Consider the following 115343-nt stretch of genomic DNA (forward strand, 5'->3'; position numbering starts at 1 on the left):
GCTCGATCAGCCGCGCCGTCTGCCGGGCCTTCGCGGCCTGCTTCTCGGTGGACTCGCTGCGGAACTTGCGACCGACCTTGTCGTTGTCGGTCGCCTTGCGCCGGGCGTTCTTGACGCCCTTCTCCATCCACGCGCGCTGCATCCCCGCGCGCGCCTCCAGCGACTCCCGGGTGTTCGCGTACTGCTCGTACTCCTCGCGAGCGTGCCGCCGCGCGACCGCCCGTTCCTCCAAATAGGACTCGTAGCCGCCGCCGTACGCGCGCACCTGGCGCTGCGCCAGATCCAGTTCCACGACCCGGTCCACCGTGCGGGCCAGAAACTCCCGGTCATGGCTCACCAGCACCGTTCCCGCACGCAGCCCGGTCACAAACCGCTCCAGCCGGGCCAGCCCGTCCAGGTCGAGATCGTTCGTGGGCTCGTCCAGCAGGAAGATGTCGTACCGGCTGAGCAGCAGCGACGCCAGCCCGGCGCGCGCGGCCTGCCCGCCGGACAGCGACACCATCGGCTGCTCCAGGTCGACCGCCAGGCCCAGATCCGCGGCGACTTCGTCGGATCGTTCGTCCAGGTCCGCGCCGCCGAGCGCGAGCCAGCGGTCCAGCGCCGTCCCGTAGGCGTCGTCCGCGCCGTCCTCGCCGGCGGTGAGCGCCTCGGTGGCAGCGTCCAGCGCCACTTGCGCCTCCGCCACCCCGGTGCGCCTCGCCAGGAACGCGCGCACCGATTCCCCGGGCCGTCGCTCAGGCTCCTGCGGGAGGTGCCCGACCGTCGCCGCCGGCGGGTTCAGCCGCACCTCGCCGGATTCCGGGCGGGCGAGCCCGGCCAGCGTGCGCAGCAAAGTGGACTTGCCGGCGCCGTTGACGCCGACCAGGCCGATCACCTCGCCCGGGGCGACGACGAGATCAAGGCCGGAGAAGAGAACGCGGTCACCGTGGCCCGCGGCCAGGTCCTTCGCGACGAGTGTGGCGCTCATGTCGGGAACGAGTGTACGGGCAGCGGCCACGCCGCGTGCCGTGTGTCGGATCCGTCACTCCGGGTGGGTACTCTGGGCGGGTTGCCAGGCAGAGCGAACAGCAGTGAGGTCGGTGAAAACGATGGCGGAACCCGCCCCGGTCCCGCACGGCCAGGGGAAGCAGCGGGCGCCTCGGCCGACGGTCAGCAGACGCCGGGAAGTGAGCCATGCCAGCGCGCGGTCGCTGCTGATGACAGTGCTGGGCGAGTACGTGCTGCCGCGCGACCGTCCGGTGTGGACGTCGCTGCTGGTCGAAGCGCTCGGGATGCTCGACATCGAGGAGAAGTCCGCCCGGCAGGCGCTGGCCCGGTCCTCGGCCGAGGGCTGGCTGGTATCCGAGCGGGTCGGCCGCCGGGTCCGCTGGTCGCTGACCCCGCCCGGGCGGCGGCTGCTCACCGAGGGGGCCGACCGGATATACGCCTTCGGCCGCGACGCGCGCGGCTGGGAAGGCCGCTGGCTGATGCTGATCGTCTCGGTGCCGGAAGCGAAACGCGACCTGCGCCACCGCCTGCGCACCCGGCTGACCTGGGCCGGTTTCGGGTCTCCGGTGGCCGGGGTGTGGGTGAGCCCGGACCCGAGCCGCGAGCCGGAAGCCCAGCAGATCGTCTCCGAGCTGGGCCTGGAGGCGCAGGCGATGTCGTTCACCGCGGACTACGGCGCGATCGGCGGCCAGGACAGCATGGTGGAGCGGTCCTGGGACCTGTCCGAGCTGACCGACCGCTACGAGGACTTCATCGACCGGTTCACCGGCGTCTCCCCTGCCGGCGCGCCCGCGGTGCTGCGCGCGCAGACCGAGCTCGTGCACGAATGGCGTCGCTTCCCGTTCCTGGACCCGCAGCTGCCCGACGACCTGCTGCCCGCGGGATGGAGCGGGGCCAAGGCGGCCGAGCTGTTCCACCGCAAGCACGTGGAATGGCGGCCGACCGCACAGGCGTATTGGGACGAGCTGACCGCGAACGAGGAGCAAGCATGACCAAGCTGGAGCGCGACGGCGGGCTTGCCGTGCTCACCATCGACGAACCGCCGCTGAACCTCTACACCGTGGCGCTGCAGGACGCGCTGCTGAACGCGATCGGCTCGCTGGAGGAGGAGCCCGCCCGTGCGCTGCTGATCCGCGCCGAAGGCCGCGTGGTGAGCGGTGGCGTCGATGTCGCGCTGTTCGACGCCCAGCCGTCCGCGGTCGAGGCGAAGGTGCTGTTCGACCAGCTGCTGACGGTGCCGGACCGCCTTGCCGCGCTGCCCTTCCCGACTGTGTTCGCCGCCCACGGCCTGTGCCTGACCTGGGCGTTCGAGGTGGCGATGGCATGCGATCTGCTGCTCGCCGCCGAGCGCGCGAAGTTCGGCCTGGTGGAGAAGGTCGTCGGTCTGACCCCGACGATGGGCGGCACGCAACGGCTCGCCGCGCGGGCCGGCGTCGCGCGGGCGAAGGAGTTCGTCTTCACCGGCGAACCGTTCGACGCCGCGACCCTGGAGCGGTGGAACGTGGTCAACCGGGTGCTGCCGAACGACGGTTTCGACGAGGCCGCGCGGGAGTTCACCCGTCAGCTCGCCGAAGGGCCGACTCAGGCGCACGCCGCGACGAAGCGCATCCTGGCGCATTTCGAACACGGCGGGGTGCCGGAGGCGAACGCGCACGTCACCACCATCGCCGCCGAGCTGTACCACACCGAAGACCTTCGCGGCGCGGTGAAATCGTTCCTCGCCGACGGTCCCGGAAAAGCGACGTACACCGGCAAATAACGCATTCGCCGCGCACCGCATCCCTTTCAGCGGGAACCTTCTTGACCCGGTTCGCGCCGGCCCCGGAAACTGGGCCGGCGCCGCCGGAATACCTGGTCAAGGAGGACCGTTGTCCCGCATCCTGTTCCGGAGAGCCCTCGCCGCTCTCGGCGCCGTACCGCTGACCTTCGGCCTGTGCGCGGCTCCCGCCGTCGCCGCCCCGTTCGTCCACCCCGGCGTGCTGGTCAGCAAGAACCAGCTCGATTTCGTTCGCGACAAAGTGAAAACCGGCGCACAGCCGTGGAAAGCCGCATCCGAGCAGATGCTGGCCAGCCCGTACGCCTCGCTCTCCCGGCAGCCCAAACCGCGCGCCGACGTCGATTGCGGTTCGCGTTCGAATCCGAACAACGGCTGCACGGACGAACGCCAGGACGCCATCGCCGCGTACACCGACGCGCTGGCGTGGTATGTGACCCAGGATTCCCGGTATGCCGAGAAATCCGTCGCGATCATGGACGCCTGGTCCGCCACGATCACCGAACACACCAACAGCAACGCCCCGCTGCAGACCGGCTGGGCGGGCGCGTCGTGGGCGCGGGCGGGCGAGCTGATCAAGGCGACTTACCAGAAGTGGCCGAACGAAGCCAAGTTCGCCGCGATGTTGCGCAACGTATACCTGCCGACTGTGGCGAAAGGCAGCAACAGCAACGGAAACTGGGAACTGGTCATGATGGAGGCCGCGGTCGGCATCTCAGTGTTCCTCGACGATCGCGCCAGCTACGACGCCGCGATGACCCGCTACCGCGACCGTGCGGCCGCGTATGTGTATCTGCCGAGCGACGGCGCGCTGCCGCACACCACCGCGAGCAGCGGGTTGAAGACGAAGGCGCAGATCGTGAAGTACTGGCAGGGCCAGTCGACGTTCACCGCCGGCCTGGCACAGGAAACCTGCCGCGACTTCACCCACACCGGCTACGGTCTGGCGTCCATCGCCGACATCGCCGAGACCTCCCGGATTCAGGGCGCCGACCTGTACTCGACGGACATCGGGAAGCGGCTGCAGGCCGGGTTCGAGTTCCAGGCGAAGTACGAGCTGGGCGCGAGGGCGCCCGCCTCGTTGTGCGGCGGGAAGCTGAACCTCGGCTTGGGACCGGTGACCGAGGTGGCGTACAACGCGCTGCACGGCCGGATGGGCGCAGCTATGCCGGAGACCGGGAAGCTGACCGACCAGGACCGTCCAGAAGGGACGAACACTCTGTTCGTCGCTTGGGAAACCTTGACGCACGCCGGAAATCCCGGCTGACCGGATCGCTGGGGGTGCGGCCCGCACCCCCAGCTCCGGTCTGCCCCGTCAGCCTGGCAACTGCCCGGGACGGTCCACGATCCCGTACCCGACCAGCGCTTCGGCCGTGGTGCCCAGGTACGCATGCGTTGCCGGGTCGAATACCAGCGTGGTCCCCTGCCAGCTGACCCCGATCCCCGCCCGCCCGGCCGGATCCTTCGCGTTCTCGACCGCCGTCAGCCCCGGCACTTCAGCGACCGCGTTGTACATCGCCGCCCGCGACTGCGGCGCGAGGTAGCTCTCGCTGGACAGCTGGCCCACCTTGGCCCCCATCGCCGCCGACCCGCCGCCGAGGTACTTGTACATCTGATCGGTCGTCGCCGGAAGTCCTTTGCGGTAGGCCGGAGTTTTCTGGCAGCCCTGCTTCGGCTCCGGCAGTTTCTCCCCGGCCGGGTGGTATTTCCCGTCGACGCACACCGGCGCCGGCATCCCCTTGCCGTCGGCCCGGACGTAGCCGTCCTGCTCCCCGTCCGCCGACAGCCACTCCTCGCGAGTGCCGGCCGGAGTCTGCGTCTTGACGTAGAGGAACTGATCCCCGCGTGGCGGCGCGTCCGGATTGTTCAGGGCGGCGGCCGCGGCGTCGTGCAGCACCCGCACCGGGTCAGCCGCCGCAGTCTGCGCACTGCCGAACGGCCCCAGCGCCGCGACCGCTGTAATCGCCGCCGCGATCCCGGCCACCCCCGCCCCAGCCCAACCGAACTTCTTGCGGCGCTCGGCTTTGACTTCTGCCGCGGCCGCCCGCAACAGCTTCTCGCGCGCCGCCGACAGGTCGTCCAGCGCAGGCAACGGCACTGCCGCCGCGCGCTCCCGGACCATCTTCAGCTCATCCATGTACGGAAACCTCCTCCGAATCAGTGCCGAGCGCGGCCCGCAACTTCCGCCGGGCGCGATTCAGCCGGGACCGGACAGTGCCGACCGGAATGCCGAGTGCCTCCGCGACCTCCTCGTAAGAAAGCCCCTCAGCCGCGGTAAGCAGGACAACGTCCCGGTCCCCGTCTGCGAGCGCCGCCAGCGCCGCCCCGAGCTCCGGCCCCCGCGCCTCCGCCACGACCCGCGCCGCGACGTCGTCGTCATGCGCCTCGGCGTGCGGCTGCGGCCGGACGACACGCAGCAGCCGGTACTCGCGAACCTCGTCGCGCCGATGCTGAGCCACGACGTTGGTCGCGATGCCGTACAACCACGGCCGCGCATCGGGACGCTGCCGGTCGTACCGCGCCCGCCGCCGAAACGCCGCCAAGAAGGTCTCGGCGAGCGCATCGTCAGCGACATCGCGCCCCAGCCGCCGGGCGAGATACCGGTGCAGATACGGCGCATGCCGGTCGAAGATCGCCGCGAACACCTCCGGCTCCCCGACCGAACGCCCGATCACGCCGGCGTCGTCTTCCGTCACCCTGTGCCCCCGATCCCGTGGCCCGCTCTGTCCACCCTGTTGTCCGCACTCTGCCGGGTTTGAGTTCACGGCGCAGAGTTTGCGCAGGTCAACGGCAAGGGGGTACCTCATTGCGGGGGCAATCAGCCGACCCGCTAGAGTAGTCGCATCGCACTTCGCGGGGGTTGCTCCGGGAAGTGAGGAGTCCGGGCTGTGGCGCAGTTTGGTAGCGCACTTGACTGGGGGTCAAGGGGTCGCAGGTTCGAATCCTGTCAGCCCGACCGGACGACGGGTTTCCGCAGCTCAGCGCAGCGGGAACCCGTTTTTTCATGTGGTCGCAGGTGTCCTTCCGGTCTAGCACAGCGCTCGGTGACACCTTGACTGGAGGCTCTCCTCATGCCGACCAATTTGACCAAACAGGGTCTGCCCCGCCCGGCCAGCGACCTGTGGCGCTCCTACCTCGAGGAGTGGGACCGCAGCCTCCGCGCCGACAACAAACCCCACACCACCCGCTGCAACTACGAACTCGCCGTCAGCCAGCTCGCCGATTTCCTGGCCGAACGAGGCGGGCAACATCTCCAACCTAGCGGGATCAAGATCATGCTCCGCCGTCGCGGGCAGCTGGCCGGCATCCCGCACATGCACGCCCACCGGCCCCGGCACATCCTGTCCCACAACTGGCAGCTCGCGTAGGGCAACGAGTCCGACCTGATGGCCATCACTCTCTGTCGTCCGAGGGGAGCGACCGGAGGGGGAGCAATGCAGCGGAGAACGGGGAGGGCCCTCGCGCTGGGCGGAACGATGGCGCTGTTCGCCGGGCTGGCTGCCAGCCCGGCGAACGCCGTCACCACCAACCCCTACACCCCCGAGGAGGTGTGCGGGGCGGGCTATCAGGTGATCGACTCGAGACCGGCGACGTGGAACGGCAAGGCCTACGCGGGCGTGTACCTGCTATACAAATCGGGCGGCTACAACTGCGTAGCCACGATCAAGTGGACCGCGATCGGGACCCCGACCGACACCATGGCCAGCCTGTACCGCGACTCCGAGGATTCCAGCCGGAACATCATCGACCAGGGCGACTACAAGTACTACGCCACGGTGCGCGGGTATGCGCCGGCCTGCATCAGCTACGCGGGCTGGTCCGGCGCTGCGGACGGCACAAGCGAATGGGGATGCTGTTCCTGAACGGCGGCTACGAAGCCGTCGTGCTCGGGCCGGGAGCCACCGGCAAAGCGCTGACCGGCGCGGGCGTCCGTTTCGGACCGAGCCCGCAGTGACCACTGTGGACACGGTCGGCTCGTGTCCGCTTACTACTCGATCGGGGCTGTTGACCGGATACGTCCATAATATTACGCTCCGAACTGAAGTGCCCACACTCGGTGAGCACCGTCTTTACGTGGGGGTTGCGATGCAGGTGCTTCGAAACGTGTTCCGTCCCGTCGCCGCTGGCGCGTGCGCGACCGCGTTGCTAACCACGGCGCTGAGCGGTCAAGCCGCAGCAACGACCGGCGCATCGGCCAAGGTCAGTTGCACCTCCGCCGACCGCTACATCAGCTACCCCAGCACCACCCACGCCACCGCAGTGCAATGGGCAGTGCGGGTCGACTGGTGCTACGACGGGAAAACCGTCAGCAACATCCGCCACTACGACTACCTCAAACAAGACGGCGGCGGAGTCGCCGACTACCAGGGCCTCATTCAGAACCAGCTCACCTACCCCGGCTCCGTCCATTACGAAGCAACGCTGGTGAAGCAGGCCAAGATCGCGCTGTGCGTGTTCAAAGTCGGCTGCTACCGGACGTACTACCCGATGGAGCGCTTCGTCCTCGGCAACAACGGCAGCTACCGCCTCGAACAACGCAAATGACCACCGCACCCGATCATTGCCGATCGGGCCGCGACGCTGACGGAACTCGTTTGACAGACCCTCCGGAACGGCGCGAGCGGGCCAACCAACGCGCCGGCAAGCGCGCAGAGCCGCGCGAGGACTTTGTTCATCGGGCGATCGTCGAGCCCTTGTGCAGCGGGTCGGTGAGGGCCCAGCGGATCGACCCCACCTGATTATGTCCGCGAGTTTTGAACGCACTTGTTCGTGGATTCTGAACGCGCATGTTGATCATCTTCGACCGCAGTACGGCGTTCCTCGCGATCAAGTGTGGCTTTTGCTCGCCGCGCTTTCGAGTCGGTCGTCCTCCGCTTCGCGCTGGGCGGTCCTTCAGCGTCGCCCGCGCCGTCATGGGAACATCTTGCCGGTCGTGTGGCTGCCGACGGCAGTGCAAAAGTGGAACAGGTTATCGTGCCGCCGATTGGCGAACGCCGCGTTCGACGAACGTGCGGCAAGCCATGACAGGGCGTGCCCGCGGCCCGGGAGCGGCGGGTTGCACGCGGCATTTCGATGCCCGTCAGCTCGGAAGCTGGTCGGCCCTAGTCTCGAGTGAAGGTGACGGTCGCGGTGTGGGTCTCGCTGCACTGCCATCGTCGTCGCGGGCACCTCGGCGGCGCCGAGGTGAGCGGTGTCGAAGGCTGGCGTGTTGGTCTGGACGGCCACCGGCACGAGCAGAGGGTCGATGACCCGCCAGCGGGTGAACACGCCAAACCTGTTGGGCTCACGCCGCACCCGCAACGCCGCGTTGCCGTGGCCGCCCGACAGCGAGTAGTCCACGTCGACCGTCACGATGTCCGCGGATGGGTCGCTCGACGTGAGGAGCCTGTTGATGGTGATGCGCGCCTTGGCTGAGCGAAGCCCGTCGACCAGGCGTGCCGGGTCGACCTCACCGTCCCCGGTGTGGCCGTGCGGGTCGACCAGCGCGTTGGCCGCGGTCGCGTCTCCTTGCGCGATCAGAGTGAGGTAGTCCCGGACTGCCTGCTCGGGCGTGTGGCTGCTGTCGACCACCACGACCGTGAGGGCCGCGATGAACAGCACGGCCACACTGCCCGCCGAGATCAATACGTTCCTGCGACGCACCGCCACCCCCATCGCGACGACCGGCACGACGACGCCCGTGCCCTCGCGGTTCCGTTCCGCGCGGCCTTCTCCGCCGGCCGCGCGCCAGCCGCGAAGCTCGTGACCTGCTCCTCCTGCGCGAGCGCGCCCGCGAGCACATGCGACCGGGACCGGCCGAACACGCGATCTCCCGCGATCCCCATGCGTCCCTCCACAAGACAGTCCACCGACCGGCCGGGCAAACCTAACGACGGCCCATGAAATCCCGATGACACGCCGGCAGCCTCGTCGCCCAGAACCGCCCCAACGCTCGCCACAACGACACCCACATCGGCATAGAAAGACGTTCGATCGCCGTTGGCGGTCCGTCGACCGGGAACGTGATGATCCCGCAGCAGCTGGCAAGCGGGACCTGCTCCTTCGTGGCAGCCAAGGGCAGGAGCGCAGAGTGCCCGTCTCACAAGCCGGAGATCGCGCGCGGTCGGGCGTAGGCGGCTTCCAGTTCGGCGCGCAACGCGGCTTCGGTGTACCGGCCCGACACGCGTGCTCGCGCATTGCGGGCGAATCTTGCTGCCGTGGCGGGAGAACTGAGCAGATGATCGACCGCCTCCGCGAGCAGGTCCGGTCGTTCCGGCGGCACGAGAAGCCCGGTCTCGCCGGGGACGAGGAGGTCCGGCACGGCATTGACGGCCGTGGCGATCGCGGGAACACCGGCGGCCATCGCTTCGGCCAATGCGGTCGGGAGACCCTCGTACCGGCTGGCGAGCACGAACACGTCGAAGGCGGGCAGGAGGTACGGGACGTCGGCGCGCTCCCCGGTGAGGACGGCGTTGTCGCCGAGAAGCGACCGGGCCAGCCGCGCGGTGCGCGAGGCCAGATCGCCGCTGCCGACCCATACGCCGACGGTGCGTGCGCGATTCAGCAGGTGCAGCGCGGTGAGAAAGTCCTCGGGTGCCTTCTGATACGTGAGACGGCCGACTGAGCCGACCACGGTCGTTTCGGCGGAGATTCCCAGGTCGTCGCGCGCGGCGGCCCTGGCCCGCGCGTCGTCGCGGCTGGCTGGCTGGTCGACGACTACCCCGATGGTGCGTACTCGGCGCGGGTCGGTGAGTTCCCGCCGAACCGCTTCCGCGGCCACCGCCGCGCCCACGCAGAGCGTCACGTCAGTGAGGTGCCGAAGCCGACGCTCGATCGCGACGTAAAGCTGCCTGCGTGCCGAGGATTGGTAGGGATGGAAGGGAAAGCCGTGATAGGTGTGCACGACGCGGGGAATGCCGGCCCGATGGGCGGCGAGCCTGCCGAGGACGCCGGCCTTGGCGCAGTGGGTATGCGCGACATCGAATCCCCGGGAACGCAACAGCCCGGTCAAGCGGTGCAACGCGGCCAGGTCGTCCGCGGGGCTGATCGGCGCCCGAAGCGACGGCTCGACGAGAACCTCGATTCCGCTGCGGATCGCCGCGTCCAGCAGGCGGCGCTGCCCTGCGCCGGTCACCACGGCGACCTGCCAGCGGGCGGGATCGAGCGACTGCGCGCCGCGCAGCGCGAGCGCCCCTGCTCCGCCCGCCAGCCGGGTGATGATCACCGCGACGCGCATCATGGGCTCATCCTGCTTCCGGACCAAGTCCAGGGCGCGCGGCACGCCTGGCCGGACTGCGCCACCGGCCGCTGGAGTGGGTGAACCGCGCCCGCACTATGGCGTAAAGGAAGATCGCCGCGTCGGCGAACCGCACAAGCAGGAACAACGGGCCGTAGCGCAGCAAGCGAGGCTCTCGCTCCAGCGCAGCCGCCAAGCAGGTGAGCAAATAGTCCGGTGCCAACACGCCGATCGCGAGCACCGGCAGGCTGACGTGCGCTGCGAGGACCGAGTGCAGCCCGGCCAGCGAGGACAGCGGATCGCCCGGCAGATACGGCACGAGGAGCACGACCACCACGGCCGGCAGCACCAGGTAGAGCACGCTGCTCAGCACCTGCTCGGCCAGCAGAAGCACCAGCATGGCGGTGAACAGGTCCGCCCGAGGCGGGTGGCGCCACACGGTCTGCCAGAAGCCGACCGACCAGCGCCGGATCTGGCGCAGGTAGTCGCCGAGCCGGTCCGGGTCTTGGGTGACAGCGGTCGCCCGCAAGGAAAACCCGACTTTTCCGAGGCGCTTGCGGTACACCTCGAACGTCATGTTGAAGTCTTCGATGACCAGGCCGGGCGGGTTGATGTCGATCTGCGGGAGGACGTCGCTGCGGTAGAGGCTGGCGAAGCCGGGCACGATGTGGGTGGCGTTGAGGTGCAGCCAGGTCTGTCCGTACTTCAGCAGCCGCTGGCCGATCGAGTAGACGCGCTGGCGATGCGCGACCAGCAACGACCCCAGGCTGGAAAGATCGCGTTCGAACTCGGTGCGCACGCAGCCGGCGACGGAGACGACCTCGGGATTGTCGAACATCGGCAGCGCCGCGTCGAAGTATCCGGGTTCGATTCTCGTGTCGGCGTCCAGCAACAGCACCGCCGCGAACCGGCGCGCCAGTTCGAACCGGCGGATCGCCATCTCCAGGGCACCGGCCTTGCCCAGGTTCTGCGGCGTCCGCAGGACCCGGACTCCGGCTTCCTCCGCGATTTCGGCGGTGCGGTCGGTGGAGCCGTCGGAGACGACATGGACGTTCGCGGGCGGCACCAGGCTGACGATGGCGGCGAGGCTTTGCCCGATGACCGCGGCCTCGTTGTGGGCCGGGATCAGCACGGCGACATCGTCGACCGTCATCCGGTCGCGGACGGCCCGGCGCGGCGGACGGCCCACGAGCAGCCGCCAGTCCGGGCCTGCGGGCAGACACAGGCCCGTGCGGCCGCGGGGCGGAAGCGGGGCAGCGCGCCGCATCCGCCGATGCAGCCGGCGGGCTTCGACAGCGAACGGCTCGGCGAGCCGGCACAGTCCGACCAGGCCCCACAGCATGAAGTTGACGCCGACGATCGCCAACGCCCAGGCCCACCACGGCAGCATCCCGCTCACCGCCCGCCGGTCGCGCGGGGGAACGCCTCGCTCAGCTGGGCCCAGGTACCGGGGTCGGCCGGCCCGTACATCCAGAAGTAGACGCCGCCGATGCCGGCCGCCCGCGCGGCATCCAGCTTGGCGCGCGTGCTCGCCGCGTTTTCGAACCACACCTGGTGGAAGCGCCCGGCGGAGTCGTCGTAGCTGAGTGTGGGCGACTGGCTCCGCGCATCGAATCGCACCACCGCTTGGTGCTGGGCGACGAGCTGCGCAACCTGCTGGGTGGTGACGACCGTGCCGTCACCGCCGGCCGGCCAGTCGTAGCCGGAAAGCGGGATGCCCAGGACGATCTTGGCCGGCGGGATCTGGGTCCTGGCATAGGCGAGCACGTTCTGCACCCAGCCGACCGGAGCGACCGGGCCCGGCGCGGACGCCGCCCAGTGGTAGTCGTAAGCCATCAGCCGCACTTCGTCGGCCACCCGGCCGACGGCCGCGTAGTCCTGGGCCAGGTTGCGCTGGTCGTAGCCGGCGTCGGTGGTCTTGGCGAACAGCGCAACCGACAGCGTCTTGCCGCGTCCGTGCAAAGCCGCTGCGAGGTCGCTGACGAACTCCGTGAACGCGGTCCGGTCGCCGGCACTGAGTTCCTCGTAGTCGATGTCGATCCCGCCGAAGCCGCGTTCAGTGACCAGCGCGACGATCGCCGCGATGTGAGCGGCCCTCGCCGCGGGCTCCCGCATGATCGACGCGACCGGCTGATCGCTGAAACGGCCGTTGACCACATTGGCCAGCGTCGGCACCAGGTTCAGGCCGCCGCCGCGCAGCCGGGCGAGGCCGTCGGTCACCGCTTTGGTGTCGGACGGGCCGTAGAGCGGGACGACCCGGCCTTCGGCGTCGAGCCCGAAAAGCCACGGCGACGCGCCGGTGAAGTCCTGCCGGTTGGCCAGGGTCGTATCAGTGCCGGCGCCGATGTTCCAGTACGGAACGGACGCGACGATCGTGCGCGCCGGCCCGCCCGGACGCGGCATCAGCCCCACCACCAGCGCGGCGGCGACCAGGAGCGCCGCCGTGGCCACGGCGAGCAACGCCGGCCGCCGGATCGACAGCCAGGACGGCACGCCGCGGGCCGCGCCCGGCCGCGGCCCCCGCTCACCGGCGCGGAACGGTCGGCTGCCGGACACGCCGGGCGATCTCTTCGGCTACCGAGTCGATGATTTCGTCGAGCGTCGTGTGCGCCTCGAACCCGACGAGCTCCTTGGCCAGGGTGCAGTCGGGAACCCGCCGCAGCATGTCCTCGTAGCCTGGGCCGTAGGCTTGCTCGTACGGCAGGTAGCGCACCTCGCTGCGCGACCGAGTCGCCGCGACGACGCGGTCGGCGAGATCGCTGATAGTCACCTGCTCGGTGCTGCCGAGGTTGACGGCGCTGCCGAACGCCCGCGGCTCGTGTGCCAACGCGATCAGAGCAGGAACCACATCGGCGACATGGCAGAAGCAGCGGATTTGCGTGCCGGTGCCGAACACCGTGAGCGGCTCGCCGGTCAGCGCCTGCCGCACGAAGCGCGGGATGACCATGCCGTAGCGCCCGGTCTGGCGGGGGCCGACTGTGTTGAACAGGCGGACGATCACCGCTGCCAGGCCCCGTTGCCGGCAGTAGGCGTCGACGAGACTCTCGTCGAGCGCTTTGGCCTCGGCGTAGCTCCACCTCGATTTCAGCGGCGATCCGAGCACTCGGTCGTCGTCTTCTCGCAGCCCCGCCAGCGTGTTCTTCCCGTAGATCTCGCTCGTGGACGCCAGCAGCAGCGTCGCGTTGTTCCGGTACGCCGCTTCCACGACGTTTTCGGTGCCGTGCACGTTGGTGCGCAAGCTTTCCAGCGTTCGGTCGCGGATGACGAACGCGCCGACGGCGGCGGCGAAGTGGAAGACGACGTCCGCGCCGTGCGCGTCTTCCTCGACGCGCGCGCGGTCGAGGACGGTGCCCTGCCGGAACCGGAACCGGGGGTGTTCTCCGGCTCGGGACAGGTTCTCCAGCCGGCCGGTGCTCAGATCGTCCAGTCCGGTCACGGTGTGGCCCGCGGCGAGCAGCGCATCGGTCAAGTGGGAACCGATGAACCCGGCCGCGCCAGTCACGAATGCCTTCATCGCGTTCCTTCCGCCAAGTCGTCGTACAGGCGGTCGATGCGGTCCGCGATCGCCGCCATGCCGAATCTCCCGCTGATCGCCGGATCGACCAGACGTTCGCGCCGGCCGAGGGCCATCTCCGCGGCCAAGGCTTCGCGCAACGCGGACGCCGACCCGGACACCCGCCGGGCGCGGGCGCTTTCGACGCCGTCGAGCGCAGGGCACGTCGTATACAGGACGGGCAGCCCGTTCGCCAGGCTTTCGAGCACTGACAGGCCGAAGGTTTCCTGCGCCGAAGCAGCGACGAACAGGTCCGCTGTGGACAGCATGGCAGCGACGTCGTGGCGTTCCCCGGCGAAGATCACCTGGCCGTCCACGCCGCCTGCCCGCGCGGTTTCTTCCAGCCGTGCGCGTTCCGCGCCGTCGCCGACGACCAGCAGGAGGGTCTTTTCGTCCAGGAGCGGAGCAGCCGCGGCGATGACGAGGTCCACGCGCTTGTTCGGGTCGAGCCGTCCGAGCACGCAGATGACGTAGGCGCTCGGATCGATCCCCAATTCCGCACGGGTGCGCTCCCGTGCGTCCGGGTCGAACGCGACCCGGTCGAGATCCAGCCCGTTCGGGATCACCGTGACCCGGTCCTCGGGCACTCCCCAGTCGACCAATCGCTGGCGGACCGCGCCGGACACCGCGATCGTGGTGTCGGCGAAGCGTTCGGTGGCCAGGTAGAGGGCGCGCACGCCCCGCGTCATCCGGCGGCGTTCGAGGTGGGTCTCTCCGATGGAGTGCTCGGTGCTCACCACGACCGGTGTGCGGGCCAGCCAGGCAGCGGTGCGGCCGTAAAGGCACGAGCGGTAGAGGTGGGTGTGCACGACGTCGTAGCCGCCGGCCCGGATGAGCCGGTACAGCCGGGCCAACGCGGAGAGCTGGGTGTTGCGGACCATCCCGAGGTCCCGGACTTCGGTCCCCTCGGCGCGGATCATGTCCGCCACCGGCCCCGGGTTGTAGAGGGTGACGACGTCGGTTTCGTGGCGCGTGTGGCGAAGCAGCGAGCGCAGCTGCAACTCGGCGCCGCCGACGCCCAAGCCGGTGATGACGTGCAGGACTCTCATCTGGCCCCTCCGTGCGGCCGCCGGGGCGTCGGCACGAGCGTGCGCAGCATGATCCGCACGTCCAGCCACGGCGACCAGTAGTCGATGTACGCGTTGTCGAATCGGATCCGTTCGGCGATCGAGGTGTCCCCGTGCAGGCCGTGCACCTGCGCCCAGCCGGTGATCCCGGCCGGCATCCGCTGCCGGTCCAGGTAGCCGGGAATCCGGCCCGCGAACTGCCGGGTGAAGTAGGGCCGTTCCGGACGAGGACCCACCAGCGACATCTCGCCTCGCACCACGTTGACCAATTGCGGCAGTTCGTCCAGGTGGGTCCGCCGCAGCCACCTGCCCAATCGCCCGCAGCAGCCTTGCGGGACAGCCCACCGGGTGTCCGCGTCCGGATGGCCGGGAAGCGTGCGCAGCTTCAGGATGCGGAGCTGCCGGCCCTCCCCCGCGTCCCGGATCTGGGTGAACAGCGCAGGCGGACCGCACCGGACGCGCACCAGCGCGGCAAGCGCCGCCAGCACGGGAGCCAGCACGGCCAGCAACGCCGTCCCGGCAAGGACATCGACAGCCCGCTTGACCCGCCGGCGCCCGCCCGAGTACGACCCGGCGCGCAGCGGCACGATCGGCACACCGCCGATTTCGCCACCCTGCCCGCCCGGCACCAGGCCCGGCGGACACCGCGACGTCAGCGCGACCCAGACCTGAACTGGCCGATCCGGTCCGGCCAGCTCCCGCGGCCAGTCGTCCGCACCGCACGCGATGACGACCTCGGCCCGGCCGCCGCCCAGGCCGGCGGGCACCCGGTCGGCCACGCCGCACAGCCGCAGCCCGCACTCAGGATGCCGGCGCACCGTGTTCGCGAACTCGTGCGCCACCTGGCCCGCACCGATCACCAGCGCAGGTCGGAGCCCGTGCCCGCGGCGATGCCACTCGCGCACCGCGCCCGCCGCGGCGCACCGGAACACCAGCACCACACCCGCTGTCCAGGCCGCCATCGCGGAAACAAGGTCGAGCGGGAGCCACAGTGCGGTCGCGAGCGCCACTCCGCACACCGTCGCGATCAGGCACAAGCTGTAGGCGGGCAGGTTCGGCGGGCGCCAGCCGGGACGGTACTGGCCCCCTGCGGCCAGCACTGCGACCACGGCCGCGCTATAGCAAGCCATCGGCACCCCGGCCGAAGGGCCGACCGCTCCTGCGGTGGCCGCCGCAGCCAGGTCGAGTGCCGGCCATAGCTGCTGCGGAAGCGCCGGCAGACGAGACTTCGGCCACGGAGCCGACCGCGTGGCCCCCGGCAACGCCGTCACGGCTCAGCCCCGATGACGCGGCCCGCGTCCGGGGACATGGCTGCGGCGGCCACCAAGGCAGTACTGACCGCTCGCGAGGCGTGCGCGGCGCCGTGCACGAACCGCATGACCGGACCGAAACTGGTCGCGACCGCCGGACCGATGAAATACAGGCCGGGCACGGACGACTGGTAGTCGCGGCCTACCTCGACGCCGCCGGCCACCGCGCGCAACCGGGACCGCACCGGCGGTGCGAGAAACTCCAGTCGCCACGGGGCGGGGCGGTAGCCGGTGGCCGCGATCAGGTGGTCGGCCACGAGCTCGGTGTCTGCCCCGGCGCGGTCGCGCAGCCCCAGGCGAACCTCGTCGCCGACGACGCGCGCCTGGGTCACCGTTCGGCCCAGCATGACCGGGAAGGCCCCTTCCACTCGAGGACGCAGCCAGCTCGCGCCGGCCGGGCCGAGCGCGCTCGCCGCCCGCGAGACACGGGTCCTTCGCGGCAGCCGCCGGAACCAGTCCGGGTGGCCGGAGTAGAACCAGGTTCCCCAGCCCGAGCCCAGCGCGGCCTCCGGCTCGCGCAGCCGGCGCCACGGCGAGCGGCCCGACGGGAGCGGGTACCCGTTCCACGACAGCGCGGGCCGCCGTGACACGAGAGTCGCCTCGGCGCCGTTCTCGTGCAGCAAGGCAGCGCATTCCAACGCCGACTGGCCCGCGCCGAGGACGGCTACCCGACTTCCCCGGAAGGCGGAGAGGTCCGAATGGGAAGAGCTGTGCGTACAGACCTCAGACGGAAGCGCGGCCAGCTCGGCCGGGACGTGCGCGAAGTGCTGCACGCCCGCGGCCACCACGACGGCGCCGGCCCGCAGGCATTCACCGTCGGCGAGGGTGACGGTGAATCCGGACTCGCCCGGACGCACGTCCCCGACCAGGGTCTGCTCGACCGGAAGCGCCAGCTCTCGCGCGAACCACAGACCGTACTCGGTGAAGGTTTCCACCGGGACCGGCTGGCCGTAGTGCGCGTACGGCCGCTCGGTGCGCCGGCAGAACTCCGCGAGCGTCAGCCGTCCGTCCGGATCGGACAGGTTCGAGGCGAATCCCTGCGATTTCAGGAACATGCCGTTCGGCATCGACTCCCGCCACAGCTGCATCGGAAGTCCGAACTGGCGGTAGCGCACACCGGCCGCCCGCAGGTGTGCGGCCAGCGACAACCCGTACGGTCCCGCCCCGATGACCACGACCTGGCTTTCGTTCATGTCAGTCATCCCCTCGTTCAGCGCGGCTTCGGTGCAAGGCGAACGGCCGCGTGACCGCACGCCACCCCATGCGCAGGCACATCAGTCCGAACGGCCGCAGATCGTCTCGGGCGAACCACGCGGGCTCGTCCACCGTCCGCAGCGATTCCAGCCAGGACCGCGCATCCAGCTCGCCGCGACGCCAGTAGGTCAAGGCCGCGATCGGGTCGTAGTTCTCCGTCAGAAACGCCCGGCCGGACACTTGCGGGCGTTCGGCGACCGGCTGCCCGGTCAGATCGAGGTATTGGGCGAGCACGACATCGATGCCCGCGGTGTCGCGAAACAGCCGGAACTGGGCGCCCAGCCGGGGGTTGAAATCGAGCAGCTTGTACTGGCGGTCGCGCACGTCGTAACGGAAATCGAGGTCGACGATGCCGCGGTAGCCCAGCCTCGAAAGCAGAGCCGTCGCCGCGGCCCGGAGCGGTTCGTTCGACGCGGCGACGCCGAAGCTGGTCAGCCCCGCGTGTGCGGGATACGAACGCCGCTTGATCCCGGTGAAGGCCGGACGGCACACCGAATCGCGGTCGCAGTAGCCGTGGAAGAACCAGTCGCAGTCGGCGCTGCCGGGGATGAACTCCTGCCAGACCAGCTCGACCGAGGCGCGGTCCGCCGCCCTGCTGGCTTCGTCGAGTTCCCGGGGCGTGCGCACGAGCCGGGTGCCGCGCACCGTACTCGGCGCCTTCCACGGGCTCGCCGCTTTGGCCACCAGCGGAAACCCCGCTTCGCGGGCGAAAGCGGACAGCTCCGTTCCCGACGACGGAACCGCCGTCGCCGGGAACGGCACCGCGAGCCGCCGGCAGAGCTCGGCAAGCGACCCCTTGCCCGCCACCGCTCGCGGAAGGCCGGCGGCGGGCTTCGGGAACTTGAATCTCTCCCGGAGCAGATCGCCCCGTTCGGCGAGGAAAATCGCCGCCGCGTCGTCGGCGGCGATCAGCACCGCCGGCCTGCCGATGCGCTCGGCTACCTCGCCCAGCGCCGCCAGCCGCTGGCTCGACCGGCTGATCCCGGACGACCACACCAGGCATCCGCTCGAATACCGGGACCGCGCCGCCGGCGCCCAGCGATGTTCGTGGACGCCGTAGACGGGCACCCCCGCGCGGCCCAGGCTGCGGATCGCTCCCAGCCCGCCGTGGTGCAGCACGTTGCGGTCGAACTTCAGGACCAGTGCCGGCGTCGAAGTGTCCATGTCACGGCACCACCCGGTGCGGGGCGTCGAACCGGTAGGTGGCGTCGAGCACCTGCGCGCAGCAACCGGCCACCCAGCTGTAGTCGATCTGCGGATGCGCGGTGTGGATCAGGGCCAGGTCCCACCCGGTCTTCCAGGGCTCTGGCACGCTCGTCATCGTCACGCCGTCGCCCGGCTCGATCCGCGGGAGCAGCGGATCGTAGTAGCTCACCCGCGCGCCACGCTCCGCGAGTCCCGCGATGATCGGCAGCGAAGAAGACTCCCGCACGTCCGCCACCCCCGCCTTGTAGCTCGCGCCGACGACCAGGACGCGCGAGCCCGCGAGATCCGTGCCCCGGTCGGCGAGGACCTGCTTCGCCCGCTCGACGACGGTCTGCGGGCGTCGCCGGATCCCGTGCATCGCCTCCTCGATCAGCGGGGCGAAGTCGCCTTGCTGGCGCAGCTGCCACAGCAGGTAGTAGGGATCGCAGGGGATGCAGTGCCCGCCCACGCCCGGGCCGGGGAAGACTCCGAGGAACCCGTAAGGTTTCGTGCCTGCGGCGAGCGTCACCTCGATCGGGTCCACCCCGAGCGTCGAGCACGCGTCCGCGAACTCGTTGGCCAGCGCGAGAGTCACGGCCCGAAAGACGTTCTCGTAGAGTTTCGCGGCCTCGGCCGCGTCGGGAGTGCTCACCAGGTACACGTCGTCGGTCAGGGCGCTGATCACCTCGGCCGCGCGTTTCGCGCACTCCGCGGTCACCCCGCCGACGATCCGGGGCGTATCCCGCTGGACGTGATCGGGGTTTCCCGGATCGATCCGCTCCGGACTGTAGGCAACGTAGACGTCCTGCCCGGGGCGCAGACCGCGCCGGGCCAACGGTTCGCTCAGCATTTCCCGGGTGGTCCCGACGTAGCTGGTGGAAGTCACGATGAAGACCTGGCCCGGCACCGCATGCCGGACGACAGTCGCGCACGCCTCGCGCAGCGCCGAGGGATCCGGCGTGCGTTCCCCGTCGACCGGGGTCGGCACGCACACCACCACGGCACCGGCTTCCCGCAGGACTCGCGGATCGGTGGTCAGCCGAAAACCGGGGCTGGCGCTCGCCCGGGCCAGCCGGCGACGGTCCGCGTCCGCGACGTCCACCTCGGCCGCCTCGATGGCACGGAGCCGAGCCGGATCGTTGTCCAGGCCGATCACCGGCCAGCCGCGGGAGTGGAACCCGAGCGCGGTCGGCAACCCCACGTAACCGAGGCCCACCACGCCGACCGGCGCAGCCCGCATTCCGGGCCCGGCGTACGGTCGCGCCGCCGGATCGAACGCGACCAGCCGGCCGGCCAGCTCCCGTTCCCTGCCGTTGATCGCCAATGTCAGCTGCCGGTGCTTCATGATCTCCGCTCTCCGAGTGCGACCTCACCGCGACCACGGCGGTGTGCTGAACGCGTGGCGCAGGGCTTTGGCCCACAACCGCGGCGACGAATCGGCCTGGCCGATGTAGGTGCGCGGCAGCGCATACGGCCCGGGACCTACGGGAGGCCGTGTCGCGCAGGCGTAGCGGTAACCGGCAGCGCGGACACGGTGCACGGCCGAGCCGCTGACGTCGCCGTACGGGTAGCAGAATCCCTGCACGTCCTGTCCGCTCACCTCGCGCAGCAACCGACGGCTGTGCGCGATTTCCTGGTCAGCTTGCTGGGCTGTCGATTTCGACAACGGCACATGCCACCATCCGTGGCACCCGATCTCCATGCCCGCGGCGGCGACCTCGCGTACCTGGCAGGCGGTCAGCAGGGGCTTGCGAGGACCGTCCGGATCCCAGTCGTTGCGCCCGCCCAGCCGCCCCGCGACGACGAACACCGTCGCGGTGAAGCGGTGGCGTTCCAGCAACGGCAGCGCATTGCGAACGAAATCGACATAGCCGTCGTCGAACGTCAGGCCGACGAGGTGGTCCGCCTTCCCCGCCGAGCGCGCCTGACGCAGTTCCCGGACCGCTACACCGCGCGCCCCTCGCCGGCGCAGCCAGCCCAGCTGTTCGTCGAGCCGCGCCGGGCTGATCGTGATGCGATACGGGTCCTGATCGCAGAAATCCACCGAGTGGTACATGAACACCCACGGCCAACGCACCGCGCCTCCTCCCCCGTGCCGACGCAACGCACGCGGACCAGCTCGTCGCGATCGCCCCGGCGCACCCGAGGCGGCGCAACAAGAAACCGCGCGTTGGCGCGCTGCCTCAGCCGAGAGGGCAGACGGAATTCGAGCCCCGGCGAGGCGGCGCGATCGCGGGATGCGCGCTCGTCAGCGAGAATTGTGCACACCGGAAATCCGATGTGATCGTGCAATGAGCGCCGGCGCTGCATCGGTGGCGAACGGCCCGGCACGGATTCGACATCACGCTTGGCATCAATGGCGTTGCCGGGGTCTTGGGCGGCGACATCCAGGTTTAGACGCCGTGCCAACGATTGTCAAGACACGCCGCGGCCGTGACCGGCGAGGAGCACCGTCCGCGGGCCAGAACCTCTTGCTGCGAGGCGAATCGGACCGGGTGCCCGCTGCCGGCCGTCGCGGGCGGACCGCCGGCCGCGTCGCCTCGCTTCGCTACGGCAAGACTTCCGGCGACAGCGCCCGTCCGTTCGCCGCCACCCCACAGCTTGCGGCTTGCTCCCGCGGCGACGAATTCGAGTGATCCACTCAAAAGCCAGCTGTCGCAGCGTGCATCGCGATCCGCGGAGGCGCCACTGTGGACCACGCTCCGGAAACGGCTGTCCGTGCCGCCATCCGTACGGGTGATTTTCCCGCCGCCACAACGGTCGCGGTGTAGCACGCCGGTATTGGTGAACGATGGTTTGGAGAGGAGCAGAGCGGGTAACCAGGCCGTCCCGCGCGATGCGGAGTCACCCGACGCGTCGCCGGGAGTCACGCGGGACCTGACTCGGGGAGGGTGTGGGAACGCAATGGACAAGCCATCTGCGGCCGGGACTGACGTCCCGGACGAGCTACTGCGCGCCATCGTGGAGTTGGCCGACGGCCAATCCCTCGACCAGGACGCGAACGCGGTGCTGCGCCAACTTGCCGAGCACTGCGTGAAGCTGCTCGGCAGCTCGGCCGCCAGCGTGCTGCTGGCGGGCGAGGAAGCCCCCGAGCTGGCTCCGGCAGCCGCGTCGAACGACAGCGCACGACGGCTCGACACGCTGCAGTTGCGCACCGGAGCCGGGCCGTCCATCGACGCGTTTCACGCCGCTGCACCGGTCCTGGCGAGCGACCTGCGGTCAGCCTCGGCCAGGTGGCCGCTTTTCGTGCGCGAAGCGCTCGCCGAGGGATTCCTTTCCGTGCACACGATCCCCATGCAGAGCAGGCGGCAGACCGTCGGCGCGCTCGCGCTGTACGGAAGGGCCACGGCGCTGCCCGTGTCGGGCGTGCACGAGGCACGAGCCCTCGCCGACGTCTCCGCCTCGGTGATCGTACGCAGGCGCCAACTCCGCAAGTGCCAGCAACTCGCGGACCAACTGCAACGGGCGCTCGACAGCCGGATCGTCATCGAGCAGGCGAAGGGCATCCTCGCCCAGGCCGGCCATATTGCCATGACCGACGCCTTCGAACGTCTCCGCGGCTACAGCCGCCGACGCGACCAGCAGCTCAGCGCGGTCGCCACCGCGCTCGCCCACCATGACGTCCCGCCGCAGGAGATCCTCGACGGCGGCATACCGCATGCGCGAGCCCGCCGAAATTCTTGACGGGTACCCGCTCACGGCGGAGGACATTGCGGCTGGCGCGGGGGATATCGGGGAGCGGGTTCGGCGAGTGCGACTCCGGGCGCGGGCTCCAGTTCCGCGGGGCACGAGCTGCCGCTGCCGTCCGACGGCTCTGGTTCGGCGCGACGGCTTACGGGGCGCGGGGCCGGTCGACGGGTCCGACGGCACCCTCGGCATCGCTGGACGCCCAGCCCAGGCCGCCGGGGGCTCCAACCGGCGCGAGGCGGGACCTCAATCGCCGCGGCCCCGCAGTTCGGTGGCCAGCACCGCAGCCTGCGTGCGCCGCTCCATGCCGAGCTTGGTCAACAGCCGCGAAACATAGTTCTTCACCGTCTTCTCGGCCAGGAACATGCGCTCGGAAATCTGCCGGTTCGTCAGCCCCTCGCCGATCAGCTCCAGCAGCGTGCGTTCCTGATCCGACAGCTGAGCCAACGGACCGCGCTTCTTCTCCGCACTGTCGCGAAGCTTCGACATCAACGCAGCCGCCGCGTGCGCATCCAGCAGCGACTTGCCCGCCCCCACCTCCAGCACCGCCGAAACCAGGTCAAGACCCTTGATGTCCTTGATCACGTAACCGCTAGCCCCGGCCATGACCGCGTCCAGCATTGCCTGCTCGTCGGTGTAGGAGGTGAGCATCAGGCACATCAGCTCCGGCAGCCGCGACCGCAGCTCACGAGCCAGCTCGATCCCGTTGCCGTCCGGCAGCCGCACGTCCAGCACCGCCACATCCGGGCGCAGCGCCGGAATCCGGGCCAGCGCCTGCGAAACATTGCCGGCCTGGCCGACAACCGTCAGCTCCTCCGACTCTTCCAGCAGGTCCGCCACACCGCGACGAACCACCTCGTGATCATCGACCAGGAAAACCCGCAGCATCCGTTCTTCTCGCCTTCTTCCGCTTTTCTCGCTTCGCGGAGGTTTGCCCACCGCGTCGCGTGGTAAACGCCAGGTCGCAGACGACCCAGGTGCCCAGAACGCGGTGGGAACCGGAGGGCGTGCACCCCGAACCCGTCGCCAAGGGCGACTTGAGCAGCCGAAACCGCTGGTCAGCACCCAGCCGAGCCTCGGGCAAGTACCTGAACTGGTCGGTCGACAGTCGACGCGAGACCAGCTACCCAGGCCGCACCGGGCTCCGCACCGCAAGACCTACGGCCGGCTCGCCGCCGACCTCAGCCCGCCCCAGCCGGGCCTACCTCGGCTCAGCCGCTGGTCGTGGGGGGCATAGCCGCGGCCGTTCCGTCACGCCCCGGGGCCTGTCCGGCTGCCCGCAGCGGAGAGGCGTTCTTCGGCGAACGGAGTCAGCAGATCGACCAGCTCCGTTGCGGAAAGCGCCCCGCCCCGGCGCTGCGGCAAGGCAGGGCGCTCGTCCTGGTCCAGGCCGAGCATCGCCATCAACTCGGCTTCGTCCTGCTCGTCGAGTGCGCTGCGCTGCACTGCCCGGGCCGCGCGAGCGCGCGCCTCGGCGGTCGGTTCGGCGCTGACAGAGCTGTCGATCATGGTGCTCCTGACGTCTGGGCGTGCGCATTCCCGGCACGCGCCACTATGCGGATTCAACGGTTCGCTGCCACGGCAGAGCGGTTGAGCAGGTCGGACAGCTGCACGAAAGCTTGTTCAAGGGCAGCCTCGAAGGTCGGCCGGATGGCGCGGATCTCCACGAGCCGGCCGCGCAGGGTGGCACGCACGTCGGTGAGCACCGCGTCGGCCAGGGCCGGGTGCGTGGTCCGCCGGCCGACGACGGCGAGCGCACCGATCTGGTGCGCCGCGCAGACTTCGCGCGCGTGGTCGAGAACGTCGTCAAGCACTGCCGGGTCGATGCCGGGACCTACCTCGGCGGAGACCTTGGCGGGGGAAATGTTCACCGTTCAACGATGCCTGGCCGGAAGCCGGTTCTGGAGGGGTACTTGGTCCTCTGGCTGCTCGCCGGAATGCCTTCTCCGCCGGACCGCGGAGCGCCGGCGCCGCCGTCATCATCCGCGGACGACCGTCCCGGCGGTGCCAGCGGCCAGTTCCGTCGCCGCGGTGAGGCGACCGATCGCGGCGAACTTTCCGCCGCCCTCGACGAACCGGCACGCGGCGTCGACCTTCGGTCCCATCGACCCGGCAGGGAAACTCCGCGACCGCAGTTGCGTGCAACTCGCCTCCCGGATTGCCCGCGCCTGCGGCGTGCCGAACCCGTCCTGCACAGCGTCGACGTCGGTGAGCAGCAGCAGCGCGTCAGCATCGATCGACCGGGCGACGAGGGCCGCGGTGCGGTCCTTGTCCACGACCGCCTCGATCCCGTGCAGCCCGTCCGGGCCCGCCGCCACCGGAACCCCGCCACCGCCCGCGCACACCACGATCGCGCCGGCCTCCATCAGCGTCCGGACGCTCGGCAGCTCGACCAGCCCGACCGGTTCCGGCGACGCGACCACGCGCCGCCAGCCGGAGCCGTCCGGCCGGACCTGCCAGCCGCGTTCCGCCGCGAGCCGGTCCGCGGCCGCCCGGTCGTACACCGGGCCGACGAACTTGGTCGGCCGGGACAGCGCCGGATCGTCCGCGCGCACCAGCGTCCGGGTCAACAGCGCGACCGCCGGTCGCCCGGTGGCGTTCTGCAGCGCCTGCACCAACCAGTAGCCGATCATGCCCTGCGTCTGCGCGCCCAGCACGTCGAACGGATACGGGCGGGACAGCGCGGGATCGCGCTCGCTCTCCAGCGCCAGCAGGCCGACCTGCGGCCCGTTGCCGTGGGTCAGGACGAGTTCGTGCTCGCGCGCCACCGGGGCCAGCGCCGCCGCCGCGGCGAGCACGTGCGCTTCCTGGATCTCCGAGTCGGCCGGCTCTCCGCGTTCGAGCAGCGCGTTCCCGCCCAGCGCGACGACGATCCTCATGCGCCCGCGGTGGCGACGAGAACCGCCTTGATCGTGTGCATCCGGTTTTCCGCCTGGTCGAACACGACCGAAGCAGGCGATTCGAACACCTCGTCGGTGACTTCGAGCGCGTCGAGCCCGTACCGTTCGCCGAGCCGCCGCCCGACCGAGGTGTCCCGGCCGTGCAGCGCGGGCAGGCAGTGCAGGAACTTCACCTCCGGGTTCCCGCTCGCCTCGAGCACCTTCGCGTTCACCTGGTAGGGCAGCAGCTGCTCGATGCGCGGGCCCCACGCCTCTTCCGGTTCGCCCATCGACAGCCACACGTCGGTGTAGAGGAAGTCCGCGCCTTCGACGCCCTCCGCGACGTCCTCGGAGAGCAGGATTTTCGCGCCGGACTCGCGTGCCAGCCCGGCCGCGGTCTGCCGGATCTCCTCGGCCGGCCACAACGATTTCGGCGCACAGATCCGGACGTCGAGGCCCAGCAGCGCCCCGGTGACGAGCAGCGAGTTGGCGACGTTGTTGCGCCCGTCGCCCAGATAACAGCAGGACACCTCGTCCAGCCCGGCCGGCGCGTGGTCTCGCATGGTGAGCACGTCGGCCAGCAGCTGGGTCGGATGCCAGGTGTCGGTAAGCCCGTTCCACACCGGCACCCCGGCGTACGCGCCGAGGGTTTCAACGGCTTCCTGAGAAGAGCCGCGGAATTCGATGCCGTCGAACATCCGGCCCAGCACGCGCGCGGTGTCCTTCACCGATTCCTTGTGCCCGAGGTGGGATTCCTCGGGGCCGAGATAGGTGATGTGCGCGCCCTCGTCGTGCGCGGCGACCTCGAACCCGGACCGGGTCCGCGTCGAACTCTTCTCGAAGACCAGCGCGATATTGCGGCCGGCGAGCCGCCGCATCCGCGCGCCGGCCCGCTTCTCCTGGCGCAGCCGGGCCGCGAGTTCCACGACGGAACGGAATTCCTTCGCACTGAGGTCGGTGTCCTTGAGCAGGTTTCGGCCGTGCAGATTCATCAGGTGCTCCTGGAGGTCGGCGGTGGTCAGGCGGGGTCGCGTTCGATCGGGCAGCTCATGCAGCGCGGGCCGCCCCGGCCGCGGCCGAGTTCGCCGCCGGGCACGGTGATCACCTCGACCCCGTTCTTGCGCAGCATCGTGTTCGTCGCGACATTGCGGTCGTAGCCGACGACTACGCCCGGCGCGACCGCGAGGTAGTTGTTGCCGTCGTCCCACTGTTCCCGCTCGGCCGCGCGGACATCCTCGTCGGTGGACAGCACGGTGACCTGCTCGACGCCGAGCGGGCGGGCGAGCGCGTCCCAGAGACTGTCGTTCTGGCGGACCGCCAGCGCACCGGGCTCGGCGCCCGCGGTGAGCGTCCACGAACGCAGCCGCCGGTCGAAATACGGGTAGAGGACGAACGTCGCCTCGTCGACCATCGTCATCAAGGTGTCCAGATGCATCATCGCGTGCGAGCGCGGCAGCTCGGCCGCGATCACGGTGTGCGCCTGACCGCGGTCGAACAATGCGCGGGACAGCAGTTCGACCGCCATCGGCGTGGTCCGCTCGCCCATGCCGACGAGGACCGCCCCGCCGCCCAGGACGTGCACGTCGCCGCCTTCGACGGTCGCCGGGAAGTACTCGGCGTCGTCGTCGCCGAAGTACGTGGCGAACCGGGCGGAGGCGAACATCGGATGGTAGCGGTAGACGGCGCGGGCGTGCAGGGTTTCCCGCTGCCGCGCGGGTTTCGCCATCGGGTTGACCGAGACGCCGCCGTAGATCCAGCAGGAGTTGTCGCGCGGGAACAGGTGATTCGGCAGCGGCGGCAGAAGGAAGTCGTCGGCGCGCAGCGTGTGCCATTTCAGGCTGCTCGTGCGGAGCGGGTGCAGATCGGCCTTTACCACACCGCCGATCAGCGATTCGGCGAGGCTGGCGCTGTCGAGGTCGTCGAACAGCTTGCGCAGCGGCGGCACCAGCGCCGGCCCGACCGCCCGCGGGGTGCAGACCCGGTCGAGCACGAACGCGCGGCCCTCCGGGAGGTCCAGGGTTTCGGCCAGCAGCCGGTCGAAGTAGTGCACCCGCACGCCCTGCTCGCGCAGCGCCTCGGCGAAGACGTCGTGCTCTTCTTTGGCTTTCTTGGCCCACATGACGTCGTCGAAGAGCAGTTCGTGGACGTTGCGCGGGGTCAGCCGGGCCAGCTCCGGGCCCGGCCGGTGCAGGATGACTTGCCGAAGCCGCCCGGTCTCGGATGCGACAGCGAAGCTCATGGCAGCAGTGCCTTTCGTTGGGCTGACGGGGCTCACGCGGCTCGTGGCCAGTGGCCGCCCTGGTCGGTGTCGTCGGCCTGGGCCAGGCGTTTCGCGCTCGCTGCGGCGCGGCCCTTGAACAGCGCGTGCAAGACCAGGCCCGCGAGCAGCACGAGCATCGCCTCGTATACCGCGGCGTATCCGGCGGCAAAGGTGACCCACAGCGAGAAGAGCACCGCGGCGGCCGTGATGGCGAGGTCGCGCACCAGCAGCCAGCGGTGCACACGGCGGTTGCCCGAAACGAGGTAAGCCAGCTGGGTGCAAGCGGACAGGAAGTACGGGATGGCTACCGTGACGACCGTCAGATTCACCAGGAAAGAGAAGACCGTCAGGCCGGTTCCGGAGGTGTAGCGCCAGACCATCAGCAGCGACGGCAGCAGCGCCGCCAGCAGGATGCCGAACCACGCGGTGTCCTTGCGGTCGGTCCAGGCGAACGCGCGCGGGAACAGTCCGTCCGCCGCCGCGGCGCGCGACACCTCGGTCGTCACCAGGGTCCACCCGTTCAGCGCGCCGATCCCGGAGATCACGGCCAGCGCGGCGACCAGTTTCCCGGCCCAGCTGCCGCCCGGCAGGATCGCCTCGAAGGCGGGCACGAACGGAGTGCCGCTCGAAACGAGGACGTCGTGTGGGACGAGTCCCATCACCGCCGCCGACACGGCCAGGTAGACCACCGCGCTCGCGCCAGTGCCCAGCAAGGAGGCGCGGCCGACGTTACGGCCCGGATCGCGCACCCGCTTCGCCGTCACCGCGGCCACCTCGACCCCGATGAAGGCGAACAGCGCGACGCCCGCGGCGACCCCGACGGCGCCGTAGAGGCTGCCCCCGGAGGCGTTGAACGCGCCGAAGTTGGCCTTCGTCACGAAGAACCAGCCGACCACGCCGACGAACAGCAGCGGCAGGAACTTCAACGCCACGGTGACGTTCTGGAACCACGCCATCTGCCGCACCCCGGCGAGGTTGATCGCTGCCGGTATCCACAGCCCGGCCAGCGCGATGCCGACGTTCACCCACACCGATGGATTCTCGATGCCGGACAGCGACTCCACGTAGAGCACCCACGACGCGACGATCGCCGCATTCCCCGCCCACGCCGAAACCCAGTAGCACCAACCGACCAGGTAACCGGCGAAATCGCCGAACTCGTGCCGGGCGTAGGCGTACAAGCCGCCGTCGGTGTTGGGCACCCGCCGGGTCAGCTGTCCGAAAAGGATGGCCAGCAACGCCGCGCCCGCCGCGATCACGCCGAGTACGACCAGCGAACTGGTCCCTGCCCCGGCCAGCACCGCCGGCATGGTGAAGACGCCGGTGCCGACGATGCTGCCGGCCACCAGTCCGGTGGCCGAGGTCAGCCCGAGCGTCCGGCTGCGATGCGCGGCTGGCTCGTCCTCGTTCACTTCTTGTGCTCTGCGCATCTCTCTCCTGTCGCTGGTGGCCTCCCGCCATGGAACCCGCGGCATCCTGATGCGGGCAGAGGTCTTTGGGCCCGGGTCCGGACTCGAAGGTCATCCGGGGGTTCGCGCCAGCCGGTCCGCCGAGGGCCAGCTCACCAATCGCGGCCGGCGCCGAGAGCGCGATCTCCAGTGCCCCGGCAACTAGCCGCGCCTTTGCCGCCGAAGCTGATCAAGCCGAGCACCGCGCAGGCTCGCGGCCAAGGCCGCCGTGGGTCTTGCAGGCGCAGCGCGGGAATCCGAGGCCAGGCGTGCCGGAGGAACGCTGCGGTGTTTGACCGCTTCGCAGCGTGGTAACCCGTGGTTCGCCAAGGAGCTGCGTGCACACAACGCTGTGAGGACGAGAGGACTCGGTCGTGGGCGAAACGCGCAACGCCCGGTTGACGTTTCCGGATCTCCCCCGGATGGAACTGGACCAGCTCCTCGGGCAACTCGTCGAGAGGGCCGAGGAGGTCATGGCCACGCAAGGCCGGCTCCGCGGCCTGCTGAAGGCGAACCGGATAGTGACCGGCGACCTCGCGCTGCCGACGCTGCTGCGCAGGATCATCGAAGCCGCGCGGGACCTGATCGGCGCCCGCTACGCCGCGCTCGGCGTGCTGGGACCGGACGGACGGCTCGCCGAATTCGTCCACACCGGCATGGACCCCGAAACCGTGGCGAAGGTGGGCGATCTGCCCGCGGGCAAAGGACTGCTCGGCGCCCTGATCGACGACCCCCGCCCGATCCGCCTCGCACGCATTTCCGACGACCCGCGCTCGAGCGGATTCCCCGAGCAGCATCCGCCGATGGACAGCTTCCTGGGCGTGCCGATCCTGATCCGCGACACCGTGTTCGGCAACCTCTACCTCACCGAATGCGATCATGGCGAATTCACCGGCGAGGACGAAGAACTTGCCCTGGCCCTGGCCGCGACCGCGGGCCAGGCAATCGAAAACGCGCGCCTCTACGCGACCTCGCGCAAACAGCAGGAATGGCTGCAGGCCACCGCCGCGATCACCCGCGACCTGATCACCCCAGGCAAGGACCGCCCGCTGCGCGCGATCGCCGGCTACACCCGCGATCTCGCCGAGGCCGACCTGGTCGCCATCCTGCGGCCTTCCCGGCGCCGCGACTGCCTTCGAGTCGATGTCGCGGTCGGCGACCAGGCCGACCGTATCGCCGGACGCGATATCCCGCTGAACACGACCCTCATCGGCGAGGTCTACCAGTCCGGCGTACCTCGTGCCGGGTCCTGGCAGGACCAGCAGTCCGCCGAGATCGCCAGTCTCGTCCGCGTCGACGCCGTGCTGGCGGTGCCCTTGACCGGCGACAACGGCGTCAACGGCGTGCTGACCGGCGCCCGCGCGCCCGGCCGCCCCGGCTTCTCCGACGAAGACCTGACGATGGCCGCGGCGTTCGCCGCGCAGGCCTCGGTGTCGCAGTCCCTGGCCGGGGCCCGCGCCGAACAGCAGCGCAACGAACTGCTCGAGGACCGGGACCGGATCGCCGCCCGGCTCCACGAGCACGTCATCAACCGGGTCTACGCCGTCGGCCTTTCCCTGCACACGACCCTGGCCCACGCCAAATCGCCGCTGGTCGCCCAGCGCCTTCAGGCCGCGATCAGCGAGCTTGACGACGTCACCCTCCAGATCCAAGACGCCGTCCTGCAACTCGACGACCTGCCCAATCGCGGTGGACAACCCCTGCGCGAACGCATCCAGCACCTTCTCGACGAGACAGCCACGTCGCATACGGTGTCGACCCACTTCTCCGGCAAGCTCAACCAGATCACCGGCCAGCTCGCCGACGACCTGCTCACCGCACTCCGGAAAGGACTCTTGGTCGGGGCGGCCGGGAACGACCCGGCCGAGGTCGAGGTGACCATCGACGAGGAGCGCGTCTTGCTGAAGGTCACCAGCGCCCGGGCCGGCGGCTTCGACCCCGCCGAGGCCGACCGGGTGCGCGCGCTCGCCGAACGGAACGGAGGCACCGCCGATATCACGCCCACCGGGATGACCTGGACCGTCCCCGGCCCGGCGACAACCCGTTGACCGGCCGCGCGCCGCCCGCGCCGCGACACTGCGCCTGACGAGCCACGCTCGACCGAATGGCCCCCGGCGCCTGGCCAGCGCCTCGAACTTGAGCTGCTGTCCGTCGGCACGAGCAGGAAGCGCCACGCCGTGCGAGATCGTGCGGCCGGGCCGACGGATTCAGGTCGTTGATCGGGCTTCGCCGTGCCTCCCAGGTCCGCAGGGCGCTCGGCGCAGGACAGCCGGAGGGCCTACGTGTTCTCGGTCTGCACCGGCGCGCTAATGCTCGCTGCCTTCCCGCTCAGCGCCGGCCGAGGTTCTCCGTCGGCACCCGGTGGGTCTCCGGCCCCGCCAATGCAGCGACGGACGCCAGCACCGCTACTCCCGCGCAGATCCACACGGTCGGATGCCAGGTGCTCCGGCCTTCGCTGAGAGCCTGCGCCAGCGCGGGCGCGAACCCCGAAGCGAGCAGCCCGAGCATCAGCCCGACCGCCATGCCGGTGTAGCGGACGCGGGCGGGGAACTGCTCCGGGTAGTAGGCCGCGCCCACCCCGACCGGCATGATGGCGAACACGCCCATGCCGATCACCCCCGCGGCGAACACGAGGGGAAGGTTCCCGGCGTCGATCGCGCCGAACAGCACGAACAACGACAGGCCGGAGCCCAGTGCCCCGGCCACGAACACCGGTTTGCGGCCGATCCGGTCCGACAGCCGCCCGACCAACGGGGCCGCCACCACCGCGCCGAGGTTGCCCAGCGACACCACGGCGAGCATCACCGGCCGGGACAGGTGCGCGGGTCCGGTGGCGTAGGCGAGCGCGAAGACGGTGAAGATCGTGCCCATGACGTTGACCGTGCTGCAGACCGCGACCCGCAGCGTGGTCACCCAGTGCTCGCGCAACAGCGTCACGATCGGCAGCGAAGCGCGCTCACGCAAGCCGGTGAACACCTCCGGTTCTTCGAGTTTGCGCCGCAGCAGGAAGGCGACGAGCGTCAGCACTCCGCTGAGCAGGAACGGCAGCCGCCAGCCCCAAGTGTGCAGCTGCTGTTCGGACAGGGCCGTCAGCGGCAGGAACACCAGGCTGCCCAGCGCCATTCCCAGCTGCATCCCGCTCATGGAGAAGCCGGCGTAGTAGGCGCGACGGTCGTCCGGGGCGTGCTCCACGGTCAACGAAGTCGATCCGGGCGACTCGCCGCCCGCGGAGATGCCTTGCACCAAGCGAAGCACGACCAGCAGGATCGGCGCCGCGACGCCGATCGAGGCGTAGGAAGGCAGCAGCCCGATCGCGAACGTCGCGAGGCCCATCAAGCCGATCGTCAGCATGAGGGCGAGCCGGCGGCCGAGCTTGTCCCCGAGGTGGCCCCACAGCACGGCGCCGAAGGGGCGGGCGACGTAGGCGACGCCGAACGTCCCGATCGACAGCAGGGTCCCGGTCGCTCCGGCGTTCGGGAAGAACACTTTGCCGAAGACCAGGGCAGCGGCCGACCCGTAGATCAAGAAGTCGTAGTACTCCAGCGCGCTGCCGAAGAACCCGGAAACCGCCGCCCGGCGGACCTTCCGGGATCTCGGCACCGCGGGGGCGTGCGGAACGGCAGTGGACATGGCTCAGCTCCCGGTTGCTTGGTGGGTGATCGGGTTCAGGCGGATGGTGCGGGGGCCGTCGGTGGTGTCGAAGGTGACCGCGTACAGCCCGTCGGGACCGCCGTTGTAGGCGATGTCGACGCCGAGGTCCGAGGGAGCGGCGACGTCGCCGAGCCAGGCATTCAGGTCCGCCGCGGTGCCGCCGAGCTCGATCGCGGTCACCCCGGTCCCCCGCACGTCGCCGGTGCCCGGTTGGGGCGGGAGCACGCTGGAATGGTTCGCCAGGTCGGGCACGTGGTAGAGGTTGGGCTTGCCGCGCAGCCAGGAGTTCCGGAAGTCCGGTGCGTGCACCGAGGGCGCGCTCCCCTGCGCGGGAACCATCCGGACCTTGCCGCCGTCGATGTCCCCGGACGGGGTGATCCCGTGGTGCCGTGCGAACTCCGCCACCTCCTCGACGTCGTCGCTGCGCAGGCACAGCCCGGCGAAGCAGTCCCCGCCCGCGGTCTGGCGTTCCAGCTCCAGCGCCAGCGGGGCGCGCTCGGCGATCATCCGGTGATCGACGATGCTCTCGACCTCGACGTAGACGTACCCGCCGAGCGAAAGCAGTTTCTGGCCCAGGCCCAACCCGGGGAAGTAGCCGCCGTCGGCGCTGCCGAGGCCGGTCGCCCGGCTCAGGTCGGCGGTGGTGCGGTAGAGGTTGTCCGACCAGACGGCGATGTGGTCGAGGCTGATCACGGCGTTTCCTGTTCTGTCAGGCCACTGTGGACGGTTTCGGGACGGCTCGGCCGTACTGCCACGGATAGGCCCCCGCGAGCAGGCCGGGGTCCAGCCGGGCCATCGCCCGCAACGGCCAGGACGGATCGCGCAGCGCTTCCCGCGCCAGCAGGACGGCGTCGGCGGCGCCATCGGCGACGATCGCCTCCGCCTGCTCCGGCTCGGTGACGAGCCCGACCGCGGAGACCGGCAGCCCGGGCACGGCGGAGGCGATCCGCCGCGCGAACGGCACCTGGTAGCCAGGCGCGACCGGGATCTCCTGGTCGGGGTCCAGCCCGCCGGTGGTTACGTCGAGCAGGTCGACCCCGCGAGCCGCCAGCAGCCGGGCCAGCTCGACGGTCTCGTCCGGGGTCCAGCCGCCGGCCACCCAGTCGGTGGCCGAGACCCGCACGAGGAGCGGCCGGTCGTCCGGCCAGGCGGCGCGGACTTCGTCGACCACCCGCAGGAGCAGGCGGGTCCGGTTCTCGAACGAGCCGCCGTAGGCGTCGGTGCGGCGATTGGCCCGCGGCGAAAGGAACTGGTGCAGCAGGTAACCGTGCCCGGCGTGGATTTCGACGGCGTCGAACCCGGCCCGCACCGCCCGCCCGGCCGCCGCGGCGAAGTCCGCGGCGATCCGGTCCAGGTCGGCTGGTGACGCCTCGGCCGGCGTCGCGAACCCGCGGTAGGCCGACGCCGACGGCGCCAGGGCCGGCCAGCCGCCGTCGGCCGGCGGAATCGTGCCCCGGCCCTGCCCGGGGATCCGGGTCGACGCCTTGCGCCCGGCATGCCCGAGCTGGACCCCGATGGCGGTGCCACGGGCGTGCGCGAAGCCGGTGATCCGCCGCCACCCCGCGACCTGCTCCTCCGACCACAGGCCGACGTCGGCCGGGCTGATCCGGCCCTCCGGGGACACCGCCGTCGATTCGGTGAGCACCAGTCCGAACCCACCGGCGACCCGGGCGCCCAGGTGGACCAGGTGCCAGTCGGTGGGGACTCCGTCGGGGCCGGCGCTGTACTGGCACATCGGCGAAAGCCAGACCCGGTTCGGCAGTTCCAGGCCGCGCAGCCGCAGCGGCTCGAACAGCGCGCTCATCGGGCCTGCCCGAGGAAGGCGCGGGCGTTCGCGGTGAGCGTGGCGGCGTCCAGCCCGCTTCCGGTGGCGAACCCGAGCGGGTCGCGCTGGGCCATGTCGAACGGGTAGTCGCTGCCACACACGACGGCCTGCTTGCCGGCCCGTTCGGTGAGCAGGCCGAGCAGCGCCGGATCGTGGGTGACTGTGTCGAACCACAGGTCCCGCACCGCTTCCCCCGGTGGGCGGGCCGAGTCGCGGCGGACGTCCGGCCGAGTGCGCCAGCCGTGGTCCCAGCGGCCCAGCAGGCCCGGCGTGCAGCCTCCGCCGTGCACGAAACAGATCCGCAGGCCGGGCAGCGCGTCGAGGACACCGCCGAGCAGCAGCGCGGCCACCGCGGTCGCCGTCTCCACCGGGTTGCCGATCAGATTGGCCAGGTAGTGCCCGGACCATTCGTGCCGCGGCAGCTGCATCGGGTGCACCAGCACCGAAAGCCCGAGCCGGGCGCACTCGCCGAGCACGTGCCGCAGGACGCCGGAGTCCAGCGACGCGCCGCCGAGCAGCGGCGGGATCGCCACCCCGGCGATGCCGGGCGCCGAGGCCAGCCCTTCGAGCCGGGTGGTGGCCGCTCCGGCGTCGTCGAGCGGCACCAGGCCGAGCCCGGCCAGCGCGCCGTCGGACCCGGCGACGACCTCGGCGAGCGCGTCGTTGAACGCGTCGACGTAGTCCGAAGCCGGACCCGCCACCGGAAACGCGAACGGGGGCGCGGAAAGCACGCGCACGGCGAGGCCCGCTTCGGCCATGTCGGCCCGGATCGCCGGGACGTCGCTCATCGCGCGGGTGGCGATCGATAGCGGCACCTCGCCGAGGTGCAGTTCGCCGTCACGATCGCGAAGCGGCCCGTACGGCGCACCCGGCGGCAGCCCGAAGAGGTCCGCGGGCAGCCAGTGCGCGTGGACGTCGATCCCGCCGCTCACGCGCGGTCCAGCGGAAGCGGCGCGTTCGCGCTGTCGAGGTGCTCGACAGTGGTGAACACCAGGTCGGTGTCGCCGGCGTTTTCGATGTCGTGCAGCAGGTACTGCCCCGCCGCGAAGGTGAAGTGCCGGGTCTCCCCCGCTTCGTAGGACACCTCTCGGGTGGTGCCGTCGCTGGTGTGCTGACGGCTGCGCCCGGCGTTGACGGCGGTCCAGAAGTAGTCCAGGACGTGCCGGTGGGCATGCCACCGTTCACCGGGCGCGAGGCGGATCTCCCAGACGCGCACGCGGTCGTTCTCGCTGAGCAGCCGTGAACCCACTTCGCCGTCGTGGGCGTGGGCCTCGAACTCGGCGCGCAGCTCGGCGCTCCAGCCGGTGAAGCCGGTGCCGGTCAGCTCGCCGGCGAGCGGGAGGTCGGACAGGAATCCGGTGTCGGTCATCGTGGGTCCTTTCGGGTCAGCGGACGGGGCCGTAGAGGCCGAACCGCAGGTCGGGGTCGCCGGGGGTCCAGGTGTTGCGGAACTGGGAGCGTTCGCCCATGTCCTTGACCCGGGCCAGGAGCCGGGCGCCCAGTTCGAGCTGGGCCGGCTCCCACTTCCGCAGCGCGGCGGGGATGTCGCCGTCGGCGGCGGTCAGCGCGTCGGCGAGCGCCCAGCCGTCGGCGGCGGCTTTGGCGGTGCCGGCGGCGGCGTGCGGGCGGGCGGCGGACGCGGCGTCGCCGAGCAGGGCGATCCGGCCGTCGGCCATCTTCGCCGACCGGACGTCGGACACGACCTGGACGTAGGGCTGCTCGGTGGCGGTGACGACCTCGGCCGCGGCCGGCGCCAGCACCTTCGCGGCGGTCTCGCGCATCTCGTCGACGTAGCGGTCCTGGACCTGACCCGGGTGCAGCGAAACGGATCCGGTGAAGCCCCGCTTGTCGATCAGCATCTCGGCGAGCTCACCGCCGGCGGGCACGTTGCGGTACCAGACATAGTTCATCAGCCGGTCCCTCGGACCGGTCCCCGTCTCGCCGGGGATCGGGTAGAGGGTGATGTGCGAGTGCGGAACGACGCTGTAGGAAATCGCATTGCCCATCAGCTCCCGCACGTCGGCGGGCAGCGTGTGCTCGGGCACGGTGCCGCGCCATCCGACGTAGCCGGAGTATTCCATTGTGGACTCCGGGTCGAGCACCCGGCGGCCGACCGAGGTGATCCCGTCCGCGAACACCACCAGCTCCGCCGCCGCCCGCCGGCCGCTGACGAACCGGACGGTCGCGTGGTCCGCGTCCTGCGAGACACCGCAAGCGAATTCGCCGAGGTGGTAGTGCGCGGTGCCGAAGTCGGCGAGCAGCGCGCGGTAAAAGGTGCCCCATGAGGTATAGGTCCAGTGGCGCCGCTCGCGGTGCACGATCTCGTTGCGCGCCCCCAGGTACTGGACGTACTCGGTGGCCGTCGACAACGCCTCCGGGTCCTGGTTGCTGCGTTCGGCGAACCAGCGGACCGTGTCCGGCTGCAGCACGATCCCGCCGCCCCGGCCGTCCAGCGGGGTCGGGGTGCGCTCGAAGACGTCGACCTCGAAGCCGAGGTCGCGCAGCAGCAGCGCGGTGGTCAGCCCGCCGATGGAGCCGCCGATCACGACGGCGCGGGCGTGGGTGTACGGGGACATCAGAGCTTCTCCTCGGCAGGAGCCGCGGTTTCCGCGGCGGGGACGATGGCGGGATCCGACGGCAGCGGCAGGCCGCGGGTTTCGGGCGCGAACAGCAGCCCGAACGCGCCGAGCAGGCCGACCGCCACCACGCACGTGGTGGCCAGGCCGAGGTCACCGCCGAACCAGGACACGGCGATCACGCCGGCGACCATCGGGCCGGCCGCGGTGAAGTACCGGCCGATCCCGTTGTACAGCGCCATTCCGCTGGCGCGGACCGACGGCGGGAACAGCTCCGGGCCGTAGACGAGAATGCCGGACAAGGCGCCGTAGAGGCCGAACCCGGCGATCGGGATCAGGCCGAGGAACAGTCCCCAGCCCGGCTCGAACGGGAAGAGCAGCACGACGCTGACCGCCGAGATCGTGAAGCTCGTCAGGAACGCCCGGAGCCTGCCGATCGCGTCGGCGAGGAAACCCCAGCTGGCGTACCCGAGCACACCGCCGGCGTTGAACAGCATGGAGGCGACCGCGACGCGGGAGTTCGCCACGTCCGGGGGCAGCGCCGCGGCCGCGGCGGCCTGCCGGATGACCTGCGGGTACCAGGTGGACACGCTCCAGAACGCGACCAGCGAGCCGGTGGCCAGCGCCGTGCCGACCAGGGTGGGGCGCAGCAGCGGCCGGGTGCACAGCCGGCGCAGCACGAACCGGTCGTGCTCGTGGCGCTGCCCGCGGGCCCGCCGGGCACGGCGGGCGGCGATCGCGCCCTGGATCTCCGGTGGTTCCGGAACGTGCCGCCGGATGAAGTAGACCAGCAGCGCGGGCAGCACGGCGATCCCCATCATCAGCCGCCAGCCGTAGCCGCCGAGGATCGAGTAGCACAGTGCCGAGATGAAAAACCCCAGCGCGTAGCCGGACATCATCACGCCGCACGCGCGGGCCCGGTAGCGGTTGCGCCACACCTCGGCGACCAGCGCCGCACCGACCGGTGCCTCGACGCCGGAGCCGAGCCCGGCGACGAACCGCAGCAGGCCCAGCTGCCACCAGGTGTCCGCGAACGCGGCGAGTGCGGTGAAGACCGCGTAGGTGACGATTCCCGCCGAGAGCACCCGGACCCGGCCGAAGTAGTCGGCGAGGACGCCGAAGAGGATCCCGCCGGTTCCCCAGCCGACCAGGAACAGCGCGACGGTCAGGCCGCCGTAGAGGCCGATGGCGCCGGCCGCGGGGTGGATTCCGCTGTGCGGCAGCAGTTCGGTCATGGCCGGGCCGAGGATCAGCGCGTACAGGCTGCCCGCGAAGCCGTCGAGGGCCCAGCCCATGGTCGTGCCTGCCAGCACGAGCCACTGGGTACGGGTGACGACGGTGCGCCAGGACCCCGGCGCCGGGAGGGGATGGTTCGCCATGGTCGGCTCCTTTGCCGAAGATCGAACGGGGTCAGTTGAGGCGGCCGGGGGCGGCGGAGCCGTACCAGTCGACGTCGTCGGCCGCGGTGCGCACGACGACGGTCTTGAGCCAGGTGAAGTCGTCGAAGGACTCGGTGCCGGCGTCGCGGCCGGTCCCGGATTCCTTGATCCCGCCCCACGGCAGCGACGGTTCGAGCCGGTGGTGGTCGTTGACCCAGACCATCCCGGCCTGGACCCGGTCGGCGACGCGGTGCCCGCGGGCCAGGTCGCGGGTCCAGACGCCCGCGCCGAGCCCGAAGCGGTTGTCGTTGGCCTTGGCGATCGCGTCGGCCTCGTCGTCGAAGGGCACTACGACAGCGACCGGGCCGAAGATCTCCTCCCGGGCCACCCGCATGTCCATCGTCGCGTCGGCGAGCACGGTGGGCCGCACGAAGAACCCGCCGTCCAGCGGCGCGGGCAGGTCCGGGACACCGCCCCCGGCGGCGACGCGGACGCCCTCGGCGCGGCCGGCCTCGACCAGTGCCAGGACCTTCTCCCGCTGGGCCGAGCTGACCAGCGGGCCGAGCTGGGTGGCCGGGTCCGACGGGTCGCCGATCCGGATCGCGTCGGCCCGCCGGGCCAGTGCCGTGACGAACTCGTCGTAGCTCGCGCGCTGGACCAGGAAACGGGAACCGGCCACACAGGACTGTCCCGCCGCGACGAACGCGGCGAACGCCGCCCCCTCGGCGGCGACGGCGGGGTCGATGTCGTCGAACACCACGATCGGCGTCTTCCCGCCGAGCTCGGCGGTGACCCGGGCGAACCGGCTCGCGGTGGCGACGGCGGCCGCCCGCCCGGCCTCGGTGCCGCCGGTCAGGGTGATCTTGGCGATGTCCGGGTGCCCGGTGAGCCGCTGCCCCACCTCGCGGCCGCCGGTCACGACGTTCACCACCCCGTCCGGGATTCCGGCCTCCGCCAGCAGCCCGGCCATGGCCAAAGTGGACAGTGGGGTGGTCTCGGACGGCTTGACCACGACGGTGTTGCCGGTCGCCAGCGCCGCGGACAGGCTGCGCGCCAGGATCAGCAGCGGGTGGTTGAACGGGGTGATGATCCCGCAGACGCCGAGAGGGGCCCGGCGCTGGTAGGTCAGGTACGGCCCGTCGGAGGGCAGTACGGCGTCCCGCTGGGCGGCCAGCAGCCCCGCGTTGTAGCGGAACCACTCAGGCACCCGGGACAGCTGGGCGCGGGTCTCGGTGACCGGGCGGCCGTTGTTGCGCGTCTCAAGCCGGTAGAGGTCCTCGGCCGCCTCCTCGATGACGTCCGCCACGCGCAGCAGCAACCGGCCGCGCGCGGTGCGGCTCAGGGCAGGCCACGGGCCGTCGAGGAACGCCGCCCGGGCTCGGGCCACGGCCGCGTCGACCTCGGAGAGCGAGCTGTCGGGCACGGTGCGGATGACGGCACCGGTGGCGGGGTCGAGCACCGGGCGGCCACTCGTGCCGGGTTGCGCGTGGACGGGGGACGAAGCGGTCGTCGTCGACATTCCGGCCCTTTCTCTGGCGGGTGGGTCGCTTCGGAGTCTGACCTCCGGCACCACCTCTCGGATATGTCGGCCGAGACATAATTCGACTTCTTTAGTGTCTTCTGAAACACTTCCTGCTTATGGAGGACGAGCACGAGCTGCGCGCCTGGCTGGGGGCGATCGGCACGCTCACCTCGGCCGTGAACTCCGGCCGCGGCCTGCGGGAGGTCCTGGACCTGGTCGCCTCGACCGCCCGGCAGCTGCTCGGGCTCGACTTCTGCGGTGTGCTGGTGCCCGACGCCGGGGAACGCAACCTGGTGATCGCCGGGTGGAGCGGACTGTCGGACACCTACGTCGCCCGGGTCAACTCCGACCATCCGGTCCGGCTCGAGGACGGCCCGGACAGCGGCGCGCCGTCGAGCCGGGCCTACCGCTCCGGCCGCCCGGCCGCGGTCCGCGACATCTCGCGCGAGCCGGGCTTCATCTGGGGCGGGGTGGCCCACGATCAGGACTACCGGTCGATGTTGTCGGTTCCGCTCGTCACCGCGTCCGGCGTGATCGGCACCCTCAACAGCTACCGTGCGGCGGTGCACGAGTTCGGCGCCGAGGAGACCGGCCGCCTGCAGCTGCTGGCCGAGCACGCCGCGATCGCGATCACCTCCGCCCGGCTTGTCGAGGACCTGCGCGAGCAGCACGAGCTGGTCACCCGCTCGGAGCAGATCCACGAGCGCCTGCTGCGGGTCGCGGTCCGCGCCGGCGGGATGCCCGGGATCGCCGCCGCCCTGCACGACCTGCTCGACACGGCGGTGGTATTGCAGGACGCGCGCGGGGAGGTGCTGGCCGCGGCCGGACCGCCGGCCGAGCCGCCCGGCGAGGGCTGGGCCTTGACGGCTCCGGGCCGCGACCTGGTCCGCGAACAGGACGGCCGCGTCGTCGCCGACGTCGTCCTCTCCGGAGAGGTACCCGCCCGGGTCTGGCTCCCCTGCCACCCCGGCCCGCTGTCCACAGTGGATCGCCGGGCGCTGGAGCACGCCTCCGTGGTGCTGTCACTCGAGCTGCTTCGCCGACGCACCGCGCTGGAGGTCGAGCAGAACCTCCGCGGCGAACTGCTGGCCGAGCTGCTCGGCGGCGCGGACCCGCGTGCGGACGCGCTCCGCCACCGCGCCCGATTGCTCGGGCACGATCTGACGCGGGCCCACCGCGCGCTGGTCGCGCGGATCGACACCACCGGGCGAGGCAATCCCGCCCAGGCCCGGCGCCGCGCGATGGACGAGGCGAACCGGCTGGCGTCGGCCATCACCCCGCGGCCGCTGGTGGCCTTGCACCGGGACGAGGTCGTGGCCCTGTGGCCGGTCCCGTCGAAGGGGTCCGAAGCCGCCGATGCCTTGCGCAGAGCGCTTTCCGCGGCGGTCGGGGTCGTCGCCGCCACGGTCGCGGTGTCCGAACCTGCCGACCACGAGTTCGCCGAGGCCTACCGCACCGCGAAAGGCGCGCTCGCCCTCGCGGAGCCCGGCGGCGTCGTCACCCTGGACGGGCTGGGCGTGGCCGGCCTCCTGCTCCGGCTCGGCGACCCGGAACCCCTGCGGCGGTACGCCGAACGCACCCTTGGGCCGCTGCTGGAGCACGACGATCAGCACGGCACCGCACTGGTGGCCACCTTGCGCGCGCACCTGACCCACCGCATGGACCGCCAGGCGACGGCGCAAGCGCTCCTGGTCCACCCCAACACGATCAGCCAGCGCCTGCGCCGGATAGAGACGCTGGCGAAGCTGGACCTCCGCGACCCGGCAGCGGCGGTCGAGGCGCGTGCGGCGCTGACAGTGCTGGACGTGGCCCGCGGCCTGTCCCGGCGTCTCCCGCAGAGCTGAGACAGCGTGCGTGTCCTCGCAGTCGGTACCCGCCAGCATCCGCCCGCCCTCGGGTCCTCTTGACCGGAGCCACCGGGCGTCCGGTATCGGCGCGGGCGTTGCCGCGCGCTCCGCCACCCGGGTGCTGGGTGTCGTCGGTGAATCCGGCCGGGCAGGCCATTGTTTCGTCCCGCGTCGTTCACCGGAACGTGGTGGCCACCGGGCCGGCGATCGGCAAGTGTGTCGGGATGACCGACGACGAAAAGATCTTCGCCCGCCACCTCAGCCGTCGCGGCTTCCTCGCCGCGGCCGGCGCGGCGGGCGCCGTCTTGTCCGCGGGGCCGCTCGCCGGGACTGCGGACGCGGTACCGACTGGCGAGGACGTTTCGGCCTTCGGACCGGCCTCCGACGCTGCGAAGACTCCCCCGGTCGACGGCCTGCACCTCCAGTTCGGCGCCGACGCCGCCGCTGAAGTGGTCGTTTCGTGGCACACGCTGCAGCCGGTGCGGAACGCGCGCGTGCTGCTCGGCCGGGGCGACGGCCGGTACGAGCGCAGCATCCCAGCCAAGGCCGTCAGCTACACCGACGCCAAGTCCGGCCGGGTCGTCTACGCCTTCCACACGTCCCTTCACGGGCTGCTGCCGGACAGCGAGTACATCTACGCGGCCCTGCACGACGGTGCCGAGCCGGTGCTCGCGACCTTCCGCACCGCGCCCCGGGGCCGCGCGAAGTTCACCTTCACCAGCTTCGGCGACCAGGGCACGCCGACCCTCGGCAAGCGCTACGTGCCGCCGGCCGGCGTGACGCTGCCGAACCCGCCGCTGGTCAACGACAACCTCGGCTCGCCGGCCGCGGGCGACACCACCGCCGGCGTCGAGCGCGTGCGCCCGCTGTTCCACCTGTTCAACGGCGACCTCTGCTACGCCAACCTGGCCACTGACCGGGTCCGAACCTGGTGGGACTTCTGGACGAACAACAGCCGCAGCGCCCGCAACCGGCCGTGGATGCCGTCCGCCGGCAACCACGAGAACGAGCTGGGCAACGGTCCGATCGGCTACGCCGCCTACCAAACGTACTTCTCGGTGCCGCCGGCCTCCGGGCAGACTGACGTCACGCGCGGCCTCTGGTACTCGTTCACCGTCGGCTCGGTGCGCGTGATCAGCGTCGCCAACGACGACATCTGCTACCAGGACGGCGGCAACTCCTACGTCCGGGGCTACTCGGGCGGAGCGCAGAAGGCGTGGCTGGAACGGGAACTGGCGGCGGCGCGGGCGGACCGCGGCGTCGACTGGGTGGTCGTCTGCATGCACCAGGTCGCGATCAGCACCGCCGACCAGTTCAACGGCGCCGACCTCGGCGTCCGCGAGGAGTGGGTGCCGCTGTTCGACCGCTACGGCGTCGACCTCGTCGTCTGCGGCCACGAGCACCACTACGAGCGGTCGCACCCGATCCGCGGCGCGGCGGCGAACGCGACCCGCACCCCGGTGCCCGCATCGACCCGCACCGACGTCGTCGACACCACGAAGGGCACCGTCCACATGGTCCTCGGCGGCGGCGGTACGTCGGCGCCGTCGAACCAGCTGTTCTTCACCCCGCCCCGCTGCCGGGTGATCACCAAGGTCGGCGACCCCGACCCGAAGACCGGCAAGCGCCCGCCGGTGTACGTCACCGAGGACGCCCCGTGGTCGGCTGTCCGCGACGCGGCGAATTCCTACGGCTTCGCGGCCTTTACCGTCGACCCGGGCACCCGCCACGGCGGAATGACGACGATGCAGGTGACCTACTACGACGTCGTCGGCCCCGGCGGCGACCTGAAAGCCTTCGAAACCTTCACCCTCCGACGACCGCGCTCCGACGCCTGACAGCCGCCGCCGACGGCTCGCGGTGCAGCCCGCCGTGCGGGCCGGCGGCCGCGAGCTCAGGGACTCGGTCGGGGTCGGAACCGACCGAGTCCCCTCGCCGCGGTGCCGCGGCGTCCTTCGTCCTCGCCTACCGCTGCATCGGCTGGCTGCCGAAATTCGTTCCCGAACACACTTCCACCACGTTCGGCGCCTACCGGATCTTCGTCGGCCCGCTGCTCCCGGCAGCGCATCGCCGCGCCCGAACCGTCCACAATGGAGCGCGCTGCGCTGCTGCGTGCGCACGCGTTGCCCGTCACGGCTGCCGGGTTGCAGGACCATGACGGTCCGGCTCTTGGCGCAGGGGGACGATGCGCCGACGCGGCATCAGCGGACAGCCGGTCCAACGGGCCCGAGGACGCCGGTCTCGGCACGGACCCCCTCTTTCAGCTCGATGAACAGCGCGTGGCTGTCGGTGTCGCCGATGTTGTGCCCGGAATGCTGCTGCGCGGCAAGCCAGCCTACTTTCCCGGCCGTCAGCTCCATGTCGTGCGAGGTGTCGTCACCGGAATACATCCGCCGGCGGAACGAGCTGAGCACGACCAGCACACTGTCGGGATGGGCGTGGCGAGTGGTGCGGTCGCCCGGCTTGTCGGTGTATTCGAGCACGCGGACGCGCTCGTTCTCGAACACCACTTTGTAGTGGTCGGGGTTGGTGACAGCGGGGTCCAGAGCAGCGGCCGAATCGATGGTCATGACTACCTCACCGAGCAGGTTCGAAGTCCGCCCGGCGGACGCCGGACGCTCGGCCCGGCCGCGCGGCGCGCCAGCTCGGCAGGGCCGGCGCGCCGGGAGCAGGGGCCGCAACGCAGATTTTATTGCACACATTCATGCATGTAAATGGCTAAGATGGAGCCATGCCGCGCCGCTACTCGATGCAGACCCGCCGCCGCGCCAGCGAAGAGGCGCGGACCCGGATCTTCGACGCGACTTTGGACGCCCTGGTCGCCTCGGGCGGACAGCAAGTCACCATGCAGGGAATCGCCGAACGAGCCGACGTGGCGCTGCGGACCCTCTACAACCACTTCTCCAGCCGCGACGAGCTGTTGACCGCAGCGTTCACCCACCACACCGCGCAGACTCGCGCGGCCATCGAGGCGCTCGATGTGCCCGATGCCGCGCCCGAACATCAGCTGCAGCACATCGTCGAGGCGTACTACGCGCGCTACGAACAGATGGGCCCCCGTCTCACCGTCCTGCTCGCCCAGCGCGACGCACCGGAACTGGACGAGCAGATCCGCGCGATCCGCCGATGGCGACGCACCCTGCTGAACAGCGTGGTCGAACGCGCCCACCTGGACGGCAGGCTCGCGGTCTCCGCAACCGCAGCTCTGGGGCTGGCCTACACCTTGACCAGCCACGCCGGCTGGCGAACCTTGCTCGACACCCTCGACGGCGACACCGCCGCAGCTCCGCGCGCAGCGACCGAGGCATTGACCTCCGCACTGTTCCACCAACGGCCCGGCGCCTGACAGCACTGATCCCGACGCGCGCCAGCCAGCGGTCTCCTGACCGCCCGCACCGCATCCTTGCGCAACCGCGGAAGTGCCGAGGATCGACTTGAGGCTGCCGCGCAGGATCGGGACCGGGCCGCGGTCGGGGGTGCGGAGGCCGCCTGAACGGCAGCGGAGCGTCTTCGCTGACGAACGACGGGCGGCCGGACCGAGAAGGCCGGCGGCTTCTGTTAGCTGCCGCCAGCCGCCACCGCACTACACGGATGGGCTAACTGTCCGGTACCTCCGCGCCCTCGCGGCTGACGCCGTCAATGCCGCATTTTCTCCTCAGAACATGGCGGCGATCACCCCTTTGTGAGTGATCTCGACTCCTGCCGACCCCGACCTCGGATGCGAAGGTGATCTTGAACCGCCGAGGGGAGCGGGAAGGAGCCGCATGGATGCAGTGGTGGACCGGATGATCCCGGTCCTGATCCTCGCCGTGCCTGGTGCGCTGCTGTTCTGGGTGCTGCTCGCGGCCCGGCGCCGCCGGAGATGCACGCCGATGGCCGCCACGTTCACCGCAGGGATCGACATGGCGATCCTGCTGTGTGCGGGGCTAGTGCTCGCGGTGACGACCGCGCCTGCCGGGCAGACCCACACCAGCACGCTCCATCTCGTCCCCGGACAGGACATCGCCAACGTCCTGGCTCAGGACGACGCTCTCCCGCAGATCGCCGGCAATCTGGTGCTGCTCGCCCCGCTCGCCGCGCTCGTCCCGATCCGGCTGGCCGCATTGAGGCCGACTTCCCGGCTCGTGTGCACTGCGGTGCTCGTTTCGGCCGGGCTCGAGGCGCTGCAGTACCTTCTGCACGCCGACCGCGTGACCGCTGTCGACGACGTCCTGCTCAACACGATCGGCGCCGCCGTCAGCGCGCGTCTGAGCCGCAGCTTGTGGCACACAACGCCGGTTTCGATCCCGTACCCGCGCACCGCGCCGGAAGACGTCGGCAAACCCCCCAGCGCATCGGCGGAGCGGTCGCCGAACTCCCCACCCAGCTCCGTAGAGTCGCCGGGATGATCCGCCCCGGCCGACGCACGCCGCAATCTGCCTGGATGTGGTGCCAGACCGCGGGTTGATGCTTTCAGACCGCTGACCCGGCAGTGCGAGTGGTGTCAAATTCGACCGCGAGAGCTCGCCCGAGGCACGCGATCCGCGTTGGCGGTCGTGCTCAATCTCGATCCAGGTGGCAATGGCCCACCGGGGCTCCCCCGAGGTTCCACCGCCGAGTGTCGGGAACGTTCTTCTGCCACAACGAAAATCGGCCCCACAGCGGCAAGGGACGCGGCGCGCTCGCCCGCCCGTCGACCCGGTCAGCCCGTGGCCGCGCAGCGCGGTCGCGTTGCGATACGCACTGGCGAGGATGACCGACACGTGATCCTTGACGGTACCAACGCTGACCTGGATGCGTTTCGCAGTGTCGCGATTGGACAGTCCGCCCGCGATGAGGACTAGCACGGCGCATTCCCGCTCGGAGGGCTGGTCAGCCTGCGCGGCGGCGGAGTCGAGGTAGCCGTCGGCCACGGGCGGGCGTGGCCCTCGGCCAAAGCCCCACGCCGCCGGAGTGCGGACCAGCTGGGCGAGCTGTTCGGGCGAGGTGCCCTCGAGGAGGAGCCCAGCCCTCCCGCGTCCTCGCCATCCACCCAGTCGGATTATCATTTCAACAGTTGCTAATCTTAGCAAGTCCGAAAGGAGGCGTCCGCCAGATGACCGATCAACGAGTGGCCGACGTGATGACCCGCCAGGTCGTCGCCGTCGGACTCGACACCCCGTTCCGGGACGTCGTCCACGCCCTCCTCGAACACGCCCTGCTCGCGGTGCCGGTCGTCGACCCGGCCGGTCGCCCGGCCGGCATCGTCTCCGGAGCCGACGCCGCCGCGAAACGCGAATTCCGCGGCGGTGCGGACGCTCCGCTCTTGCTGGGCAACCTTCGCCGCTGGGGCCGATGGCGCAAGGCGGGCGCGTTCACCGCGGCCGAAGCGATGACCACTCCGGCCCCCACCGTGGCCGCTACCGCGCCCGTGCACCTCGCCTTGCGCCGGCTGGCCGACCGGCGCTACGCGCAACTGTGCGCAGTGGACGAGCGCGGCCGTCTCGTCGGCGTCCTCACTCATCACGACGCTTTGCGCTGCTACCTGCGGTCCGATGCGGAGATCTGCTCGGAGCTCGAAGCACGCCTGCCGGGCGAGATCGTCCTCCACGTCAGCGACGGCACCGTCACGCTGACCGGCACCGTGCAGCTGCGCAGCTCCGCCATTCACGCCGTCCGGGATGCCCGACAGATGCCCGGGGTCGTCGTCGTCCGCGACTGCCTCGACTACCGCATCGACGACCTGCACGCGCACGGCCTCTGAATTGGCAAGTCTGCGCGGTGAAAGGGCGAACATGACCAGGCCGAGCATCGTGGTGCGCACCTCGGGCGAGGTGCCCGACGCCGCACGGGACGACGTTCTCCGCCAGATCGGGAACTTCGCTGGCCGCATCGACGGCGAGGTCGCCGCGGTCCGGATCCGGCTCACCGCAGTCCGCCGGCCGGCAGCGGCGCTGACTCAGGTCAACCTCAATGTCGACGGGCGTGCGCTGCGCGCTCAGGCCGCGGCAGGGTTCTTTCCCGAGAGCGCGACGCTGGTGCAGGCTCGGCTGCGGGCGCACCTCGTTCGGATGCGCGCCCCGGAAGCACCGCGCGCTTGGCCGGACGCCGAGCAACGCCATCGCAGGCCGCCGCTGGTGGCAGTCTCGCCGCCGCAGCGCCGGATCGTCCGGCGCAAGCGCCTCGCACTGCTCCGCTGCCGCCCCGACGAGGCCGCACTAGCCATGGACCTCATGGACTACGACTTCCTCGCGTTCGTCGACGCCGACACCGGGGAGGACAGCCTGGTCGCCCGCGCCGGACCCACCGGTTACCGCCTCAGCCGCGTCGCCGCGAGGTGCCCGCCACACCCGCCTGCCGCGCACCCGTGGACGGTCGACGTGCATCCCGTGCCGCTGCTGACCGCCGGACAAGCCGCCGGCCGCCTCGACACCACCGAAATGCCGTACCGGTTCTTCCGCGACGCCGCCACGGGGCGCGGCTCCGTCCTGTATCTGCGCTACGACGGCCACTACGGTCTCCTCGCCCCTGCTGGCACCGGTCGGGCGTGATGGCACTCCCCCAGCGGACGGAACTCAGCCGGGCGAACGCGCCGCCGCTGTCCGGCGGCGGCCCCGCCCGGCGCATCGGGTCCCGCTGCCGGAGCGCCTCTGCGGCGCACCGGCCGGACCGCGGCTGGAGCCGAGTGACTGCCCCGCACGGGGTCCGGCCCGGCAGGGACCGTTGGGCCCTAGCCCAGTCCGGGCGCCGCGCCCTAGCTTCGCCGGATATCTCCCGCACAGAAAGGCTTCGCACCATGGCAAGACCGGACATCGCGATCCACACGTCCGGTGACGTGCTCGACGAAGCCGGCGACTACGTCCGGCGAATGGTCGCGAACACCGCCCGCCGGATCGGCGGCGAAGTCGCCGCGGCGCGGGTCCGGCTCACCACCTATCGGCAAACCCGTGCCGCCAGCCCGGCGCTGGTGCAGGCGAACCTCACCGTCGACGGGCGGCCGGTGCGCGCTCAGGCGGCCGCCCGGTTCTTCCGGGAAGCCGGTGCCGTCCTGCGCAAGCAGCTGATCGCGCACGCGATCCGGCTGAGAGAGCCGACCGCGCTGCGTTCCTGGCCGGACGACAGCCCCGGCGGCGCCCGGCCCCCGCTGCTCGCTCTCCCGCCGGGCCAGCGGCGAATCCAGCGGCACAAAAGGCTTCCGCTAGCCCGCTGCAGCCCCGGCGAAGCGGCTTTGACGATGGACTTGATGGACTACGAATGCACGCTCTTCGTCGACGCCGACACCGGCCAAGACAGCCTGGTCTCCCGGGTCGGGCCCACCGGATACCGGCTCACCCGTCTCGCCGGCCTGCATCCGCCGGCGGAACCGGCGGGCCTTCCATGGACCGTCGACGTGCACCCGGTACCGCGGCTCACCCCTGAGGAAGCCGCCGAGCGGCTGGACGCCACCGATCTCCGGTACCGCTTCTTCCAGGACGCCGAAACGGGCCGGGGAAGCGTTCTCTACCTGCGCTACGACGGCCATTACGGCCTGCTCACCGCGGCCGGGCCGGAGGCTCTCAGATGAGCGGCGCCGCGATGGTCGAACTCGACCGGGCGACGGCATTGCGCTTGCTCAGCAGCGCCGTGGTCGGCCGGATCGTGTTCACGCAGAACGCGTTGCCCGCCATCCGGCCGGTCAACCACCTCGTCGACGAAGACCTGATCATCATTCGCAGCCACGCCGCGGCCGCCCTGATGTCCAGTGTGGACAGAGTCGTCGCGTACGAAGCCGACCACTTCGATCCGGGCAGCCACGCCGCCAGCTGGAGCGTCGTGGCGACCGGCATCCTGCGCGCGGTCACCGACCCGGCCGCGATCGTCCGCTACGAGCGGCTGCTGCGGCCCTGGGTGGCGAAGACCATGGACCAGATCCTGCAGATCGAGCCCCGGCTCATCACCGGTTTCTCCCTCAACGGCGCGGACGCCGACGGGTGAGCCTCGAACACGAGGACAGGTCTGCCCAATCCGACGACCCCGCCGAGGCAGTGCCGCGCCGCGGCTGGCCGGCGGAAGGAGCTCCCGCCACCGGGCTGGCTGTGCCCGAGCGGGTGCGCCGGCTGCTCGACGCGGTCATGAACCTGGGCAGCGGGCTCGAATTGCCCCGAGTGCTGCGGGAAATCGTGGAGGCCGCGGCCGGGCTCACCGAAGCGGAGTACGGCGCGCTCGGCATCGTCGGCGACGGCCGGCGGCTGGCCGAGTTCCTGCCGGTCGGCATGAGCGACGAGCTCATCGCCCAGCTCGGCCCGCCGCCGTGCGGGCACGGCATTCTCGGGGAACTCATCCGGCGCCCCGAACCGCTGCGGCTCGCCGATCTGACCCGGCACCCGAGCAGCCACGGCTTCCCGGAGAACCATCCGATGATGCGCACCTTCCTGGGCGTGCCGGTCCGGGTGCAGGACGAAGTGTTCGGAAACCTCTATCTCACGCAAAAACGCGGCGGCCGCGAGTTCGACGAGGAGGACGAAGCCGTGCTGGCCACGCTGGCGACCGCGGCCGGGATCGCCATCGAGCACGCCCGCATGTACCACGAGAGCCGCCGCCGCGAGCGGTGGCTGGAAGCGCTGAACGAAATCACCCGCAGCATCCTGGCCGGCAGCGACCCGCGCGACGTCCTGCGGCTGATCGCCCGCCGAGCCCACGAAGTGGCCGACGCCGACCTGGTCTCCGTGCTGCTGCCCGCTGACGACGGCAGGCACCTGCGGGTCGAGGTCGCCGACGGCGACGACGCCGCGCTCGTCGAAGGATCGGTCGTGCCGGCCGGCCGTTCGCTGGCCGGTCTCGCCGCCCGCACCGGAGCGCCGGTGGTCAGCCGGGACGTCGCGGCCGACCCGCGAGCGCATCCGCTCGGCGCCGCCGACCGAGGCCGGCCCGTCGTCGCGGTGCCGCTGCCGATCGACGCGGACGCCTGCGGCGCGTTGCGGCTGAGCCGGTCCGCCGGCGGTCCCCGGTTCGACGAAACCGAAACCCGGCTGATCTCCGGATTCGCCGGCCAGGCAGCGCTCGCGCTGGAACTGGGCAAGCGACGTGCGGAGAGCGAGGAGCTGGCGCTGCTGCACGACCGCGACCGGATCGCCCGGGACATGCACGATCTCGTGGTCCAACGGCTCTTCGCCACCGTCATGGCCCTGCAAGGCACCGCCGGCATGACCGACCCGGCGAAGATCGGCGCCCGCGTCTCGCGCGCCGTCGACGACCTCGACACGACGATCGAGGTAATCCGGTCCACCATCTTCGCGCTGCGCATCGACGGGAGCTTCGACGGCGGCGCCAGCCTGCGCCGCCGGATGCCCGAGACCGTGCGGATGGCGGCGCAGTCACTGGGATTCAGCCCGGCACTGCGCATCGAGGGACCAGTCGACTTCAGCGTGGACGCCGAGCTGGCCGAACACATTCTGGCGGTCACGGCGGAGGCGCTGAGCAACGTAGCCCGGCACGCCTGCGCGAGCCGGGCCGACATCGTCCTTTCCGCGCCGGCGGACGGGAACGCCTTGATCCTCGTCGTCACCGACGACGGGAAAGGCACGGCTGCCGCCGGCGGCAGCGGCGGGCTCGCCAACATGCGATCCCGCGCGGGGCTGTGCGGCGGCACGCTGTCCGTCGAGTCTCCCCTCAGCTCAGCCGGGGGCACCCGGATCGTGTGGCAGGTGCCGTTGCCGGACGACTGAGCACGGCCTCATTCCTGGCCCGGAGTCCGTCCGCCGGGCAGGCGGGCGGTGAGCAGCGCCGCCTGCACGCGCCTGCGCACCCCGAGCTTCGTCAGGATCGCGGACACCCGGTTCTTGACGGTCTTCTCCGAGAGGTACAGCCGCGCCGCGATCTGCCGGTTCGTCAGCCCTTCGCCGATCAGCTCGAGGATGTCCACTTCGCGCGGGCTCAGCCGCTCGAGCGTGCCGGCCCCGCCCGCCGGTTCCCCCGGCGGCCCGGTGAGCCGTTTCATCGCCCGCGACACCAGCCTGGGCGCCATCAACGACTGACCGGCGGCGACCGTGCGGACCGCGGACACGAGATCCGGTCCCCGCACCTGTTTCAGGACATACCCTGCCGCGCCGGCCATGATGGCGTCGAAAAGTGCCTCGTCGTCGTCGAACGACGTCAGCATCAGGCAGGCCAGGGCCGGCATCCGGGCACGGAGCTCCCGGCAGACCTCGACCCCGTCGCGGTCGCCGTCCTGGCCGAGCCGCACGTCCAGGACCGCGACGTCCGGATTGACCGCGGGCACCCGCACGAGCGCTTCCGCCGCGGTCGCCGCCTCACCGGCCACGACGAGGTCCGGCTCGGTCTCCAGCAGATCCCGGAGCCCGCGGCGGACCACTTCGTGGTCGTCGAGAATGAACACTCGCACCGGCGCGTTCACTGCAAGAAACCCTTCGCGTCCTCAGCCGCCCGCTCGCCGCTCTTCACCCGCTGAGCCATTCCCGCGAAAAGGATCCAGGCCGCCGGGAGGACGACCGTGAGCACGCCGCCGGCGAGCACCAGAACCGGCGACGCGAACTCGAACCCGAGCGCCACCGCCAGCAGACCGACCGCGACCGCGGCAAGGACGGCGGCGAGCACGCGAACCGCCCGCGCCGAAGCGGAGCGCCGCCCGGTCGCCAGCACCCGCGCCAGCCCTGGGTCGTCCGCGGTCAGGTGCTGCCGGATCTCCGCCAGCCGGTGCCGTTCGTCGACTGGGTTCACGACGCCTTCGCCGCGTTCCGAATTCGGCCCCGCGCTCGTCGTTCGTCTTCCTGAAACGTATTCATCAGCTTCATTCTCTGCACCGCGCGAGGCGTCGCGCAGGGGCCGAAAGTCCCTACCACCGCGCACGACCGCCGCTCACCGAGGCCGTGAAGGGCCCCTTACAGGACTCAGATTCCCTCAAGGGGTCCTTCACGGACCTCAAGCGCGCGCGTGCCCGGCGAAAGCGACCGGGCACGCGCCTTTTCAGACTCAATCGCCTACTGCTCGCCGGCGTTGTCCTTGCTGTGGTCGCCCGGCATCGTGGCCTCGACCAGCTTCTGCGACGGCGCGGCCAGGTGCTTGGCCTTGCCGAAGAACCCGATCTCCCCCTCCGCCCGGATTCGTTCCACCATGTGCGGGTAGTGCAGCTCGAACGCCGGCCGCTCGGAACGGATCCGGGGCAGCTCGGTGAAGTTGTGCCGCGGCGGCGGGCAGGACGTGGCCCACTCGAGCGAGTTGCCGTAGCCCCACGGGTCGTCGACCGTGACGACCTCGCCGTAGCGGTAGCTCTTGAACACGTTCCAGATGAACGGCAGCGTGGACGCCCCGAGGAGGTACGCGCCGATCGTGGAGATCGTGTTCAGCGTGGTGAACCCGTCGCTGGCCAGGTAGTCCGCGTAGCGCCGCGGCATGCCCTCGTTGCCCAGCCAGTGCTGCACCAGGAACGTGGTGTGGAAGCCGATGAACGTGGTCCAGAAGTGCCACCTCGCCAGCTTCTCGTCCATCATCCGGCCGGTGATCTTCGGGAACCAGAAGTAGACGCCGGCGAAGGTCGCGAACACGATCGTGCCGTAAAGGACGTAGTGAAAATGCGCCACCACGAAATACGTGTCCGACACGTGGAAATCGATCGCCGGCGCGGCCAGCATCACCCCGGTCAGACCGCCGAAGAGGAACGTGACGATGAAGCCCATCGAGAACAGCATCGGCGATTCGAAGGACAGCTGGCCCTTCCACATCGTGCCGATCCAGTTGAAGAACTTCACGCCGGTCGGGACCGCGATGAGGAACGTCATGAAGGAGAAGAACGGCAGCAGGACCGCGCCGGTCGCGTACATGTGGTGCGCCCACACCGCCACCGACAGCGCCGCGATCGACAGCGTCGCGAACACCAGGCCCTTGTAGCCGAAGATCGGCTTGCGGCTGAACACCGGGAAGATCTCCGAGACGACCCCGAAAAACGGCAGCGCGAGAATGTACACCTCGGGATGGCCGAAGAACCAGAACATGTGCTGCCACAGGATCACGCCGCCGTTGGCCGGGTCGAACACGTGGGCGCCGATCAGCCGGTCGGCGAGCAGGCCGAACCCGGCGGCGGTGAGGATCGGGAACACGATCAGGATCAGGATGCTCGTGACCAGGATGTTCCAGGTGAAGATCGGCATCCGGTACATGGTCATGCCGGGCGCGCGGAGGCAGATCACCGTGGTGATCATGTTGACCGCGCCCAGAATCGTCCCCAGCCCGCCGACTGCGAGCCCGACGATCCACAGGTTGGCCCCCGGACCGGGCGAATGGACGGCGTCCGACAGCGGCGTATAGGCGAACCAGCCGAAATCCGCCGCCCCGCCCGGAGTCAGGAACCCGGACAGCATGGTCAGCCCGCCGAACAGGAACAGCCAGTAGGAGAACGCATTGAGCCGCGGGAACGCCACGTCCGGCGAACCGATCTGGAGCGGCAGGATGAAGTTCGCGAACCCGAAGACGCTGGGCGTCGCGTACAGCAGCAGCATCACCGTGCCATGCATGGTGAACAGCTGGTTGTACTGCTCCTGGGACAGGAACTGCAGTCCAGGCCGCGCCAGCTCCGTCCGGATGAGCATGGCCATCGCGCCGCCGATCATGAAGAACGCGAACGTCGTGACCAGGTACATGACCCCGATCTGCTTGTGATCGGTGGTTCGCAGCAGGCTCAGCAGATACGAGCCCTTCCTCTGCTCCCGCGCTGTTCGCGCCGCGATGGATACGGGAGTGGTTGCGGTCACGTTCTGCTCCTGAACTCGCGAGTTGTGCGACCCAGAGACTCGCTGAGCGAAGATCTCCTCGCTAGGGTCCAATGGCCCACGGTCCGCGGCTTCCCCGCTCCGGCGGCAAGCCGCGATTCACCCGAGCGTGGCGGCACGAGAAACGAGTCGCCTCACCCGATACCCCTGGGGAGTAGGTAGGGTGGCCGGTGTCCCATGGCGGCAGGCAGGAGAGGCGATGCGCGGCAGTCCTTCGGCGCGGGTGCCGGCCCGGTTGCTGGTGGCGTGCGCCGTGGTCGCCGGGCTGTTCGCCATGCACGGCCTGCCGGAGCAGACATGTGCGGACGGCGCCGACACCGGGCCCTCGACGTCGGCGTGGTTCGCGATGCCGATGAGCGGTCGCGGACCTGTGCAGGCTGCGCCGGTCGGTGCCCCGTCGCCGGCCACCCCTGCCGTCGAGCGTGGCACCGACGGCATGGGGCATGGCGGCGTGTGCGTGGCCACTGCTCCGTCGCGCGGATGGGCGGATGCGCTGGCGCTGTCCCTCGCGGGCGCGTTCGCCGTAACAGCGGCCGCTCCGGCACCGAGCCCGGAACGGCGTCGCCGTCGGTCGAGTCACCGGGGACCGCCCGCGACGGGCGCGCAGCTGCGGACGAGGTTGTGCGTCTCTCGGATCTGACAGACCCTCGCTGACCGGCCCCTTCGCCAGGTCAGTGCTTCGACGTCTGTTCATTTCCGTACGCGCCGGTCGCGTGCGCCTTCGCTGAGGATTCTTTCGATGTTGACAAGTACTCGTTTCCGCGCTGCCCGTGTCACGGCCGCGGCCGGTGTGGTGGCAGCCGCTGGACTGCTGGCGGCGGCCTGCGGTTCCGGCGGCGCGGATCCCGGGACATCCGGGACGGACCACTCCGGCATGCCGATGACCAGCGCTGCGGCCCCGGCCTCGAAGGCGGATGGCATGCCGGGGATGGACGACATGCCCACCGGCGACGGGCTGGCCGCGGAGTCCTCCGGCTTCCGGTTCGTGCCTGCCGCGACCTCGGTGCCCGCCGGGAAGCCGGCTTCGCTGTCGTTCCGGATCACCGACGCCGCGGGCAAACCGGTGACGGCGTTCGAACCGGACCAGACCAAGCTGATGCACTTCTACCTGATCCGCTCCGATCTGACCGGGTTCCAGCACGTCCACCCCGCCATGGCCGCGGACGGACCCTGGACCGCACCGCTGGCGGCGGCACAGCCGGGGGCCTACCGGGCCTACGCGTCGTTCACCGCCAAGAACGCCGCCGGCAAACCGGTTCCGCTGGTGCTCAGCCAGCAGCTCACCGTGCCCGGCGACGCCACGCCCGCTCCGCTGCCGCCGCCGTCGACCACGACGCAGGCCGACGGATACACGCTCAGCCTCGGCAGCGACCAGCTGATGAGCGGGATGAGCCACGAACTGACGGTCACCGTGGCCAAGGACGGCAAGCCGGTCACCGACCTGCAGCCCTACCTGGACACCTACGCGCACCTGACCGCTTTCCACGAGGGCGATCTCGCCTTCGCGCATCTGCACCCGCAGGGGACGGTCAACGGTGATCACGGCGGACCGGCGCTGACGTTCGAGGCGATGCTGCCCAAGCCGGGCAGCTACCGGCTGTTCGTCCAGTTCCAGACCGGCGGGGTGGTGCACACCGCCCCGGCGACGGTCCGAGTCAGCTGACCGCAGGGAGCCGGGACCGTCCCGCGCGGCACGGGACGGCCCGGCTCCGGCCGCCGATCCCGGGTGCCCGCGGGTGCGGTCACTGCTGGCTGGTGGCGATGTAGGCGCCGTGCCAGGTGTGGTACCAGACGGCACCGGTGGCGGCGTTGACCGACAGCATGCCGCTGATCTTGCCGGCGTCCAGCGTGTGCAAGGTGTAGTAACCGGGGAAAGCGGTCGGATCGGCGACGGTGAGGGCGCTGCCATGGTCGCGCAGCCATTGCTGGGCGATCTCGCCGGCTCGGGCGACAGAGACGGTGCTCGGGGTTTCGCCCCCGGAATGCATGCCGTAGGCGGTGTTCCACATCATCGCGGGGCCGTACTCGATGCCCACGGCACCGGTCGCCGGGTCGACCAGGGCCTCGGTGGCGGGTCGGCCGTCGGCGGTGGCGAGCTCCGCGTAGAAGTTCCACGAGAATTGCATGACCTCGCCCACGCGCAGGCCGAGTTGCCCGGCGAAAGCAGTCGCTCGCTGCCGCGCCTGGTCCAGGGTCGTGACCGCACCGCCGGTACCGGGGAGCCAGTAGCGGTGGCCCATCATCCCTGGGCCCCACGAACCCGGGCGACCGCCCATCATGCCAGGCCCCCACGCGCTGGAGCCGTTCATCATGCCCGGCTCCCAGGAGCCGGGCCCCCAGTAGCCTGGGCCTTGGGTGATCGCGGGGTTTGCCGTCGGTGCGCCGCTGCTGGCCGCGCCGTTGTCGGCACCGCCGCATCCGGCCAGGGCCAGCGATGCAGCCACCGTAAGGACTGCGATGCCAGTGGCTGCTGCGCGTCTGCTGAACATGCGCCTTCACCTTCCTGATCGATGGTCGCGGCGGTTGATCGTGGTCATCGCGGCACCGGTCGGACTCGGCCGGCGCTGGTTTCCGCCCGAGGTTCGATCGCGGGCGGTTCGGCTGGCGAGAGCGGTTCGGTGCGGTGGCGGCGGAGGCGGTTGGCGTTGCCGACCACCGACAGGGAGGACAGGGCCATCGCGGCGGCGGCGATCATCGGCGAGAGCCGCAGCCCGAGCAGCGGGTACAGCACACCGGCGGCGAGCGGGATGCCGACGGCGTTGTAGGCCAGCGCGAAGAACAGGTTCTGCCGGATGTTGCGCATCGTCGCCCGGGACAGCCGGATCGCGGTGACCACTCCGGCGAGCGAGCCGGAGATCAGCGTGATGTCCGCGGCCTCGATGGCCACGTCGGTGCCGGTGCCGATCGCGAGTCCGACATCGGCTTGAGCGAGCGCGGGCGCGTCGTTGATGCCGTCGCCGACCATGCCGACGCGGCGTCCCTCAGCTTGCAGGCGGCGGATCTCGCCGGCCTTGTGTTCGGGCAGGACTTCGGCGAGGACGCGGGACACGCCGACCTGGCGGGCGATCGCGGCGGCGGTGTGGGCATTGTCGCCGGTGAGCATCACGACCTGCAGGCCGAGCTCGCGCAGCGCGGCTATTGCGGCAGCGGAGTCGTCTTTGACCGTGTCCGCGACCGCGAGAACGCCGGCGGGTTCGCCGTCGATCGCGGCGAGGACAGGGGTTTTTCCCGCTGCTGCCAAGCGATCGCTGATCGCGAGGAGCTGCTTGACACCGAGGCCGGCGTCGGCCAGCAGGGTGGCGGTGCCGACCAGCACCGTGCGTCCGGCGACCGTGGCACGGACGCCCTTGCCGGTGATCGAGGCGAAGTCCTCGACGGCGGGCAGCGGGTGGCCGCGGTCGCGGGCACCGGTCACGATGGCGGCGGCCAGCGGGTGCTCACTGTCGGACTCGGCGGCGGCGACCAGCGCCAGCAGCTCGTCCTCGCCCACCGGGCCGACCGCGTGGACGTCGGTGAGCGCGGGCTTGCCTGCGGTGATGGTGCCGGTCTTGTCGAGCACGGCAGTGTCGAGCTTGTGCGCGTTTTCCAGCGCCCCGGCCGAGCGGATGAGGATACCCGCGCGGGCGCCCTTCCCGGTGCCCACCATGATCGACAGCGGGGTCGCCAGGCCGAGCGCGCACGGGCAGGCGATGATCAGCACCGCGACCGCGGACACCAGGGCCTGGGTCAGCGCGGGAACCGGGCCCGCCACGAACCAGATCGCGAACGTGGCGAGAGCGATCGCGATCGCGATCACGATCGGCACGAAGTAGGCCGAGGCAGCATCGGCGAGCCGCTGGATCGGGGCCTTTGATGCTTGCGCTGTCTGCACCATGCGGATGATCTGCGCCAGCACGGTGTCCGCGCCGACCTTGGCCGCGGACACGCGCAGCGAGCCGGTGGTGTTGACGGTGGCGCCGATGACGGTGTCCCCGGCGTGCTTGGTCACCGGCATGGGTTCCCCGGTGACCATCGATTCGTCCACAGCGGACTGTCCGGAAAGGACGGTGGCGTCCACCGGGATCTTCTCCCCGGGCCGAACGAGGATCTGGTCGCCGACGACAACCTGCTCGATCGGGATCTCGGTCTCGGTTCCGTCCCGCAGCACGCGGGCCGTGCGCGCCCGAAGTCCGAGCAGCGCGCGGATGGCTTCGCCGGTGCCGGCTTTCGCGCGGGCTTCCAGCAGCCGGCCCAGCATGATCAGGGTGAGGATCACCCCGACGGCCTCGAAGTACACCTCCCGCACCTCGGCCGGCAGCAGCCGCGGGGCGAGGGTGACGAGCAGGCTGTAGCCGTAGGCCGCGACCGTGCCGAGGGTGACCAGGCTGTTCATGTCCGCGCTGCGGTGAGCGAGCGCGAGCCAGCCGGTGCGGTGGATCGGCCACCCGGTGTAGACCATCACCGGGGTGATCAGCGCGAGCTGCAGCCAGTGGTTGAGCAACAGCCCCGGCACCCAGCTCGTGCCGGTCAGCGACCGCGCCATCACCGCGAACAGCACCGGTGCCGTCAGGATCGCACCGGTCACCACCCGGCGGGTCAGATCAGCGATCTCGGCGCGCCGCTCCTTCGACTGTGCGGCCTCGACCTCCGCCGCAGGCTCCGCTGCCGGCTCAGCGGCCGCGGGCGCGGCCGGGCCGCGTTCGTCCGGCTGCGCGCCGTGGCCATCGGGAGTGACCATCAGGGTGCCGTGGATCATGTTCATCCCGCAGGCGAACCCGAACGACCCGGCCTCCTGCGGGGTGAAGCGGACAATGGTGTGCTGGTGCGCGGGCAGCGCGACGGAGACCCGCAAGCCGGGAAACACCACCCGGGAGGTGCAGTCCCCCGCCTCCTGCCGATCGAACTCGATCTCCACCGGGATGCCCTGGCGGACCTGCACGATGTTCGGGGTATAGCCCCCGCGAACGGTCACCTGTACCCGCTGGACACCGCCGCTCACCGTCGCCGCGCTGGCCCGACGCGGGGCGAAGAAGTACCAGCCCAACGCCGCGATCGCCGCGACGACGGCCGCCACGACAACGAGGTCAACGCCCGACATGGCCGTCTCCGCTACGTCCTCCGGGCCTGAGCTCGCCCCTGCTGGCTGATCGGTGGCGTCCATCCGGCCGGACAGGCGCTGACGGACGACAAGCCCCTCGGCGAGCGGTGCCTGGCACCGCTCGTACGGAATGTCCGTGTCCTCTCCCGCCGGCACAGCGGTGGACTGGACCGTCGATGCCGACGCTGCGGCCATCGCGATCAGGATGAGCGGCAGCACCGCACTGATGACGAGAGCCGGCCAGCAGCCGGCGATGACCGGACCATATCCGCGCCGTCACCGCGCTCACCTTCTTCCCGGCGTCTGCTCGAGCCGGGTCCGCCGGACCCGCGAGGTGTGGTCGGTTTCGCGGTCCACTGTTCGCCCGCATACCCAGCCCAGGTAGGGACCTCGGACACCCCGCGGAGGCACGAGGTCCCTATTCGCGGCCGTATCGGCGGACCACCGTGACAGATGCGAGACGCACACGCAGGAGGTGCGACGTGCACGAGTCCGCCGCACGCGACCGGCCGGCCGCTTCCCGGCGGCGCACGGTCGGCCTCGCCCGCACTGCCCGACTCCAATCCGATGCACACGATGGAGATCGACAGGCAACGCAAGGAGTTCATGATGATGTTCTGGTACGGCAACGGAATGAGCGGCTGGGGCTACGCGCTCATGACCGTCGGCATGGTGCTGTTCTGGGGCCTGGTGATCCTGGGTGTCGTGGCTTTGGTCCGCTTCCTCGTTCGTTCCCCGCAGCGCCCGGACAGTGCGGACGTGTCCCACCGGACGCCGGAGCAGATGCTGGCCGAGCGATTTGCTCGCGGCGAGATCGACGAGCAGGAGTACCGAAGCCGGCTGGCTACGCTGCAGGGCCGTCCGCACTCGACCAGCGGAACGTAAGCTGAGGCATATCAAGGATTTTGGCCAGGTCCTGAATCGAAGTATTGGCAGCCAGGCCGGAAACCGCCGCGGCCGCCGCGCGGACGATGCCGCGCTGGCACCGGTCGGCCGGCACGACCCGGCGAAGGGCGAAGCCTGGCGAGGAGCACTCGCCGGTGCCCACGGGCCGATAGCTGCCCGGCTGGTGCTGGCGGGCAGCGGCGAGTGTCCCGACTCCGTGCCAGGGCCAGCTTCCGTCAGATCCGCGCCGGATTCCGGTGCTGCCCCGGTTCCGGCCGTCGCTGGTTCGGCCGGCTGACAGCTTCCGTGCCTCGCGCGCTCTGACGCCGCCCGCCCCGATGGCACCGACGAAGTAGCGGTGCGATCGTTCTGCGATCACACCGCGATCACCGATTCCGCCGTTGCGCGCGGGTACTGTGCCTCGGTTCATCCGCGTGCGGCGACCGCCTCGATCTCGATCAGCGGCTCGGGCTGCCATAGGGCGATGCCGCCGACGCGAGCGCGGTGAGCGCTCCTTCTTGTGCTTACGGAGTGGCCGGGAATCCGTGCGCAGCCAGCTGTCCTTGCCGACGGGTGCCGCCCCTCGTCGGCGAGTGCCGCGGGGCGAGTTCAGAGACGCATCGGTGGAGCCGCACAGGGCATGGGTGGTGTCGCAGCCCTTGGGAGGCGAAGAGGGTCGCATCCAGGCCCTCGACGAGAGCATCGCGTACCCGGTGACCGACGTCGCGTTGAGACGGTCGTGCAGCTGCCCGACGATGATCTGCGGCCGGCCCTCGCCAGGTCCTGACCCAGGAATGGGGCGGGCGAATCGCGCTACGTGCCCGGGGAAACAGGGGTTGACCGTGTCCCAGGTCACCCTTATGGTTCTGGGATCCCAACTTGGGATCCCATAATCTTCCCGAAGGGCCCGGTCGCTCGTCACGTCCCGGTTCGGCCTTCCCTTCTCCAAGGAGGACCCATGTCCCTGCAAGAACGGCTCTCGCACCAGAGCAGGACGCAGCCCGCTGGGTCGGCCCCCGCCAGGCGCACGAACGTCCGGTGGACGCTCTTCGTCCTGCTGCTGGTCCTGGTGACCGTCAACTACGTCGACCGCGGTTCGATCTCCGTCGCGCTGCCGCTGATCCAGAAGGAGTTCGGCCTCTCTCCCTCGCTCACCGGCCTGCTGCTGTCGGCGTTCTTCTGGAGTTATGCGCTCATGCAGGTGCCGGTCGGGTGGCTGATCGACCGCTTCGGCCCGCGCAAGGTCATCACCGCCTCGTGCGTCGGGTGGGGCACCGCGACGGCTGCTTCCGGCCTCACCGGCGGCTTCTCCGGCATGTTCGCCGCCCGGCTCGGCATCGGCGTCGCCGAGGCGGGCGTGATGCCGGCCGGGGGCAAGCTCAACGCCCTCTGGATGCACCCCAAGGAACGCGGCCGCGGCGCGACCATCCTCGACGCGGGCGCGCCGCTCGGCGCGGGCGTAGGCGGCATCCTCATCACCGGCCTCATCGCGCTGTTCGGCGGCTGGCGGATGTCGTTCGTCATCGCCGGCCTCCTCACCGCGCTGCTCGGCATCGCCATCTGGTGGTACGTCCGCGACCACCCGCGCCAGCACCGGTCGGTCAACGACGCCGAGGCCGAATACCTCGAGGCCGCCCACCGGGCCGAGGACGAGGCGGCGGCCGCCGGCGGCGCCACCGCCCGCCGCGCGTTCCTGCCTTACCTGAAGTTCCGGTCGTTCTGGGCGATGTGCTTCGGCTGGCTCGGTTTCAACGGCGTGTTCTACGGCTTGCTGACCTGGGGCCCGCTGTACCTGTCGCAGGCCAAGCACTTCAAGCTCGCCTCGATCGGCTGGTCGACGTTCGCGATCTTCGGCGCCGGCTTCGTCGGCGAGATCCTGGGCGGCCTGCTCGCCGACCGGTTGCGGGCCAAGGGCCACGGAGCCAACCTCGTCATGCGCACGCTGCTGGGCGTCTCGAGCCTGATCGTCGCCAGCGGTCTGGTCGGCGTCACGGTCGTCGGAAGCCCGATGGCCGCGGTCGTGCTGCTGTCGGTCGTCCTGTTCTTCCTGCGCTGGGTCGGCCTGTTCTGGTCGGTCCCGGCGACGCTCGGCGGCCGCACCAACGCCGGCATGCTCGGCGGCGCGATGAACCTCGCCGGCAACGTCGCGGGCATCGGCACGCCGATAGCGGTCGGCATTATCGTCGGCGCGACCGGCAGCTACACCGGCGCGCTGCTGTACTTCGTCGTCTCGGCGGTGATCATGGGCATCTCGGTGCTCACCCTCGACTACAGCAAGCGGCTCCCGGTGTGAGCCGCCCGGCGGGGACATGTGGTCGAATGACGCGGATTCCATGGCACGTCTTGACGACTGCCGATTCGAAGGGGGACGCGATGGCACAGCCGGCGGAGGGAACGCACCGCGACGGCCCGCTGCGGGAGACAATCCGGGACGCGCTGCGGACCCGGATCTTCGAAGGCGTCTACCCGCCGGGCATGCGCTTGGTCGAACGGGACATCGCCGCCGAGTTCGCCGTTTCGCGGCTGCCGGTGCGCGAAGCGCTGCGGATGCTCGCGCAGGAGGGTCTGCTGGCGAAAGGCGCTTCGCGCAGCTCTGTCGTCGCCGGGCTCAGCGACCAGGACGTGGACGACCTGTTCGCTGTCCGCGCTTCGCTCGAAGTACTCGCCTGCCGTCTCGCCGCCGAACGGGCGACGCCGGACGATCTCGCCCGGCTAGGCGAACTCGTCGACCGCGCGGCGGACGCGCTCGCCCGCGGCAGCGTCAACGAGGCGCACCGGGCCAACAGCGCGTTCCACGACGAGGTCACGCGCATCGCGGGCAACCGGTTCCTGCGAACCGCGCTGGAACCGTTGCAGGGCCGGATGCATTGGCTCTTCCGCCACGTCAACGACCTGGCCGAGCTCGTGCAGGAACATCGCGATCTGCTCGCCGCCATCGCGTCCGGAGATCCCGCCCGCGCCGGCGCCCAGTCCGAGCACCACGTAGGCAAGTACCACCGCCAGTACCCGGACACGGTCTGAGACCGGATCCGAAAGGCAGGAGAAGCACAGTGAGACTTCTCGTCGTCAATCCGAACATCAGCGACGACGTCACCGACCTGATCCGCGCGGAGGCGCAACGGTCGACCGCCCCGACGACCGAACTCGTCGTGCGCACCGCCGGACACGGCGTCGAGTACATCGAAACGCGCTTCGAGGCGCTGCTCGCCGCAGGAGCCGTCGCTGAGCTGATCGCGGAGCACCGGGACGTGGACGGGGTGCTCGTCGCCGCGTTCGGCGACCCCGGACTGCCCGCGCTCAAAGAACTCGCGGACGTACCCGTCCTCGGCATCACCGAGGCCGCGCTGTGCGCCGCGGCCCTGCAGGGACAGCGGTTCTCGATCATCGCCATCTCGGACCGGATCACCGCGTGGTATCGCGAATGTGTGGAACGGTTCGGCTTCGGCGGGAGGCTCGCCTCTATCCGGTCGATCAAGGAAGCCCTGCACGGCATCGGCAGCGTCCAGGACGACTTCCGCGCGACGCTCGTCGACCTCGCGCGGCTCGCGGTCGAGCAGGACGGCGCCGACGTCGTGATCCTGGCCGGCGCACCGCTGGCCGGGCTCGCGCGCGAGGTCTCCGGCGAGATTCCGGTTCCGGTCGTCGACGGCATCGGCGCCGGGATCCGGTTCGCCGAGGCAGTGGCCGGCCTCGCGTCCGGGACGCACCGCGCCGGTTCGTTCGCCGCGCCGCCCCGCAAACCCCGAGCCGGGCTCAGCCCCGCCCTCGACGCCGCACTCGAAGCGGCGCAGTTCGCGGGCCCGCCCGCCGCCACCAAAAGGAGCGCCGAGTGAAACCCGATCTCGTCATCGCGGACGGGCTCGTCGTCAACGCGTCCGGGACGCGCAACGCCCACGTCGTCGTCGACGGGAGGCGGGTCACGGCGGTCGTCGACGCGAGCGAACCCGTGCCCGCGGCCGAACGCGTCGTGGACGCCGCCGGCCGCGCGGTCCTCCCGGGCGGCGTCGACGGGCACTGCCACGTCGCCCAGGTCACCGGGCGCTACCGGACGCTGGACGACTTCGCCAGCACGTCCACCGCAGCGCTGTGGGGCGGCACCACCACGATCCTGGACTTCGGCATCCCGCGCGACAGCAGCGAATCCCCGCTGGAAGCGGCCAGGAACAAGATCGAGCTGGCGCGCGAATCCCGCTGCGACGTCGCACTGCACGGCGCGGTCGTCGACTGGGACGACACGGTGCCCGCGCAGCTCGAGGAGCTCGCCGCGCTCGGCGTCCGCTCGGTGAAGATGTACCTGACCAACCGCGGCACCACGATCGCGTCGAACGACACCGTACTCAAGGTCATGCGCGAGATGGTCCGGCTCGACGGCCTCACCTACATCCACGCCGAACACGACGCGTTGATCGTCGACTGCACCGACCGCCGCGCCGCGGCCGGCGAGATCGGGATCGAGCACCTGCACCAGACCCGGCCGGAAATCGCCGAGGAGGCATCCGTCCGAGAAACCCTGGCGATGGCCGAGTACACCGGCGCCCCGGTGTATTTCGTCCACCAGTCGACGCCCCGCGCCGTCGACCTCGTCGCCGAGGCCCGCGCGCGCGGCCTGGCGATCCACTCCGAGACCTGCCCGCACTACCTCGTGCTCGACGACGGCGTGTACTCGTCGAAGTTCCCGGAATGGTTCGCGTGCTGCCCGCCGATGCGTTGTGCCGCAACCGTTGCCGCGCTGCGCGAACGGTACGCCGCCGGCTCGGTGCACACCGTCTCCAGCGACCACTCGTGCTACGACCTGACGCAGAAGCGCGTACGCGCCGACGACATCCGGCAGATGCCGCACGGGCTGCCCGGCGTCGAGACGCGCATGCCGGTCGCCTTCACCGCGCTCGCCGAAGCGTCCGCCGGGGTGCCTGAGCCCCGTGTTCTCGAACGCTTCGCGGAGCTGTTCTCGACTGGTCCGGCTCGGATCAATGCCCTGCCGGGCAAGGGCATCATCGCCCCAGGCTACGACGCCGACCTGGTGCTGTTCGATCCCGCCGAGACCCGCACCGTCGATGGCGCCGCCCTGCACATGGGCACGGACTTCTCGCCGTTCGAGGGAAAGCGGCTGCGCGGCTGGCCGCAGGTGGTCGTCTCCGGCGGAAAAGTCGTGCTCGACGAGGACGGCTTCCACGACCCCGGTCCAGCGGGCCGGTTCCTCGCGCGGCTCGGCTATCGCGAAGCGGCCGCGCTCGGAGACCCGCAACCGGTGCCACTCGCCGCGATGAAAGGAGCCTGACGATGGTTGACGCGCACCGCCCTCGGCGGATCGGCATGGTCGTGCCGTCCTCGAACACCTGCCTCGAGCCGATGACTTATCGCATGCTCGGCGAGCGCGAGGACGTCACCGTCCACTCGACACGCATCCCGGTCACCCGGATCGCACTCGACGTGGACTCCGACAAGCAGTTCGACGTCGACGGCATGCGGCGCGCAGCCGAACTGCTCGCGACGGCGGGCGTCGATGTGATCGCGTGGAACGGCACTTCGGGCTCGTGGCTCGGGCCGGAGCACGACCGGGAGATCGCCGCCGAGATCACCGCGGCGACCGGCGTGCCGGCGACGACCTCGACGCTCGCCTACCTCGACGCGTTCGCCGAGTTCGGCACGAGCCGGATCGGGCTTGTCACGCCCTACACCGAGGACGTGAACGCCCAGGTCGTCGACCGCTATGCCAAACAGGGAATCACCGTCGCCGGACATCGGGCGCTGGGGCTGAGCGACAACGAGTCGTTCGCCCGGGTACGGCCGGACGAATTGCTGCCGGCCTCCCTCGAACTCGCCGCGGACCGGCCCGACGCGCTGGTCTTCCTGTGCACGAACCTGTACGGGGCGCCACTGGTCGCCGACCTCGAAGCGCGCACCGGTGTCGCGGCCCTCGACTCTGTCGCGGTGACGCTGTGGCGTTGCCTGCAGTTGGCCGGGGTCCCGCCATTGGCATCGCGATGGGGCAAGCTGCTCGGCTGAGGAGGGTGAGTGTCGCCGGAACCCCTCGGACACGCACCCGTACTGCGTGTCTCTTCGCCGACCCCGGCCATTCGGCGGACGTCGCGCACCGACGGCACTGGGCCTTGGCTGGGCTCAGGCTGGAACGCCGGGGCGTCGTCCGCAACTCCCCTGGTCGGCATCCGCTTTCCCGCTTACGCCGAATCTCAGCTGGCTCGCGTCGTCGCGAAACCCAGTCGCGCGGCGACCGGCAGCAGGTGCACACGGGCGAAGCGCTCGCCCGCCATGTCGTCGAGCGGCTCGCCCTCGTCCGAGACGAGGCGGCACACCATAGCGACCGGACGGCAGCCGGAGGCGGCGATCAGGTCCACGGCCCGTTCCCACACGCGCGGACGGGCGGCGAATCCCCCGTCGGCGCAACGGATCGGCAGCACGTGCCCGGGCCGGATCAAATCGGCGGGGGCAGCGCACGGGTCGGCGATCACGCGCATGGTGCGTGCACGGTCCCGCGCGGAGATCCCGGTCCCGACCCCGATCGCCGCGTCGACCGCCACGGTGAAGGAGGTGCCGCTGTCCTCGGCCCCCAGCACCGGCTGATCCGGTACCCGCAGGCGGTCGAGCAAGGCCGACGGTGCGGCGGCGTGCAACAGCCCGGAGGAATGCCGGATCGCGAAGTGCAGGAGTTCGGGAGTGGCAGCTTGCGCGGGGAGTGCGAGCACTGCTCCCGCTTCGTCCAGCAAGACCGCGGGCCGGCCGGCGGCGAAGGCCGCGCGCACCGCGTCGTCCGGGTGCGGGGTCGTGGCTGCCGGGGCCGGGAGAGTGCAGAGATCGGTCATCGTGGCTTTCCTAGTTGTCGTCAGGTTCGGCCTCGCCGCTGCGCAGGCCCGCGAGCAGGGCGCGCCGGCTGGCCCGGACGTGCTCGCGCATGACCTGCTCGGCGCTGTCGCCGTCTTTGGACAGGATCAGTTCGAGGACGTGGTGGTGTTCGCGGTCGGACTGGTGCGGCCGGCCCGGTTGCTTCAGCGACGTGGTGACCAGCCGCGAATAGGCGAGCTGGTTCATCAGGGTGCGGTAGTGCGCTTCGAGTTTCCGGTTGTCCGCGCCCACGATGATGAGGTCGTGGAATTCCTCGACCAGTTGCGCGTAGCGCTGCCGATCGTCGGCGTCGACCGCCAGGTCGGCTTGGCGCAGGTTTTCCTTGAGCTGGTCGATCTCGGGCACCTGGCCGCGCTGGGCGAGCAGTCTAGCCGCGGCCCCTTCGAGGAGTTCCTTCATCTCGAACAGCTCGGTGATCTCCCGCCGGGACGGCGCGGTGACGAAAGTGCCGACCCGCGGGCGGATCTCGACCAGGCCTTCGGTCTGCAGCTGTTTGAAGGTTTCCCGGACCGGGGTCCGGCTGACGCCGAACTCCTCGGCGAGCGCGAGCTCGGACAGGCTCATCCCGGGCGAGACCTCGCCGGCGATGATGCGGCGCCGGATCTCGGCGATCAGCCTGCCTTGGATCGAGCCGGGGCCCGTCCCGTTGACGCCAGCCATGCTGCCTGTCTCCCTTCTCCTGCCCGGTGTTCCGCTGCCGGGCTAGGCCAGCGGATCCAGGGCGCTTCCGTCGAAGAACCTACCCGCGCTGTACATCATCGACGGGACATCGGCGATCTCCGCGTGGACGACCCGGCAGATGAACACGGTGTGCGTGCTGGCCAGCAGGCGTTCGCGGATCTCGACCTCCATCCGCGCGGCGCTGCCTTCCAGCAGCGGGCTGCCGTGCGGGCCCGGCGTCCAGTCCAGCCCGGCGAACTTGTCGGCGGACTTCGTGGCGAAGGTCTTGACGACGTCGAGCTGCCCGGTGGACAGGATGTTGATCGCGAGGTGGCCGGTCCGGTACAGGCAGTCGTGCGTGGAAGAAGTGTGCTGGACAGCGACCATCACCGTCGGCGGGTCCAGCGAGATGCTGGAGAAAGCGTTCACCGCGAGCCCGCGCGGCGTGTTGTCGTCGAGCGCGGCCACGACGGTGACGCCGCTGACGAACCGGCTGTTCACCTGCTTCATCAGGTCCGGGTCGGGATAAGTCATCGGGCTGTTCCCCGGAGAGACGGTCGAAGTCATGGCGGTCACCGGTCCTGTCCGACCGAGACGATGCCGAGCGCGGTCAGCAATGCCCGCGGGTCCCAGGTGACCGTTTCCTCGACGATGAGGTCATCGCGGAACCGGGCGAAGGTGGCGCCGTTGACCTCGACCGAGCGGTTGGTCGCGGGGACGCCGAGAAACGACTGGGTGTGCGCGCCGCTGCTGTGCCAGCGGACGGCCGCGCGGTCGCCCTCGACGACGATCTCGTCCACGACAGTCGAGAGGTTCGGGAACGCGGCGCGAGTCGAGACGATGGACGCCTTGAACTCGTCGCGGCCGTGCTCGGCGCCGCCGCTTTCGATCCGGCGATAGGCCGGGCTGAGCAAACTGTCGAGAGCGGCCACCTCACCCCGGTCCCATGCTGCTTCCCATGCCTTCTGGATACGGTCGCGCCGAGCGGCGTTGTCGGCCATGCGAGTCTGTCCCTTCTTGCGGTGCGGGCGGGCGATCAGGACGCCCGGGCTTCGCTCTTGATCTCAGCGGAGTCAACGGCTGCGGAGTCTGCGAAAACCGGTTTCGCGCGGTGCCACAACGGGGGCAGCCGGTAGGTCAGGACGAACACGATCGCGGCGACGCCGAACCCGACGAAGTACGAGAGGTCTCCCCATTCGGGATGCGCTTTCGCCATCGGGCCGACGAAGAACGACAGATTCCAGAACAGCGCGGAGACCGCCGCGCCGACCACCCAGGCCACGAAACCCCATTCGAGGATTCGGCGGGAGTCGTACAGCTCGGCGATGCGCGCCCGGTCGCGACGGTGTCCGAGCGCGTAGTCGAGCAGCAGGACCGCGCCGAACGGGGCGATCAGGTACGCGCCGAGGAACAGGAAGGTCTTGAACTTCGCCTCGAAGCCTTCGTCGGCCCAGAGACTGATCGCGTAGGCGACCGCGCAGATGGCGGTGACCGCGGCGCGCCGGCTGATCGGGATCCGCAGTGTCTGCACCGAGATCGCGCCGCCGTAGACGTTCAGGAAGTTCTGCGAGAACGACGAGATCAGGATGACCAGCAGCGCGGGCACGTGGAACGGGCCGGTGAGCCGATCGAGCGCCTCGATGGGGCTCTCGCCGGAAGCGGCCGAGTTGCCCAGCAGGGCGCCGGCGATTCCCAGCCACGACAGCGACAGGAAGTTGCCCGCGAACGTCCAGACCCCGGTGGCGCGGTTGACTCGGTTGCTGTCCGGCAGATAGCGGGAGTAGTCCGAGGCGAACGGCCACCACGCGATCAGGAACGACAGGAAGTAGCCGGCGAAGGTGATCCAGCCGCCGGCGCCGCCGATCCAGCCGGACGCGTGCCGGTTTTCCTGGAAGCTGCCCGTCCAGCCCCGGCCGACCGAGACCACGGTGATCATCACGAACCCGAAGAACAGCACGACCGCGAGGATCCGCTCCAGGTAGTGGATCATGTTGTAGCCGAACACCGCCACCACGAGCTGCAGCACGACCAGGACCAGCGTGCCCAGCCAGTACGGGATCGCCGGGGCGAGCGCCTTCAGCGCCTGTCCGCCGAGGATGACGGTGACCGCGGCCCAGCCGATGCCGGCGAAGACGTTGACATAGGCGACCGGGATGAAGTTCCCGAAGAACCCGAGCGGGCCGCGGGCCTGGATCTGCTGCGCGACGCCGAGGCGCCCGCCCATCCGGGAGAACACCCCCATCAGCACCGCGCCCAGCAGCGAACCGCCGATGATCGCGGTGACCGCGGACGTGAGCGACAGGCCGAACCCGGACGCGACGAACCCGAGCACCATGATCGGGAAGTTCATGCCGGCCGCGAACCAGATGAAGAACTGCGAGACCGGCTTGCCGTGCCGCTCGGAGTCCGGGATGGCGTCCACCCCGTACGGTTCGACCACCGCGATCCGGTCGCGGTAGTGCAGGTCCGGTGCTTCCCCGGCCGGTACCGGGGATGCAGCTTCGTTGCTGGGCATCGGATCACCTTTCGAGTGGGGATCGAGGCGCGGGAGGCGGGGCGGAAGGCCTGGCGTCCGGAGCGGCCGGTATCGCGGCAGGGCCGCCTCCTGGCATGCAAGAGAAGGTAGGCGCGGTCACCCTTGCATGTCAATGGATTGCCGCGACCATCAGCGGCCAGGATGGCCGACCCGGTGCCCGACAGGTCTCCCGTAAAACACTTTGACCTGCGCAGATTAGTATCGCAGAGCGGCCTCGCCGTGCCCCTCGACCTGTCGTTGCCGCCCGCTGAAGACTCGGCCGCTTGACGGCCGACTCGATCCGACTTACGGTCTGTGGCATGCAAGAGGAAGTGAGCATCGACGAGATCGGCCTGCGCAAGGTCGTCGTCTACCGCGAAGAGGTGGTCACCGAGGCCGGTGCCCAGCCCGCGCGGCCGGCCGTGCAGGCGAGCGTCGCCGCGGTGCTGCGCAACCCCTGGCTCGGGACGAGCCCGTCGCGGGACCTCGGGCCCGAAGTCGTGGCGATCGCACCGGTCCTCGCCCGCGTCCTGACCGGGCGCCTGCTCGACACGCTCGGCGGCGTCGACGCCGTCGAGGCGTTCGGGAAGGCCGCGGTGGTCGGCAACGCGGGCGAGATCGAGCACGGCGGCGCGCTGATCCACACCCCGTACTTCGGCAACCTGATGCGCGAATTCCTCGACGGAGAATCGATCATCTGCTTCGCCGACACGCGCGCGGAGGCCGGCACGACGCTGGTGGTTCCGTTGTGGCACAAGACGCACGCCGCGACCCGCAGCCACTACCAGACCGTCACCGCGCGGATCTCCGACGCGCCCCGGCCCGACGAGATCGTCATCGTCGCGGCGGCCTCCACCGGCCCCCGCCCGCATCCCCGCATTGGGGACCGCACCACCGACCCCGCCGTCACCTCGAAGAAACTGGAGAGCGTTCCGTCATGAAGCTGCGCAAGATCGTCACCGTCGTCGAGGAGACCTTGACCGAGGGCGGCCGCCCGGTGGAACCGGCGGCCCGCGTGGCCGTCGTCGCCGCGATCATCGAAAACCCTTGGCACGGACAGGGATTCGTCGCGGACCTGGCACCCGGCATCGAGGCGACCGCGTCCGACGTCGGCGCGCTGCTCGCGCCGCGGGTGATGGAGGCGCTGGGCGGGCCCGCCGAGGCGTACGGCAAGGCCGCCATCGTCGGGCTGGACGGCGAGGTCGAGCATGGCTCGGCGCTCATCCACACGCTCAAGTTCGGCGACCATTTCCGCAAGGCGGCCAACGCGACCACGCTGCTGCCGGCCGTCGAGAAGCGCGCGCCCGCGGGCATCGTCTTCGACATCCCGCTCAAGCACATCACCGACGCCACGACCCGCTCGCACCACCAGACCGTCGAAGTCCGCATCGCCGACGCGCCGCACGCCGGCGAGATCGTCGTGGCCCTCGCCGCCGCTTCGCAGGGACGGCCGCAGCAGCGGCTCGCTCCGCTCGCCACCGAACAGTAACCGTCGATGACCGCGCAGACACTGGTTCTCCTGCACGGGGTGGGCCTCGACCGCACCTTGTGGGAGCCGGTGGCCGAACTGCTCGGCGACCGGTTCCGGATCGTGGCGCCCGACCTGCCCGGGCACGGTTCGCGGCCGCCGGTTCCGGAGGGCACGACGCTGGCCGGTCTCGCGGCGGGGGTCGCCGGGGAAATCCCGCCGGGCTCGCATCTGGCGGGGTTCTCCCTCGGCGCGCTGGTGGCACAGCATCTCGCCGTGCACCGTCCGGATCTTGTCGCGTCGCTGACTTCGATCAGCTCGGTCTGCCGCCGCACCGATGCCGAGCGGGCGGCCGTGCTGCGGCGCTTGGCAACCGCGGAGGCAGACCCGCGGGCGAGCACAGCCGCGTCCCTGCACCGGTGGTTCGACGGGACCGACGTCCCGGCTGACCGGATCCGCGCGACCGAGGCGACGCTGGAAGCCAACGATCCGGACAGCTTCGTCCGCTGCTACCGGGTCTTCGCCACCGGCGACGCCGAGATCGGCCCGCAGCTGGGACAGATCCGCGCTCCGGCGCTCGCCGTGACCGGCGAACTGGACCCCGGCTCCACGCCGGAGATGACCCGGCGGCTGGCCGACGCCATCCCGGACTGCACGGCGGAGGTGATCGCGGGCGCCCGGCACCTGCTTCCCGTCCAAACCCCCCGCGAACTCGTCACCTGCTTGACCGCATTCATCGGAAGGTGCTCCCATGTCTGAACCGCGACGGCTCCACCACTTCATCGGCGGCAAGCCGACGCCGCCGGATTCGGGCGACTACTTCCCGAGCGTCAACCCGGCCACCGGCGACGTCCTGTACGAGGCGGCGCGCGGCAACCACCGCGACATCGCCGCCGCTGTAGAAGCGGCGCGCAAGGCGTTCGACGACTCGCAGTGGCAGGCGCTGAGCCAGACCCGGCGCGGGCACCTGCTGCGCCGCCTCGGCGACCTCATTGCCCAGAACGCCGAAGAACTCGCTCGCTCGGAGAGCCTGGACAACGGGAAACTGCTGCGCGAAATGCGCGGCCAGCTCGCCACGCTTCCCGAGTATTACTACTATTACGCCGGCCTCGCCGACAAGATCCAGGGCGATGTGATCCCGACGTCCGACCGACGGGTGCTGAACTACACGATCCGGGAGCCGCTCGGCGTCGTCGGCGCCATCACGCCCTGGAACTCCCCGCTGACCCTGACCAGCAGCAAACTCGCGCCTGCCTTGTGCACGGGAAACACGGTCGTGGTCAAGCCGTCCGAGCACACCTCCGCGACGGTGCTGCGGCTCGCCGAGCTCGCCCTCGAAGCGGGCTTCCCGCCCGGAGCGGTCAATGTCGTCACCGGATTCGGGAGCGAGGCCGGGCAGCCGCTGGTGGATCACCCCGGGCTGGCGAAGATCTCGTTCACCGGCAGCACCGCGACCGGTTCGCGGATCGCCTCCGCGGCCGCGGGCCGGTTCATCGGCTCGACGCTGGAACTGGGCGGGAAATCGCCCAACATCGTCTTCGCCGACGCGGATGTCGCGAACGCGGCGACTGGCGTGGTCGCGGGGATCTTCGCGGCCGCGGGTCAGACCTGCATCGCGGGCAGCCGCGTGTTCGCACAGCGCGCCGTGTACGACGAGCTGCTCGAGCGCGTCAGCGAACGCGCCCGCAGCATCCGCATCGGCGACCCGCTCGCCGAGGACACCGAACTGGGGCCGCTGGCGTTCGCGGACCAGCGCGACAAGGTCGCGTCCTATGTGGACCTTGCCCGCAGCGAGGGGGCCCGGGTGCTGACCGGCGGAACGGCCACCGACGGCGGCCTCGGCGGCTGCTTCTACGAACCCACTGTGCTCGTCGACGTCCACAACGGAATGCGGGCCGTGCGGGAGGAGATCTTCGGTCCGGTCGCGGCGATCATGCCGTTCGACACCGAGGACGAGGTCGTGGAACTCGCGAACGACACCGACTACGGGCTCGCCGCGGGTGTGTGGACGACGAACCTGGCGCGTGCGCACCGGATGGCGGCCCGTCTGGACGCGGGCACGGTGTGGGTGAACACCTACCGCGCCATGTCGCCGATGTCGCCCCGCCAGGGCTTCAAGTCCAGCGGTGCCGGCGTGGAGCACGGCACCGAAACCATCAAGGACTACACCCGGCTCAAGAGCGTCTGGATCAACACCGACGAAGGCCCGGTGCCCGACCCGTTCGTGATGCGGAGCTGACATGCCCAACGTCGAAATCAGCCTCGCCGAAGGCCGGACCGAACAGCAGATCCGCGACCTGATCTCGGCCGTGCACGAGGCGGTCCTCGCCACCGCGGGCACCCGGCCCGAGCACATCCGCGTCCTCGTGCGCGAGGTGCCCCAAACCCATTGGGCCACCGGAAACCTGACCATCGCCGAAATGAAAACCGGCCGGCCGAAGGAGTTTCAATGAGGTTCTCCCTCTTCGTCCACATGGAACGGTGGGACGAGCAGACCACCCACCGCGAGCAGTTCGAAAACCTCGCCGAGCTGGCGCTGATGGCCGAAGCCGGCGGGTTCGCCACCGTGTGGGTCGGCGAACACCACGCGATGGAGTACACCATCGCGCCCAGCCCGATGCCGGTCCTGGCCTACCTGGCCGCGAAGACCAGCACCATCCGGCTGGGCGCGGGCACCATCATCGCCCCGTTCTGGAACCCGATCCGCGCCGCGGGCGAAACCGCGCTCCTGGACGTGATCAGCAACGGGCGGATGGAGGTCGGCATCGCCCGCGGCGCCTACCAGATCGAATTCGACCGCCTCGCACCCGGCCTCAAGGCCACCGACGGCGGCAAGCACCTGCGCGAACTGGTGCCCGCGGTCCGCGCGCTCTGGCAGGGCGACTACGCCCACGACGGCGAGATCTGGCAGTTTCCGACCTCGACCAGTGTTCCCAAGCCGGTCCAGCAGCCGACCCCGCCGATGTGGGTCGCCGCGCGCGACCCGGCGTCGCACGATTTCGCGGTCGAGCAGGGCTGCAATGTCATGGTCACCCCGCTGATGAAGGGCGACGAGGAGGTCGCCGACCTCAAGCGGAAGTTCGACACGGCTGTCGCCAATCACCCCCAGGTCGACCAGCCGGAGATCATGGTGCTGCGCCACACCTACGTGCACTCCCCCGACGATCCCGAGGGCTGGCGGCCCGCCGCCGCGGCGATCTCGCGGTTCTACCGCACCTTCGACGCCTGGTTCGGCAACAAGACCGCGCCGGTCAACGGATTCCTCGAACCGAGCCCGGAGGCCAAGTTCGCCGACCGGCCGGAGTTCGAACTGGACTCGCTGCACCGGACCGCCATGATCGGCACCCCGGAGGAGATCGCGGCCCGGCTCAAGGAGTACGAGGCGATGGGCATCGACGAGTTCAGCTACTGGACCGACAACAGCATGACCCACGAAGAGAAGAAGGAATCGCTGGCCCGTTTCATCTCCGACGTCGTCCCGCTGTTCTCCTGAACATATCGAAGGAGCGTTCTGTGCCCGCAATGCCCAGCGTGTCGGACCAGGTCCGCGCGATCAGCGAGTCCGCCACGCTGGCCGTGGACGCGAAGGCGCGCGAACTGGCCAAGCTCGGTCGCCCGGTCATCGGATTCGGCGCTGGGCAACCGGACTTCCCCACGCCCGAGCACATCGTCGAGGCAGCGGCGAAGGCGTGCCGGGACCGGGGCAACCACGGCTATACCGCGGTTGCCGGGCTGCCTGATCTTCGCGAAGCCTTGGGCGAAAAGACACTCCGCGACTCGGGCTACTCTGTCGCCCCCGATCAGGTCCTGGTCACCAACGGCGGCAAGCAGGCGGTGTACACCGCGTTCGCGACGCTCGTGAACCCCGGCGACGAGGTGCTGCTGCCCACTCCGTACTGGACCTCCTACCCGGAAGCGATCCGGCTCGCCGGCGGGATCCCGGTCGAGGTCGTGGCGGACGAGTCGACCGGCTACCGCGTGGATCCGGCGGCGCTGGAGGCGGCCTGCGGCCCGCGCACGAAGGTGCTGGCGTTCTGTTCGCCCAACAACCCGACCGGCGCGGTGTATTCGCCCGGGGAGGTGGCGGAAATCGGGCGCTGGGCGGCAGCCAAGGGATTGTGGGTGGTCACCGACGAGATCTACGAGCATCTGCTCTACGACGGCGCCGAGGCCGTTTCGCTGCCGGTCGCTGTGCCCGAACTCGCCGAGCGCACCCTGGTGCTCAACGGAGTCGCGAAGACCTACGCCATGACCGGATGGCGAGTCGGCTGGCTCATCGGGCCGCGACGAGTGGTCGCGGCGGCTACGAAGCTGCAGTCACACCTGTGCGGCAACGTGTCCAACGTGGCGCAGCGCGCCGCCCTCGCCGCCGTGTCCGGTCCGCTGGACTGCGTGCACCACATGCGCGCCACCTTCAACCGCCGCCGCGACCTTCTCCTCGATGCGATCACGGCGATCCCGGGCGTCGAGTGCCCAGTCCCCCGCGGTGCCTTCTACGTGTATCCCTCGGTGAAGGCGCTGCTGGGCCGGGAGATCGGCGGGACAGTCCCGAAGTCGAGCGCGGAACTGGCGGAGCTGATCCTCGACCGCGCAGACGTCGCGGTCGTGCCCGGCGAAGCCTTCGGAACTGACGGCTATCTGCGGATGTCCTACGCCGCCGACGAAACCTCGATCGCCGAGGGCGCGCGGCGGATGAGCGACTTCCTCGGCCAGGCCGGCTGACCGACTGGCCTTGAGTCTCGCACGGCTTCGCCGGTCCGGAGCCGGCCTGGAGGACTGGGCGCAGGTTTTCGGCTGTGCTGGCCAGGATTCGCCGACACCGCGCCCGGGGTCACCGCCCGCCGGGCGGAGGCTCCGCGCGCGGTGACTGCCCGAGTCGACGTCTTTCGTCGCTGCCAGCGACGAACGTCAGCCGTTGACCCACTTCGTCCATCGCGCGGTGGCGTCGTCCAAGTTCTTGGACCACCACTCGTTGTCGCGCACGACGACGGTGCCGTTCGCCTTCGTGTTGTCGGCGACGAAGGCATCGACCGCGGGGTCGGTGGACTTGGGGACCTGCGAGTTCGCCGGACCGTAGGGCAGCCGGTCGACGATCGCCTGCTGGTTCTTCTTCCCGATGAGCGCGTTGATCAACGCGTACGCCTGTTCCTGGTGCGGCGAGCCCTTCACGATCGTGAGCACGTCGTAGTACTTCAGAGGCTGGTCGTACACCGCGGCGAGGTGTGCTCCGCTCCGGACGGCGTCGTAGGCGCGACCCGGCCAGGAAAGCATCATGTCGACCTCTCCCGACTGCAGGGCCTGCGTCTGCTGTGCCCCGGTATCGAAAAAGCGGACGTTGTTGCGGATCTTGCCCAGGGTGGCGAATGCCTTGCCGTAGTCCAGCGGGTAGAGCTTGTCCGCCGGAACGCCCGAGCCCAGCAGGGCGGTCTCCATGCCCGCGTCCTTGGCGTAGTTCATGATCCCGCGAGTGCCGGGGAATTTGGCCGGGTCGTAGAAGTCGGCCCAGCTCTTCGGCGGGTTCGCGCCGTACTTGTCCTTGTTGTAGACGAGGACGAAGTAGGAGTTCAGCACCGGGATGCCGCACTCGGACATCTGCGACTTGTCGAGCCCGCTGGTGTCGACCTTGTGATAGTCGATCTTCTCGAACAGCGTGCCGCACTTGCCGATCGCCCGGTACGGCGAGCTGTAGAAGACATCCCAGGTCGGTTTCCCGCCCTGCACCATCGCGATCAGCTTCGCCTCGTTGTTCGGCGACTCCTCCGAGACGGTGATGCCCTTCGCGGCCAGATCCGCGTACGCGTTCTGCTTGAACACCGAGGCAAGCGCGCCACCGGTATTCGCGAAGACGACACTGCCGGTCCCGCTCGCGGAGTTGGCCGACTGCCCGAAGCAACCGGTGGCCGTCAGCGCCACCAGGCCGGCCAAAGTCACCGCTGTCCCGAGTCGTCTGTTGAGGCGCATCAGAACTACCTCCTTCTCCACTGCGATCGTCGTAGATTTCATAATGTGAAATGTGAGTCGTAGTGAGAAAAGCATGAATGGACGACGGTCCCTCGTCAAGCCCTCGGCAGACCTATTCCGGCCCGGTTTCTTATCGGTAAAAGCTGCTGAGCTCAGTTGACATCGCCCGCCCCGTCCGGCACTGTCTCGTTTCACTTCATGAAATACGTCTCGTCTTCTGAGATCGCGTCGCCCGGCCGACAGAAGGAGCTTCGACCATGACAGCGACGTCCCTGCCGAACCCGGTCCTGAGCCCCGGCCGCGGCGGAGTTTCCCCGCCTGGCCGCCGAAAGCGCCGATCGCTCCGCCAGCTCGGCGCCCTCTTGGTTCTGCCGGCCTTGGCCGTCGTGCTCGTCTTCTTCGTGGTGCCCGCACTGCGCCTGCTGTGGCTGTCGGTGACCGCGCCGACCCCGGGCTTCGGGAATTACACCGCCATCGTCACCGACGACGTCGCCGCGACGATCGTCCTGCGCACGCTCGGCATGGCCGTCATCGTGACGGTCGTCTGCCTGTGCTGCGCCTACCCCTACGCCTACCTGATGACGATCGCGACCCGGCGCTGGCGCGGAGTCCTGCTAGCCATCGTGCTCGTGCCGTTCTGGACCTCGCTGATGGCGCGGACCTTCGCGTGGGTCGTGCTGCTGCAAGACAATGGCGTCGTGAACTCGGTGCTGGGCGCACTCGGGATCGGCCGCCTGCACCTGCTGGGCTCCAGCGCCGGCGTCACCCTGGCGATGGCTCAGGTAATGCTGCCGTTCATGGTCCTGCCCGTCTACACGACCATGCGCGGGATCGACCGCCGTCTAGTCGACGCGGCGCTCTCCCTCGGCGCTCGCCCCGCCACCGCGTTCCTGAAGGTCTACCTGCCGTTGTCCCTGCCCGGTGTCGCCGCAGGCGCCACCTTGGTCATGGTGCTGTCGCTCGGCTTCTACGTAACGCCGTCGCTGGTGGGTTCCCCGAAGCAGTCGATGCTCGCGCAGTTCATCTCGGTCCAGATCAACCAGCTGGCGAACTTCGGCGGCGCGGGCGCACTCGCGGTCGCGCTGCTCGTGCTCACCCTGGCTCTCGTCGGCGGGGTCCAATTCGCCACCCGCTCGAAAGGCCCGAACAGCACGGGCTCCAGCATGACGGGGGGTGCTGCGCTGTGAAAACCGGCCGCGGGCTGCGCACCTTCCTGACCGCGATCGGCGTGCTTGTCGCCGCGTGGCTGGTGGTGCCCACCCTGATCGTCGTTCCGATCAGCTTCTCCGGCGCGGACAGCTTCGAGTTCCCGCCGCGCTCGTGGAGCCTCCAGCACTACGAGAAGTTCTTCAGCGACCCGAGCTGGCTCTCCGCGTTGCTCACCTCTCTGCAGCTCGCGGTGATCGTCACCCTCGTGGCGACGGCGCTCGGCACCTGCGCGTCCTTCGCTCTCGCCGGCCGGAAGTTCCGCGGCAAGGGCGCGATCAACGGGCTGTTCATGGCTCCCCTCATCGTTCCCGGCATCGTAGTGGCGGTCCTGATGTACGCCGCCTTCCTGGACTGGGGACTGATCGGCACCCCGGCGGGATTCGTCGCCGCGCACACCGTGCTGGCACTGCCGTTCGTGACCGTCAACGTGACCGCGGCGCTCGCCGGTTTCGACCGGGTCCTCGAGCGAGCTTCGGCCAGCCTCGGCGCGTCACCGTGGACGACCTTCTGGTCGGTGACGTTCCCCTTGATCCGCCCGGGCGTTCTCGCGGGCGCCTTGTTCGCCTTCGTGACCTCGTTCGACGAGGTCGTCGTATCCCTGTTCATCCAGTCCCCGACCCTGCAGACCCTGCCGGTCCGGATGTTCACCTCGGTCACCAACGAGGTCGACCCGACCATCGCGGCGGCGTCGACCATCGTGCTCGTGGTGTCCACGGCACTGCTGGGACTCGCATCCGTGACGAGGAGGAACCGCCATGCTTCCTGAGCAGACCATCGGCGCCCGCATCCAGACCCGCGGCCTGACCAAGGTCTTTCGCGGCACGTCCCGCCCCGCCGTCGACGGCGTCGACCTCGCCGTCGAAGCCGGCGAGTTCATGACGCTGCTCGGCCCGAGCGGTTCGGGCAAGACGACCACGTTGAACATGATCGCCGGCTTCGAGGACGTGACCTCCGGCCAGATCCTGCTCGACGACTCCGACATCGCGCCGATCGCGCCCTACCGCCGCAACCTCGGGATGGTGTTCCAGAACTACGCGCTGTTCCCGCACCTGACCACCGCCGAGAACGTCGCTTTCCCGCTCAAGCGCCGCAAGGTGGGCAAGAAAGAGATCGCGCGCCGGGTCGCCGACGCGCTGGACCTGGTTCACCTCGGCGAGCACGGCGCCCGGCTGCCGTCCCAGTTGTCCGGCGGGCAGCAGCAACGCGTCGCGCTGGCCCGCGCCGTGGTCTTCCAGCCGCGTGCGTTGCTTCTCGACGAACCGCTCGGGGCGCTGGACAAGAAGCTGCGGGAGTCGCTGCAGCTGGAGATCGCCCGGCTGCACAAGGAACTCGGGATCACGTTCGTGTTCGTCACGCACGATCAGGAAGAAGCCCTCGCCCTTTCCGACCGCATCGCCCTGTTCCGCGACGGCCGGATCGAGCAGGTAGGCACCCCGGCGGACCTCTACGACGCGCCCGCGTCCCGGTTCGTCGCCACCTTCCTCGGCGACTCGAACGTCTTCTCCGGCCGGCTCCGGGACGGGCTGCTCGACACCGGCTGGTGCCGGCTCCGTACGGAGAGCCGCATCGAATCCGACGCGGTGACACTGGTCGTGCGCCCCGAGCGGCTCTCCATCGGCGTTCCCGCCGAGCACGGCGGGAACGCATTGTCCGCGAGCGTCACCGACGTCGTCTACCAAGGTGCTTTCCGCCGGATCTTCGTCGAGTTCGACGGCGGCACGCGGGGTCAGGTCCGCGACAACGGCGCCGCCGGAACGGTGACTGCCGGCCAGCGCGTCGACGTGCACTGGCCGATCGAGGCAGGGGTGGTCGTACCCGACTTCGCCGACAACAGTCCGCACAGCCGACCGGCCGTGGAGGCAGCCCATGGGTAGCCCGGTCCATCCCGACATCTGCGACGTGCCCGCCACGGAGCTGGCCCGCAGGCTCCACGGCGGCGAGATCTCCGCGCGTGAAGTCGTCACGGCCCACCTCGAGCGGATCGAACAGGCCAACCCCCGGATCAACGCCATCGTCACCCTCACTGCGGAGAAGGCCCTGGCCGAGGCGGCTGAAGCGGACCAGCGGTTCGTCCGCCGCGAGCTGCTCGGTCCGCTGCACGGCATCCCGGTCGCGCACAAAGACACCCACGACACCGCGGGCGTGCGGACGACCAGCGGTCATCCGCTGCTGGCGGACAACATCCCCGACCGCGATCACCTCAGCATCGAGCGGATGCGCGCGGCCGGCGCGATCACGCTCGGCAAGACGAACGTGCCCGAGTTCGGAGCCGGTTCCCACACGTTCAACCGGATGTTCGGCGCCACTCGCAACCCCTACGACCGGACCCGGTCGGCGGGCGGAAGCAGCGGCGGAGCGGCAGCAGCGCTCGCCGCGGGGATGCAGCCGCTCGCCGACGGCAGCGACATGGGCGGCTCGATTCGCAACCCGGCGTCGTTCTGCAATGTCGTGGGCCTGCGCCCTTCTCCCGGACGCGTACCGGTCGTGCCGGACCGGGCGCTCTGGGAAACGACCGTGGTGCAGGGCCCGATGGCCCGGACAGTCGCGGATGTGGCGTTGCTGTTGTCCGTCATGGCCGGTCCCGACTCGCGCTCTCCCCTCTCGATCTGCGAGGACCCCTGCCGTTTCGCCCAGCCGTCGACGGTCGACCCGCGCTCGCTGCGCGTGGCGTGGTCGCCTGACCTGGGCGGCGCGGTGCCGGTGGAACCGTCCGTGCGGGCGGTGGTGGAATCGGCGGCCCAGGTCTTTCGCGACCTCGGCAGCACCGTGGTCCGCGACTGCCCCGACTTCGCCGGCGCCGACGAGGTCTTCCGGACCCGCCGAGGCTGGCGGTTCGCGATGTCGTTCGCCGCCAGCCTCGATGAGCATCCCGGCGAGTTCAAGCAGACGCTGGCCGACAACATCCGATACGGCCGGCGGCTCACCGGCACCGACCTCGCCCGGGCGGAACAACTGCAGGCCGCGCTGTTTCACCGGGTGGGGCAATTCTTCGCCGGGTACGACGTGCTCCTGCTGCCGGTCAGCCAGGTGCCTCCTTTTCCGGTCGAACTCGAATACCCGGACGAGGTCGACGGCACGCCAATGCGGGACTACCTGGACTGGATGAGCTCGGCGTCCGCCGTTTCGGTCACTGGCTGCCCGGCGCTGGCCGTTCCGGCCGGATTCACCTCGGACGGGCTGCCCGTAGGCGTGCAGCTGCTCGGAAAGTTCCGGGACGAACTGACGGTACTGCGGGCCGGGCGCGCCTTCGAAGAGGCGACCCGGCACGGCGAACGACGCCCGCCGCACAGCTGAAGCTACTTCTCGAACAGGAATCCTTGGTCATCGTGAATACGCCGGCACCGGCCCCCTTCCGTTTCGGCATCGAAATGCTCGGTCCTTTCCCGGGGATGACGTGGGCCGACTCCGTTCGCGAACTGGAAGCGACCGGATATTCGACAGTTTTCGTTCCCGATCATTTCGACGAAGGCTACGGCCCGGTCGCCGCGATGGCCGCCGCGGCGACCGCGACCACTTCGCTGGTCGTGGCGTCCGCCGTGCTCGCGGCGGATTTCCGGCACCCCGCGGTGCTGGCTCGCGAGCTGTCGACGATCGACGCGCTGTCCGGCGGGCGGCTGGAAGTCGGCTTGGGGGCCGGATACCAGGTGAACGACTACCGGGTATCCGGCGTGCCGATGGCCGAACCAGGCGTGCGGGTGGACCGGCTCTTCGAGCAGGTGCGGATACTCCGAGGTCTCTTCCAAGCCGGCGACCGGCCGTTCAGCTTCGAGGGCGAGCACTACGCGATCGACGACCTCGTCCTGCTGCCCCGGCCGCACCGCCCGGCCGGACCGCCGATCCTCATCGCCGGCGGCGGAAAGCGCATGCTCCGTTTCGCGGCGAAGCACGCGGACATCATCGGGATCAACCCACGCCTGCCGACCAGCACTCGACGCGACCCGCGCGACGGGCTGGCCGAACTGGTCGACGAGAAGCTCGGATGGATCCGCGAGAGCGCCGGGGATCGCATCGCCGACCTCGTATTCCACTGCTGGGTGCGCTACGCCCTGGTCACCGACGACGGCACCACCGCGGCGGCCGAGCTGGCCCGGGCCCTCGGCATCGAGGCCAAGGCGGTCCGCGAGTCGCCGTTCGTGCTGATCGGCAGCGTCAGCGAAATCGTCGAGCGCCTGCACCAGCGCCGTGAGCGCTGGGGCTACTCCTACTTCACTGTGCAACAAGAGCGCGCCCGGGAGTTCGCCCCCGTCCTCGCGGCCCTGGCGGCATGAGGAATCCCGCGGACGGCAGCCATCCGATCGGCCGTCCGCGGGTTCGCCCGCCCTTCGGCGGCCACCCGGACGGACCCGGCCGGCTGCCCGGATCCGTCCGGCCTCCCGCCGAAGGGCGAGGCCTAGACCAGTGCCAACGCGTTTGGCGGGCTGCCGATCCCGCCTCGCTTGTGCAACGGTGCGCTGGTGAACAGACCAGTGCAGCGGCCGTTCTCGTGGCAGTACTCCGCCAGGCGGTCCAGGCAGAACATCTCCCCGACCGCCATGCCCAGCAGCGCGATGAGCCGGAAGTGCAGGAATCCTTCGAGGTGCAGGTTGTCGAACGGCAGCGCCTCGAGTGCCGGCACATCCGCCGCGACCGCACTGATCCCGTTGTCCCACAACCATTCCAGGATCGCTTCCGTACGCGCGAGGCCCGGACTGCCGTGCGATTCGGTGTCGATCGCCAGCCGCCGCCGTTGCGGCATGGAGAGGTTCTCGTACCACTCGGTCCATCCGAACCGGATCAGCAGGATGTCGCCGCGGCGCAGATCCACGCCGTGCTGTTCGCGGACGGCTTCCAGATCCGCCGCGTCGAAGGGCACCGACGCGCCCGGGTCGATCGGGATGCCTTGCTCGGCGCGATACCTGGCCGCGTCCAGCAGCACGAAGCGGCCGGCGATCCCCCGCTCCGCCCACACCTGGATGCCCAGGTTGTCGCTGGCTTCGCCCACCTTTCGCCGGCCGTTGTAGAACCCGTGCTCCGGATGGGCGATGTGGGACAGCGCGTCCCACTGGCTGGATGCCTGCGGGTAGAAACCGTCGTAGCGGTCGTCATTGCCGCCGTTGTCCGCCTGGATGACCGTGTGCGTCATCGACTGCCGGCCGAACAGCGGCGGATCAGGCAGGCCGAGATCCCAGTCGAGCGGGAACACCCGGCCGTCCCGCACCAGCCGGGCGGCGTCGACCACGTGCGCCGGCTCGAGCCGGTTGACGGTCCCCGCTTCGTCCTCCGCGCCGAACACACCCCAGCTGGAACCGGGCGGCGTCCGGACAGAGAGCTCTTGGTAGGTCGGTTCGTGCATGAGTGACTCCGTTCAGTGCACCGCGCCCAGCGCCGGGGCCTGCTGCACCCGGACTTCCTTCGCCGCCAGCACCGGCGCGAGCGCCACCAGCATGATCACGCCGCCCACCACCATCGTCGTGGTCAGCTGGGCATGCCCGGCGACGCTCTGGTCGAACCAGGACCCGCTCTGGTTCACCAAGAACACGCCTGCCGCGACCTGCAGGCAGGACGTGATCCCGGACAGTCCGCCGGTGAACCTCGGCCCGGCGATCTCGGCCCAGTAGGCGTTCATGGTGCCGAAGTAGATCAGGTTCGCCACCATCACCGCGCCGCCGAGCAGCAGCGCCCACGGCACCCAGCCCATCGGGACGAGCGCGGCGATCAGGAAGGCGATCCCGCCCAGGAGGAACCCGGTGGCGATGAGCAGCCGCGCCCGGCCCTGGAACACCCGCAGCAGAAGGTGGCCGTTGACGAACGAGAAAAGCAACGGAATCAGGGTGATGGCCGGCAGCACGACCGCGACGACGTCCGGGTCGACCTTGTCGAGGTTGATCAGGCCGTAGGACAGCCAGTTCAGCGACAACCAGATGGGACTGATCAGCAGGCCCGACAGGCCGAACAGCAGGACGCTGCGATTGCGCAGCAAGCCGAGCATGTCGCGGAAGCCGACCGTCGCGGCCTGGCTCGTGGCCGGCTCGTCGGTGCCCTCGATGAGCGCGACCTCGGCGGCGTTGATGCCGCGCATCCGCCGGGGCTGGTCGGTGATCCGGAACAGCAGGATCAGCGGCGGCACCGTGAAGACGGCGACGACGACGAACGCGAGCTGCCACGAAAGGTGGTTCGCGATCGGCAGGGCGATCAGCGGCGTGACGATCGAGGAGATGCCGGCGCACGCGCCGGTGTTCAACGAGGTCACTTTCGTCCGCTCGTGCGCCGGGAACCAGGTGGCCAGCAAGCGGAACGAGGGCGCCAGCAGCAGGCCGAACACGAAACCGAACGCGAGGTTCCGCCACCACATCTCGGTGTAGGTCTGCACGAAGACCATGCTCACCGACAGGATCGTCACGCCGAACCCGCAGATCAGCAGCAGGATCTTCGAGCCGAACCGGTCGGCGAGGACGCCGGCGATCGCCAGCATCGGCGCGTACCCGAGCAGGTAGGCCGAGAGCACGCTGGAAATCTGGACCGGCGTCAGGTGCAGAGTGCCGGACCAGAACGGCGCGAGCTGCGAGACCTTGGCCTCGTCGAGCCAGATGCCGAAGTTCAGTGCCGCGATGACGGCGAAGACGAACCAGCGCCGGCGGGACGGCGCGACGAGCGCGGAGGCGGTTTTGCCTGGAGCTTGGTAGGTCACGGGGATCTCCTGGTCGACACGGGCATTCGATACTGCTGTGTCCCCCCTGCTCGCGGTGCGGCCGCGACGGTCGGCGGCCGCACCGCGAGTGCTTGGTCACCGCCTGGCGCGGCGGATGTCCTCGAACGCCTCGTCTGTGCGCTCGAGGATGGTGTCGATGTCGGCATCGGTGTGAGCCGCCGACAGGAACCAGTTGTGCCACGGGTGCAGGTACACCCCGCGCCGGACGGCAGCCTCGGCCCAGGCGGTGCCCAGGCTGAGGTCGTCGTCGCCGTCGAAGTAGAGAACGGGCATCTGCACGGGACCGGATTGACGGACCGAGTACCCGTGGGCCGCGGCCTGGGCAGCCAGGCCCTCCCGGAGCCGCGTGCCCGTGCGGAGCATGTCAGGGATCGCCTGGCCCTTGCGCAGCTCCCGCAGGGTGGCGAGGCCGGCGGCGAGCGGCACGGCCGCGTACCAGAACGACCCGGTGACGTAGATCGTCTTCGCGCCGTCGCGCAGCGAGTCGATGCCGGTGACGGCGCCGAGCGCCTGTCCGTTGGCCAGCGCCTTCGACCAGGCGGTCAGGTCGGGGCGGACGCCGAGGGGTTCCCAGCTGCCGCGCAGATCGAGACGGTGCCCGCAGCGCACGTCGTCCAGGATCAGGGCGGCGCCGGTGCGGTCGGCGATGGCGCGCAGCCCGCGGGCGAAGGCGGGGTCGACGAGCTCCTGGTCGCGCTTGATGTCGTGGCGCATCGGGCAGACGACGACGGCGGCGAGGTCGTCGCCCGCTTCGGCCGCGGCGCGCTCGGCGGATGCGAGGTCGTTGTACTCGTAGTGGATCAGGTGGGCTTGGTCCTCTTTGGTCACCCCCTCGCCGCGCAGCGAGCACCAGGGCGCCGCGCCGTGGTAGGCGCCGTTGGCGACCAGGAGCTTCCGCTTGCCGGTAGCCGCGCGGGCGGTCGTGACGCAGATGGTGGTGGCGTCGGTGCCGTTCTTGCAGAACATCGCCCAGTCCGCCGACGGGACGGTGTCCACGAGCAGCTCGGCGTAATCGACCGCGACCGGGCTGGTTCCGTCGAGGCAGTCGCCGCGCTCGAGCTGCTCGACGATCGCCGCGGTGACGCCGGGGTGCCGGTACCCGAGCACGACCGGGCCCCACCCGCACATGAGGTCCAGGTACTCGCGGCCGTCGGCGTCGGTGAGCCGGACGCCCTCGCCCGAGACCATGAACTGCGGGTGCACGGCGCTGAAGGCCGAGACGTTCATGTGTCCGTACATGCCGCCGGGGATGACCCGGCGGGCGCGGTCTCGGAGGGCGGTTTCCTGCTGGCCGAGGGCCAGAGCCGGTGCGGTGGTCATGCGGGGTTCCCCTTCAGCAGTTCCTGGGCGACCGCGGCGATGCCGGGCGCGTCGAGCCGGTAGTGGGCGTAGAGCGCTGCGGGCGGCCCGACCGGCACGTGCTCGTCCGGCACGCCGTGGCGGCGCAGCGGGACTCGCAGGCCGTCGTCGGCGAGGACCTCGGCGACCGCGCTGCCGAGGCCGCCGGTGACGTTGGCCTCCTCGACCGTGAGGATCGCGCCGGTCTCGGCGGCGGCGACGCGCACCGCCTCGCGGTCGAGCGGCGAGATCGTCCACATGTCGACGACCCGTGCCGAGATGCCTTGCGCCGCAAGCAACGCGGCCGCGTCCAGAGCGGGCCGGGTTTCGGATCCGGTGGCGATGATCGTCAGGTCGGATCCGTCGCGCAGGGTGTGGGCCTGGCCGAGCACGAGGTCCGGCACAGTGGCGTAGACCTCCGGGTCCCGGCCGCGGCCCAGCCGCAGGTACATCGCGCCGGCGTGGCCGACCGACAGCCGCAGCAGCGCGCGCAGGTGGTTCGCGTCGGTGGCGGACACGACGGCGAGGCCGGCGATCGACCGCATCATCGCGATGTCTTCGAGGCTGTGGTGGCTGGTGCCGTAGAAGCCCATCGACATGCCGGAGTGATGCCCGACGATCCGCACCGGCAGATTCGGGTACGCGCAGTCCGTGCGAATCTGCTCGGCGCACAGCAGGGACGCGAACGAACCGAACGTCGCCGCGAACGGCAGGTACCCGCAAGCGGCGAGGCCGGCCGAGACCGTGACCATGTTCTTCTCGGCGATACCGGCGTTGAAGAACCGGCCGGGGTGCCGGGCCGCGAAGTCCAGCGCCCGGTTGGACCGGCCGAGGTCGGCGGTGAGCACGACGATCCGCGGGTCGGTCTCGGCGAGGTCGGCGAGCTCCTCGCCGAAGACGAACGCCGGGATCGCCCGGGTGTCGGAGCCGTCGGCCGAGCGCTTGTCCTTGAACCCGACGCTGGCGGTGCCGTTGAAGATTTCGGACTGGTCCTGCGCTTGCGTGGTCACTGGCGCTCCTCGGGGTGCAGCTCGGCCATGACGTCGTCGTAGTCGGCGCCGACGAGGTTGCCGACGTGCCAGTCCGGGCTGAGCTCCATCCGCTTGACGCCCTTGCCCTTGATCGTGTCGGCGATGATCGCCTGCGGACGGCGCTGTCCCGGCTCGGGCAGCGCGGCGAACACGTCCAGCAGCGCGGACAGGTCGTGGCCGTCGACGCGGTGGGTCTGCCAGCCGAAGGCGGCGAACCGCTCCTCGATGGGCTCGGCCGCCATGATGTCGCGGACGAACCCGTCGATCCCGAGCTGGTTCGCGTCGACGATGGCCACGAGGTTGCCGAGGCCGTAGTGACTCGCGGACATCGCGGCCTCCCACACCTGCCCCTCGGCGAGCTCGCCGTCGCCGAGCATGCAGTAGGTGCGATAGTCCGAAGAGGACAGCCGCCCGGCCAGCGCCATGCCGACCGAAATGGACAGTCCGTGGCCGAGGGAGCCGGAGGAGAAGTCGACGCCGGGGATCCGCTTCATGTCCGGGTGGTCGCCGAACGCGCTGCCGAGACGCGTGTAGGTGGCGAGTTCGGCCGGGTCGAAATAGCCGAGGTCGGCGAGCACCGGGTAGAGGCCGATGGCGGCGTGGCCCTTGCTGAGCACGAACCGGTCGCGCTCGGCCCAGTCCGGGCGGGACGGGTCGAGGCGGAGCTGGTGGTAGTAGAGGACGCTGAACAGCTCGGCGCAGGAGAACACCGCGCTGTAGTGGCCGGCGCCGGCGATGCGGGTGAGCCGGACGGTTTCGGTGCGCACGAACCGCGCGCGGTCGGCGAGCCGTTCGAGCTGCTCGGTGGGGGCAGCCTGCAGAGGCACTGTGCGGTCTCCGATCGTGGTGTTCACGCGCCGGGGCCCAGGATGGGGCCGGCGCTGTCGCGGAAGCGGTCCAGGACGTTCGCGGTGACGCGGGAGGTGTCGTTGTCGCCGCCGTTGTGGGTCATCGCGGTGGACCAGGCGATCGAGCCGACGGAGAAGACGGCGCCGCCGCCTTCCCGTCCGAAGAGGACGATGTCGGCCCGGACCTTCGGATGGACGCCGGACGGCGGCGGGGCGTAGCCGTGGTCGATCTCTTCGGGTACCAGGACGATCTTCTCCGAGTGGCCCTCCGAGGACGCGAGCACGACCGCCTCGGGCGGCGTGCCGAGCGTGCGGTCGGCCCGGTCGAGCTCGTCGCCGGCGGCACCGCCGAGTCCAGGCCCCTCGTCGCCGAAAGGCTCGCCTGCGCCTGCCTTGACGCCGTCGAACACCCACGACACGGCCGGGTCGGTGCTCGCTTCCGAGCGCCGGTAGCCGCTGGCCCGGTCGTGTCCTTGTGCGGTGAAGCCGACCCCGGCGAGAACGTTCGGTGCCCGGCCCCGCATCCGCCACAGCCCGCCGCGCTCCCCGGTCGCGGACAGGTGCTCCTCCCCCGGGTCGGACACCCAGGTGGCGACGCCCGCGTGGCCGCGACGGATCTCGACCGAGTCCGGATGGCCGGGGTGGCGCGCGGTGATCTGGTAGAAGCCGTTGCCGCCCAAGTACATCAGCCGGCCGCCGGTGCGGGTGTACGCGAGGTAGGAATCGAGCATCCCGGCGGAGCAGTACTCGGGGTGGGATCCGGTCAGCACCACCCGGTACCGGCCGAGCAGCGCGGCGCCCTCGCGTTCGACCTCGTCGTCGGTCACGACGGCGTAGTCCTCGCCGCGATCGTCCAGCCAGGCCAGCAGCTGCAGATCCTGTGCGAAGTGCCGGAACCCTCGGGTGGAGGGCGTGAAATAGTCGGGCCGGAGATTGACGATCGGCCGCCGCCAGGTCGAGTGGAACACACCGCTGCCGTCGGTGTGGACGTCGTAAAGCGAGCGCCCGAACTCGGGATGGCCGGCCAGCCACCGGTCACGCTGGTCGGGCTCGCGCCGTTCGCCGTAGATGCCGACGCGCACCTCTTCGTACTCCGCGTAGGTGCGCCAATTCGCGTACGCGAGGTAGGTCCACGTCGGCAGCACGACGAGGACGGGAGCCCGGTGCTCGGCCGGCGTGACCACGAACGGAATGCGGTCGATGTCGTCGCCGGCGGCGACCTTGAGGGCGTAGACGCCGGTCGGCAGCGAAGCCGGGACGGTCCACGTCAGGTCCGGTTCCCACCCGGCGTCGGCGAGATCGTCTTCATGCAGGTGCAGGGCGTCGAACTCGGCCGGTGCGTTGCGGAAGTCCGCTTCCGCGCCGGTCCAGAAGGGACCGGGCACGCCACGGCCGGGCAGGTGCCGGACCTCCGCACCGGAGGTGAGCTCGCCGAGGTCGGGGACCCAGGCGCCCGCGGGGTCCGCGCCGAGGTCGAGCACGCTGGTCGCCGCGCTGAGCAGTCGGAGCGGGTCGGCGCCGGCCGCGAGTGCCACCGTCGTGCTTTCCGGCCACGCGGTCGCGGCCACCACTGGCCGGGCCACCTTGCCGTTGAACGTGCGCCCGAGGCCGCCGGCGCGCTTGCCGTCGCTGCCCAGCAGGAGCACCGGGGCGTCGAGATGTACCGGTCCGGTCTGCACGGTGGCCGCCCGGATTTCCCGCCCCGGCCGGTGCAGAGCCAGCCGCGCCGTACCGATGCGGTCGACGGTCGCGCTCACGAACGCCCAGACGCGCTCTTCGACCGCAACGGTCAATTCGACGATGACGTGGCTGCCGCGGCGCAACCGCAGCCCGCTGCCGGACACTTCCAGGACGACGTCGCCCAGGGCGGCCAGCGGCCGGTGATCGTCGCCCGGCAGAGTCGGCTGGAACCACAACGCCAAGCCGAGCTCGTCCAGGGATCGGCCGACCGCAGCCGCGACGTACGAGCCCGACGTGGTCGCCTGCGGGCGGCCGGTCAGCAAGTCCGGCAGATCCGCGGCCACTGTCTCCTCGGCCAGCCGGGACTGGTGGCGAGGGGAACCGGGACGACGCAGGCGGACGATCTCCGGGCGGACCTCGCCGTGCTCCGAGCTCAGATGGAAGGTCACGTCTTCACCGGCACGGACGGACAGCCGGTCGGCGTATCCGACGAGCTTCACAGGGAATCACCGTCCAATTTCATATTATGAAACGCAAGTCGCGATGAGGAAAGCATGAACGGACACCGACTTCCGCGTCAAGACCCGCTGCCACGAGTCGCTCGCTTCCATGCTTAATCAGCACCGGCGAGCCGATTGACATTCACCCCTCGGTGGGGCAAGGTCTAATTTCACTAGGTGAAACGCATATCATTCTCCGACACGAAGGTCAGTCGGCATCGACCGATCGGAAGGGTTCTCGAGCATGGTTGTGCCAGTCCCCGCCGGCGGCGTCCGGTGAACCCCGGCCTCGAACCGGCCCGCCAGCAGGTCGCCGAAGCCGGGCGCCGCCTGGTCGCCGACGGACTCGTCATCGGAACCGCGGGCAACGTCAGCGTTCGCTTCGGCGACCTGGTCGCCATTTCCCCTTCGGGCATCCCCTACCACCGGGTGAACGCGGACGACGTGTGCATAGTCGACCTGAGCGGCGCCCCGCTTCCTGGCCTGGACACCCCGCCGCCCTCGTCCGAGACGCCGATGCACCTGGCCATCTACGCGCATACCGGGGCCGGCTCGGTCGTGCACCATCACGGGCTGGCCAGCGCGACGGTGTCCGCCGTGGTCGACGAACTGCCCCCGCTGCACTACTACGCGCTGCAGCTCGGCGGCCCCACTCGCGTCGCCGAGTACGCCACGTTCGGCACTGAGGAGCTGGCGAACTCAGTCAACGCCGCGCTCGAAGACCGCACCGCGGCGCTGATGCAGAACCACGGCGCGGTGGCCTACGGAGACACCCTCGACAGCGCCTATCACCGGGCCCAGCTGCTCGAGTGGCTGGCCTCCCTGCACATCCAGGCGCACAGCCTCGGCAAGCCGCGAGTCCTCACCCCGGTCGAGCTCGAGGACGTCACCCGCCGCAAGAACGAAAGGGCGCCGCGATGACCCCCAAGGTCGTGTGCCTGGGAGCGCATATCTTCGACGTGCTCGGCCGGCCGGTCTCGGCGATCCCGCCCGGGCAGGGCCGGCTCGCCCTCGACGAAATCAAGGTGACCGCGGCGGGCACCGCCGGGGGCACCGCGGTCGACCTGGCGAAGCTGGGCGCCGAAGTCACCAGCATGGGCGCCATCGGCGACGACACCGCCGGCCGGGTCGTCCGGATGCTGATCGAGGAGCACGGCGTCACCGACCGGCTGGCGGTCAAACCCGGCCGGACGACCCCGTCGTCGATCCTGCCGATCAGGCCGAACGGCGAACGGCCGTCCCTGCACGCCGCCGGCGCGATGGACGCGCTTACCGCCGACGACGTCGACTGGGACCTCGTCGCCGCGGCCGATGTCCTGCACATCGGGGGCCCGGACGCACTCGGAGACTTCACGACGTCGGTCCTGCCCGGGCTGCTCCAATTCGCCCGCGAACACGACACGATCACCACGATGGACCTGCTCCGGACCACGACCGCGCCGGATCTCTTCGACCTCCTCAAGCCGGCCTGGCAGCACACGCAGTACCTGCTGCCCAACGACGACCAGCTCCGCGCCCTCGCCGGCACCGGCGACCTGCGCCGCGGCGCCGAGCTGATCCGCGCCCAGGGAGTCGACGTCGTCGTGGCGACCCGCGGCGGAGACGGCTCGCTCGTGGTCGGCGACCGGCTCGCCGAAGAGGTACCCGCCTTCTCGGTCCCGGTGGTGGACACCACCGGCTGCGGGGACGCGTACTCCGCGGGCTTCATCATCGGTTTGTGTCGCGACTGGGACCTGCTGTCCGCGGCCCGGCTCGGCACCGCGTCCTCGGCTTTGGTCGCTCAGGGACTGGGCTCCGACGCCGGGATCGTGGACCTGGACGGCACGTTACGCTTCTGGTTTGAACGGTCCGCCGAGGTGGGCGGCGCGGCCCCGGCCGGGTCGGCGACAGCTTCCGGCACGTGAGCGCGTTTCCGAGGGCGAGGGAGGTCACCGATCGTGGTCGGCCGTGACGAGATCGAGAACAACGAGAAGGCTGGCGCCGGCCCGGTCCGCGTGCTGGTCAAAGCGATGGCCGTGCTCGAGCTGCTCGCCGAAGCCACCGACGAGATGCCCCTTGGCGACATCGCGGCCCGGCTCGACATGAACAAGAGCACCTGCCATCGCATCCTGACCACGCTGGCCGCGGGCGACTTCGTCGAACGGCCGTCGGCGGGCTCGTACCGGCTGGGAGTCGGTGCGTTCCGGATCGGCAGCGCGATGGCCCGGCGGATGAGCATCCGCGACCGGGCGCTGCCCGCGATGCGCGACGTCTTCCGCAAGACCGGAGAGACGATCTTCCTGACCGTGCTGCGCGGGGACGAGGGTCTCTGCCTCGAACGTCTCGACGGCCGCTATGCGGCCACCCACACCTTGCGCGTCGGCGGGACGTTGCCGCTGCATTTGGGCGCCGGCCCGCGGCTGCTGCTCGCGAATCTGCCCGACGACCAGCTGGACGCCTACCTGAACGGGCCGTTCCAGCGGCGCATCGGCAGTCAGCCGACCGAAGCTCAGGTGCGGGAACAGATCGAGCAGATCCGGGCGGACGACTACTCGGTCAGCCGGGACGACGTCGAGGAGGGCGTCACCGCGCTCAGCGTTCCGGTGCGCGACCATCTCGGCAAGGTGGTCGCGGCGCTGAGCATCAGCGGCCTGTCCTCCCACCTGCCCGAGACCGAACGGCCGATCCAGCTCCGCTATCTCAAGGAGGCCGCGGCGGAGGTCTCGCACGCGATGGGCTACCGCGAGACGCTGCCCGAGCGCTCCGCGATCTGACTCGCCCGGCCGGGTCTCGTCGGCGATCGGCACGGTCGGACTGCCTCGCACCACCCGGCCGGCCAAGCTCTCCCGGCCGGGCGGTGCCGATGACGACGCAGCCGGTCAGGTCAGTTCTCCCTTCGCGGCGCGGCCGAGGCGGATCGCCGAGAGGAGGAAGAAGATGCCGCCGAGGACGGCGTAACCGGCCACCGAGGACAGCGCCGGGTTGGCCGCGGAGGCGCTGACGACGAAGTTGGCGCCGGCCAGCACGGAGATCCCGCCGCTGAGGATCATCGGCCACTGGCCGCCCATCCTGCGCCGGGCGACGGCGACGATCAGCTGGACCAGACCAGCCACGATCGCCCAGGAGCCCCACACTCGCAGGACCGCTGGAATGCCGGAAGCCGCCGCGAGGCCCAACCCCAGAGCGGCGAGCGAGCTGATCGCCATGTTCGCGTAGAGACCGCGAATCGAGCCGGCTCCCTTGGCGGACCAAGCGTCCGCGACGGCCGCGGCCACGTCGAACAGCGGGTACCCGACGATCAGGACGACGCCGGCCGCACCCAGACCCGACTTGGTGGTCAGGAAGACCGCGACCGCCCACCCGACGGCGAACGCGAAGCGCACGAAGTACAACCGGCGCAGCGCCGGAGCGAACTCTTCTCCAACGGGCGAGTCGACAGCAGTCACCATGATCCCTCCACGATCTCGGAGAACCCTCCACAAGAACGAACGTTCTATCTCCCATCAGCCTGGCAAGGCCGCCGAGGAGCGTCAAGGCGGAACGTTCTATCGAAGGTCTTACGGATCCGGAACGGAGCTACGCCCCCACCGTCCCATTGCGGCGAAGTAGCGATCGGGTTCTCGCGAGACGACTGGCCCGCCCGCGGTACGCGCGTGTGGCCGGGCGGGCGCGCACGGAAGTTCCTTTGCCGACTGCGCCTGCCGCCGGTCGCCTCAGTAGAGCTCGGCAGTGTCCGGAACGAACCGCACCGGCAGCGTGCTGTAGCCGGTCAGGAAATTGGAGTGGATGCGGCTCGGTTCGCCGACGATTTCGAATCCGGTGGCGTACTGGCGGAGCGCGGACAGCAGCTCGGCGATCTCGATCCGCGCCAACTGGGCCCCGACGCAGTAGTGCGGGCCGTAACCGAAGGCGAGGTGTTTGTTCGGACTGCGGCGGAGGTCGAAGCGGTCCGGGTCGGCGAAGACGGCTTCGTCGCGGTTCGCGGAACTGTGCCACAGGGTGACGATGTCGCCGGCGACGATGGCGTGGCCGGCTATTTCGGTGTCGGCGACGGCGGTGCGGCCGAAGTGCATCGCGGGCGTCGACCAGCGCAGAACCTCGTCGGTCGCGGCGGGCAGCGTGGCTTCCCCGTTGCGCAGCAGGTGCCATTGCGACGGGTGTGCGGCGAGGGCTCGAACGGCCTCGATCATGGACAGGCGGCTGGTCTCGTCGCCGCCGATGATCAGGCTGTAGCAGTTCAGGACGATTTCTTCGGTGGACAGTCCGGTGGCGGCCAGCGCACTGAGGACGTCGTCGGCCGGGGTGGTGCGCCGCTGCGCCAGCAGATCGGTGAAGTAGGCCAGGATCTCGTTGCGGGCCAGGGACGATTCCAGCTCGTCGGAGTCGCGGTCGTCGGAGCTGAGGGCGCGTTTCGTTCGGGTCAGCAGGAAATCGTGGTCAGGGTCGGGGACGCCCAGCAGGTGCCCGACGGTGGTGATGGGGATCCGGCCGGCGATGTCGGCGGCGAAGTCGCAGTCGCCGCGGGATACCGCGTCGACGACCAGGATGCGGGTGGTGCGGCGGACCCGGCGGGTGAGGCGCTCCAGGGCGTCCGGGGTGAAGGCGCGTTGCAGGATTTGCCGGAGTTCGCGGTGCCGCGGGCCGTCGGTGACAGCGAGCATGCGGCCGGCCGCCGAGTCTCCCCCGGCCAGCAGGGTGACCAGGACGTTGCCGCGTTCGGAGGTGTAGCGGGCGGCGTCGCGGTAGACGGCGAGGACGTCCGCGTGCCGGGACACGACCCAGAAGCCGTGCGGTTCGTGGCGGTAGACGGGGTTGTGCGCGCGGGTGGAGCGCCAGAACTCGGTGAGGTCGGACTCGAAGGTGCGCGGGTCGGCCAGGTTCATCGCAACGCGGTCAGCTCGTCGGCCAGTGCGCGGATCGTGGAGTGGTCGAACAAGGTTGCGGCGGGCAGGTCGACGTCCAGCTGTTCGCGGAGCCGGGCGAGCAGCTGGGTGGCCTGCAGCGAGTTGCCGCCGAGTTCGAAGAAGTCGCTGTCGAGCTCGAGGCCGGGCACGCCCAGGGTTTCCTCCCACAGCTGCAGCAGGGTCCGTTCCAGGTCGGTCGCCTCGGCGAGGTCGTGGCGCACCACGGGAGCGAGGTGTTCGACCGGCGCCGGGGCGGGCGAGGGTGCCATCCGCTGGGCGGCTTCGCGGCCGACCTCGGCGAGGCCGCGCGGGGCGGCGATCACCTGCGGGCCGAGGCGGGCGGCGAGGATCCGCCAGAGCAGGTCGAGCCCTTCGCCGGTGCGGAGGTAATTGCTGTGCGGATCGCCGGAGGCGAGCATGCCGGTCTCGCTCCAGGCGTCCCAGTTGACCGACACTGTGTGCCTCGGCCCGGGCGGGCTGGCGTGGGCGAACGCGTCGAGGTAGGCGTTGGCGGCGAGGTAGTCGGCCTGGCCGTAGTAAGTCGGGACGAGCGCGGTGACCGAGGAGAACAGCACGAGGAAGTCCGGGTCCTGGCCGAAAACGCGGTCCAGGACCCGGGTTCCGGTGATCTTCGGGGCGAGCACGGCTTCGACGTCCTCGCGGCGGCGGACCGCCATCATGCCGCCGCCGGGGCTGCCCGCGGCGTGGAAGATGCCGTCGATCCGGCCGCAGCTGTCGCGGATCGCACGCATGGCCTGTTCGTCGGCGACATCGGCGACCCGCACGAGGACGGAGCCGCCGAGGTCTTCGATCCCGGTGAAACGCCTGATGGTCTGCTTCCGGATCGGACACGGGCCTTCGGCGAGGTAGCTGTCCCAGTCGGGCCGGTCGGGGAAACTGGACCGGCCGACCAGGACGAGCCGGGCCCGGACCAGGCGGGCGAGGTCCTCGGCGAGCGCCAGTCCGATGCCGCCGAGTCCGCCGGTGATCAGATAGGTACCGCGTTCGCGCAGCAACGCCGGCAGGGTGTGCGGCGGGCTGCTCGGCAGGGGCCGGATCTCGCGGACCCAGCGGCGACGGCCGCGCAGCGCGACCTGGTCGTCCGCGGCGGCGAGTTCGGCGAGCACCTGCCGCGCCTCGGCGGGCATCGCGAGGTCGACGACGCGGCTGGACAGGTTCGGGATCTCCTTGTTGAGCATGTGGTGCGGTCCCAGGACGGTCGCCTTCGCCGGGGTGACCGGGTCGGTGCCGGTGACCTCGTGCAGGCCCGTGGTGAGGATCGTCAGCGCGATCGGGACGGAGATCTGCCGACGGGCCAAGGTCCGGCCGAGCGCGAGCAGGCTGTGCAAGCCGTGTTCGAGGCTGTCTTGGTCGAGCAGCCAGGCATGCACGATGCGGCGGGGCGCGAGTCCGGCCGCGGCGAGGTCGGTGAGCAGCTGGTCGTAGTCCGCGGGGTCGGAGGGGCACACCGTGTACCGGCCGGGGGCACGGCGGGCGAACGCGGCGCCGGGTTCGGCTCGGACCACGGTGGCACCGGTGCGGCGCAGCTCGTCGAGGACGCGGTCGACGACCGGCGAGCCCGCGGTGAAGACGAGCCATGGCTCGCCGGGGGTTACGCCGACGCTGGTCTGGTCGAGGGGTTGTTCGGCCCAGGTGGGCAGTTCGAGCGGCGTGGTCTCGGCCGGTGGTTCGGCGGAGGTGAGCGGGACGCCGTACATGCCCGCCAGCGGCGGGCGTCCCGGGTCCGGGTCGACCCAGGCACGAACGCGTTGGTACGGGTAGCCGGGCAGCGGCACACGGCGGCGGTTCTCCCCCGCCCAGAACGTGTCCCAGTCCGGTTCGACCCCGGCGGACCAGAGGGTGCCGAGCGCGCGCAGCAGCAGGTCGGCGTCGGTGCGTTTGTCGGCGCGGTGCCGCATGGAGGACACGATCGCCGGGGCGGACCCGGTTCTGGCCTCGCGCCAGTGCAGGCGCGCGATGGTCGACAGCGCACCGCCGGGACCGACTTCGAGCAGGGCGTGCGCTCCGTTGTCCCACAACGTGTCCAGGGCTTCGGCGAACCGAACTGGCTGCCGCAGTTGCCGGACCAAGTATTCCGGGTCGCGGGCCTGATCGGCGGTCAGCCAGTCGCCGGTGACGCTCGAGACGACGGGGATTTCCGGAGCGCGCAGCTCGATGTCCGCGAGCGCGTCACGGAACTTCGGGAGGATCGGGTCCATCAGCGCGGAATGGAACGCGTGGTCGACCGGGAGCGGGACGCAGCGGATTCCCCTGTCGGTCAACTGGTTTCGGAGCTGCTCCACGAGGTGCGACGGTCCGGACGCGACGGCGTTGCGGGCGCTGTTGACCGCGGCGATCGACAGGTCTTCCGGCAGTTCGGCGCGGAGTGCGTCCTCGGGAAGCGGGACGGCGAGCATTGCGCCGGGGGCGGTGCTCGCCATGAGCTCGCCGCGCAGGACGACCAGCTTGGCGGCGTCTTCGAGGCTGAAGCACCCCGCGACACAGGCGGCAGCGTATTCGCCGACGCTGTGTCCGGCGAGGGCTCGGGGCCGTACGCCCCAGTGCGTCCAGAGCCGGGCGAGGGCGTACTCCACGGCGAACAGCGCGGGTTGGGCGAGGTCCGTGCCGCGCAAGGCTTCCTGATGCAGGTCGATGCCGAGCAGCTCGGCGCAGCGGTCGAGTTCGCGGCGGAACACCGGTTCGCGTTCGTAGAGTTCGCGGCCCATTCCGGCATACTGTTCGCCTTGCCCGGGGAACAGGAAGGCGACCGCCGGTGGCCGCCGCGGAGCCGGTGCGCGACTGTCGGCGGCTAGGTCTTCCAGCCGTAGAGCCAGATTCTCGCCGGGTGCCGCTACCAGGGTGCGGCGGTGGGCGTGTGCGGCCCGGCCGCGGTGGAGCGTGTGGGCGAGGTCGGCGACGTCCAAGTCCGGGTTGTCGCGCACGGTCACCGCGAGCGCGCGGACGGCGGCGTTCGCGGCGGCCTCGGTCCGCCCGGAGACGGTGATCAGCTGACGGGGACGCGCGGTCGGTTCGGCGGCAACAGCCGGGGCTTGGGTGAGCACGACATGGGCGTTGGTGCCGCCGATGCCGAAGGAACTGACGCCTGCCGCCCGGCGAGCCTGCGTCCAGTCACGAAGTTCGGTGTTGACGAAGCAGGGGCTGGACTCGAAGCCGACGTCCGGGTTGGGTTCGGCGAAACCGGCGCTCGCCGGAATCTGTCCGTTGTGGACGGCCAGCGCGGTCTTGATCAGGCCCGCGACCCCGGCCGCCGACCCGAGGTGGCCGATGTTGCCCTTGACCGAGCCGATCGGGACGGGGCCGCAGCCGGCCAGCACAGTGGTCAGCGCCTCGACCTCGATCGGGTCGCCGACCGGGGTGCCGGTGCCGTGGCATTCGACGTAGCCGAGATCGGCCGCGGCGAGCCCGGCGCGGGCGAGCGCGGTCTGCACCAGCTCGACCTGGCCGGCGATGCCGGGCGAAGTGAAGGTGAACCGGCGAGACCCGTCGTTGTTCACCGCGGACCCGCCGATCACCGCGTAGACGTGGTCGCGGTCGGCGACAGCGTCGGCGAGGCGTTTCAGTGCGACCACGCCCGCGCCGGAGCCGAAGACGGTTCCGTCCGCGGCCGCGTCGAAGGGCCGGCAGCGACCGGCGCGGGACACGATGGCGCCCTCGTGCCAGAGGTAGCCGTGGCCGTAGGGCAGCTGGACGTCGGCGGCTCCGGCGAGCGCGAGGTCGCAGTCGCCCTGCCGCAGCGATTGGGCGGCCAGGTGCACCGCTACGAGGGCCGAGGAGCATGCGGTGGCTACCGCCAGGCTGGGACCGTCGAGGCCGAGGCGGTGCGAGACGTTCGTGGCCAAGTAGTCGTTTTCGTTGCCGACGCTCCATTCCAGGGACGCGAGCGCGGCGCGGGCGTCCGGGTCGCGGCTGACGTGCAGGGCACCGTAGAGGTTCGGGGCGGCGGAGCCGAACACACCGGCCCGGCCGGGTACGCGACCGGTGTCGTAACCCGCGTTCTGGAGCGCGGCGTGCGCGCATTCGAGGAACAGCCGGTGCTGCGGGTCCGTGGCCCGGGCCAGCTCCGGCCGGTAGCCGAACAGATCCGCGTCGAACCCGGCCAGGTCGTCCACGAGCGCGGCGGCCCGGACGTAGTCGGGGTCGGCGATCCGGGTGGGCGGCACTCCGGCCTCGCGGAGCTCCTCCTCGGTGCGCAGGGCGATCGATTCGACGCCGCCGCGGAGGTTCTCCCAGAACCGCGTCACCTCGCCCGCGCCGGGGAAACGGCAGGCCATGCCGACGATCGCGATCTGGTCGCTCATCGTGCTCCTCGGTCGGTCAGGGTGGCCGCGATGGTGCGCACTGTGGCGGATTCGAACAACGCGCCCGAGCTCAGGGCGATGCCGTAGCGCTGCTCGATCTGGTCCACGATGTGCACGGCGGCGAGCGAACTGCCGCCCACGTCGAAGAAGTCGTCGTCGAGGCCGATGTCGGGGTTGCCGAGCAGGTCCGTCCACAGTTGACGGACGACCTCGACGACCGGCCGCCCGGCCGGTGTCGGCGGCGGGGCGGGCTCGGCGGCCGCGGGCTCCGGTGCGGACGGAGCGCCCGCGTGGTCGACGATCACTGCCGGGGGCAGGTCCCGGCCGAGGAGGTCGAGGAAGATCCGCGCGCCCTCCGCTGGGTCGAGCTGGGGGTCGCGCGGTAGCCGGGGATCACGCGGTGCCGTCGCCGCGCTGGTCCGGCTGAAGTCGGCGCGGGGTACTGCTCGGAAGGTCAGCGAGCGGATCGCGACGAGGTGTTCGCCGGTTGTGGTGTCGTGGAGGTCGACGTCGACCACGCGGGTGGTGCTGGTCTGTTCGCGCAGCCGGGAGTGGGCCGTGACGCGGCCGGTGAGCCGGTCGAAGACGGTCACCGAGCGGTACCGGAACGGCACGAACACCGCTTCGGCCGTGGTGTCGATCAGCGCCGAGGCCGCGACGTCGAGCAGCGCCGGGTGCAGGAGGTGCGCGCGCAGGTCGGCGTGGAACTTTTCGGGCAGTTCGAGTTCGACGACCGCCGAGTTCCCGTCGCGCCGCCTCCGGACCTCGCTCTCCCAGCGCGGGCCGAACCCGAAGCCGGGCCCGGCCGCCGCCGTGGGCTGGTGCGGGACCGCGGCCGGCAGCGACCGGTCGGCGAGTTCGGGTTCGGCATCGGGGACTTCGATCAGCCCCTCGGCGTGCTCGGTCCACTCCCCTGGTCCCCGCACCGGTGCCGCTCGCAGGCGGAAGCGGTGCCCGCCGGGGGCGGCGGAGACGGCGACTTCCACGACATGGGGTTCGGTGACCGGCAAGGAACGCAGGATCAGCGTGTCGCGCAGACCGACCGGCGAGGTGTCCGGCAGGAGGGCGAGTTCCCGCGCGGCGGTGACGACGAAGTCCAGCATCGCCGTGGCGGGCAGCACCGGCACGTCGCCGAACCGGTGCTCGTCGAGCTGCCAGGTCTGTCCCGGGGTGAGCACGAAGCGGCGGCCGGGAACGTCGGTCATGCCGGTCCGTTCCCATCCGGGCCACGCGATCGACAACGTGCGGGGGTGGCGGAGCCGGTGCTGCGCGGCGTGGGCGTTGAGGAAGGCGTTGGCCGCGGCGTAGTCGGCGCTGCCGCGGAGGCCGGACACCCCGGCGTGGCTGGAGAAGTACGCGAGGAAGTCGAGCTCCTCGCCGGCCAGAGCGTGTTCGAGGGCGAGGGTGCCGTGCACTTTCGCCCGCAGCACTCTGTCCACATCGGATCGTGAGCGGCGTTCGATCAGGCCGCCGCCCGCGACTCCGGCGGCGTGGACGACTCCGTGCGGGCCTCGGCCGAACGTGCGCTCGACCTCGGCGAGGGCACCGCGCAGGGCCTCGGGGTCGGTCACGTCGGCCGCGATCACCGCGACGGTGGCGCCGGCGGCCTCGAGCTGCTCGACCTCCGGGCCGCCGACGGCGGAGCGGCCGAGCAGGGCCAGCCGCGGGCGGAGCCCAGTGCCGGCCAGTGCCCGCGCGATGACGAGGCCCACTCCCCCGAGGCCGCCGGTGATCAGGTAGATCCCGTTCTCTCGCAACGAACGCGGTTCGGCGGGAGGGTCGTCGACCGGGACGATGCCGGGCAGCCAGCGGGTGCGGCCGCGCAGGGCCACCTGGGGTGCGGTCAGGGTGGCGAGTTCGGCGGCCAGTGCGGAAGCCGCCGCGACGGGGCCGACGTCGATCAGCACGCAGCGCAGGCCGGGGATCTCCCGCTCGACGGTGCGGGCGAAGGCGGGCAGCATCGAGCGGGCGGGGTTGAGCGGTTCGGCACCGGTCAGGTCGACCGCGTTCCGGAGCAGGATCGCGAGGGTTGCCGGAGCCGGTCGGTCGCGGACCTGCTTCGCCAGGGTCTGCACGCAGGCGAGCAAGCTGTAGAGGCCGGTTTCCAGCTGTGCCTCGACGCTGTCCTCCTCGGCGACCGCGAGAGCGTGGACGATCAGATCCGGCGCGGCGGTATCGCGCAATGCCTCGACGGCGGGCAGTTCGGTAGCGTGATACCCGGCCGCGACTACGGAATCCGTTATCCATGGGGCGTTCTCGGGTCGGAGCACCAGCGCTCGTGCGCCTCGCACCGTGGTCTCCGGCACCTCGCCGCCGGGTTGCCAGCGCTCGTGCAGCAACGTCCAGCCAGCCGCCTCGGGCTGCTCGGCGGCGGTGGCGGTGGCGGTGGCGGGGCCGTGGTAGGCGACCCAGTGCCGCCGCCGCTGGTAGGGATAGCCCGGCACGGGGATCCGGCGGGCGGCGCGCGGGCCGCGGCGGCGCCAGTCGATGGCCTGCCCGTGGACCCACAGGGTGGCCAAGACGTCGTTCAGGCTGTGGTCGGAAAGAACCGGCAGGACGCCGGCGGACCCGGTGCCGGGGCCGATCCGCACCGTCAGGTCTGCGGCAGGTTCCGTCCTTTGCGGACCAGCCGCGCCGATCAGCACGCGCTCGGCGAGTCGCCGCGAGATCTCGCCCTCGCTGAAAGCCTGCGCGGCCAGGGTTCCGACACCGTCTCCGGACACGCTGTCCGGTCGCACTCCCCAGCGGGTCAGGCAAGTCGCCATCGCGTACTGGAGGACGAACAGGGTCGCGCGGGCGAGGTCGGGCGCGACGTCCACTCCCGCGAGCCATGGCGTGCGTAGTTGCCCGGCAAAGGGTTCGACTGCTGCGAATGCGCTGTCGCAGGCGTCGCGGAAGTCGGGCTCGGCGCCGTAGCGACCGGTCGCCAGGCCCGGCCGCCACGCCGACTCGTCCGGGAAGTACCAGCCCACGCTGCGGGGGCGGCCGTCCGAGCTGAGCACCCCGGACGCCAGCTGCGCGACGACCTGCTCGCGGTCGCGCCCCACCACCGCCGAACGCACGGACCGCGCGGTCCGGCCGACCTGGAGCGTGTGGGCCGCGGCGGCGAACCAAGCCGGTTCGAGCTCGGTGAAGTAGCCGCGGAGGCGGTCGCGGAGCTGCGCCTCGGCCGTGCGGTCGTCGGCGGACCAGACGATGACCTGCTCTCTGTGCTCCGGCGGCCCAGGCTCTGCTGGCGGTGCCTCTTCCAGGATCACGTGTGCGTTCGTGCCGCCGATGCCGAACGAGTTGACGCAAGCGCGGCGGACCGAGCCCGGCTGGCGGGGCCACGGCCGGGACTCGGTGAGCACCTCGAACGGCGAGCCGGCGAGGCCGAGTTCCGGGTTGACCGCGTCCACGTTGATGCTCGCGGGCAGCCGCTCGTGGTGAAGAGCGAGGACAGTCTTGATCACGCCCGCTACGCCGGCCGCGGCGCCGAGGTGGCCGACGTTGGACTTCACCGAGCCGAGCAGGCAAGAGCCCGGCGGCAGCGATTGCCCGGCGAGCGCCTGGAACGCCTGGGTCATGGCAGCGACCTCGGTGCGGTCGCCGATGGCCGTTCCGGTGCCGTGCGCCTCGAAGTAGGAGATCGTGCGCGGGTCGATCCCGGCCGCGGTGAACGCGGCGGTGATGCAGTCGGCCTGGCCGTCGGCGCTCGGCGCGGTGAAGCCGGTGCCCCGTCCGCCGTCGTTGTTGACCATCGACCCGCGCACTACCGCGTGGACGGGGTCGCCGTCGGACAGCGCTGCGGAGAGCCGCTTGAGGACGATCGCGCCGACCCCGTCGCCGAAGTTCGTGCCGGTCGCCGAGCGCGCGAAGGGGCGGCACGAGCCGTCCGCCGAGTTGACCCCGCCGGGCACGTGCAGGAATCCGCGTTCGCTCTGCGGGTCGACCATCGAACCGCCGACGAGCGCGAGTTCGCAGTCGCCGGCGAGCAGCGCCTGGCGGGCGAGGTGCAGCGCGACCAGCGAAGTAGAGCAGGCGGTGCGCACCGTCAGGGTCGGCCCGGTCAGCCCGAGCCGCTGCGCGACGCTCGCGGCGAAGTAGTCGGGATCGTTGTTGAAGTCCACGGCGAGCTGGCCGACCGAGCGCAGCAGGCGGGCGTCCGGCTCCACGTGCTCGCTCGCGTACCGGTTGCTGCCCGCGCCGGCGAAAACGCCGATCCGGCCGGGGAAGTCGGCGGGCACCTGTCCGGAATGCTCCAGCGCGGCGTGGCCGACCTCGAGGAACACCCGGAACTGGGGATCGCGGATCTCGGCTTCCCTCGGGGTGAGGCCGAAGAACGCGGCGTCGAAGTCGTAGGGCGCGTCGATGCGGGGACGCCGGCGCACGTAGCCGGGCATGGCCAGGCGCTTCGGGTCTTCCCCGGCGCGCAGGATCTGATCGTCGGAAAGGGCGCTCATGCAATCGCGTCCGTCGAGGAGATTCCGCCAGAATTCTCCGAGATCATTCGAACCCGGAAACCGGACCGCCATCCCGACCACGGCGATCGGCTCCATCTCCACCCCTCACCATTTTCCCTCTCGACGGATACGCGCAGTGCAGCACACTTCCCGGCACACCGGCCAGCATTTCGGACAGAGCCGAAGCGAACCGCGCACACGGCGACGACGCTGGTCAGAACTTGACCAATCCCGGCGGCGGCCGAAAGAATGCGGGCACATCTCGGCCCCGCTCGGGCTCGCTGGCTTCGGGAGTTGCTCATGGCCGAACGGATCTGTCCCGCCTCTTGCGAACAGGAACGGATCTGGTTCGCCAGCCAATTCGAGCAGAATTCCCCCGCTTATCACATCTCGGCGGCAATGTCGTTGCCGCCGGTCGCATTGCCGCCGGAAAAGATCGAGGAACTGCTCGCGACCGTGACGGCCCGGCACGAGGCCCTGCGCACCTCGCTGGCCGCCGACGAGCACGGCGTGCTGCACCAGACGGTCCACGACGAGGTGGTGCTCGACGTCGAACACGTCGACCTGCGCGCACGCGAGCGCGCAGCGGCCGAGGCGGCAGCTCGCGACCTGCTGCGGGAGCTGAGTCTTCGGCCGCTCCCCCTGTATCGGGCACCTCTGTGGCGCGCGGTATGCGTTCGTCTGGCTGACGAGGACTACTGGCTGCTGTTCGTGGTGCACCATGCGGTATTCGACGCGACGTCGAGTGTGCTGTTGCAGGCTGAGCTGGACGAGCTGTGTGCGGCGTCGGCGGCCGGACGACCGGCGGAGCTGCCGGAACTGGCGACGCAGTACGCCGACTACTCGGCGCGCCAGCGCTCCGCTAGCGGCGATCAAGAACGGCGGCTGGCGTACTGGCGCGATCAGCTCGCCGAACTGCCGGACGAGAACCTGCTGCCCACGGATCTGCCTCGGCCCGCGGTGCCGGGACACAAGGCCGCCGCAGTGCCGTTCCGTTTGCCGGACGGCTTCCTCGACCGAGTGACCGCAGTCGGCCGCGAACTCCGCGCGACGGCGTTCATGGTGCTGCTGGCCGCGCACCACGTGCTGCTGGCGCGACTGTCGGGCACCGCGGACGTGGCGATCGCGGTGCCGGCCTCCAGCCGTGACCGGGCGACGCAGTCGGTGATCGGGATGTTCGTCGACACGGTGATCGTGCGCGTCGCGCTGCCCCCCGGACTGACCTTCGCCGAAGCGGTCTCGCGGGTGCGGGAAGCACTGTTCGACGGCTTGCGGCACAGGGGAATCTCGTTCCAGGAGATCGCCGAGGAGTTCAGTGCCGGCGGGGCCGGCCGGTTCGGCCGGCTGTCCCGGCTCGCGTTCAACTACGTGCCGTCGTCGGGGCACGAGTCGGTCCACAACGGGTGGGCCCGCGCCGATCTCGCGCTTGAGTTGTCCGCTGTGGACGGATGGCTGCTGTACCGGACGGATCTGTTCCGGCGGAGCGGCGCCGAGGCGCTGACCCGGCGCTACCTCGGTTTGCTCACCGCGGCACTGGACGCGCCCGGCACGCGGCTGCGCGACCTCCCCCTGCACGCCGACGGCGAACTGGCGGAGGTGCTGGCCTGGAGCACCGGCGAACCCGCGGCGGCTCCGGAACCGCTGTCCGACCTGCTCGCCCGGCACGCCGGGAACGCGCCGCAGCGCACCGCCGTGGAAGCGCCGGACGCCACGTTGACCTACGCCGAACTGCACGAACAGGTCGAGCGCCTGGCCGCGGTCCTGACTGCCCGCGGGATCGGTCCGGAGCAGGTCGTGGCGATCGTCGTGCCCCGGTCCGCCGCCTATCTGACTGCTGTCCTGGCGGTGCTCCGATCCGGAGCGGCGTTCGCCCCGATCGACGCCGACACCCCGCCACCGCGAATCGCGACGCTGCTGGCGAACACCACGGCAACCGTGGCCACCTCGTCCACAGTGGACCTCTTGCCGCCGGGAAGCGACCCCCTCGTGCTGGACGCGCTGGACGATCTGCCAATCGCGGCGACGATCCGGCCGGCGGTTCCCGACAACGCGGCCTACCTGCTGCACACCTCCGGCTCGACCGGCGAGCCGAAAGGCGTGGTGGCCACGCGCGGATCGTGGGCGCGGCTGGCCGCGACCTGGGCCGGGCGGCTGGGCCTGACGGGCGAGTCACGAGTCGCGCAACTCGCCTCCGCGGCCTTCGACGCCTCCGTGGCCGAGATCGGCGCTGCGGTGGCCGCTGGTGCGACGCTGGTGATCCCCGATGCTCCGACAGCCGGCGAGAATCTGGCGAAGTGGCTGGACGAGCGGGCGGTCACCGAACTGCTGCTCACTCCGACGGTCCTCGCCAGCCTGCCGGAAGGATCGCTCCGAACCGTCCGCACGGTGTTCGTCGGCAGCGAGGCGTGCCCGACGGAACTGGCGGCGCGATGGCACCGGAACGGGCGCCGGGTCGTCAACGCCTACGGCCCTACCGAGGCGACGGTCAGCGCGACGCTCTGGGACTTCGAACCCGGTGCCGAGACGCCGACCGCGCCGATCGGCCGCCCGCATCGGGGCGCTCAGGTCTACGTGCTGGACGCGGCGCTGAAACCGGTGCCGCCGGGGGTGACCGGGGAGCTGTACCTCGCGGGGTCCGGCGTCGCCCGGGGTTACCTGGGCCAGCCGGGCCGGTCGGCGGAGCGGTTCGTGGCCTGCCCGTTCGGCCCGCCGGGTGCGCGGATGTACCGCAGCGGCGACCTCGCGAGGTGGAGCTTCGACGGGCTGCTGGAGTTCCGGGGCCGCGCCGACGACCAGGTCAAGGTGAACGGCATCCGGGTCGAGCCCGGCGAGATCGAGGCCGCCCTGCTGGCGCGGCCGGACGTCGAGCACGCCGTGGTCGTGCTCCGCGAAGGACGGCTGGTCGGATACGTTGCCGGGTCCGCTGTGGACACCGAGGCGGCGCTCGCGGACCTCGCGCACCGCCTGCCCAGCGGACTGGTGCCCGGCGCGCTGGTCGCGGTGCAGTCGATTCCGTTCACTCGCAACGGCAAACTCGACCGGAGCGCGCTGCCCGCGCCCGCGGCGCCCACGGCTCCCCGCGGCGGAGAGGCGTCCGGCACGGTCGGGCTGATCTGCCAGCTGTTCGCCGAGGTGCTCGGGGTGGCCGAGGCCGGGCCAGAGGACAGCTTCTTCGCGCTGGGCGGCGACAGCATGTCCTCGATCCGGCTGGTGAACCGCGCCCGCAAGGCAGGTCTGACCTTCTCGCCGCGGGACGTGTTCCGGCGGCGGACCCCGGCCCGGATCGCCGCCGCCGGGCCCGAGAAGCCGCCGGAAAGGCCGTCCCGCAACGGTTCCCGCGCGGAGGAACGGACGCTGGCGGACGTGTTCGCCGAGACCGCGCGGCGGCATCCGGAGGCTCCGGCGCTCGACGACGGAACCGCGTTGCTGAGCTACTCCGCCCTGTCCGAGCAGGCCAGTGCCCTGGCTGAGCGCCTGCGAAGCCACGGGGTCGGCGCGGGAGATCGGGTCGGGGTGCGGGTTCCCTCCGGCACGGCCGAACTGTACGTCGCCATCCTGGGCGTGCTCATCGCCGGCGCGGCCTACGTCCCGGTGGACGCCGACGATCCGGAAGAACGTGTCGAACGGATCTTCAGCGAGGCCGAGGTCGCAGCCGTAGTGCGGCAGGGCGGCCGGGTCAAGCCGCGCCCCGCGACCGGGAGCCGGGCGGACGGCGAGGTCTGGGCGATCTTCACGTCGGGCTCCACAGGGCGGCCGAAGGGCGTCGCCGTGCCGCATTCCGCTGCGGTGTCCTTTGCCGACAGCGAGGCGCGGCTGTTCTGCGCGGGTCGGCCGCTCGGGCCTGGCGACCGGGTGCTCGCCGGGCTCTCCGTCGCCTTCGACGGGTCCTGCGAGGAAATCTGGCTGGCGTGGCGCAGCGGTGCGTGCCTGGTTCCGGCGGCCCGGGAAGCGGTCGAAGGGACTTGGTTGCGGGAGCGCGGGATCAGCGTGGTCTCGACGGTGCCCGCTCTCGCCGCCGCCTGGACAGCGCAGGATCTGGAGTCGGTGCGGCTGCTGATTTTCGGCGGCGAGCCGTGCCCGGCCGATCTGCTCGATCGGCTGGCCGGGCCGGACCGCGAGATCTGGAATACCTACGGACCCACCGAAGCCACCGTGGTCGCGACGCTGTGGCGGCACCGGCCCGGTCGCGCGACGACGGCGACGGCGCCGATCGGCCGTCCGTTGCCGGGCGTCGCCGCGCACGTGCTCGACACGCGGTTGCGCCCGGTGGAACCGGGCGAGCCCGGCGAGCTGTACCTGACCGGACCCGGACTCGCCCGCGGCTACCTCGGCCGCCCGGGCTTGTCGGCCGAGCGGTTCGTGGCCTGTCCGTTCGGCCCGCCGGGCGCGCGGATGTACCGCACCGGCGACCTGGTCCGCGAGCACTCCGACGGCATCCTGCACTTCTGCGGGCGCGCCGACGAGCAGGTCAAGGTCCGCGGCGTGCGGATCGAGCCGGCCGAGGTCGAAGCGGCCCTGCGCGCCGATCCGGCGATCGAGCGCGCGGCGGTAGCCGTGCGGGAAGACGAGCCGGGAAGGCGACGAATCATCGGCTACGTCGTGCCCGCTCCAGGGTCCACAGTGGACGTCGAGAGCGTGCTGACCGGGCTCGCGACCACGCTGCCCGGCGCTTTCGTCCCGGCCGACCTGGTTGTCTTGGAAGAGATCCCGACCACCCGCAACGGCAAGACCGACCGCGCCGCGTTGCCGGCCCCAGTCCGGTCCGCGACGGCCACCACGCGCTCGACCACCTCGGCGGAGCAGGTGCTCTGCCAGGTGTTCGCCGAGGTGCTCGGGCTCGCCGGGGTCGGAGTCGACGACAGCTTCTTCGCGCTCGGCGGGGACAGCCTGCTGGCGATCGCCCTGGTCGGCCGGGCGCAGGCGAAGGGGGTCCGCTTCACGCCGCACGAGCTGTTCCTGCGCCGCACCCCGGCCCGGCTGGCGCGGCTGGCCGGAGACCGCCGGACGCCCGCCGACTTCCCGCTGGCGCGGCTGAATCAGGCCGAGGTCGACGGCCTGCTCCGCGACTACCCGGGCCTCGTCGACGTCGTGGCGCTGACGCCGCTGCAAAAGGGCCTGGTGTTCCACGGCAGTTACGACACCGACGACAACTACCGAGTCCAGCTGGCGCTCGATCTGGACGGCGACCTCGATCCGGGCCGGCTTCGCGCCGCGATGGACGCGCTGGTCCGCCGCTACCCGAACCTCGGTGCGGCGTTCCCGGCCACCCGCGACGGCCAGCTCGTGCAGGTGCTCCCGGCGCACCGCCCGCCGCGTTGGCGCGAGGCGGATCGCTCCTTGGCAGAACACGAGGCCGAGCGGATCGCCGCCGAGGAGCTGCGTGCGCCTCTGGACCTTGCCCGTCCGCCGCTGTTGCGCGCCGCGTTGCTGAGGCTGGGCGAAGGACGGTCGCGGCTGCTGCTGACCCTGCACCACGTGCTGCTGGACGGCTGGTCCACCCCGATCCTCCTCCGCGAACTGCTCGCGCTGGCCGCGGGCGCGCAGCTGCCGCCCGCCGCCGACCACCGCGACTACCTGCGCTGGCTGGCCGAACAGGACCATGCGGTCGCGGCCAAGGCATGGGCGCAGGCGTTGCGGGATCTCGACGGCCCGACCCTGCTCGCCCCGGAACGGCTGCGCTCGCGCACTGTCCGGCCGGAACAGGTCGGCACCCGGCTGCGGGCGGAGGTCTTCGACGCTCTCCGGGATCGGCTGCGCGGGCTGGACCTGACGCTCAACGCCGCGGTGCAAGCGGCGTGGGCGGTTCTGCTCGGCAGGCTCACCGGAAAGCCCGATGTCGTGTTCGGCACGACGGTCTCCGGGCGACCGGCCGAGCTGGAGCACGCCGACCGGATGGTGGGGCTGCTGATCAACACGATTCCGGTCCGGGTCCGGTGCTCGCCGCACGAGCCGCTGGCCGGGCTGTTGCGCCAGGTGCAGGACCAGCAGGCGGATCTGCTGGAACACCAGTATCTCGGGCTCGCCGACATCCAGCGCGCGGCCGGGCACGGCGCGCTGTTCGACACCGCGACCGTGGTCGAGAGCTACCCGGACCTGGGCGGGCTCGGTCGCGCCGGCGCCGGCGAACTCGCGGTCACCGGGTTCGCCAGGCAGGAGTCGACGCATTACTCGCTCTACCTCTACGTGATCCCTGGCCGCGAGCTGACCGTCGAACTCGCCTACCGGCCGGACGTGGTCGGGGCGGACACCGCGACCGAGATCGCCGAGAGTTTCCTCCGCCTGCTGACCGCGATCGCTGTGCAGCCTTCGCGCCCCGCCGGAGCGGTCCGGCTGCTGACCGACGACCGCGCTCAGGCGTTGCTCTCGACCGGATTCGGCACCCGGTCGGCGGCCCCGCCGTTCGATCCGGTCTCGGTGGCCGATCCCGGCCGGATCGCGGTGCGCGACGTGCGGGGGCAGCTGACCTATCGCGAACTCGACGCAGCGGCGAACCGGCTGGCGCACTTGCTGATCCAGCACGGCGCGGGGCCGGAAAAGACCGTGGCAGTGGCGATCCCGCCGTCCGCGGACTACCTGACCGCACTGCTCGCGATCACTCGGGCGGGCGCGGCCGTGCTGCCGCTCGACCTCAACCATCCGCAGCAGCGCCGGCGGTTCATGGTCGAGGACACCCGCCCGCTGCTGACTCTCGGAACCGCGACGACACTCGACGGAGTGCCCGGTCCGCATCTCGTTCTGCCGAGCGCGATCGATCAGCCCGACACGCGCCCGGTTGAGCGCGCGACGCCGCAGCATCCAGCGTTTCTCTTCTACACCTCAGGTTCGACCGGCACCCCGAAGGCGGTCGTCACCACGCGCGCCGCGGTCGCGAACGCCGTCGCCGCCTTCGTCCCCGGCTACCGCCTCGACCGGAACGCCCGGATGGCGCACACCACCTCGGCCGCGTTCGACATCTCGGTGGCAGAACTGTTCGCGCCGCTCGCCGCGGGCGCGACGGTGGTGATCCCGGGTCCCGGCGTGCCGCGTGCCGGGGCCGGACTCGGCGATTGGCTGCGCGAGTCGGAAATCAGCCACGTTCAACTGGTGCCGACGGTGCTGGGCACGATCCCGCCCGAATCGGCGGCCGGGCTCCGCACAGTGATCGTCGGCGGCGAGGCGTGTCCGGGCGAACTGGCGCAGCGGTGGAGTGCGGGCCGCACGGTGGTGAACGCCTACGGCCCTACCGAGGCGACGATCTGGGCGACGCTGTGGGACTGCGAGCCCGGCTCGGCCGCCGCTGTCGCCGCGATCGGCAAGCCGATGCCAGGGGTGCGCGTCCTCGTCCTGGACTCGGCGCTGCGGCCGCTCCCGCCGGGCATCACCGGTGAGCTGTACCTGGCCGGAGATTGCCTCGCCCGCGGTTACGGCGGCCGGCCCGCGCTGACCGCCGAGCGGTTCACCGCTTGCCCGTACGGTCCGCCGGGCACGCGCATGTACCGGACCGGCGACCTCGCGCACTGGGATTCCGATGGCACGCTGCACTACGACGGCCGCACGGACGGCCAGCTGAAGATCAACGGCGTACGGGTGGAACCCGGCGAGATCGAAGCGGCACTGCTGAGGCATCCGGATGTCGGACAGGCCGTCGTGGTCACCGTCGAGAAGCGCCTGATCGCGTACGTGGTCCCCAAAATCGACGCAGCAGACGTCCGGGAGCATCTCGGCCAGCTGCTGCCGCAGTCCGTGGTGCCTGGTGCGGTCGTCGCGCTCGACGAGCTGCCCCGGCTGGCCAACGGCAAGATCGACCGCGCCGCGCTGCCCCGGCCGGTCCGGCAGGGGACGCGTCACCCGGCCACCGCGCGGGAGGCGACGCTGTGCCGGATCTTCGGCGAACTGCTCGGCACAACCGGCGTCGGCGCGGACGACGGATTCCTGGATCTGGGCGGCGACAGCATTTCCGCGATCCAGCTGGTGACCCGGGCACAGTCCGCCGGGCTCGGATTCACGCTGCGCGAGGTGTTCCGCCACGGCAGTCCGGCGGGACTCGCCGCGGTGGCGCGGGTTCCGGCCGGCGGCGAGCCGAGCGGCGGGACCGTGCAGCTGACCCCGGTGATGCACTGGCTGGCCGAGACCGGCGGCGACATCGGCCGGTTCAGTCAGTCCGCCTTCGTGCACACCCCCGCCGGGCTGACCGAGGCGCGCCTGGCGGGCGCGTTGGAGCAGGTGCTCGCGCGGCACGAGATGCTGCGGATGCGGTGGACGCGAGCGGCGATCGACATCCAGCCGGGTGCGGGCAACTGCCTTCGCCGGGTCGACGTCACCGGTCCGGACGCCGACGCGCTGATCCGGGAGGAGGCCGCGGCGGCGGGTGCGTCGCTCGCGCCGGAGCAAGGGGTGATCGTGCGGGCAGTCTGGTTCGATGCCGGAGCTGCCCGCCGGGGCAGCCTCCTGCTCGTCGTGCACCACCTGGCCGTGGACATCGTGTCCTGGCCGATCCTCCTGTCCGATCTCGCCGCTGCCTGCGAGACCCCAGGAACGCCGTTGCCACCTGTGCCGACCTCCTTCCGCGTCTGGGCCGCACGACTGCACGAGGAAGCCCGCTCCACGCGACGGGTGGCCGAGCTGCCGTACTGGAACTCGGTCTTGGCCGGCACTGGCCCGGTGATCACCACGGAGAGCCTGGACCCGGAGCGGGACACCTTCGGCTCGGCGACGCATCACACCGTGTCTCTGCCGGTGGACACCACTCGCGCTGTGCTCGGCCCGGTGTGCACGGCGTTCCACGCCTCCGTGGAGGACGTCCTGCTCACCGCGCTGGCCGTCGCGGTCGCTGACTGGCGGGAGCGCAACTGCCTGCCGCGCAAGGCATTCTGGGTCGATGTTGAGGGCCATGGCCGGGCAGACCTCGATGACGGGATCGACCTGACGCGCACGGTCGGCTGGTTCACCAGCATGCGTCCGGTGCGGCTCGACCCCGGTCCGCTCCAGTGGGACGACCTCTGGTCCGGCGGCGCGGACGCGGGCGCGTGCCTGCGCCGGGTCAAGGAGCAGGTTCGCTCCGCGCCGGGCCGGGGCATCGGCTACGGGCTGCTGCGCTACCTCAACCCGGACACCGCGGCCACCCTCGCCGCCGCCCCCGCGGCCCAGATCGCGTTCAACTACCTCGGCCGGTTCACCCCGTCCGCCGAAGCGGACTGGGCTCCGGTGACCGACTACCACGCGCTGACCTCCGAGGTGATCACCGGCGGCTCCGGCAACCGGCAGCCGCTGGGCCATCCGCTGCTCGTCGACGCGCACGTCACCGAAGGCCCGGACGGCCCCGTCCTCGGCGCCACCTGGACCTGCGCCTCGGCCCTGCTGTCCGAAGAAGACGTACAGGACCTGGCGGAGTGCTGGACCCGCTCGGTGACCGCGCTGGCCGACCACGCCCGGACTCCCGGAACCGGCGGGCACACGCCGTCGGACTTCCCGCTGGTTCCGCTGCGCCAGTCCGATGTGGACAGAATCGCGGCGGACTACCCGGGCTTCGCCGACGTCCTGCCGCTCACGCCGCTGCAACGGGGATTCGTGTTCCACGCCAACCTGGACAGCGCCGACGCCGATCTCTATCGCATGCAGCTCAGCGTGGATCTCACCGGCGAGGTGGAAGCTTCGCGGCTGCGGGCGGCGGTGGCCTCGGTGCTGGCGCGCCATCCCCACCTGCGCGCCGCTTTCCCGACGGTCAGCTCGGGTGAGCCGGTCGCGGTGATCCCAGCGCTGACCGAGCCGGAGTGGGCCGAGGCCGACCTGCGGGCCGGCGGCTCGGCGGAAGCGCTCGCCGAGGAGGCGGCGGCCCGGCCGTTCGACCTGACCAGGCCGCCGTTGGTGCGAGCGCTGCTGGTGCGGCTGCCCGGCGGACGGAACCGGCTGGTGCTCACCTACCACCACGTTCTGCTGGACGGGTGGTCGATTCCGTTGCTGCTGGACGAGATTCGCCGCGGGTACACCGGGCAATCCGGGGCGTCGGCGGCGGAGCTGCGCGACTACTTCGACTGGCTCGGCGGACGGGACCGCGAAGCGGCAGTTCGGGCGTGGCGGTCTTCCCTGGACGGCCTCGCCGGTCCGACGCTGGTCGCTGATCGGCGTGCCGTCGCCGATCCGGTCGAGATCACGACTGCACTGTCCACTGAGGACTACGCCAGGTTGTCGGCGCGGCTACGGCAGCTCGGCGTCACGCTCAACACGGCCGTCCAAGGCGCCTGGGCGATTCTGCTCGCCGAGCACACCGGCCGCGCGGACGTCGTGTTCGGCACCACCGTGTCCGGGCGGCCCCCGGAGCTGCCCGCCGCGAACGAACTGATCGGACTGCTGATCAACACGCTGCCGGTGCGGGTGCGGCTGGCCGCCGACGAACCGCTCGCCGAGTTCTTGCGGCGGCTTCAGCGGGAGCAGGCGGAGCTGTTCGAGCATCAGTACCTCGACCTCGCCGAGCTCCACCGGCTCGCCGGACACGGCGAGCTGTTCGACACCGCCACCGTCGTGGAGAACTACGCTGGCGCCCAGGAACTCCGCGACAGCGACGCCTTCTACGCCGGAGTCGGCGGGCGGGAGTCGACCCACTACCCGCTCGACCTGACCGTCCGTCCCGGCGCCGAACTCGGCGTCCGGCTGGCTTACCGGCCCGATGTGATCAGCGCGGCGACGGCGACCGAGCTGGCCTCGCGCTTCCGTCAGGCCCTGCTGACGGTAGCGGCCGAACCCGATCGGATCCTCCGGCCCACCCCGACCGTCGCCGAGTGGTTCAGTCAGATCGCCGCACGCCACGCGGACCGCCCCGCGGTCTCTGACGCGCGGGTCTCCTACACCTACGCGGAGCTCGAC

The 115343-nt window shown here is 70.8% G+C and carries 92 protein-coding genes, 1 tRNA gene and 1 pseudogene (2 of these 94 only partly in view); 42 read left to right on the forward strand and 52 right to left on the reverse strand.

Annotated elements, in window-relative coordinates; translation table 11 throughout:
• Positions 1-967, reverse strand: partial view of an ABC-F family ATP-binding cassette domain-containing protein gene (locus AMYBE_RS0113285; protein WP_020659874.1) — the 5' portion only. The gene continues 671 nt to the left of window position 1, outside the view; 967 of the gene's 1638 nt are visible here — the first part of the coding sequence; it begins with the start codon at positions 965-967; the stop codon falls past the left edge of the window.
• Positions 968-1088: 121 nt separating this feature from the next.
• Here AMYBE_RS0113285 and AMYBE_RS0113290 point away from each other — a divergent pair, with 121 nt between their 5' ends.
• The 3 genes from AMYBE_RS0113290 to AMYBE_RS0113300 all read left to right on the forward strand — a co-directional run bounded on the left by AMYBE_RS0113290 (position 1089) and on the right by AMYBE_RS0113300 (position 4028).
• A complete protein-coding gene (locus tag AMYBE_RS0113290; RefSeq protein ID WP_084469986.1) occupies positions 1089-1979 on the forward strand; it encodes a PaaX family transcriptional regulator in 891 nt (296 codons plus the stop codon).
• Complete coding sequence (locus AMYBE_RS0113295) at positions 1976-2746, forward strand: enoyl-CoA hydratase/isomerase family protein (RefSeq protein ID WP_020659876.1); 771 nt, start codon at positions 1976-1978, stop codon at positions 2744-2746. The genes AMYBE_RS0113290 and AMYBE_RS0113295 overlap by 4 nt, the downstream gene beginning before the upstream one ends.
• A 109-nt stretch (positions 2747-2855) precedes the next feature.
• Positions 2856-4028, forward strand: coding sequence for an alginate lyase family protein (locus AMYBE_RS0113300; protein ID WP_020659877.1), 1173 nt, complete (start codon positions 2856-2858; stop codon positions 4026-4028).
• 48 nt (positions 4029-4076) lie between these two features.
• On the opposite strand, the gene AMYBE_RS0113305 is transcribed toward AMYBE_RS0113300, so the two are convergent.
• Together AMYBE_RS0113305 and AMYBE_RS0113310 are read right to left on the reverse strand one after the other, a co-directional pair.
• Entirely contained in the window at positions 4077-4898 is an 822-nt protein-coding gene (locus AMYBE_RS0113305; RefSeq protein WP_020659878.1) for a CU044_5270 family protein, read from the reverse strand.
• Positions 4891-5457 carry an RNA polymerase sigma factor gene (locus tag AMYBE_RS0113310; protein ID WP_020659879.1) on the reverse strand — a complete coding sequence of 189 codons (567 nt, stop codon included), beginning with the start codon at positions 5455-5457 and terminating at the stop codon, positions 4891-4893. The genes AMYBE_RS0113305 and AMYBE_RS0113310 overlap by 8 nt, the downstream gene beginning before the upstream one ends.
• 186 nt (positions 5458-5643) lie before the next feature.
• Here AMYBE_RS0113310 and AMYBE_RS0113315 point away from each other — a divergent pair.
• From AMYBE_RS0113315 to AMYBE_RS0113335, 4 genes are all read left to right on the forward strand, one after another.
• Positions 5644-5717: transfer RNA gene (locus tag AMYBE_RS0113315), tRNA-Pro, on the forward strand.
• Between the two features lie 115 nt (positions 5718-5832).
• The gene (locus AMYBE_RS0113320; RefSeq protein WP_020659880.1) at positions 5833-6129 is read left to right on the forward strand and encodes a hypothetical protein; all 297 of its coding nucleotides are present in this window, start codon (positions 5833-5835) and stop codon (positions 6127-6129) included.
• Positions 6130-6195: 66 nt separating this feature from the next.
• Complete coding sequence (locus tag AMYBE_RS0113325; protein ID WP_154676191.1) at positions 6196-6624, forward strand: hypothetical protein; 429 nt, start codon at positions 6196-6198, stop codon at positions 6622-6624.
• Positions 6625-6835: 211 nt separating this feature from the next.
• Positions 6836-7306, forward strand: coding sequence for a hypothetical protein (locus AMYBE_RS0113335; protein ID WP_154676192.1), 471 nt, complete (start codon positions 6836-6838; stop codon positions 7304-7306).
• Positions 7307-7672: 366 nt separating this feature from the next.
• Here the strand turns inward: AMYBE_RS0113335 and AMYBE_RS0113340 are convergent, their stop codons facing one another.
• From AMYBE_RS0113340 to AMYBE_RS0113390, 11 genes are all read right to left on the reverse strand, one after another.
• The gene (locus AMYBE_RS0113340) at positions 7673-8431 is read right to left on the reverse strand and encodes a hypothetical protein (protein ID WP_154676193.1); all 759 of its coding nucleotides are present in this window, start codon (positions 8429-8431) and stop codon (positions 7673-7675) included.
• A 409-nt stretch (positions 8432-8840) separates the two neighbouring features.
• The gene (locus AMYBE_RS0113345) at positions 8841-9980 is read right to left on the reverse strand and encodes a glycosyltransferase (protein WP_020659885.1); all 1140 of its coding nucleotides are present in this window, start codon (positions 9978-9980) and stop codon (positions 8841-8843) included.
• A 4-nt stretch (positions 9981-9984) separates the two neighbouring features.
• On the reverse strand, positions 9985-11367 hold the full coding sequence (locus AMYBE_RS0113350) for a glycosyltransferase family 2 protein (protein WP_020659886.1): 1383 nt from the start codon (positions 11365-11367) through the stop codon (positions 9985-9987).
• 5 nt (positions 11368-11372) lie between these two features.
• Positions 11373-12533 carry a glycosyl hydrolase family 18 protein gene (locus AMYBE_RS0113355; protein ID WP_020659887.1) on the reverse strand — a complete coding sequence of 387 codons (1161 nt, stop codon included), beginning with the start codon at positions 12531-12533 and terminating at the stop codon, positions 11373-11375.
• Positions 12502-13491 carry an NAD-dependent epimerase/dehydratase family protein gene (locus AMYBE_RS0113360; RefSeq protein ID WP_020659888.1) on the reverse strand — a complete coding sequence of 330 codons (990 nt, stop codon included), beginning with the start codon at positions 13489-13491 and terminating at the stop codon, positions 12502-12504. The genes AMYBE_RS0113355 and AMYBE_RS0113360 overlap by 32 nt, the downstream gene beginning before the upstream one ends.
• A complete protein-coding gene (locus AMYBE_RS0113365; protein ID WP_020659889.1) occupies positions 13488-14579 on the reverse strand; it encodes a glycosyltransferase in 1092 nt (363 codons plus the stop codon). Before AMYBE_RS0113365 ends, AMYBE_RS0113360 begins: the two co-directional genes overlap by 4 nt.
• Positions 14576-15706, reverse strand: a complete 1131-nt coding sequence (locus AMYBE_RS45755; RefSeq protein ID WP_211226818.1) for a sugar transferase — start codon at positions 15704-15706, stop codon at positions 14576-14578. Before AMYBE_RS45755 ends, AMYBE_RS0113365 begins: the two co-directional genes overlap by 4 nt.
• A gap of 158 nt (positions 15707-15864) precedes the next feature.
• On the reverse strand, positions 15865-17100 hold the full coding sequence (locus AMYBE_RS0113375; RefSeq protein ID WP_020659891.1) for an FAD-dependent oxidoreductase: 1236 nt from the start codon (positions 17098-17100) through the stop codon (positions 15865-15867).
• A 1-nt stretch (position 17101) separates the two neighbouring features.
• Complete coding sequence (locus AMYBE_RS0113380) at positions 17102-18325, reverse strand: carboxylate--amine ligase (protein WP_020659892.1); 1224 nt, start codon at positions 18323-18325, stop codon at positions 17102-17104.
• A 1-nt stretch (position 18326) separates the two neighbouring features.
• On the reverse strand, positions 18327-19691 hold the full coding sequence (locus tag AMYBE_RS0113385) for a nucleotide sugar dehydrogenase (protein ID WP_020659893.1): 1365 nt from the start codon (positions 19689-19691) through the stop codon (positions 18327-18329).
• Positions 19692-19715: 24 nt separating this feature from the next.
• Positions 19716-20423, reverse strand: a complete 708-nt coding sequence (locus AMYBE_RS0113390; RefSeq protein WP_020659894.1) for a polysaccharide deacetylase family protein — start codon at positions 20421-20423, stop codon at positions 19716-19718.
• Between the two features lie 827 nt (positions 20424-21250).
• On the opposite strand from AMYBE_RS0113390, the gene AMYBE_RS41595 reads away from it, so the two are divergent.
• Complete coding sequence (locus tag AMYBE_RS41595; RefSeq protein ID WP_020659896.1) at positions 21251-22030, forward strand: GAF and ANTAR domain-containing protein; 780 nt, start codon at positions 21251-21253, stop codon at positions 22028-22030.
• Between the two features lie 249 nt (positions 22031-22279).
• Here AMYBE_RS41595 and AMYBE_RS0113405 read toward each other — a convergent pair whose 3' ends face one another.
• The 7 genes from AMYBE_RS0113405 to AMYBE_RS0113435 all read right to left on the reverse strand — a co-directional run bounded on the left by AMYBE_RS0113405 (position 22280) and on the right by AMYBE_RS0113435 (position 28602).
• Positions 22280-22921: a response regulator gene (locus AMYBE_RS0113405; protein WP_020659897.1), complete on the reverse strand. Its 642-nt coding sequence runs from the start codon at positions 22919-22921 to the stop codon at positions 22280-22282.
• Between the two features lie 363 nt (positions 22922-23284).
• The gene (locus AMYBE_RS0113410) at positions 23285-23542 is read right to left on the reverse strand and encodes a hypothetical protein (protein ID WP_020659898.1); all 258 of its coding nucleotides are present in this window, start codon (positions 23540-23542) and stop codon (positions 23285-23287) included.
• A 53-nt stretch (positions 23543-23595) separates the two neighbouring features.
• Positions 23596-23904: a hypothetical protein gene (locus tag AMYBE_RS0113415; RefSeq protein WP_020659899.1), complete on the reverse strand. Its 309-nt coding sequence runs from the start codon at positions 23902-23904 to the stop codon at positions 23596-23598.
• Between the two features lie 108 nt (positions 23905-24012).
• Positions 24013-24912: a carbamate kinase gene (locus AMYBE_RS0113420; protein WP_020659900.1), complete on the reverse strand. Its 900-nt coding sequence runs from the start codon at positions 24910-24912 to the stop codon at positions 24013-24015.
• Entirely contained in the window at positions 24909-25904 is a 996-nt protein-coding gene (gene argF / locus AMYBE_RS0113425; protein ID WP_020659901.1) for an ornithine carbamoyltransferase, read from the reverse strand. Before argF ends, AMYBE_RS0113420 begins: the two co-directional genes overlap by 4 nt.
• Positions 25905-25930: 26 nt before the next feature.
• On the reverse strand, positions 25931-27151 hold the full coding sequence (locus AMYBE_RS0113430) for an arginine deiminase (RefSeq protein WP_020659902.1): 1221 nt from the start codon (positions 27149-27151) through the stop codon (positions 25931-25933).
• 32 nt (positions 27152-27183) lie between these two features.
• Positions 27184-28602 carry an amino acid permease gene (locus AMYBE_RS0113435; RefSeq protein WP_154676194.1) on the reverse strand — a complete coding sequence of 473 codons (1419 nt, stop codon included), beginning with the start codon at positions 28600-28602 and terminating at the stop codon, positions 27184-27186.
• 392 nt (positions 28603-28994) lie between these two features.
• Here AMYBE_RS0113435 and AMYBE_RS41600 point away from each other — a divergent pair, with 392 nt between their 5' ends.
• Positions 28995-30668 carry a GAF domain-containing protein gene (locus AMYBE_RS41600; RefSeq protein WP_020659904.1) on the forward strand — a complete coding sequence of 558 codons (1674 nt, stop codon included), beginning with the start codon at positions 28995-28997 and terminating at the stop codon, positions 30666-30668.
• A gap of 280 nt (positions 30669-30948) precedes the next feature.
• On the opposite strand, the gene AMYBE_RS41605 is transcribed toward AMYBE_RS41600, so the two are convergent.
• From AMYBE_RS41605 to AMYBE_RS0113480, 8 genes are read right to left on the reverse strand one after another with little or no spacing between them, the layout of a single operon-like run.
• Complete coding sequence (locus AMYBE_RS41605) at positions 30949-32250, reverse strand: MFS transporter (RefSeq protein WP_020659905.1); 1302 nt, start codon at positions 32248-32250, stop codon at positions 30949-30951.
• Between the two features lie 3 nt (positions 32251-32253).
• Complete coding sequence (locus AMYBE_RS0113450) at positions 32254-32964, reverse strand: VOC family protein (protein ID WP_020659906.1); 711 nt, start codon at positions 32962-32964, stop codon at positions 32254-32256.
• A 16-nt stretch (positions 32965-32980) separates the two neighbouring features.
• The gene (locus tag AMYBE_RS0113455) at positions 32981-34075 is read right to left on the reverse strand and encodes an NADH:flavin oxidoreductase/NADH oxidase (protein ID WP_020659907.1); all 1095 of its coding nucleotides are present in this window, start codon (positions 34073-34075) and stop codon (positions 32981-32983) included.
• On the reverse strand, positions 34072-35028 hold the full coding sequence (locus tag AMYBE_RS0113460; protein WP_020659908.1) for an amidohydrolase family protein: 957 nt from the start codon (positions 35026-35028) through the stop codon (positions 34072-34074). Before AMYBE_RS0113460 ends, AMYBE_RS0113455 begins: the two co-directional genes overlap by 4 nt.
• A complete protein-coding gene (locus AMYBE_RS0113465) occupies positions 35025-35465 on the reverse strand; it encodes a cupin domain-containing protein (RefSeq protein WP_020659909.1) in 441 nt (146 codons plus the stop codon). The genes AMYBE_RS0113460 and AMYBE_RS0113465 overlap by 4 nt, the downstream gene beginning before the upstream one ends.
• 16 nt (positions 35466-35481) lie before the next feature.
• Positions 35482-36672, reverse strand: a complete 1191-nt coding sequence (locus AMYBE_RS0113470) for an FAD binding domain-containing protein (RefSeq protein ID WP_020659910.1) — start codon at positions 36670-36672, stop codon at positions 35482-35484.
• On the reverse strand, positions 36672-38051 hold the full coding sequence (locus AMYBE_RS0113475) for an MFS transporter (RefSeq protein WP_020659911.1): 1380 nt from the start codon (positions 38049-38051) through the stop codon (positions 36672-36674). Before AMYBE_RS0113475 ends, AMYBE_RS0113470 begins: the two co-directional genes overlap by 1 nt.
• Positions 38052-38082: 31 nt before the next feature.
• The gene (locus tag AMYBE_RS0113480) at positions 38083-39570 is read right to left on the reverse strand and encodes an aldehyde dehydrogenase (RefSeq protein ID WP_027927623.1); all 1488 of its coding nucleotides are present in this window, start codon (positions 39568-39570) and stop codon (positions 38083-38085) included.
• Positions 39571-39689: 119 nt separating this feature from the next.
• On the opposite strand from AMYBE_RS0113480, the gene AMYBE_RS0113485 reads away from it, so the two are divergent.
• Positions 39690-41417, forward strand: coding sequence for a helix-turn-helix domain-containing protein (locus AMYBE_RS0113485; RefSeq protein ID WP_020659913.1), 1728 nt, complete (start codon positions 39690-39692; stop codon positions 41415-41417).
• A 227-nt stretch (positions 41418-41644) separates the two neighbouring features.
• The gene (locus AMYBE_RS0113490) at positions 41645-43258 is read left to right on the forward strand and encodes a metallophosphoesterase (RefSeq protein WP_027927624.1); all 1614 of its coding nucleotides are present in this window, start codon (positions 41645-41647) and stop codon (positions 43256-43258) included.
• 363 nt (positions 43259-43621) lie between these two features.
• Here AMYBE_RS0113490 and AMYBE_RS0113495 read toward each other — a convergent pair whose 3' ends face one another.
• Positions 43622-43990, reverse strand: coding sequence for a cupin domain-containing protein (locus tag AMYBE_RS0113495; protein ID WP_020659915.1), 369 nt, complete (start codon positions 43988-43990; stop codon positions 43622-43624).
• A gap of 161 nt (positions 43991-44151) precedes the next feature.
• Between AMYBE_RS0113495 and AMYBE_RS0113500 the strand changes: the two genes are divergently transcribed.
• Complete coding sequence (locus AMYBE_RS0113500) at positions 44152-44766, forward strand: TetR/AcrR family transcriptional regulator (protein WP_020659916.1); 615 nt, start codon at positions 44152-44154, stop codon at positions 44764-44766.
• Between the two features lie 418 nt (positions 44767-45184).
• Complete coding sequence (locus AMYBE_RS41610) at positions 45185-45808, forward strand: VanZ family protein (RefSeq protein WP_020659917.1); 624 nt, start codon at positions 45185-45187, stop codon at positions 45806-45808.
• A gap of 351 nt (positions 45809-46159) precedes the next feature.
• On the opposite strand, the pseudogene AMYBE_RS46635 reads toward AMYBE_RS41610, so the two are convergent.
• Positions 46160-46447, reverse strand: a pseudogene (locus AMYBE_RS46635) (response regulator transcription factor); the annotation flags it as partial.
• Between the two features lie 47 nt (positions 46448-46494).
• Between AMYBE_RS46635 and AMYBE_RS0113510 the strand changes: the two are divergent.
• From AMYBE_RS0113510 to AMYBE_RS0113530, 5 genes are all read left to right on the forward strand, one after another.
• Positions 46495-47142: a CBS domain-containing protein gene (locus AMYBE_RS0113510; protein WP_020659918.1), complete on the forward strand. Its 648-nt coding sequence runs from the start codon at positions 46495-46497 to the stop codon at positions 47140-47142.
• A gap of 31 nt (positions 47143-47173) precedes the next feature.
• A complete protein-coding gene (locus AMYBE_RS0113515; RefSeq protein WP_020659919.1) occupies positions 47174-47929 on the forward strand; it encodes a sigma 54 modulation/S30EA ribosomal C-terminal domain-containing protein in 756 nt (251 codons plus the stop codon).
• Positions 47930-48174: 245 nt separating this feature from the next.
• On the forward strand, positions 48175-48942 hold the full coding sequence (locus AMYBE_RS0113520; RefSeq protein ID WP_020659920.1) for a sigma 54 modulation/S30EA ribosomal C-terminal domain-containing protein: 768 nt from the start codon (positions 48175-48177) through the stop codon (positions 48940-48942).
• The gene (locus AMYBE_RS0113525) at positions 48939-49352 is read left to right on the forward strand and encodes a pyridoxamine 5'-phosphate oxidase family protein (protein ID WP_020659921.1); all 414 of its coding nucleotides are present in this window, start codon (positions 48939-48941) and stop codon (positions 49350-49352) included. The genes AMYBE_RS0113520 and AMYBE_RS0113525 overlap by 4 nt, the downstream gene beginning before the upstream one ends.
• Positions 49349-51082 (forward strand): sensor histidine kinase, encoded by a 1734-nt coding sequence (locus AMYBE_RS0113530; RefSeq protein WP_020659922.1) that lies wholly within the window; start codon positions 49349-49351, stop codon positions 51080-51082. The genes AMYBE_RS0113525 and AMYBE_RS0113530 overlap by 4 nt, the downstream gene beginning before the upstream one ends.
• A gap of 8 nt (positions 51083-51090) precedes the next feature.
• Here AMYBE_RS0113530 and AMYBE_RS0113535 read toward each other — a convergent pair whose 3' ends face one another.
• From AMYBE_RS0113535 to ctaD, 3 genes are all read right to left on the reverse strand, one after another.
• The gene (locus AMYBE_RS0113535; RefSeq protein ID WP_020659923.1) at positions 51091-51771 is read right to left on the reverse strand and encodes a response regulator; all 681 of its coding nucleotides are present in this window, start codon (positions 51769-51771) and stop codon (positions 51091-51093) included.
• Positions 51768-52094, reverse strand: a complete 327-nt coding sequence (locus AMYBE_RS41615; protein ID WP_020659924.1) for a DUF3040 domain-containing protein — start codon at positions 52092-52094, stop codon at positions 51768-51770. Before AMYBE_RS41615 ends, AMYBE_RS0113535 begins: the two co-directional genes overlap by 4 nt.
• Positions 52095-52354: 260 nt before the next feature.
• Positions 52355-54121, reverse strand: coding sequence for an aa3-type cytochrome oxidase subunit I (gene ctaD / locus AMYBE_RS0113545; RefSeq protein ID WP_020659925.1), 1767 nt, complete (start codon positions 54119-54121; stop codon positions 52355-52357).
• 217 nt (positions 54122-54338) lie between these two features.
• Between ctaD and AMYBE_RS0113550 the strand changes: the two genes are divergently transcribed.
• Together AMYBE_RS0113550 and AMYBE_RS0113555 are read left to right on the forward strand one after the other, a co-directional pair.
• Positions 54339-54779 (forward strand): hypothetical protein, encoded by a 441-nt coding sequence (locus AMYBE_RS0113550; protein WP_020659926.1) that lies wholly within the window; start codon positions 54339-54341, stop codon positions 54777-54779.
• 99 nt (positions 54780-54878) lie between these two features.
• Positions 54879-55802 (forward strand): hypothetical protein, encoded by a 924-nt coding sequence (locus AMYBE_RS0113555; RefSeq protein ID WP_027927627.1) that lies wholly within the window; start codon positions 54879-54881, stop codon positions 55800-55802.
• Positions 55803-55881: 79 nt separating this feature from the next.
• On the opposite strand, the gene AMYBE_RS0113560 is transcribed toward AMYBE_RS0113555, so the two are convergent.
• The gene (locus AMYBE_RS0113560) at positions 55882-56628 is read right to left on the reverse strand and encodes a hypothetical protein (RefSeq protein WP_245573191.1); all 747 of its coding nucleotides are present in this window, start codon (positions 56626-56628) and stop codon (positions 55882-55884) included.
• 44 nt (positions 56629-56672) lie between these two features.
• Positions 56673-59435, reverse strand: a complete 2763-nt coding sequence (locus tag AMYBE_RS0113565) for a heavy metal translocating P-type ATPase (RefSeq protein WP_020659929.1) — start codon at positions 59433-59435, stop codon at positions 56673-56675.
• Between the two features lie 357 nt (positions 59436-59792).
• Between AMYBE_RS0113565 and AMYBE_RS0113570 the strand changes: the two genes are divergently transcribed.
• From AMYBE_RS0113570 to AMYBE_RS0113595, 6 genes are all read left to right on the forward strand, one after another.
• Positions 59793-60101 carry an SHOCT domain-containing protein gene (locus AMYBE_RS0113570; protein ID WP_245573192.1) on the forward strand — a complete coding sequence of 103 codons (309 nt, stop codon included), beginning with the start codon at positions 59793-59795 and terminating at the stop codon, positions 60099-60101.
• 958 nt (positions 60102-61059) lie between these two features.
• Positions 61060-62394 carry an MFS transporter gene (locus AMYBE_RS0113575; protein ID WP_020659931.1) on the forward strand — a complete coding sequence of 445 codons (1335 nt, stop codon included), beginning with the start codon at positions 61060-61062 and terminating at the stop codon, positions 62392-62394.
• 80 nt (positions 62395-62474) lie between these two features.
• A complete protein-coding gene (locus AMYBE_RS0113580) occupies positions 62475-63122 on the forward strand; it encodes a GntR family transcriptional regulator (RefSeq protein WP_034288507.1) in 648 nt (215 codons plus the stop codon).
• A 29-nt stretch (positions 63123-63151) separates the two neighbouring features.
• Positions 63152-63934 carry an aspartate/glutamate racemase family protein gene (locus AMYBE_RS0113585; protein WP_020659933.1) on the forward strand — a complete coding sequence of 261 codons (783 nt, stop codon included), beginning with the start codon at positions 63152-63154 and terminating at the stop codon, positions 63932-63934.
• The gene (locus AMYBE_RS0113590; protein ID WP_020659934.1) at positions 63931-65379 is read left to right on the forward strand and encodes an amidohydrolase family protein; all 1449 of its coding nucleotides are present in this window, start codon (positions 63931-63933) and stop codon (positions 65377-65379) included. Before AMYBE_RS0113585 ends, AMYBE_RS0113590 begins: the two co-directional genes overlap by 4 nt.
• A gap of 2 nt (positions 65380-65381) precedes the next feature.
• The gene (locus tag AMYBE_RS0113595; protein ID WP_020659935.1) at positions 65382-66107 is read left to right on the forward strand and encodes a maleate cis-trans isomerase family protein; all 726 of its coding nucleotides are present in this window, start codon (positions 65382-65384) and stop codon (positions 66105-66107) included.
• Positions 66108-66292: 185 nt separating this feature from the next.
• Here AMYBE_RS0113595 and AMYBE_RS41620 read toward each other — a convergent pair whose 3' ends face one another.
• From AMYBE_RS41620 to AMYBE_RS0113620, 5 genes are read right to left on the reverse strand one after another with little or no spacing between them, the layout of a single operon-like run.
• The gene (locus AMYBE_RS41620) at positions 66293-66922 is read right to left on the reverse strand and encodes a 3,4-dihydroxy-2-butanone-4-phosphate synthase (RefSeq protein WP_020659936.1); all 630 of its coding nucleotides are present in this window, start codon (positions 66920-66922) and stop codon (positions 66293-66295) included.
• Between the two features lie 10 nt (positions 66923-66932).
• The gene (locus AMYBE_RS0113605; protein WP_020659937.1) at positions 66933-67622 is read right to left on the reverse strand and encodes a GntR family transcriptional regulator; all 690 of its coding nucleotides are present in this window, start codon (positions 67620-67622) and stop codon (positions 66933-66935) included.
• Between the two features lie 42 nt (positions 67623-67664).
• The gene (locus AMYBE_RS0113610; protein WP_020659938.1) at positions 67665-68156 is read right to left on the reverse strand and encodes a flavin reductase family protein; all 492 of its coding nucleotides are present in this window, start codon (positions 68154-68156) and stop codon (positions 67665-67667) included.
• A gap of 38 nt (positions 68157-68194) precedes the next feature.
• Positions 68195-68623, reverse strand: a complete 429-nt coding sequence (locus AMYBE_RS0113615) for an ester cyclase (RefSeq protein ID WP_020659939.1) — start codon at positions 68621-68623, stop codon at positions 68195-68197.
• Between the two features lie 35 nt (positions 68624-68658).
• Entirely contained in the window at positions 68659-70137 is a 1479-nt protein-coding gene (locus AMYBE_RS0113620) for a purine-cytosine permease family protein (RefSeq protein ID WP_020659940.1), read from the reverse strand.
• A 320-nt stretch (positions 70138-70457) separates the two neighbouring features.
• Between AMYBE_RS0113620 and AMYBE_RS0113625 the strand changes: the two genes are divergently transcribed.
• Genes AMYBE_RS0113625 through AMYBE_RS0113655 form a run of 7 tightly spaced genes read left to right on the forward strand, consistent with a single transcriptional unit; the run spans position 70458 to position 76327 of the window.
• Positions 70458-71078 carry an amino acid synthesis family protein gene (locus AMYBE_RS0113625; protein WP_027927631.1) on the forward strand — a complete coding sequence of 207 codons (621 nt, stop codon included), beginning with the start codon at positions 70458-70460 and terminating at the stop codon, positions 71076-71078.
• Positions 71075-71626 (forward strand): amino acid synthesis family protein, encoded by a 552-nt coding sequence (locus AMYBE_RS0113630; protein ID WP_020659942.1) that lies wholly within the window; start codon positions 71075-71077, stop codon positions 71624-71626. Before AMYBE_RS0113625 ends, AMYBE_RS0113630 begins: the two co-directional genes overlap by 4 nt.
• 6 nt (positions 71627-71632) lie before the next feature.
• The gene (locus AMYBE_RS0113635; RefSeq protein ID WP_020659943.1) at positions 71633-72364 is read left to right on the forward strand and encodes an alpha/beta fold hydrolase; all 732 of its coding nucleotides are present in this window, start codon (positions 71633-71635) and stop codon (positions 72362-72364) included.
• A complete protein-coding gene (locus AMYBE_RS0113640) occupies positions 72357-73844 on the forward strand; it encodes an aldehyde dehydrogenase (protein WP_020659944.1) in 1488 nt (495 codons plus the stop codon). Before AMYBE_RS0113635 ends, AMYBE_RS0113640 begins: the two co-directional genes overlap by 8 nt.
• A gap of 1 nt (position 73845) precedes the next feature.
• Positions 73846-74058, forward strand: coding sequence for a tautomerase family protein (locus AMYBE_RS0113645; protein ID WP_020659945.1), 213 nt, complete (start codon positions 73846-73848; stop codon positions 74056-74058).
• Positions 74055-75098, forward strand: coding sequence for an LLM class flavin-dependent oxidoreductase (locus AMYBE_RS0113650; RefSeq protein WP_020659946.1), 1044 nt, complete (start codon positions 74055-74057; stop codon positions 75096-75098). Before AMYBE_RS0113645 ends, AMYBE_RS0113650 begins: the two co-directional genes overlap by 4 nt.
• A 29-nt stretch (positions 75099-75127) precedes the next feature.
• On the forward strand, positions 75128-76327 hold the full coding sequence (locus tag AMYBE_RS0113655; protein ID WP_020659947.1) for a pyridoxal phosphate-dependent aminotransferase: 1200 nt from the start codon (positions 75128-75130) through the stop codon (positions 76325-76327).
• Between the two features lie 186 nt (positions 76328-76513).
• Here AMYBE_RS0113655 and AMYBE_RS0113660 read toward each other — a convergent pair whose 3' ends face one another.
• On the reverse strand, positions 76514-77566 hold the full coding sequence (locus AMYBE_RS0113660; protein WP_020659948.1) for an extracellular solute-binding protein: 1053 nt from the start codon (positions 77564-77566) through the stop codon (positions 76514-76516).
• A gap of 257 nt (positions 77567-77823) precedes the next feature.
• Here AMYBE_RS0113660 and AMYBE_RS0113665 point away from each other — a divergent pair, with 257 nt between their 5' ends.
• The 5 genes from AMYBE_RS0113665 to AMYBE_RS0113685 are packed head-to-tail and all read left to right on the forward strand — an operon-like array spanning position 77824 to position 83043.
• Positions 77824-78753 carry an ABC transporter permease gene (locus AMYBE_RS0113665; protein WP_020659949.1) on the forward strand — a complete coding sequence of 310 codons (930 nt, stop codon included), beginning with the start codon at positions 77824-77826 and terminating at the stop codon, positions 78751-78753.
• Complete coding sequence (locus tag AMYBE_RS0113670) at positions 78750-79541, forward strand: ABC transporter permease (protein ID WP_020659950.1); 792 nt, start codon at positions 78750-78752, stop codon at positions 79539-79541. Before AMYBE_RS0113665 ends, AMYBE_RS0113670 begins: the two co-directional genes overlap by 4 nt.
• The gene (locus AMYBE_RS41625; RefSeq protein ID WP_020659951.1) at positions 79531-80649 is read left to right on the forward strand and encodes an ABC transporter ATP-binding protein; all 1119 of its coding nucleotides are present in this window, start codon (positions 79531-79533) and stop codon (positions 80647-80649) included. Before AMYBE_RS0113670 ends, AMYBE_RS41625 begins: the two co-directional genes overlap by 11 nt.
• Positions 80642-82069 carry an amidase gene (locus tag AMYBE_RS0113680; protein ID WP_020659952.1) on the forward strand — a complete coding sequence of 476 codons (1428 nt, stop codon included), beginning with the start codon at positions 80642-80644 and terminating at the stop codon, positions 82067-82069. Before AMYBE_RS41625 ends, AMYBE_RS0113680 begins: the two co-directional genes overlap by 8 nt.
• 32 nt (positions 82070-82101) lie before the next feature.
• Positions 82102-83043 (forward strand): TIGR03621 family F420-dependent LLM class oxidoreductase, encoded by a 942-nt coding sequence (locus AMYBE_RS0113685; protein ID WP_281172076.1) that lies wholly within the window; start codon positions 82102-82104, stop codon positions 83041-83043.
• A gap of 122 nt (positions 83044-83165) precedes the next feature.
• Here AMYBE_RS0113685 and AMYBE_RS0113690 read toward each other — a convergent pair whose 3' ends face one another.
• The 6 genes from AMYBE_RS0113690 to AMYBE_RS43350 form a co-directional block, all read right to left on the reverse strand.
• Positions 83166-84107 carry a cyclase family protein gene (locus tag AMYBE_RS0113690; RefSeq protein ID WP_020659954.1) on the reverse strand — a complete coding sequence of 314 codons (942 nt, stop codon included), beginning with the start codon at positions 84105-84107 and terminating at the stop codon, positions 83166-83168.
• A 12-nt stretch (positions 84108-84119) separates the two neighbouring features.
• Positions 84120-85442: an MFS transporter gene (locus tag AMYBE_RS0113695; protein ID WP_020659955.1), complete on the reverse strand. Its 1323-nt coding sequence runs from the start codon at positions 85440-85442 to the stop codon at positions 84120-84122.
• A gap of 96 nt (positions 85443-85538) precedes the next feature.
• Positions 85539-86783 (reverse strand): aminotransferase class III-fold pyridoxal phosphate-dependent enzyme, encoded by a 1245-nt coding sequence (locus AMYBE_RS0113700; protein WP_020659956.1) that lies wholly within the window; start codon positions 86781-86783, stop codon positions 85539-85541.
• Positions 86780-87811, reverse strand: coding sequence for a transketolase family protein (locus AMYBE_RS0113705; RefSeq protein WP_020659957.1), 1032 nt, complete (start codon positions 87809-87811; stop codon positions 86780-86782). The genes AMYBE_RS0113700 and AMYBE_RS0113705 overlap by 4 nt, the downstream gene beginning before the upstream one ends.
• A complete protein-coding gene (locus AMYBE_RS0113710) occupies positions 87808-88686 on the reverse strand; it encodes a transketolase (protein WP_020659958.1) in 879 nt (292 codons plus the stop codon). The genes AMYBE_RS0113705 and AMYBE_RS0113710 overlap by 4 nt, the downstream gene beginning before the upstream one ends.
• Positions 88683-90860, reverse strand: a complete 2178-nt coding sequence (locus AMYBE_RS43350; protein WP_020659959.1) for a N,N-dimethylformamidase beta subunit family domain-containing protein — start codon at positions 90858-90860, stop codon at positions 88683-88685. The genes AMYBE_RS0113710 and AMYBE_RS43350 overlap by 4 nt, the downstream gene beginning before the upstream one ends.
• Before the next feature lie 276 nt (positions 90861-91136).
• Here AMYBE_RS43350 and AMYBE_RS0113720 point away from each other — a divergent pair, with 276 nt between their 5' ends.
• Genes AMYBE_RS0113720 through AMYBE_RS0113730 form a run of 3 tightly spaced genes read left to right on the forward strand, consistent with a single transcriptional unit; the run spans position 91137 to position 93613 of the window.
• The gene (locus AMYBE_RS0113720) at positions 91137-91781 is read left to right on the forward strand and encodes a class II aldolase/adducin family protein (protein WP_020659960.1); all 645 of its coding nucleotides are present in this window, start codon (positions 91137-91139) and stop codon (positions 91779-91781) included.
• The gene (locus AMYBE_RS41635; protein ID WP_020659961.1) at positions 91778-92764 is read left to right on the forward strand and encodes a carbohydrate kinase family protein; all 987 of its coding nucleotides are present in this window, start codon (positions 91778-91780) and stop codon (positions 92762-92764) included. The genes AMYBE_RS0113720 and AMYBE_RS41635 overlap by 4 nt, the downstream gene beginning before the upstream one ends.
• Before the next feature lie 33 nt (positions 92765-92797).
• Positions 92798-93613 carry an IclR family transcriptional regulator gene (locus AMYBE_RS0113730; RefSeq protein ID WP_020659962.1) on the forward strand — a complete coding sequence of 272 codons (816 nt, stop codon included), beginning with the start codon at positions 92798-92800 and terminating at the stop codon, positions 93611-93613.
• A gap of 105 nt (positions 93614-93718) precedes the next feature.
• Here AMYBE_RS0113730 and AMYBE_RS0113735 read toward each other — a convergent pair whose 3' ends face one another.
• The 4 genes from AMYBE_RS0113735 to AMYBE_RS43355 all read right to left on the reverse strand — a co-directional run bounded on the left by AMYBE_RS0113735 (position 93719) and on the right by AMYBE_RS43355 (position 104600).
• Entirely contained in the window at positions 93719-94288 is a 570-nt protein-coding gene (locus AMYBE_RS0113735; protein WP_020659963.1) for a hypothetical protein, read from the reverse strand.
• A 264-nt stretch (positions 94289-94552) separates the two neighbouring features.
• On the reverse strand, positions 94553-95722 hold the full coding sequence (locus tag AMYBE_RS0113740; protein ID WP_020659964.1) for a cytochrome P450: 1170 nt from the start codon (positions 95720-95722) through the stop codon (positions 94553-94555).
• The gene (locus tag AMYBE_RS41640) at positions 95719-100062 is read right to left on the reverse strand and encodes a type I polyketide synthase (RefSeq protein ID WP_020659965.1); all 4344 of its coding nucleotides are present in this window, start codon (positions 100060-100062) and stop codon (positions 95719-95721) included. The genes AMYBE_RS0113740 and AMYBE_RS41640 overlap by 4 nt, the downstream gene beginning before the upstream one ends.
• On the reverse strand, positions 100059-104600 hold the full coding sequence (locus AMYBE_RS43355) for an SDR family NAD(P)-dependent oxidoreductase (protein WP_154676196.1): 4542 nt from the start codon (positions 104598-104600) through the stop codon (positions 100059-100061). The genes AMYBE_RS41640 and AMYBE_RS43355 overlap by 4 nt, the downstream gene beginning before the upstream one ends.
• A 204-nt stretch (positions 104601-104804) precedes the next feature.
• On the opposite strand from AMYBE_RS43355, the gene AMYBE_RS43360 reads away from it, so the two are divergent.
• A protein-coding gene (locus tag AMYBE_RS43360) for a non-ribosomal peptide synthetase (RefSeq protein WP_020659967.1) crosses the window boundary here: on the forward strand, positions 104805-115343 show its 5' portion. Its footprint extends 2913 nt past the window's final position; 10539 of the gene's 13452 nt are visible here — the first part of the coding sequence; it begins with the start codon at positions 104805-104807; its stop codon lies off the right edge, out of view.

The sequence above is a fragment of the Amycolatopsis benzoatilytica AK 16/65 genome, from assembly GCF_000383915.1.
Taxonomy (GTDB): domain Bacteria; phylum Actinomycetota; class Actinomycetes; order Mycobacteriales; family Pseudonocardiaceae; genus Amycolatopsis; species Amycolatopsis benzoatilytica.

Coding starts and splice junctions, on each gene's coding strand:
- AMYBE_RS0113615 (WP_020659939.1), bottom strand. CDS start 68,623: ATGGCCGACAACGCCGCTCGGCGCGACCGTATCCAGAAGGCATGGGAA.
- AMYBE_RS0113525 (WP_020659921.1), top strand. CDS start 48,939: ATGAGCGGCGCCGCGATGGTCGAACTCGACCGGGCGACGGCATTGCGC.
- AMYBE_RS0113660 (WP_020659948.1), bottom strand. CDS start 77,566: ATGCGCCTCAACAGACGACTCGGGACAGCGGTGACTTTGGCCGGCCTG.
- AMYBE_RS0113360 (WP_020659888.1), bottom strand. CDS start 13,491: ATGAAGGCATTCGTGACTGGCGCGGCCGGGTTCATCGGTTCCCACTTG.
- AMYBE_RS41635 (WP_020659961.1), top strand. CDS start 91,778: ATGACCCCCAAGGTCGTGTGCCTGGGAGCGCATATCTTCGACGTGCTC.
- AMYBE_RS0113570 (WP_245573192.1), top strand. CDS start 59,793: ATGGAGATCGACAGGCAACGCAAGGAGTTCATGATGATGTTCTGGTAC.
- AMYBE_RS0113665 (WP_020659949.1), top strand. CDS start 77,824: ATGACAGCGACGTCCCTGCCGAACCCGGTCCTGAGCCCCGGCCGCGGC.
- AMYBE_RS0113560 (WP_245573191.1), bottom strand. CDS start 56,628: ATGTTCAGCAGACGCGCAGCAGCCACTGGCATCGCAGTCCTTACGGTG.
- AMYBE_RS0113380 (WP_020659892.1), bottom strand. CDS start 18,325: ATGGACACTTCGACGCCGGCACTGGTCCTGAAGTTCGACCGCAACGTG.
- AMYBE_RS0113295 (WP_020659876.1), top strand. CDS start 1,976: ATGACCAAGCTGGAGCGCGACGGCGGGCTTGCCGTGCTCACCATCGAC.
- AMYBE_RS0113495 (WP_020659915.1), bottom strand. CDS start 43,990: ATGACCATCGATTCGGCCGCTGCTCTGGACCCCGCTGTCACCAACCCC.
- AMYBE_RS0113345 (WP_020659885.1), bottom strand. CDS start 9,980: ATGATGCGCGTCGCGGTGATCATCACCCGGCTGGCGGGCGGAGCAGGG.
- argF (WP_020659901.1), bottom strand. CDS start 25,904: ATGAATCTGCACGGCCGAAACCTGCTCAAGGACACCGACCTCAGTGCG.
- AMYBE_RS0113375 (WP_020659891.1), bottom strand. CDS start 17,100: ATGAACGAAAGCCAGGTCGTGGTCATCGGGGCGGGACCGTACGGGTTG.
- AMYBE_RS0113655 (WP_020659947.1), top strand. CDS start 75,128: ATGCCCAGCGTGTCGGACCAGGTCCGCGCGATCAGCGAGTCCGCCACG.
- AMYBE_RS41605 (WP_020659905.1), bottom strand. CDS start 32,250: ATGTCCACTGCCGTTCCGCACGCCCCCGCGGTGCCGAGATCCCGGAAG.
- AMYBE_RS0113385 (WP_020659893.1), bottom strand. CDS start 19,691: ATGAAGCACCGGCAGCTGACATTGGCGATCAACGGCAGGGAACGGGAG.
- AMYBE_RS0113630 (WP_020659942.1), top strand. CDS start 71,075: ATGAAGCTGCGCAAGATCGTCACCGTCGTCGAGGAGACCTTGACCGAG.
- AMYBE_RS0113625 (WP_027927631.1), top strand. CDS start 70,458: ATGCAAGAGGAAGTGAGCATCGACGAGATCGGCCTGCGCAAGGTCGTC.
- AMYBE_RS0113690 (WP_020659954.1), bottom strand. CDS start 84,107: ATGCACGAACCGACCTACCAAGAGCTCTCTGTCCGGACGCCGCCCGGT.
- AMYBE_RS0113510 (WP_020659918.1), top strand. CDS start 46,495: ATGACCGATCAACGAGTGGCCGACGTGATGACCCGCCAGGTCGTCGCC.
- AMYBE_RS41610 (WP_020659917.1), top strand. CDS start 45,185: ATGGATGCAGTGGTGGACCGGATGATCCCGGTCCTGATCCTCGCCGTG.
- AMYBE_RS0113325 (WP_154676191.1), top strand. CDS start 6,196: ATGCAGCGGAGAACGGGGAGGGCCCTCGCGCTGGGCGGAACGATGGCG.
- AMYBE_RS0113420 (WP_020659900.1), bottom strand. CDS start 24,912: ATGAGGATCGTCGTCGCGCTGGGCGGGAACGCGCTGCTCGAACGCGGA.
- AMYBE_RS0113480 (WP_027927623.1), bottom strand. CDS start 39,570: ATGTCGACGACGACCGCTTCGTCCCCCGTCCACGCGCAACCCGGCACG.
- AMYBE_RS0113595 (WP_020659935.1), top strand. CDS start 65,382: ATGGTTGACGCGCACCGCCCTCGGCGGATCGGCATGGTCGTGCCGTCC.
- AMYBE_RS0113640 (WP_020659944.1), top strand. CDS start 72,357: ATGTCTGAACCGCGACGGCTCCACCACTTCATCGGCGGCAAGCCGACG.
- AMYBE_RS41625 (WP_020659951.1), top strand. CDS start 79,531: ATGCTTCCTGAGCAGACCATCGGCGCCCGCATCCAGACCCGCGGCCTG.
- AMYBE_RS0113290 (WP_084469986.1), top strand. CDS start 1,089: ATGGCGGAACCCGCCCCGGTCCCGCACGGCCAGGGGAAGCAGCGGGCG.
- AMYBE_RS0113500 (WP_020659916.1), top strand. CDS start 44,152: ATGCCGCGCCGCTACTCGATGCAGACCCGCCGCCGCGCCAGCGAAGAG.
- AMYBE_RS41595 (WP_020659896.1), top strand. CDS start 21,251: ATGGACAAGCCATCTGCGGCCGGGACTGACGTCCCGGACGAGCTACTG.
- AMYBE_RS0113365 (WP_020659889.1), bottom strand. CDS start 14,579: ATGAGAGTCCTGCACGTCATCACCGGCTTGGGCGTCGGCGGCGCCGAG.
- AMYBE_RS0113575 (WP_020659931.1), top strand. CDS start 61,060: ATGTCCCTGCAAGAACGGCTCTCGCACCAGAGCAGGACGCAGCCCGCT.
- AMYBE_RS0113320 (WP_020659880.1), top strand. CDS start 5,833: ATGCCGACCAATTTGACCAAACAGGGTCTGCCCCGCCCGGCCAGCGAC.
- AMYBE_RS0113700 (WP_020659956.1), bottom strand. CDS start 86,783: ATGACCACCGCACCGGCTCTGGCCCTCGGCCAGCAGGAAACCGCCCTC.
- AMYBE_RS0113405 (WP_020659897.1), bottom strand. CDS start 22,921: ATGCTGCGGGTTTTCCTGGTCGATGATCACGAGGTGGTTCGTCGCGGT.
- AMYBE_RS0113620 (WP_020659940.1), bottom strand. CDS start 70,137: ATGCCCAGCAACGAAGCTGCATCCCCGGTACCGGCCGGGGAAGCACCG.
- AMYBE_RS0113555 (WP_027927627.1), top strand. CDS start 54,879: ATGTTGACAAGTACTCGTTTCCGCGCTGCCCGTGTCACGGCCGCGGCC.
- AMYBE_RS0113550 (WP_020659926.1), top strand. CDS start 54,339: ATGCGCGGCAGTCCTTCGGCGCGGGTGCCGGCCCGGTTGCTGGTGGCG.
- AMYBE_RS0113470 (WP_020659910.1), bottom strand. CDS start 36,672: ATGTCCCCGTACACCCACGCCCGCGCCGTCGTGATCGGCGGCTCCATC.
- AMYBE_RS0113610 (WP_020659938.1), bottom strand. CDS start 68,156: ATGACTTATCCCGACCCGGACCTGATGAAGCAGGTGAACAGCCGGTTC.
- AMYBE_RS0113580 (WP_034288507.1), top strand. CDS start 62,475: ATGGCACAGCCGGCGGAGGGAACGCACCGCGACGGCCCGCTGCGGGAG.
- AMYBE_RS0113350 (WP_020659886.1), bottom strand. CDS start 11,367: ATGCTGCCGTGGTGGGCCTGGGCGTTGGCGATCGTCGGCGTCAACTTC.
- AMYBE_RS0113650 (WP_020659946.1), top strand. CDS start 74,055: ATGAGGTTCTCCCTCTTCGTCCACATGGAACGGTGGGACGAGCAGACC.
- AMYBE_RS0113455 (WP_020659907.1), bottom strand. CDS start 34,075: ATGAGCGCGCTGTTCGAGCCGCTGCGGCTGCGCGGCCTGGAACTGCCG.
- AMYBE_RS0113740 (WP_020659964.1), bottom strand. CDS start 95,722: ATGAACCTGGCCGACCCGCGCACCTTCGAGTCCGACCTCACCGAGTTC.
- AMYBE_RS0113515 (WP_020659919.1), top strand. CDS start 47,174: ATGACCAGGCCGAGCATCGTGGTGCGCACCTCGGGCGAGGTGCCCGAC.
- AMYBE_RS0113645 (WP_020659945.1), top strand. CDS start 73,846: ATGCCCAACGTCGAAATCAGCCTCGCCGAAGGCCGGACCGAACAGCAG.
- AMYBE_RS43355 (WP_154676196.1), bottom strand. CDS start 104,600: ATGGAGCCGATCGCCGTGGTCGGGATGGCGGTCCGGTTTCCGGGTTCG.
- AMYBE_RS41620 (WP_020659936.1), bottom strand. CDS start 66,922: ATGACCGATCTCTGCACTCTCCCGGCCCCGGCAGCCACGACCCCGCAC.
- AMYBE_RS0113735 (WP_020659963.1), bottom strand. CDS start 94,288: ATGGTGACTGCTGTCGACTCGCCCGTTGGAGAAGAGTTCGCTCCGGCG.
- AMYBE_RS0113520 (WP_020659920.1), top strand. CDS start 48,175: ATGGCAAGACCGGACATCGCGATCCACACGTCCGGTGACGTGCTCGAC.
- AMYBE_RS0113635 (WP_020659943.1), top strand. CDS start 71,633: ATGACCGCGCAGACACTGGTTCTCCTGCACGGGGTGGGCCTCGACCGC.
- AMYBE_RS0113410 (WP_020659898.1), bottom strand. CDS start 23,542: ATGATCGACAGCTCTGTCAGCGCCGAACCGACCGCCGAGGCGCGCGCT.
- AMYBE_RS0113435 (WP_154676194.1), bottom strand. CDS start 28,602: ATGCGCAGAGCACAAGAAGTGAACGAGGACGAGCCAGCCGCGCATCGC.
- AMYBE_RS0113465 (WP_020659909.1), bottom strand. CDS start 35,465: ATGACCGACACCGGATTCCTGTCCGACCTCCCGCTCGCCGGCGAGCTG.
- AMYBE_RS0113305 (WP_020659878.1), bottom strand. CDS start 4,898: ATGGATGAGCTGAAGATGGTCCGGGAGCGCGCGGCGGCAGTGCCGTTG.
- AMYBE_RS0113490 (WP_027927624.1), top strand. CDS start 41,645: ATGACCGACGACGAAAAGATCTTCGCCCGCCACCTCAGCCGTCGCGGC.
- AMYBE_RS0113680 (WP_020659952.1), top strand. CDS start 80,642: ATGGGTAGCCCGGTCCATCCCGACATCTGCGACGTGCCCGCCACGGAG.
- AMYBE_RS0113605 (WP_020659937.1), bottom strand. CDS start 67,622: ATGGCTGGCGTCAACGGGACGGGCCCCGGCTCGATCCAAGGCAGGCTG.
- AMYBE_RS41640 (WP_020659965.1), bottom strand. CDS start 100,062: ATGAGCGACCAGATCGCGATCGTCGGCATGGCCTGCCGTTTCCCCGGC.
- AMYBE_RS0113475 (WP_020659911.1), bottom strand. CDS start 38,051: ATGGCGAACCATCCCCTCCCGGCGCCGGGGTCCTGGCGCACCGTCGTC.
- AMYBE_RS0113485 (WP_020659913.1), top strand. CDS start 39,690: ATGGAGGACGAGCACGAGCTGCGCGCCTGGCTGGGGGCGATCGGCACG.
- AMYBE_RS0113430 (WP_020659902.1), bottom strand. CDS start 27,151: ATGAGCTTCGCTGTCGCATCCGAGACCGGGCGGCTTCGGCAAGTCATC.